General features: G+C 72.9%; 108 protein-coding genes and 2 pseudogenes (1 of these 110 running past the window's edge). 56 read left to right on the top strand and 54 right to left on the bottom strand.

Annotated features, from left to right (window positions below; all coding sequences use genetic code 11):
- The 5 genes in view from IRY44_RS24110 to IRY44_RS24090 are tightly spaced (at most 39 nt apart) and all read left to right on the top strand, a layout consistent with a single transcriptional unit that may run on beyond the window.
- Positions 1–429, top strand: the end of a protein-coding gene (locus IRY44_RS24110) for an ABC transporter ATP-binding protein (protein ID WP_194802497.1). The gene continues 660 nt to the left of window position 1, outside the view; only the last 429 of its 1,089 coding nucleotides appear in the window; the start codon falls outside the window, past its left edge; its stop codon occupies positions 427–429.
- On the top strand, positions 426–1,403 hold the full coding sequence (locus IRY44_RS24105; RefSeq protein ID WP_194802496.1) for an ABC transporter permease: 978 nt from the start codon (positions 426–428) through the stop codon (positions 1,401–1,403). Before IRY44_RS24110 ends, IRY44_RS24105 begins: the two co-directional genes overlap by 4 nt.
- 3 nt (positions 1,404–1,406) lie before the next feature.
- Complete coding sequence (locus IRY44_RS24100; RefSeq protein WP_194802495.1) at positions 1,407–2,453, top strand: ABC transporter permease; 1,047 nt, start codon at positions 1,407–1,409, stop codon at positions 2,451–2,453.
- Positions 2,450–3,457 carry an ABC transporter ATP-binding protein gene (locus IRY44_RS24095; protein ID WP_194802494.1) on the top strand — a complete coding sequence of 336 codons (1,008 nt, stop codon included), beginning with the start codon at positions 2,450–2,452 and terminating at the stop codon, positions 3,455–3,457. Before IRY44_RS24100 ends, IRY44_RS24095 begins: the two co-directional genes overlap by 4 nt.
- Positions 3,458–3,496: 39 nt before the next feature.
- A complete protein-coding gene (locus IRY44_RS24090) occupies positions 3,497–4,909 on the top strand; it encodes a GH1 family beta-glucosidase (RefSeq protein ID WP_194802493.1) in 1,413 nt (470 codons plus the stop codon).
- Positions 4,910–4,934: 25 nt separating this feature from the next.
- On the opposite strand, the gene IRY44_RS24085 is transcribed toward IRY44_RS24090, so the two are convergent.
- Entirely contained in the window at positions 4,935–6,179 is a 1,245-nt protein-coding gene (locus tag IRY44_RS24085) for an ROK family transcriptional regulator (RefSeq protein ID WP_194802492.1), read from the bottom strand.
- Between the two features lie 142 nt (positions 6,180–6,321).
- Between IRY44_RS24085 and IRY44_RS24080 the strand changes: the two genes are divergently transcribed.
- Positions 6,322–7,683, top strand: coding sequence for a glycosyl hydrolase family 18 protein (locus IRY44_RS24080; RefSeq protein WP_194802491.1), 1,362 nt, complete (start codon positions 6,322–6,324; stop codon positions 7,681–7,683).
- A 44-nt stretch (positions 7,684–7,727) separates the two neighbouring features.
- Here the strand turns inward: IRY44_RS24080 and IRY44_RS24075 are convergent, their stop codons facing one another.
- On the bottom strand, positions 7,728–9,206 hold the full coding sequence (locus IRY44_RS24075; protein ID WP_194802490.1) for a M1 family metallopeptidase: 1,479 nt from the start codon (positions 9,204–9,206) through the stop codon (positions 7,728–7,730).
- An 82-nt stretch (positions 9,207–9,288) separates the two neighbouring features.
- Between IRY44_RS24075 and sthA the strand changes: the two genes are divergently transcribed.
- Positions 9,289–10,692, top strand: coding sequence for a Si-specific NAD(P)(+) transhydrogenase (gene sthA / locus IRY44_RS24070; protein WP_194802489.1), 1,404 nt, complete (start codon positions 9,289–9,291; stop codon positions 10,690–10,692).
- 125 nt (positions 10,693–10,817) lie between these two features.
- Here the strand turns inward: sthA and IRY44_RS24065 are convergent, their stop codons facing one another.
- From IRY44_RS24065 to IRY44_RS24040, 6 genes are read right to left on the bottom strand one after another with little or no spacing between them, the layout of a single operon-like run.
- Positions 10,818–12,605, bottom strand: coding sequence for a gamma-glutamyltransferase family protein (locus IRY44_RS24065; protein WP_194802488.1), 1,788 nt, complete (start codon positions 12,603–12,605; stop codon positions 10,818–10,820).
- Between the two features lie 11 nt (positions 12,606–12,616).
- A complete protein-coding gene (locus IRY44_RS24060) occupies positions 12,617–13,654 on the bottom strand; it encodes an ABC transporter ATP-binding protein (protein ID WP_194802487.1) in 1,038 nt (345 codons plus the stop codon).
- Entirely contained in the window at positions 13,651–14,652 is a 1,002-nt protein-coding gene (locus IRY44_RS24055) for an ABC transporter ATP-binding protein (RefSeq protein ID WP_194802562.1), read from the bottom strand. The genes IRY44_RS24060 and IRY44_RS24055 overlap by 4 nt, the downstream gene beginning before the upstream one ends.
- A 26-nt stretch (positions 14,653–14,678) precedes the next feature.
- Positions 14,679–15,560, bottom strand: coding sequence for an ABC transporter permease (locus IRY44_RS24050; protein WP_013476858.1), 882 nt, complete (start codon positions 15,558–15,560; stop codon positions 14,679–14,681).
- A complete protein-coding gene (locus IRY44_RS24045) occupies positions 15,557–16,501 on the bottom strand; it encodes an ABC transporter permease (protein ID WP_194802486.1) in 945 nt (314 codons plus the stop codon). The genes IRY44_RS24050 and IRY44_RS24045 overlap by 4 nt, the downstream gene beginning before the upstream one ends.
- Complete coding sequence (locus IRY44_RS24040) at positions 16,501–18,039, bottom strand: ABC transporter substrate-binding protein (RefSeq protein ID WP_194802485.1); 1,539 nt, start codon at positions 18,037–18,039, stop codon at positions 16,501–16,503. Before IRY44_RS24040 ends, IRY44_RS24045 begins: the two co-directional genes overlap by 1 nt.
- A gap of 179 nt (positions 18,040–18,218) precedes the next feature.
- Here IRY44_RS24040 and IRY44_RS24035 point away from each other — a divergent pair, with 179 nt between their 5' ends.
- The 3 genes from IRY44_RS24035 to IRY44_RS24025 are packed head-to-tail and all read left to right on the top strand — an operon-like array spanning position 18,219 to position 21,500.
- Positions 18,219–19,847: an acyl-CoA dehydrogenase family protein gene (locus tag IRY44_RS24035; protein WP_194802484.1), complete on the top strand. Its 1,629-nt coding sequence runs from the start codon at positions 18,219–18,221 to the stop codon at positions 19,845–19,847.
- Positions 19,848–19,851: 4 nt separating this feature from the next.
- Positions 19,852–20,679, top strand: coding sequence for an MOSC domain-containing protein (locus IRY44_RS24030; protein ID WP_194802483.1), 828 nt, complete (start codon positions 19,852–19,854; stop codon positions 20,677–20,679).
- 44 nt (positions 20,680–20,723) lie between these two features.
- Positions 20,724–21,500 (top strand): PQQ-binding-like beta-propeller repeat protein, encoded by a 777-nt coding sequence (locus IRY44_RS24025; protein WP_194802482.1) that lies wholly within the window; start codon positions 20,724–20,726, stop codon positions 21,498–21,500.
- Here IRY44_RS24025 and IRY44_RS24020 read toward each other — a convergent pair.
- On the bottom strand, positions 21,487–22,056 hold the full coding sequence (locus IRY44_RS24020) for a GNAT family N-acetyltransferase (RefSeq protein WP_194802481.1): 570 nt from the start codon (positions 22,054–22,056) through the stop codon (positions 21,487–21,489). The two genes, IRY44_RS24025 and IRY44_RS24020, sit on opposite strands and share 14 nt — an antisense overlap.
- Before the next feature lie 34 nt (positions 22,057–22,090).
- Between IRY44_RS24020 and IRY44_RS24015 the strand changes: the two genes are divergently transcribed.
- Complete coding sequence (locus IRY44_RS24015) at positions 22,091–23,302, top strand: MalY/PatB family protein (protein ID WP_194802480.1); 1,212 nt, start codon at positions 22,091–22,093, stop codon at positions 23,300–23,302.
- Positions 23,303–23,310: 8 nt separating this feature from the next.
- On the opposite strand, the gene IRY44_RS24010 is transcribed toward IRY44_RS24015, so the two are convergent.
- Entirely contained in the window at positions 23,311–24,402 is a 1,092-nt protein-coding gene (locus tag IRY44_RS24010) for a winged helix DNA-binding domain-containing protein (protein WP_194802479.1), read from the bottom strand.
- Positions 24,403–24,422: 20 nt separating this feature from the next.
- On the bottom strand, positions 24,423–25,001 hold the full coding sequence (locus tag IRY44_RS24005; protein WP_194802478.1) for a DinB family protein: 579 nt from the start codon (positions 24,999–25,001) through the stop codon (positions 24,423–24,425).
- A gap of 86 nt (positions 25,002–25,087) precedes the next feature.
- On the opposite strand from IRY44_RS24005, the gene IRY44_RS24000 reads away from it, so the two are divergent.
- Entirely contained in the window at positions 25,088–26,092 is a 1,005-nt protein-coding gene (locus IRY44_RS24000) for a YafY family protein (protein WP_194802477.1), read from the top strand.
- 15 nt (positions 26,093–26,107) lie between these two features.
- On the opposite strand, the gene IRY44_RS23995 is transcribed toward IRY44_RS24000, so the two are convergent.
- From IRY44_RS23995 to IRY44_RS23975, 5 genes are all read right to left on the bottom strand, one after another.
- Positions 26,108–26,419: an NIPSNAP family protein gene (locus IRY44_RS23995; RefSeq protein WP_194802476.1), complete on the bottom strand. Its 312-nt coding sequence runs from the start codon at positions 26,417–26,419 to the stop codon at positions 26,108–26,110.
- A 23-nt stretch (positions 26,420–26,442) separates the two neighbouring features.
- Positions 26,443–26,976 (bottom strand): flavin reductase family protein, encoded by a 534-nt coding sequence (locus IRY44_RS23990; RefSeq protein WP_194802475.1) that lies wholly within the window; start codon positions 26,974–26,976, stop codon positions 26,443–26,445.
- 33 nt (positions 26,977–27,009) lie between these two features.
- Positions 27,010–28,227, bottom strand: coding sequence for a YeiH family protein (locus tag IRY44_RS23985; RefSeq protein ID WP_194802474.1), 1,218 nt, complete (start codon positions 28,225–28,227; stop codon positions 27,010–27,012).
- Positions 28,227–28,373 (bottom strand): hypothetical protein, encoded by a 147-nt coding sequence (locus IRY44_RS23980; protein WP_162959099.1) that lies wholly within the window; start codon positions 28,371–28,373, stop codon positions 28,227–28,229. The genes IRY44_RS23985 and IRY44_RS23980 overlap by 1 nt, the downstream gene beginning before the upstream one ends.
- Positions 28,374–28,476: 103 nt before the next feature.
- Positions 28,477–29,268 (bottom strand): TetR/AcrR family transcriptional regulator, encoded by a 792-nt coding sequence (locus IRY44_RS23975; protein WP_194802473.1) that lies wholly within the window; start codon positions 29,266–29,268, stop codon positions 28,477–28,479.
- 224 nt (positions 29,269–29,492) lie between these two features.
- Here IRY44_RS23975 and helR point away from each other — a divergent pair, with 224 nt between their 5' ends.
- On the top strand, positions 29,493–31,664 hold the full coding sequence (gene helR, locus IRY44_RS23970) for an RNA polymerase recycling motor ATPase HelR (RefSeq protein ID WP_194802472.1): 2,172 nt from the start codon (positions 29,493–29,495) through the stop codon (positions 31,662–31,664).
- Positions 31,665–31,707: 43 nt separating this feature from the next.
- Here helR and IRY44_RS23965 read toward each other — a convergent pair whose 3' ends face one another.
- The 4 genes from IRY44_RS23965 to IRY44_RS23950 form a co-directional block, all read right to left on the bottom strand.
- A complete protein-coding gene (locus IRY44_RS23965; RefSeq protein WP_194802471.1) occupies positions 31,708–32,517 on the bottom strand; it encodes an ABC transporter permease in 810 nt (269 codons plus the stop codon).
- Positions 32,514–33,482 carry an ATP-binding cassette domain-containing protein gene (locus tag IRY44_RS23960; protein WP_194802470.1) on the bottom strand — a complete coding sequence of 323 codons (969 nt, stop codon included), beginning with the start codon at positions 33,480–33,482 and terminating at the stop codon, positions 32,514–32,516. The genes IRY44_RS23965 and IRY44_RS23960 overlap by 4 nt, the downstream gene beginning before the upstream one ends.
- A 65-nt stretch (positions 33,483–33,547) precedes the next feature.
- Positions 33,548–34,195 carry a response regulator transcription factor gene (locus IRY44_RS23955; protein ID WP_194802469.1) on the bottom strand — a complete coding sequence of 216 codons (648 nt, stop codon included), beginning with the start codon at positions 34,193–34,195 and terminating at the stop codon, positions 33,548–33,550.
- On the bottom strand, positions 34,195–35,313 hold the full coding sequence (locus tag IRY44_RS23950; protein ID WP_194802468.1) for a sensor histidine kinase: 1,119 nt from the start codon (positions 35,311–35,313) through the stop codon (positions 34,195–34,197). The genes IRY44_RS23955 and IRY44_RS23950 overlap by 1 nt, the downstream gene beginning before the upstream one ends.
- Before the next feature lie 119 nt (positions 35,314–35,432).
- On the opposite strand from IRY44_RS23950, the gene IRY44_RS23945 reads away from it, so the two are divergent.
- On the top strand, positions 35,433–36,266 hold the full coding sequence (locus tag IRY44_RS23945) for an ABC transporter ATP-binding protein (RefSeq protein WP_194802467.1): 834 nt from the start codon (positions 35,433–35,435) through the stop codon (positions 36,264–36,266).
- Entirely contained in the window at positions 36,263–37,234 is a 972-nt protein-coding gene (locus tag IRY44_RS23940; RefSeq protein WP_194802466.1) for a transmembrane transport protein, read from the top strand. The genes IRY44_RS23945 and IRY44_RS23940 overlap by 4 nt, the downstream gene beginning before the upstream one ends.
- A gap of 50 nt (positions 37,235–37,284) precedes the next feature.
- Here the strand turns inward: IRY44_RS23940 and IRY44_RS23935 are convergent, their stop codons facing one another.
- Entirely contained in the window at positions 37,285–38,163 is an 879-nt protein-coding gene (locus IRY44_RS23935) for an alpha/beta hydrolase (RefSeq protein ID WP_194802561.1), read from the bottom strand.
- A 97-nt stretch (positions 38,164–38,260) separates the two neighbouring features.
- On the opposite strand from IRY44_RS23935, the gene IRY44_RS23930 reads away from it, so the two are divergent.
- Together IRY44_RS23930 and IRY44_RS23925 are read left to right on the top strand one after the other, a co-directional pair.
- Complete coding sequence (locus IRY44_RS23930; RefSeq protein ID WP_194802465.1) at positions 38,261–40,228, top strand: BTAD domain-containing putative transcriptional regulator; 1,968 nt, start codon at positions 38,261–38,263, stop codon at positions 40,226–40,228.
- Positions 40,229–40,269: 41 nt separating this feature from the next.
- A complete protein-coding gene (locus IRY44_RS23925; protein WP_194802464.1) occupies positions 40,270–41,637 on the top strand; it encodes a pyridoxal-dependent decarboxylase in 1,368 nt (455 codons plus the stop codon).
- A gap of 6 nt (positions 41,638–41,643) precedes the next feature.
- Here the strand turns inward: IRY44_RS23925 and IRY44_RS23920 are convergent, their stop codons facing one another.
- From IRY44_RS23920 to IRY44_RS23900, 5 genes are read right to left on the bottom strand one after another with little or no spacing between them, the layout of a single operon-like run.
- Positions 41,644–42,057: a hypothetical protein gene (locus tag IRY44_RS23920; protein WP_194802463.1), complete on the bottom strand. Its 414-nt coding sequence runs from the start codon at positions 42,055–42,057 to the stop codon at positions 41,644–41,646.
- Positions 42,058–42,059: 2 nt separating this feature from the next.
- Entirely contained in the window at positions 42,060–42,545 is a 486-nt protein-coding gene (locus IRY44_RS23915) for an EndoU domain-containing protein (protein WP_194802462.1), read from the bottom strand.
- Positions 42,538–43,032: a hypothetical protein gene (locus tag IRY44_RS23910; RefSeq protein ID WP_194802461.1), complete on the bottom strand. Its 495-nt coding sequence runs from the start codon at positions 43,030–43,032 to the stop codon at positions 42,538–42,540. Before IRY44_RS23910 ends, IRY44_RS23915 begins: the two co-directional genes overlap by 8 nt.
- A gap of 1 nt (position 43,033) precedes the next feature.
- Entirely contained in the window at positions 43,034–43,360 is a 327-nt protein-coding gene (locus tag IRY44_RS23905; protein WP_091427010.1) for a hypothetical protein, read from the bottom strand.
- Between the two features lie 19 nt (positions 43,361–43,379).
- Entirely contained in the window at positions 43,380–44,237 is an 858-nt protein-coding gene (locus IRY44_RS23900; protein WP_194802460.1) for a hypothetical protein, read from the bottom strand.
- A 164-nt stretch (positions 44,238–44,401) separates the two neighbouring features.
- Here IRY44_RS23900 and IRY44_RS23895 point away from each other — a divergent pair, with 164 nt between their 5' ends.
- From IRY44_RS23895 to IRY44_RS23880, 4 genes are read left to right on the top strand one after another with little or no spacing between them, the layout of a single operon-like run.
- Entirely contained in the window at positions 44,402–44,803 is a 402-nt protein-coding gene (locus tag IRY44_RS23895) for a YbaB/EbfC family nucleoid-associated protein (protein WP_194802459.1), read from the top strand.
- On the top strand, positions 44,790–45,110 hold the full coding sequence (locus tag IRY44_RS23890; RefSeq protein ID WP_194802458.1) for a type VII secretion target: 321 nt from the start codon (positions 44,790–44,792) through the stop codon (positions 45,108–45,110). Before IRY44_RS23895 ends, IRY44_RS23890 begins: the two co-directional genes overlap by 14 nt.
- Positions 45,107–46,246 carry a WXG100 family type VII secretion target gene (locus IRY44_RS23885; RefSeq protein ID WP_370584998.1) on the top strand — a complete coding sequence of 380 codons (1,140 nt, stop codon included), beginning with the start codon at positions 45,107–45,109 and terminating at the stop codon, positions 46,244–46,246. The genes IRY44_RS23890 and IRY44_RS23885 overlap by 4 nt, the downstream gene beginning before the upstream one ends.
- A gap of 3 nt (positions 46,247–46,249) precedes the next feature.
- Positions 46,250–46,534: a hypothetical protein gene (locus tag IRY44_RS23880; RefSeq protein ID WP_194802457.1), complete on the top strand. Its 285-nt coding sequence runs from the start codon at positions 46,250–46,252 to the stop codon at positions 46,532–46,534.
- Positions 46,535–46,556: 22 nt separating this feature from the next.
- Here IRY44_RS23880 and IRY44_RS23875 read toward each other — a convergent pair whose 3' ends face one another.
- On the bottom strand, positions 46,557–47,348 hold the full coding sequence (locus tag IRY44_RS23875) for a class I SAM-dependent methyltransferase (RefSeq protein ID WP_194802456.1): 792 nt from the start codon (positions 47,346–47,348) through the stop codon (positions 46,557–46,559).
- A 119-nt stretch (positions 47,349–47,467) separates the two neighbouring features.
- Between IRY44_RS23875 and IRY44_RS23870 the strand changes: the two are divergent.
- A pseudogene (locus IRY44_RS23870) lies at positions 47,468–47,731 on the top strand (hypothetical protein); the annotation flags it as partial.
- A gap of 23 nt (positions 47,732–47,754) precedes the next feature.
- On the opposite strand, the gene IRY44_RS23865 reads toward IRY44_RS23870, so the two are convergent.
- The 6 genes from IRY44_RS23865 to IRY44_RS23840 all read right to left on the bottom strand — a co-directional run bounded on the left by IRY44_RS23865 (position 47,755) and on the right by IRY44_RS23840 (position 53,748).
- A complete protein-coding gene (locus tag IRY44_RS23865) occupies positions 47,755–48,366 on the bottom strand; it encodes a hypothetical protein (protein ID WP_194802455.1) in 612 nt (203 codons plus the stop codon).
- Positions 48,367–48,370: 4 nt separating this feature from the next.
- Positions 48,371–51,826, bottom strand: coding sequence for a protein kinase (locus tag IRY44_RS23860; protein WP_194802454.1), 3,456 nt, complete (start codon positions 51,824–51,826; stop codon positions 48,371–48,373).
- A gap of 9 nt (positions 51,827–51,835) precedes the next feature.
- Positions 51,836–52,426 carry an SAVMC3_10250 family protein gene (locus tag IRY44_RS23855; protein ID WP_194802453.1) on the bottom strand — a complete coding sequence of 197 codons (591 nt, stop codon included), beginning with the start codon at positions 52,424–52,426 and terminating at the stop codon, positions 51,836–51,838.
- A 141-nt stretch (positions 52,427–52,567) separates the two neighbouring features.
- Entirely contained in the window at positions 52,568–53,101 is a 534-nt protein-coding gene (locus IRY44_RS23850) for a hypothetical protein (RefSeq protein ID WP_228532684.1), read from the bottom strand.
- Between the two features lie 117 nt (positions 53,102–53,218).
- Positions 53,219–53,470, bottom strand: coding sequence for a hypothetical protein (locus IRY44_RS23845; protein WP_187690240.1), 252 nt, complete (start codon positions 53,468–53,470; stop codon positions 53,219–53,221).
- Positions 53,467–53,748 carry a DivIVA domain-containing protein gene (locus tag IRY44_RS23840; RefSeq protein ID WP_194802452.1) on the bottom strand — a complete coding sequence of 94 codons (282 nt, stop codon included), beginning with the start codon at positions 53,746–53,748 and terminating at the stop codon, positions 53,467–53,469. Before IRY44_RS23840 ends, IRY44_RS23845 begins: the two co-directional genes overlap by 4 nt.
- A 321-nt stretch (positions 53,749–54,069) precedes the next feature.
- On the opposite strand from IRY44_RS23840, the gene IRY44_RS23835 reads away from it, so the two are divergent.
- Positions 54,070–54,960: a helix-turn-helix transcriptional regulator gene (locus IRY44_RS23835; RefSeq protein WP_194802451.1), complete on the top strand. Its 891-nt coding sequence runs from the start codon at positions 54,070–54,072 to the stop codon at positions 54,958–54,960.
- Positions 54,953–55,159 carry a DUF397 domain-containing protein gene (locus IRY44_RS23830; RefSeq protein WP_194802450.1) on the top strand — a complete coding sequence of 69 codons (207 nt, stop codon included), beginning with the start codon at positions 54,953–54,955 and terminating at the stop codon, positions 55,157–55,159. Before IRY44_RS23835 ends, IRY44_RS23830 begins: the two co-directional genes overlap by 8 nt.
- Before the next feature lie 106 nt (positions 55,160–55,265).
- Here the strand turns inward: IRY44_RS23830 and IRY44_RS23825 are convergent, their stop codons facing one another.
- Positions 55,266–57,155: a DUF262 domain-containing protein gene (locus IRY44_RS23825; protein ID WP_194802449.1), complete on the bottom strand. Its 1,890-nt coding sequence runs from the start codon at positions 57,153–57,155 to the stop codon at positions 55,266–55,268.
- Positions 57,156–57,359: 204 nt separating this feature from the next.
- A complete protein-coding gene (locus tag IRY44_RS23820) occupies positions 57,360–57,884 on the bottom strand; it encodes a hypothetical protein (protein WP_194802448.1) in 525 nt (174 codons plus the stop codon).
- A 221-nt stretch (positions 57,885–58,105) separates the two neighbouring features.
- Here IRY44_RS23820 and IRY44_RS23815 point away from each other — a divergent pair, with 221 nt between their 5' ends.
- From IRY44_RS23815 to IRY44_RS23790, 6 genes are all read left to right on the top strand, one after another.
- On the top strand, positions 58,106–60,142 hold the full coding sequence (locus tag IRY44_RS23815; protein ID WP_194802447.1) for an SAM-dependent DNA methyltransferase: 2,037 nt from the start codon (positions 58,106–58,108) through the stop codon (positions 60,140–60,142).
- A gap of 20 nt (positions 60,143–60,162) precedes the next feature.
- Positions 60,163–61,779, top strand: coding sequence for a class I SAM-dependent DNA methyltransferase (locus tag IRY44_RS23810; RefSeq protein ID WP_194802446.1), 1,617 nt, complete (start codon positions 60,163–60,165; stop codon positions 61,777–61,779).
- A 61-nt stretch (positions 61,780–61,840) separates the two neighbouring features.
- Positions 61,841–62,947, top strand: a complete 1,107-nt coding sequence (locus IRY44_RS23805; protein WP_194802445.1) for a hypothetical protein — start codon at positions 61,841–61,843, stop codon at positions 62,945–62,947.
- A 49-nt stretch (positions 62,948–62,996) separates the two neighbouring features.
- Positions 62,997–66,188 carry a type I restriction endonuclease subunit R gene (locus tag IRY44_RS23800; RefSeq protein ID WP_194802444.1) on the top strand — a complete coding sequence of 1,064 codons (3,192 nt, stop codon included), beginning with the start codon at positions 62,997–62,999 and terminating at the stop codon, positions 66,186–66,188.
- A gap of 296 nt (positions 66,189–66,484) precedes the next feature.
- Positions 66,485–67,057, top strand: coding sequence for a DUF4352 domain-containing protein (locus IRY44_RS23795; RefSeq protein WP_194802443.1), 573 nt, complete (start codon positions 66,485–66,487; stop codon positions 67,055–67,057).
- A 99-nt stretch (positions 67,058–67,156) separates the two neighbouring features.
- Positions 67,157–68,851: a DUF6119 family protein gene (locus tag IRY44_RS23790; RefSeq protein WP_194802442.1), complete on the top strand. Its 1,695-nt coding sequence runs from the start codon at positions 67,157–67,159 to the stop codon at positions 68,849–68,851.
- Positions 68,852–69,321: 470 nt separating this feature from the next.
- On the opposite strand, the gene IRY44_RS23785 is transcribed toward IRY44_RS23790, so the two are convergent.
- Entirely contained in the window at positions 69,322–69,789 is a 468-nt protein-coding gene (locus IRY44_RS23785; RefSeq protein WP_194802441.1) for a hypothetical protein, read from the bottom strand.
- An 80-nt stretch (positions 69,790–69,869) separates the two neighbouring features.
- Between IRY44_RS23785 and IRY44_RS23780 the strand changes: the two genes are divergently transcribed.
- Positions 69,870–70,601: a class I SAM-dependent methyltransferase gene (locus tag IRY44_RS23780; RefSeq protein WP_194802440.1), complete on the top strand. Its 732-nt coding sequence runs from the start codon at positions 69,870–69,872 to the stop codon at positions 70,599–70,601.
- A 38-nt stretch (positions 70,602–70,639) separates the two neighbouring features.
- Positions 70,640–71,530, top strand: a complete 891-nt coding sequence (locus IRY44_RS23775; RefSeq protein ID WP_194802439.1) for an arginase family protein — start codon at positions 70,640–70,642, stop codon at positions 71,528–71,530.
- Here IRY44_RS23775 and IRY44_RS23770 read toward each other — a convergent pair.
- Positions 71,527–71,940, bottom strand: a complete 414-nt coding sequence (locus tag IRY44_RS23770) for an NUDIX domain-containing protein (protein ID WP_194802438.1) — start codon at positions 71,938–71,940, stop codon at positions 71,527–71,529. The genes IRY44_RS23775 and IRY44_RS23770 overlap by 4 nt on opposite strands.
- A gap of 147 nt (positions 71,941–72,087) precedes the next feature.
- On the opposite strand from IRY44_RS23770, the gene IRY44_RS23765 reads away from it, so the two are divergent.
- Together IRY44_RS23765 and IRY44_RS23760 are read left to right on the top strand one after the other, a co-directional pair.
- On the top strand, positions 72,088–73,032 hold the full coding sequence (locus IRY44_RS23765) for a sugar phosphate isomerase/epimerase (RefSeq protein ID WP_194802437.1): 945 nt from the start codon (positions 72,088–72,090) through the stop codon (positions 73,030–73,032).
- Between the two features lie 73 nt (positions 73,033–73,105).
- Complete coding sequence (locus IRY44_RS23760; protein WP_194802436.1) at positions 73,106–73,726, top strand: bifunctional 2-polyprenyl-6-hydroxyphenol methylase/3-demethylubiquinol 3-O-methyltransferase UbiG; 621 nt, start codon at positions 73,106–73,108, stop codon at positions 73,724–73,726.
- 27 nt (positions 73,727–73,753) lie between these two features.
- Here the strand turns inward: IRY44_RS23760 and IRY44_RS23755 are convergent.
- Together IRY44_RS23755 and IRY44_RS23750 are read right to left on the bottom strand one after the other, a co-directional pair.
- A pseudogene (locus IRY44_RS23755) lies at positions 73,754–74,017 on the bottom strand (pyridoxamine 5'-phosphate oxidase family protein); the annotation flags it as partial.
- A gap of 30 nt (positions 74,018–74,047) precedes the next feature.
- Complete coding sequence (locus tag IRY44_RS23750; protein WP_194802435.1) at positions 74,048–75,067, bottom strand: LacI family DNA-binding transcriptional regulator; 1,020 nt, start codon at positions 75,065–75,067, stop codon at positions 74,048–74,050.
- 103 nt (positions 75,068–75,170) lie between these two features.
- Here IRY44_RS23750 and IRY44_RS23745 point away from each other — a divergent pair, with 103 nt between their 5' ends.
- From IRY44_RS23745 to IRY44_RS23705, 9 genes are all read left to right on the top strand, one after another.
- Positions 75,171–76,322, top strand: coding sequence for a Gfo/Idh/MocA family protein (locus IRY44_RS23745; protein WP_194802434.1), 1,152 nt, complete (start codon positions 75,171–75,173; stop codon positions 76,320–76,322).
- Entirely contained in the window at positions 76,319–77,482 is a 1,164-nt protein-coding gene (locus IRY44_RS23740) for a dihydrodipicolinate synthase family protein (protein ID WP_194802433.1), read from the top strand. The genes IRY44_RS23745 and IRY44_RS23740 overlap by 4 nt, the downstream gene beginning before the upstream one ends.
- Positions 77,479–78,318 carry a sugar phosphate isomerase/epimerase gene (locus IRY44_RS23735; RefSeq protein WP_194802432.1) on the top strand — a complete coding sequence of 280 codons (840 nt, stop codon included), beginning with the start codon at positions 77,479–77,481 and terminating at the stop codon, positions 78,316–78,318. Before IRY44_RS23740 ends, IRY44_RS23735 begins: the two co-directional genes overlap by 4 nt.
- Positions 78,319–78,392: 74 nt before the next feature.
- Complete coding sequence (locus tag IRY44_RS23730; protein WP_194802431.1) at positions 78,393–79,559, top strand: SGNH/GDSL hydrolase family protein; 1,167 nt, start codon at positions 78,393–78,395, stop codon at positions 79,557–79,559.
- 64 nt (positions 79,560–79,623) lie between these two features.
- Complete coding sequence (locus tag IRY44_RS23725; protein WP_370584997.1) at positions 79,624–80,208, top strand: RNA polymerase sigma factor; 585 nt, start codon at positions 79,624–79,626, stop codon at positions 80,206–80,208.
- Positions 80,205–81,020, top strand: coding sequence for a zf-HC2 domain-containing protein (locus IRY44_RS23720; RefSeq protein WP_194802429.1), 816 nt, complete (start codon positions 80,205–80,207; stop codon positions 81,018–81,020). The genes IRY44_RS23725 and IRY44_RS23720 overlap by 4 nt, the downstream gene beginning before the upstream one ends.
- Positions 81,021–81,093: 73 nt before the next feature.
- Positions 81,094–81,891, top strand: a complete 798-nt coding sequence (locus IRY44_RS23715) for an ABC transporter ATP-binding protein (protein ID WP_194802428.1) — start codon at positions 81,094–81,096, stop codon at positions 81,889–81,891.
- Positions 81,888–83,240 carry a hypothetical protein gene (locus IRY44_RS23710; RefSeq protein WP_194802427.1) on the top strand — a complete coding sequence of 451 codons (1,353 nt, stop codon included), beginning with the start codon at positions 81,888–81,890 and terminating at the stop codon, positions 83,238–83,240. Before IRY44_RS23715 ends, IRY44_RS23710 begins: the two co-directional genes overlap by 4 nt.
- Positions 83,237–83,851, top strand: a complete 615-nt coding sequence (locus IRY44_RS23705; RefSeq protein ID WP_194802426.1) for a hypothetical protein — start codon at positions 83,237–83,239, stop codon at positions 83,849–83,851. The genes IRY44_RS23710 and IRY44_RS23705 overlap by 4 nt, the downstream gene beginning before the upstream one ends.
- A gap of 50 nt (positions 83,852–83,901) precedes the next feature.
- Here IRY44_RS23705 and IRY44_RS23700 read toward each other — a convergent pair whose 3' ends face one another.
- From IRY44_RS23700 to IRY44_RS23690, 3 genes are all read right to left on the bottom strand, one after another.
- On the bottom strand, positions 83,902–85,821 hold the full coding sequence (locus IRY44_RS23700; RefSeq protein WP_194802425.1) for a beta-propeller domain-containing protein: 1,920 nt from the start codon (positions 85,819–85,821) through the stop codon (positions 83,902–83,904).
- A 143-nt stretch (positions 85,822–85,964) separates the two neighbouring features.
- Entirely contained in the window at positions 85,965–86,261 is a 297-nt protein-coding gene (locus tag IRY44_RS23695; RefSeq protein ID WP_135240025.1) for a MoaD/ThiS family protein, read from the bottom strand.
- The gene (locus IRY44_RS23690; RefSeq protein WP_194802424.1) at positions 86,258–87,373 is read right to left on the bottom strand and encodes an exo-alpha-sialidase; all 1,116 of its coding nucleotides are present in this window, start codon (positions 87,371–87,373) and stop codon (positions 86,258–86,260) included. Before IRY44_RS23690 ends, IRY44_RS23695 begins: the two co-directional genes overlap by 4 nt.
- A gap of 167 nt (positions 87,374–87,540) precedes the next feature.
- Between IRY44_RS23690 and IRY44_RS23685 the strand changes: the two genes are divergently transcribed.
- The 3 genes from IRY44_RS23685 to IRY44_RS23675 all read left to right on the top strand — a co-directional run bounded on the left by IRY44_RS23685 (position 87,541) and on the right by IRY44_RS23675 (position 90,542).
- Positions 87,541–87,957, top strand: a complete 417-nt coding sequence (locus IRY44_RS23685) for an MmcQ/YjbR family DNA-binding protein (protein ID WP_194802423.1) — start codon at positions 87,541–87,543, stop codon at positions 87,955–87,957.
- A gap of 108 nt (positions 87,958–88,065) precedes the next feature.
- Entirely contained in the window at positions 88,066–88,953 is an 888-nt protein-coding gene (locus IRY44_RS23680; protein WP_194802422.1) for an ABC transporter ATP-binding protein, read from the top strand.
- Positions 88,950–90,542 carry a polyketide antibiotic transporter gene (locus IRY44_RS23675; RefSeq protein ID WP_194802421.1) on the top strand — a complete coding sequence of 531 codons (1,593 nt, stop codon included), beginning with the start codon at positions 88,950–88,952 and terminating at the stop codon, positions 90,540–90,542. The genes IRY44_RS23680 and IRY44_RS23675 overlap by 4 nt, the downstream gene beginning before the upstream one ends.
- A 1-nt stretch (position 90,543) precedes the next feature.
- Here the strand turns inward: IRY44_RS23675 and IRY44_RS23670 are convergent, their stop codons facing one another.
- Entirely contained in the window at positions 90,544–91,080 is a 537-nt protein-coding gene (locus IRY44_RS23670; protein ID WP_194802420.1) for a GNAT family N-acetyltransferase, read from the bottom strand.
- Positions 91,081–91,188: 108 nt separating this feature from the next.
- Here IRY44_RS23670 and IRY44_RS23665 point away from each other — a divergent pair, with 108 nt between their 5' ends.
- Positions 91,189–92,067, top strand: coding sequence for a S9 family peptidase (locus IRY44_RS23665; protein ID WP_194802419.1), 879 nt, complete (start codon positions 91,189–91,191; stop codon positions 92,065–92,067).
- Positions 92,068–92,140: 73 nt separating this feature from the next.
- Positions 92,141–92,557, top strand: coding sequence for an ASCH domain-containing protein (locus IRY44_RS23660; protein ID WP_194802418.1), 417 nt, complete (start codon positions 92,141–92,143; stop codon positions 92,555–92,557).
- Between the two features lie 15 nt (positions 92,558–92,572).
- Here the strand turns inward: IRY44_RS23660 and IRY44_RS23655 are convergent, their stop codons facing one another.
- Entirely contained in the window at positions 92,573–93,700 is a 1,128-nt protein-coding gene (locus IRY44_RS23655) for a CaiB/BaiF CoA-transferase family protein (protein ID WP_194802417.1), read from the bottom strand.
- Positions 93,701–93,816: 116 nt separating this feature from the next.
- Here IRY44_RS23655 and IRY44_RS23650 point away from each other — a divergent pair, with 116 nt between their 5' ends.
- A complete protein-coding gene (locus IRY44_RS23650; RefSeq protein ID WP_194802416.1) occupies positions 93,817–95,211 on the top strand; it encodes an acyl-CoA synthetase in 1,395 nt (464 codons plus the stop codon).
- A 49-nt stretch (positions 95,212–95,260) separates the two neighbouring features.
- Positions 95,261–95,995, top strand: a complete 735-nt coding sequence (locus IRY44_RS23645; RefSeq protein ID WP_194802415.1) for a zf-HC2 domain-containing protein — start codon at positions 95,261–95,263, stop codon at positions 95,993–95,995.
- Between the two features lie 90 nt (positions 95,996–96,085).
- Here the strand turns inward: IRY44_RS23645 and IRY44_RS23640 are convergent, their stop codons facing one another.
- Positions 96,086–96,652 carry a sigma-70 family RNA polymerase sigma factor gene (locus IRY44_RS23640; protein ID WP_120570026.1) on the bottom strand — a complete coding sequence of 189 codons (567 nt, stop codon included), beginning with the start codon at positions 96,650–96,652 and terminating at the stop codon, positions 96,086–96,088.
- A 148-nt stretch (positions 96,653–96,800) separates the two neighbouring features.
- A complete protein-coding gene (locus IRY44_RS23635; RefSeq protein WP_194802414.1) occupies positions 96,801–97,274 on the bottom strand; it encodes a molybdenum cofactor biosysynthesis protein in 474 nt (157 codons plus the stop codon).
- 91 nt (positions 97,275–97,365) lie between these two features.
- On the opposite strand from IRY44_RS23635, the gene IRY44_RS23630 reads away from it, so the two are divergent.
- Positions 97,366–98,622, top strand: coding sequence for a hypothetical protein (locus IRY44_RS23630; protein ID WP_370584996.1), 1,257 nt, complete (start codon positions 97,366–97,368; stop codon positions 98,620–98,622).
- 323 nt (positions 98,623–98,945) lie between these two features.
- On the opposite strand, the gene IRY44_RS23625 is transcribed toward IRY44_RS23630, so the two are convergent.
- The 5 genes from IRY44_RS23625 to IRY44_RS23605 all read right to left on the bottom strand — a co-directional run bounded on the left by IRY44_RS23625 (position 98,946) and on the right by IRY44_RS23605 (position 103,679).
- Positions 98,946–100,019: a PIN domain-containing protein gene (locus IRY44_RS23625; protein ID WP_194802413.1), complete on the bottom strand. Its 1,074-nt coding sequence runs from the start codon at positions 100,017–100,019 to the stop codon at positions 98,946–98,948.
- Positions 100,020–100,054: 35 nt separating this feature from the next.
- The gene (locus tag IRY44_RS23620) at positions 100,055–100,279 is read right to left on the bottom strand and encodes a hypothetical protein (protein ID WP_013286169.1); all 225 of its coding nucleotides are present in this window, start codon (positions 100,277–100,279) and stop codon (positions 100,055–100,057) included.
- A 126-nt stretch (positions 100,280–100,405) separates the two neighbouring features.
- On the bottom strand, positions 100,406–101,995 hold the full coding sequence (locus IRY44_RS23615; protein ID WP_194802412.1) for a DHA2 family efflux MFS transporter permease subunit: 1,590 nt from the start codon (positions 101,993–101,995) through the stop codon (positions 100,406–100,408).
- Between the two features lie 317 nt (positions 101,996–102,312).
- Positions 102,313–102,945: a DUF305 domain-containing protein gene (locus IRY44_RS23610; protein WP_194802411.1), complete on the bottom strand. Its 633-nt coding sequence runs from the start codon at positions 102,943–102,945 to the stop codon at positions 102,313–102,315.
- Complete coding sequence (locus IRY44_RS23605) at positions 102,930–103,679, bottom strand: lytic polysaccharide monooxygenase (protein ID WP_135240008.1); 750 nt, start codon at positions 103,677–103,679, stop codon at positions 102,930–102,932. Before IRY44_RS23605 ends, IRY44_RS23610 begins: the two co-directional genes overlap by 16 nt.
- A gap of 246 nt (positions 103,680–103,925) precedes the next feature.
- Here IRY44_RS23605 and IRY44_RS23600 point away from each other — a divergent pair, with 246 nt between their 5' ends.
- Positions 103,926–105,980 carry a cellulose binding domain-containing protein gene (locus tag IRY44_RS23600; protein ID WP_194802410.1) on the top strand — a complete coding sequence of 685 codons (2,055 nt, stop codon included), beginning with the start codon at positions 103,926–103,928 and terminating at the stop codon, positions 105,978–105,980.
- 7 nt (positions 105,981–105,987) lie between these two features.
- On the opposite strand, the gene IRY44_RS23595 is transcribed toward IRY44_RS23600, so the two are convergent.
- Positions 105,988–106,830, bottom strand: coding sequence for a phosphatase PAP2 family protein (locus IRY44_RS23595; protein WP_194802409.1), 843 nt, complete (start codon positions 106,828–106,830; stop codon positions 105,988–105,990).
- Between the two features lie 73 nt (positions 106,831–106,903).
- Positions 106,904–108,544: an MDR family MFS transporter gene (locus IRY44_RS23590; protein ID WP_194802408.1), complete on the bottom strand. Its 1,641-nt coding sequence runs from the start codon at positions 108,542–108,544 to the stop codon at positions 106,904–106,906.
- A gap of 123 nt (positions 108,545–108,667) precedes the next feature.
- Between IRY44_RS23590 and IRY44_RS23585 the strand changes: the two genes are divergently transcribed.
- From IRY44_RS23585 to IRY44_RS23575, 3 genes are all read left to right on the top strand, one after another.
- Positions 108,668–109,258, top strand: coding sequence for a TetR/AcrR family transcriptional regulator (locus IRY44_RS23585; protein WP_194802407.1), 591 nt, complete (start codon positions 108,668–108,670; stop codon positions 109,256–109,258).
- A gap of 80 nt (positions 109,259–109,338) precedes the next feature.
- The gene (locus tag IRY44_RS23580) at positions 109,339–110,670 is read left to right on the top strand and encodes a low temperature requirement protein A (protein WP_194802406.1); all 1,332 of its coding nucleotides are present in this window, start codon (positions 109,339–109,341) and stop codon (positions 110,668–110,670) included.
- A 21-nt stretch (positions 110,671–110,691) separates the two neighbouring features.
- Positions 110,692–111,756: an SRPBCC domain-containing protein gene (locus IRY44_RS23575; RefSeq protein ID WP_194802405.1), complete on the top strand. Its 1,065-nt coding sequence runs from the start codon at positions 110,692–110,694 to the stop codon at positions 111,754–111,756.
- Between the two features lie 283 nt (positions 111,757–112,039).
- Here IRY44_RS23575 and IRY44_RS31090 read toward each other — a convergent pair whose 3' ends face one another.
- The gene (locus tag IRY44_RS31090) at positions 112,040–112,168 is read right to left on the bottom strand and encodes a hypothetical protein (RefSeq protein WP_255533180.1); all 129 of its coding nucleotides are present in this window, start codon (positions 112,166–112,168) and stop codon (positions 112,040–112,042) included.
- On the opposite strand from IRY44_RS31090, the gene IRY44_RS23570 reads away from it, so the two are divergent.
- On the top strand, positions 112,122–112,667 hold a 546-nt coding region (locus tag IRY44_RS23570), incomplete at its 3' end, for a non-reducing end alpha-L-arabinofuranosidase family hydrolase (RefSeq protein WP_370585002.1). The two genes, IRY44_RS31090 and IRY44_RS23570, sit on opposite strands and share 47 nt — an antisense overlap.

The raw sequence follows: 112,667 nt of genomic DNA, 5'->3' as shown, positions 1-112,667 counted from the left end.
CGGCTCGACCTGGCGATCCTCTACATCACCCACGACATCGCCTCGGCCCGCTACTTCGCCGACGAGACGATCGTCATGTACGCCGGGCGGGTGGTCGAGGGCGGCGACAGCGAGACGGTCACCCAGCGCCCGGCCCACCCGTACACCCGGTTGCTGATCGAGTCGGCGCCGGACCCGGAGCGGATCACCGGCGCGGGCGGCGACGGCGCGGCGGCGGGCGAGCGGGGGCACGGCGAGCCGCCCAGCCTGATCCGCCCGCCGGCCGGGTGCCGGTTCCACCCGCGCTGCCCGGCGGCCATGCCGCGCTGCGCCACCGACCTGCCGCCGCCGATCCCGGTTGACGACGCGCCCGGCCACTGGGCCGCGTGCTGGCTGTTCGACGCCGAGACCGTCGCGACGCAAAAGGCCGGAACGGAGGCGGCCCGATGAGGTTCCTGCTGCAACGGGTGGCCTTCTACCTGTTCACCGCCTGGGCGGCGATCACGCTCAACTTCTTCATCCCGCGGATGGTGCCGGGCGACCCGGTGCAGTCGCTGATCTCTCGCAACCAGGGGCGGATCAGCGCCGACGCGATCGCGTCGCTGCGGGTGCTGTTCGGGCTGGACTCCGACCGTTCGCTGTGGGAGCAGTACGTCGCCTACTGGGGACAGCTCCTGCGCGGCGACCTGGGCCTGTCGTTCACGTTCTTCCCCGCCCCGGTGTCGGAGGTGATCGGGAGCAGCCTGCCGTGGACCGTCGGCCTGGTCGGCGTCACCACGATCGTCAGCTTCCTGCTCGGCACCGCGCTCGGCGTCGGCGCCGGCTGGCGGCGCGGCTCGTGGATCGACGGGCTGCTGCCGGCCACCACGTTCCTGTCCTCGATCCCGTACTTCTGGCTGGGCCTGGTCGCGATCGCCCTGTTCGCCGGGCCGGGCAGCTTCTTCCCCTCCTCCGGCGGCTACGAGCCGGGCCTGGTGCCGGCGTTCGACGCGTACTTCGTGCCGAGCGCGATCCAGCACAGCATCCTGCCCGCGGCGACCATCCTGGTGTCGTCGATGAGCGGCTGGATCCTCAGCATGCGCAACATGATGGTGACCGTCGCCAGCGAGGACTACATCACCGTGGCGCACGCCAAGGGGCTGTCCGAACACCGGGTGGCGCTGAGCTACGCCGCCCGCAACGCGCTGCTGCCCAACGTGTCCGGGTTCGCGCTGTCGCTGGGTTTCATCGTCGGCGGCACGCTGCTCGTGGAGATCGTCTTCTCGTACCCGGGGCTGGGGTTCCAGCTCTTCCAGGCGGTGGGATCGAAGGACTACCCGCTGATGCAGGGCATCTTCCTGATCATCACGATCTCCGTGCTGGTGGCGAACCTGCTCGCCGACGTGGCGTACCTGCTTCTCGACCCGCGGACCCGAAAGAGCTGAGCGATGACACTCTCCCCGTCCAGCATCGAGCAGGTCATCCCCGGCCAGGGAGCGATGGCGCAGCCGTCGGCCCGGGCCCGCCGCCGCCGGTTCCGCTTCGTCGCAAACGCCAAGGCCGCGACCGGCCTCGCCGTCCTCGGGGTTTACGTGCTCCTGGCGGTGATCGGGCCGTGGATCGCGCCGTACGACCCGGACGCGCGCAGCGCCGACGTGCTCCAGGCGCCCTCGGCCCGGCACTGGTTCGGCACCACCCACCTCGGGCAGGACATCTTCAGCCAGATCCTGGTCGGCGCGCGCAGCGTGATGGTGGTGGGCCTGACCGCCGGCGTGCTCGCCACGATCCTGTCCGTCCTCATCGGCGTGACCGCCGGCTACCTGGGCGGCGCAGCCGACGAGGGCCTGTCGGCGGTGTCGAACGTGTTCCTGGTGATCCCGGCGCTGCCGCTGATCATCATCGTCACGTCCCTGGTCGACCAGGCCAGCGACACGCTCGTGGCGCTCATCATCGGCCTCACGTCGTGGGCGTGGGGCGCCCGGGTGCTGCGCGCCCAGACGCTGTCGCTGCGCCGCCGCGACTACGTCGAGGCGGCACGGGCCACCGGCGAGCGGACCTGGCGGATCATCGGCTTCGAGATCCTGCCCAACCTGACCGCGATCATCGCCTCCGGCTTCGTCGGCACCGTCATCTTCGCGGTGATGTCGGAGATCACCCTGGCGTTCATCGGTGTCTCGTCGGTGTCGTCGTGGAACTGGGGCACGATCCTGTTCTGGGCGCAGGGACAGCAGGCCCTGGCGCAGGGCGCCTGGTGGTGGTTCGTCCCGGCCGGGCTGGCCATCGCGCTGCTCGGCACCGCGCTCGCGCTGATCAACTTCGGCATCGACGAGTTCGTCAGCCCGCGGCTGCGCACCGGCGGCCGGACCCGGATCCGTACCGCCGACGGCCGCACCGTCGCGATGCGCGTCGGATTCACCCCGGTGCTCGCACCGAACCCGGCGCCGGTCCCGATGCAGCGGACGGCGGACCCCATCGGAGAGGACGCGAGCGCATGAGCGACCAGGTGCTGGAGATCCGCGGGCTGTGCGTCGACTACGGCGTCGGTGCGGACGCGGTCCGCGCGGTCCGCGACGTCGACCTGACGCTGCACCGCGGCGAGGTGCTCGGCCTGGCCGGGGAGAGCGGCAGCGGCAAGTCCACGCTCGCGTACGGGCTGACCCGGCTGCTGCCCCCGCCCGGCGTGGTCAGCGGCGGCCAGGTGATCTACCACCCCGCCGACGGCCCGCCGGTCGACGTGCTCACGCTCAGCCCGGCGAAGCTGCGCGAGTTCCGCTGGGCCGAGACGTCGATCGTGTTCCAGGGCGCGATGAACTCGCTCAACCCGGTCCACAAGGTCTCCACCCAGCTGCTCGACGTGATCCGGGCACACGAGCCGAAGAGCACGGCGGCGGGACGGCTGGCCCGCGCGAAGGATCTGCTGCGCCTGGTCGGCATCTCCGCCGACCGGCTGGACAGCTACCCGCACCAGCTCTCCGGCGGCATGCGGCAACGGGTCATGATCGCGATGGCGCTGGCGCTGGAACCGCAGGTGGTCATCATGGACGAGCCGACCACCGCGCTGGACGTGGTGATGCAGCGGCAGATCCTCGGCCAGCTCGCCGAGCTGCGCGAACGCCTCGGCTTCGCGGTCCTGTTCATCACCCACGACCTGTCGCTGCTTGTCGAGTTCTCCGACCGGATCGCGATCATGTACGGCGGACGGATCGTCGAGGAGGCGCCCGCCGCCCGGCTGTACGCCGAACCGCTGCACCCGTACACCGAGGGGTTGCTGCACTCGTTCCCGGCGCTGCACGGACCGCGCCGCGAACTGACCGGCATCCCCGGCTCCCCGCCGGACCTGCGCGCCATGCCGTCCGGCTGCGCGTTCCATCCCCGCTGCCCGAAGGCGTTCGACGGGTGCGACGAGCAGGTGCCGGTGCTCGGCGCCCCGCGCGTCGACGACCCGGCGCGGGCCGTCGCGTGCCGGCTGCACCCGGCCGTCGCGCCCCTGTCCCGCTGACCCGCCCGACACCACCACCCGCTACCCGCGAGGAGAACCATGGACACCGATCTCACCCGCCCGTCGCCGGTCGCCGGCGCGGACCCGATCGACACGCTGCCGCCGACCTTCCGGTGGGGGGTGGCGACGTCGTCGTACCAGATCGAGGGCGCGGTGGCCTCCGACGGCCGCACCCCGTCCATCTGGGACACGTTCTGCCGGGTGCCGGGCGCGGTGGCGAACGGCGACAACGGCGACGTGGCGTGCGACCACTACCACCGGATGCCGCAGGACGTCGCGCTCATCGCGGACCTGGGACTGGACACGTACCGGTTCTCGGTGGCCTGGCCGCGGGTGCAGCCGGGCGGGCGCGGTCCGGCGAACGTGGCCGGGCTGGCCTTCTACGACCGGCTGGTGGACGAGCTGCTCGGCCGGGGCGTCGAGCCGTGGGTGACGCTCTACCACTGGGACCTGCCGCAGGAGCTCGAGGACGCGGGCGGCTGGCCGAACCGGGACACCGCGTACCGGTTCGCCGACTACGCGGAGCTGGTCTTCGCCGCGCTCGGCGACCGGGTCCGCACCTGGACCACGCTCAACGAGCCGTGGTGCTCGGCGATGCTCGGGTACGCCTACGGCGACCACGCCCCCGGCCGGCGGAACCTTGGCGACGGCATCGCCGCGGCGCACCACCTGCTGCTCGGGCACGGGCTGGCCACGCGGCGGCTGCGGGAGGCGGCCCGGTCCCCGATCGAGCTGGGCCTGACGCTGAACCTGTCCACCGCCGACCCGGCCACCGACAGCGCGGCGGACCGGGACGCGGCGCGGGCCGCCGACGGGCTGGCCAACCGGCTCTACCTCGACCCGGTGCTGCGCGGGGAGTACCCGCAGGACGTGATCGCGGACCTGGCCGCCGAGGGGGTACGCATCCCCGTCGAGGAGGGCGACCTGGACGTCATCGCCACCCCGATCGACGTGCTCGGGGTCAACTACTACTTCGGGCAGCTGCACTCCGGCGTGGACGAGCAGGGCCGGGACCGCGACGACGACGGCAGGCCGGTGCGCCGGGTGGTCCGCCGCGACCTGCCGCGTACCGCGATGGACTGGGAGATCGTGCCGGAGTCCTTCACCGACCTGCTGGTGCGGCTGCACCGCGACTACCCGGGCACCCCGATGGTGATCACCGAGAACGGCGCCGCGTTCGACGACGAGCCGGACGCCGACGGATTCGTGAACGACGACGACCGGGTCGGCTTCCTCACCGAGCACCTGCGGGCGGTGGCCCGGGCCCGGGTGGCCGGCGCCGACGTGCGCGGCTACTTCGCCTGGTCGCTGCTTGACAACTTCGAGTGGGCGTACGGCTACGACAAGCGGTTCGGCATCGTCCGGGTCGACTACGACACGCAGCGCCGCACCCCCAAGCGCAGCGCGCTGTGGTACCGGGACACCGTGCGGCGGGTCCGCGGGCGGCGCTGACGCCGCCGCGTGGGGCCGGGCCCGGTCAGTGACGGCGGCCCGGCCCCCACGCCGGGCCCGGGCGGGCGGCCGGGTCGCGGGGCACGCCGCCGTCGCGCAGCAGCCGGGTCATCGGCAGGGTGGCCGCGCCCATCGCGACCGCGTCCGGTCCGAGCCGGCACAGTTCGATCGAGGTCTGCGCGTACGGCTGCCGCAGCGCGTGCCGCGCGGTGGCCGCGCGGATCGCGGGCAGGTGCCGTTCGCCCAGAGCCAGCCCGGCCCAGCCGCCGAGCACCACCCGCTCCGGGTTGAACAGGTTGACCAGGTTCGCCACCCCGGCGCCCAGGTAGCCGACCGTCTCGTCGATCACCTTCGCGGCGGTGCTGCCGGTGGAGCGCAGCAGCTCACCGAAGGCGGTCTCCTCGTCCGCGCCCGGTGCCGGGCGGCCCCGGTTGGCGTGGCGGAACCGGTCCAGCACCGCCTCCGCCCCCACGTACGCCTCCAGGCAGCCGAGGTTGCCGCAGCGGCAGCGGCGGCCCCCGTACACGATGGTGGTGTGGCCCCACTCCCCGGCGCTGCTGTGCGCGCCGCGGTAGCCGACGCCGTCGGCGACCACGCTCGCGCCGACGCCGGAGCCGACCAGGGCGACCACCGCGTGCCGGACGCCGCGGCCGGCGCCGAACCACATCTCGGCCTGGCCGAGCGTCTTCGCGCCGTTGTCCACGTGCACCGGTACGTCGGTGCCGGCGCGCAGCATCGCGCCGAGCGGCACGCCGTCCCAGCCGAGCGTCTGGGCGTGCACGACGGCGTCGGCGGTGCGCTCGACGGTGCCGGCGACGGCGACGCCGAAGCCGAGCACCGCGGCCGGGTCGACGCCCGCCTGCTCGGTGACCGCGGCGAGGCCGTGCCGCAGGTGCGCGGCGACCCGCTCGGGGTCGGGGTCGGCGGCGGCGATCGGGTACTCGGCCTTGGCCAACGCGGTCATGCTCAGGTCGAACAGCTCCACCTGGACGCGGGTCTCGCCGACGTCGGCGCCGACCAGGTAGCCGTAGCCGGGCGCGACGCGCAGCAGCACGCGGGGACGGCCGCCGTCGGACTCGACCGAGCCGGCCTCCTCGACCAGGCCCTCGTTGATCATCTCGCCGACCAGGTTGCTGACGCTGGCCAGGCTCAGTGCGGTGGACTGGCCCAGCTCGTGCCGGCTGAGCGGGCCGTCCAGCCAGATCCGGGTCAGCAGGACCGACCTGTTGGCCCGGCGCATGTCGCGCACCGTGGTGCGTCTGGCGTCCACGTCCGCCGCCGTCCTTCCCGGCCGCCCGCGGGCGGCTTTCGTTCCTGCGTCACGCCCTGAGCGGGGTGGTGACAGGGTACGCCGCATTTACACTTAACAAAGTTAACTGATAGCCTCCGGCGCATCGATGAGGAGGTATGTCATGCGACTCGGACGTGGGATGACCGCACTGCTCGGTGGCGTCGCGCTGCTCGCCGCCACCGCCGCCGCCCTGCCCGCCACCGCCGCCACACCGACCGGCGCCGTCGGCGCGCTCGTCGCGTGTGACGCGCCGGCCTGGGCCGAGGGCGTCACCTGGACCGCCGGCAGCCGGGTGACCTACGGTGGCCGGCTCTACCAGGCGCTCGTCACGCACACCCCGCCGGCCGGCGCGGGCTGGACCCCGGCTGCCGTACCGGCACTCTGGACCGACCTCGGCGCCTGCACCGGCGGCACGCCGTCGCCGAGCCCCACCACCCGGCCGCCGTCGCCCTCCCCGTCCGCCTCCGCCTCCCCGACGGTCTCCCCCACGCCGACTGCGTCCCCGACTCCGACGACGCCCGGTGGTGACACCTGCGCGCTGCGGTCCCGGCCGACCGGCAAGGTGCTCCAGGGCTACTGGGAGAACTGGGACGGCGCCGCGAACGGCGTGCACCCCGGCCTCGGCTGGATCCCGATCACCGACTCCCGGATCACCGGCCACGGCTACAACGTGGTGACCGCCGCGTTCCCGGTCATCCGCGCCGACGGCACAGTGCTCTGGGAGGACGGCATGGACGCCGGCGTCAAGGTGCCCACCCCCGCGCAGGTGTGCCAGGCCAAGGCCGCCGGGCTCACCGTGCTGCTGTCCATCGGCGGCGCCACCGCCGGCATCGACCTCAGCTCCAGCGCGGTCGCCGACCGGTTCGTCGCCACAGTGGTGCCGATCCTCAAGCGGCACAACTTCGACGGCATCGACATCGACATCGAGACCGGCCTGACCGGCAGCGGGAACATCAACCAGCTCTCCCCCTCGCAGGCCAACCTGATCCGGATCATCGACGGGGTGCTGGCCCAGATGCCGGCCGGCTTCGGGCTCACCATGGCGCCGGAGACCGCGTACGTCACCGGAGGCAGCGTCACCTACGGCTCGATCTGGGGCGCGTACCTGCCGATCGTCAAGAAGTACGCCGACAACGGGCGGCTGTGGTGGCTGAACATGCAGTACTACAACGGCTCGATGTACGGCTGCGCCGGTGACTCGTACCCGGCCGGCACCGTCGCCGGTTTCGTCGCGCAGACCAACTGCCTCGACACCGGCCTGGTCGTGCAGGGCACCACCATCCGCGTACCGCTCGACCGGCAGGTCCCCGGGCTGCCCGCGCAGGTCGGCGCCGGCGGCGGCTACCTGAGCCCAGCGCTGGTGGCCCAGGCGTGGAACACCTACCAGGGACGCCTCAAGGGCCTGATGACCTGGTCGGTCAACTGGGACGGGTCGAAGGGCTGGACGTTCGCCGACAACGTCCGCTCGCTCCAGGGCCGCTGAGACGCGCCGCGGGGCCCGCCGGACGGGCGGGGCCCCGCGCCGGGTCAGGCGATCTTCTTCGGGGTGATCTTCTTCGGTGTGGTCGGCGAGTCCAGCCAGGCGTTGATCAGCGCGGTGAAGTCCCGGCCGGTCTGCTTGTTGACGAAGGCGATGAACGAGGCCCGGTCCTGCGGCGTGTTGCGCTGCTCCTGGACCCAGGCGCGGGCCAGCGCGAAGAACGCCTTGTCGCCGACCGTCCGGTGGATCTCGCGCAGCATCGCCGCCGGGCACAGGTAGACGTTGCCCTCGGCGAACCGCTTCGGGTCGGGCCGGCCGGGCGGGCCCAGCTTCTTGCGCAGCGCGGCGTCGCCCTCGCGCAGGTACCGGTCCAGGCTGGCCTCGCTGAGCTTCAGCGTCTCCTTGGTGTACAGATCCTGGATGTACGTCGCCCAGCCCTCGTTGAGCCACAGGTCACGCCAGGTGGTGGGCGTGACCGAGTTGCCGAACCACTGGTGGGCGTACTCGTGCAGCAGGTCGCTGCCCCAGCGGTCCCGGCGGGCCGCGGTGTTCTCGATCTTCCGGCCCATCGTGATCATCTGCTGGGTCTCCATGCCCGACGCCGAGTCCACCACCACGACGCCGCCGGAGGGGAACGGGTACGGGCCGAACTTCTTCTCCAGCCAGGCCAGGTACTGCGGGGACTTCTTCAGGTACGGCAGCAGCTTGTCGTCCGCGCCCTTGCGGTACCAGTAGGCCAGCGGCACGCCGCGCGGCCCCGCCGCGGTCAGCTTCTGGTACTTCCCCACCGCGAGCGTGGTCAGGTAGGTCGCGACCGGGTCGGTGCTCCGGTAGCTGAACGTGGTGCCGGACTGACCGGCGGGCGTGCCGCCGGCGATTGCGGACCAGCCTGCCGGCACTGTCACCTTGATGTCGTAGAGGGCCTCGTCCGACGGCTGGTCGTTCGCCGGATACCAGGTGAACGCCCCGAACGGCTCCTGCATGGTCCAGAGGCCGCCCTCCTTGGTGACGGTGAGACCCAGGGCCTCGGTGTCCTTGCGGCGCGACGGCATCGGGGTCGTCTTCGGCCGGCCGTGGTAGGTGACCACCAGGGTCACCGGCTCGTCCGCCACCACCGGGGCGGACACGGTCAGCTTCTCCTTCGCCACCACGCCCGGAACCGTCGCGCCATTCATCGTGACGCTGTCGAGCTGGTAGGGCATGAAGTCGAGAACCAGGTTCGGCGCGTCCTTCACCGGCCGGATCCGCAGCGTGGCGGTGCCGGTGAGGGTGGTGGTCGACGGCGCCCACTCCAGCGCGAGGTCGTAGTGCAGGACGTCCAGCGCATCGGTGCCCCGGGCCGGATAGACCGGGTCGGCCACCGGCGTCGACCGCCCCGCCTGCCAGGCGGCGTAGTCGACGGCGGGCGCGGCCGGGCTCGGCGGAGTGGAGGCGGAGGGGGTCGCGGCCGGGGCGGCGGGAGCGGTGGTGCACCCGGCGACGAGCAGCGGTCCGAGGACCATGATCAGGGTTACGGGGCGGCGCATCAGCGCACCCTACGGCAGTTTTCGATCTTCGTGGGGGCGTCTCGGCTGGCACAGGTTGCGAGACCCTGCGAGGCTGGCGCTCGTGTATGACTACGACCTGCTGGTGCTGGGCTCCGGCCCGAGTGGACAGAAGGCGGCGATCGCCGCGGCGAAGCTGGGCCGCCGCGTCGCGATCGTGGACCGCCGCGACATGCTCGGCGGGGTGTGCATAAACACCGGCACCGTGCCGTCCAAGACGTTGCGCGAGGCGGTCCTCTACCTGACCGGGCTGAGCCAGCGCGACCTCTACGGCAGCAGCTACCGGGTCAAGGAGGACATCACCGTCGCCGACCTGGCCGCCCGCACCCAGCACGTGATCACCCGGCAGACCGACGTCATCCGCAACCAGCTGGCCCGCAACAAGGTCTCGCTGATCACCGGCACCGGCCGGTTCGCCGACGCCCACTCCGTCTGGGTCGACGCCGGTTCTGGCCGGGAGACCCGGGTCAGCTTCGACAAGGCGGTCATCGCCGCCGGCACCCGCCCGGCCCGCCCGGACAGCGTCGACTTCGACGACCGCACGATCGTCGACTCCGACGGCGTCATCAACCTCCAGGCCGTCCCGCGCAGCATGGTCGTCGTCGGCGCCGGGGTGATCGGCATGGAGTACGCGTCCCTGTTCGCCGCGCTCGGCACCAAGGTGACAGTGGTCGAGCGCCGCCCGCGGATGCTCGACTTCTGCGACGAGGAGATCGTCGAATCCCTGAAGTACCACCTGCGGGACCTGTCGGTGACCTTCCGCTTCGGCGAGGAGGTGGCCGCCGTGGAGAAGCACCGCAGCGCCGCACTCTGCGTCCTGCGCAGCGGCAAGAAGATCGCCGCCGACACGGTGATGTACTCCGCCGGCCGGCAGGGGCAGACCGACGACCTCGCGCTGGAGGCGGCCGGGCTCACCGCCGACCACCGGGGCCGGATCACCGTCGACGCCGACTACCGCACCACCGTCGAGAACATCTACGCCGTCGGCGACGTGATCGGCTTCCCCGCGCTGGCCTCCACTTCGATGGAACAGGGCCGGCTGGCCGCCCAGCACGCCTGCGGGGAACCGGCGCGCGGCATGTCGGACCTGCAGCCGATCGGCATCTACACCATCCCGGAGATCAGCTTCGTCGGGAAGACCGAGGAGGAGCTGACGGAGGCGTCCGTCCCGTTCGAGGTGGGCATCGCCCGCTACCGGGAGCTGGCCCGGGGCCAGATCGTCGGTGACTCGTACGGGATGCTGAAGCTGCTGGTCTCACCCGAGGACGGGCGGCTGCTCGGGGTGCACGTGTTCGGCACCGGCGCCACCGAGATCGTCCACATCGGGCAGGCCGTCATGGGCTGCGGCGGCACCGTCGACTACCTGCTGGACGCCGTCTTCAACTACCCGACGCTTGCCGAGGCGTACAAGGTGGCCGCCCTCGACGCCGCCAACAAGATCCGCAACATCACCCGCATCGACACCTGACCCCGCCGCCCCGCCCCGACCCTCGTTGATCTTGCACTTTCGGCCCGACTCGCGCCCGTTATGACCGCCATTCCTGGGCCGCAAGTGCAAGATCAACGAGGAAGGGCGGGCGCGGGAGGGTCGGGTCAGCGGCCTGTGGCGTAGCCCTGGGCGCCTCGGGGGTTGGCCGCGGCGGAGAGGACCCCGGTGCGCGGGTCGCGTGTCACCGCGCACATGCGGCCCAGGCTCCACGGGGCGGACAGGCGTACGGTGTGGCCCCTGGCGCGCAGGCCGGACAGCACGTCGGCGTCGATCCGGTCCTCCAGCACCAGCACGCCGGGCTCGACCTCGCGCGGATAGAACGACGCCGGGAAACTCGTGGTGTGCCACGTCGGGGCGTCGATCGCCTCCTGCAACTCCTGCCCGCCGGCCAGGTGCCGCAGCAGGAACAGCAGCTGCCACTGGTCCTGCTGGTCACCGCCGGGCGTGCCGCAGGCCATCACCGGCTCACCGTCGCGCAGCACGAGCGTCGGGCTGAGCGTGGTACGCGGACGACGCCCCGGCCGCAGCGTCGAGGCGAGCCGCTCCTCCAGCCAGCACATCTGCAACCGGCTGCCGAGCGGGAAGCCCAGCTCCGGGATGGTGGGTGAGCTCTGCAGCCAGCCGCCGCTGGGCGTGGCGGAGATGATGTTGCCCCACCGGTCCACCACGTCGACGTGGCAGGTGTCGCCGCGGGTCACGCCGTCCGCCCGTACCGTGGGTTCGCCGGTGCTCGGATCCTGCGGGACGGCCCCGCGACCCGCGTCGGCACGCAGGTGGGACGGGAGCCGAGGCGGCTCACCCGCCGGGCTGCCGGGGCGCAGCGTCGTGTCGGCGCGGTCGCCGACCAGTGCGGCCCGCGCACTGGCGTACTCGGCCGACAGCAGCGCGGAGCCCGGAACGTCAGTGTCGCCGTACCACGCCTCCCGGTCGGCGAACGCGAGCTTCAGCGCCTCGGCCTGCGCGTGGATGCCCTCCAGGCTCGACGGGTCGTGGACACGCGGGTCGTCGAGCGCGTCCAGGATGGAGAGCGTCTGGAGCAGCACCGGGCCCTGGCCCCAGAAGCCGGTCTTGGCGATCGTGTGCCCGTGCCAGTCCAGCGTGACCGGTTCCTCCCAGGTGGCCGACCATCCGGCCAGGTCGTCGCCGGTGACCAGCCCGGCGTGCGCACGCCCGCTGGAGTCACGGAACGGCAGCCGGCTGAACGCGTCGATCGCCTCGGCGACGAAACCCTCCCGCCAGGCGCGCCGGGCCGCCTCGATCTGCGCCTCCCGGTCCGGACCGGCGGCCCGTCCCGCGTCGACGAGGCGGCGCAGCGTGTCCGCGTACGCCGGGTTGGTGACCATCTCCCCCGGCGCTGGTGGGCGGCCGTCGCGGAGCCAGAGCCGCGCGGAGGTCGGCCAGTGTTCGGTGAACAGTGACCGGACCCGCGCGACGGTCTGCCCGGCGGCGCCGACCAGCGGGTGGCCGGCGGCGGCGTAGCCGATCGCCGGTTCCAGCACCTCGGCGAGCGTGCGGGTGCCGTGGTCGCGCAGCAGCAACAGCCAGGCGTCGACGGCGCCCGGCACGACCGCGGCGAGCGGGCCGGCGCCCGGCACGAGGTCCAGGCCGAGCGACCGGAAGTGCGCGACCGTCGCGGCCGCCGGCGCGGGGCCCTGGCCGCAGAGCACCCGCGGGGTGGGGTCGGTCGCGGTGGCGAGGATCGCGGGCACCTCACCGGCCGGGCCGTTGAGGTGCGGCTCCACGACGTGCAGCACGAACCCGGCGGCGACAGCGGCGTCGAAGGCGTTGCCGCCGCGTTCCAGCACACCCATCGCGGACTGGCTGGCCAGCCAGTGCGTGGACGAGACCATGCCGAACGTGCCGCGCAGCGTCGGCCGGGTGGTGAACGTCATCGGCGGTGAGCCTACGCCGTGCCGGCGGCGTCTGCGCGCGTCGTCGCGCCCTCCTCTTCCGGGCCGCCGTCGCGCTCGCCGTCGAGCGGGAACAGGCACGCCGCGTCGTGGCCCGGGCCCACCTCGGCGAGCGCCGGATCGGTCTCGGCGCACGCGGGGCGGGCCTGGGGGCATCGGGTACGGAAGCGGCAACCGCTCGGCGGGTCCACCGGGCTGGGGATGTCGCCGGTCAGCACGATCCGGCGGCGCTCCCGCTCGACCCGGGGGTCGGCGACCGGCACCGCGGACAGCAGCGCCGCCGTGTAGGGGTGCGCCGGGTGCCGGTAGATCCGCTCGGGTGGGCCGGTCTCGACGATGCGGCCCAGGTACATCACCGCGATCCGGTCGCTCATGTGCTCGACGGCGGCCAGGTCGTGCGCGATGAACAGGTAGGTCAGCCCAAGGTCGCGTTGCAGGTGCCGGAGCAGGTTCATGATCTGCGCCTGCACGCTCAGGTCCAGCGAGGCGATCGGCTCGTCCAGGACGATCAGGTCCGGCTCCCCGGCCAGTGCCCGGGCCACACCGACGCGCTGGCGCTGGCCGCCGGACAGCTCGTGCGGATACCGGCCGGCGGTGTCGGCGCGCAGGCCGACCAGGTCCAGCAGCTCCGCGATCCGGGCCCGGCGGGCGGCGGCGGAGCTGGCGAGCCGGTGCACGATCAGCGGCTCGGCGATGCTGTCACCGACCGTCCGGCGTGGATCCAGCGACGCCTGCGGATCCTGGAAGACCATCGCCACGTGGCGGCGGGTCGCGCGCAGGCGGCGGCGCGACCAGCGGGTCACGTCCTCGCCCGCCACCCGGACCCGCCCGCCGGTCGGATCGACGAGCCGCAGCAGCGCCAGGCCGGCGGTGGACTTGCCGCTGCCCGACTCGCCGACGAGCCCCAGCGTCTCGCCCCGGCGTACGGCGAGGCTGACGCCGTCGACCGCGCGGACCGTGCCGGCCGGCGTCGGGAAGTGCACCTTCAGGTCGTCCAGTTCGGCGACCAGGTCCGGGGTGTCGGCGCTCATCCGGCCTCTCCACGGTAGAAGGTACGGACCGTGTGCCCGTCGCCGACCGGCGTCAGCGGGGGCAGCTCGTGTTCACAGCGGGGATCGGCGCGGACCGGGCAGCGCGGCCAGAACGCGCAGCCGGGCGGCAGGTCCAGCGGGCTCGGCGGCGAGCCGGGAATGGCGACCAGGTCCTCGCCGCGCCGCGACGGGTCCGGCCGGGCCGCCAGCAACGCCCGGGTGTACGGATGGGTGGGCGTGTCGAACACCGCGTCGACGGGGCCCTGCTCGACGATCCGGCCCCCGTACATGACCGCCACGGTGTCCGCGATGCCCGCCACCACGCCCAGGTCGTGGGTGACCCAGACGACTGCGGTGCCCAGCCGCGCCTGCAGGTCGGCGACCAGCTCGATGATCTGCGCCTGCGTGGTGACGTCGAGCGCGGTGGTCGGCTCGTCGGCGATCAGCAGGTCCGGCTCGCAGGCGAGCGCCATCGCGATGGCGACGCGCTGGCGCATGCCACCGGAGAACTGGTGCGGGTACGCGTCGACCCGCTGGGCGGCCGACGGGATGCCGACCAGTTCCAGCAGTTCCACCGCCCGGTCGCGGGCGGCGCGGCGGGTCAGCCCGAGGTGTTCCTCGGCCGCCTCGGTGACCTGCCGGCCCACCGGCAGCACCGGGTTGAGCGAGGTCATCGGATCCTGGAAGACGAACCCGACGTGCCGGCCGCGGACCTTGCGGCGGCGGTCGTCGGGCAGCGCGGTCAGCTCCGTGTCGAGCAGCCGCACCCGCCCGGTGACGGTGGCGGCGCGCGGGGCGAGGCCGGTGGCGGCGAGCAGGGTCATGCTCTTGCCGCTTCCGGACTCGCCGACCAGTGCGAACGTCTCCCCCTGCCGCACCTGCCAGGACACCCCGGCGACGGCACGGACCGGGCCGCGTCGGGTGCCGACGGTGACGGTGAGGTCGTCCACCGACAGCACTGTCGAGTCGGTCGTGGGGTGCCGGCGCTGGCTCGGCATGCGGTCGGTGCGGTCGGTGCGCTCGGTCATGGGGTGCTCCTGCGGGCCTCGCCCAGGGTGAGCTGGCGCGGGTCGAGCACGTCGCGCAGCGCGTCGCCGACCAGGTTGAACGCCAGCACGGTGAGGAAGATCGCCGCGCCCGGGAACACGCCCAGCCACCACGCGTCGGTGACGAAGCCGCGCCCGTCGAACAGCATCCGGCCCCAGGCCGGCGCGGGCGGCTGGATGCCGAGGCCGAGGAAGGACAGCGCGGCCTCGGAGAGGATCGCGAACGCCAGCGACAGCGACGTCTGCACGATCAGCGGCGCGGCGATGTTCGGCAGCACGTGCCGGCGCATGATGCGCAGGTCGGACGCGCCGATGGAGACGGCGGCCCGGACGAACACCTGCTCGCGTACGGAGAGCACGCCGGCGCGGGTGATCCGGGCGAAGATGGGTGTGTAGACCACGCCGATGGCGACCATGGCGGTGAGCAGGCCGGGGCCGAGCACCGCCACGATGGCGACCGCCAGCAGCAGCACCGGGAACGCGAACAACACGTCCATGCAGCGCATGAGCACGCTGTCCAGCCAGCCCCGGTAGTAGCCGGCGAACAGCCCGAGCGTCACCCCGGCGACCAGCGCGATGCCGACGCTGACGGCGCCGACCTGCAGTGACACGCGGGCCGCGACGAGCACCCGGCTGAGCACGTCACGGCCCAGCTCGTCGGTGCCGAACGGGTGCGCGCCGCTGGGCGGTCGCAGCATCTGGTCCACGTCGACGTCGTTCACTCCGGCCGGGGCGAGCCACGGGCCGGCCACGCCGACCACGACGAGCAGCACGAGCACGATCGTGCCGCCCACGGCGAGCGGGTCGCGGCGCAGCGCGTCCAGGACGCGGCGTCCGGTGCTCTCGGTCGTGGCGCTCACCTGACCGTGATCCTCGGGTCGAGGCGGGCGTAGAGGATGTCCACCAGCAGGTTGACAAGCAGGAACAGCGCCGCGACGAGCAGCACCGCGCCCTGCAGGACGGGATAGTCGCGGGCCTGCACGGCGTCGAAGGTGAGCCGGCCGATACCGGGCCAGGCGAACAGCACCTCGATCACGATGACGCCGCCGAGCAGGCTGGCGAGCTGCACCGCGACCACGGTGACCACCGGGATGAGCGCGTTGCGCAGCACGTGCCGCATGATCACCACCCGGTTGCGCAGCCCCTTCGCCTCGGCGGTGCGCACGTAGTCGGCGGAGAGCACCTCCAGCACGGAGGAGCGGATGAACCGGGTGAGGATCGACGCGGTGACCAGGCCGACGGTGACCGCCGGCAGCGCCACGTGGGTGGCCCACCGGCCGGGGTCGTCGGTCAGCGCCACATAGCCGGACGGGGGCAGCCAGCCGAGCACCCCGGCGAACAGCAGGATGCCCATGATGCCCATCCAGAAGTCCGGCACGGAGACGCCGAACTGGCTGAACACGCGGGCGGCGTGGTCGACCGCCGAGCCGCTGCGGACCGCCGCGACGATGCCCAGCGGGAACGCCACCAGGAGCGCGAACACCACGGCGGTGACGGCGAGTGACAGCGTGGCGGGCAGCCGTTCCAGCACGATCTGGCTGACCGGCTGACCGGTGCGGAAGCTGACCCCCAGGTCACCGGTGAGCGCGTGCCCGAGGTAGCTGACGTACTGCACCGGCAGCGGCTGGTCGAGGCCGGCGCGTTCCCGCAGCGCCTCGTACGTCTGCGGGTCGAACCGGGTGCCGAGCGCCACCCGGACCGGGTCACCCGGCACCAGTTGCAGCAGCAGGAACACCACGAGCGTGACGCCGACCAGCACGACCGCCGACTGGAGGACCCGCCGCAGGACGAAGCGGGCCATCACTTCGCCAGGGCGACCGACCGGAACCGGATCGCCCGATCGGTGCGCACCTCGTAGCCGGAGACCTTCTTCGACCAGCCCTGCACCACGTCCGGGTTGTAGAGGTAGAGGTAGCTGGCGTCGTCGACGATCTGCTTCGCCGCCTGCTCGTACGCCTGCTTGCGGGCGCCCTGGTCGGTCTGGGTGCGCGCGTCGTCCAGCAGCTTGTCGACCGCCGGGTTCTTGTACTTGTGGAAGTTGAACGTGCCGCCGCTGTGGTGCTGGGCGTAGTAGAACTCGTCCGGGTCGATGTTGCCGAGCCAGCCGAGCATGAACCCGTCGAAGTTGCCCTTCGCCTGCTCGTCCAGCCACTGGGCGAAGTCCAGCGTACGGATCTTGACGGTGATGCCGACGTCCTTGAGCTGCGCGGCGATGACCTGCGCGGCGGTGACCGTCTCCGGATACTCGCTGGTGACCATCAGATCCATGGTCAGGTTGCTCACGCCGGCCTGGCCGAGCATCTGCTTCGCCTTGCCCGGGTCGTGGCTGTAGGGCGCGTAGTCGTAGTAGAACGCGCTGGCCTTCGGGATGGCGGTCTGGTTGACGGTGGCCAACCCGAACTTCGCGGCCTTGGTGATCGCCTCGCGGTCCAGCGCGTACCCGACGGCGCGCCGCACCTCGGGGTTGTCGAACGGCTTGCGGGCCTCGTTGAGCGCCACGTACCAGTAGTCGGTAGAGGCCGCCGACTTCACCACCGGGTCGTCGCCGTCCTGCAACGACTTCACCTGCTGGGGCGGCAGGTTGTCGGTCCACTGGACCTGGCCGCTGCGCAGGTTCTGCAGCGCCACCGTCGGGTCCTTGACGAAGGTGAACGTGACGCCGTCCAGCTTCGGCTTGTCCCCCCAGTACGAGTCGTTGCGCACCAGCTTGACGCTGTCACCGGAGGTGTAGCCGGCCACCTTGAACGGGCCACTGCCGACCGGCGCGGTCTTGACCTTGCCGGACTCGACGTTTGACTTCTCCACGATCGCCACGCCCTTGAAGCCGCCGAGGTTGGCGAGCAGGTTCGGCGTGGGCGCGCTGAGCGTCACCACCACTGTGGCCGGGTCGGGCCCGGTGACCGACTTGACGGTGGCGAACTTGTACGCGTTGTTCAGCTTCTCCTTGATGATCCGCTCGTACGAGTAGACGACGTCCTCGGAGGTCAGCGGCGACCCGTCGGAGAACGTGACGCCCTCGCGCAGCGTGAACGTCCAGGTGAGCTGGTCGTCGCTGGTGGTCCACTTCGTCGCCAGCGACGGCACCATCTTCAGGTCGGCGTCCGGCTCGACGAGCGTGTCGTAGACGTTCTCCAGCACCTGGAAGCTGTAGTAGGCCGAGGTCTTGTGCGGGTCGAGCTGGTCGGGTTCGCCGCCGATCGCGGCGTTGAGAACTCCACCGGAGCCGCCGGCGTTCCCCCCGCCGCCGACGTCGACCGCCTCGCCGCCGGTGCATCCGGACAGGACGCCGACGGTCAGTGTGAGTGCGGCGCCGAGCACGCCGAGCTTCTTCCTGGACACAGGCCCCCCTAGCCACTTCCCGGACAAAAGAAAGTTTCGGCGAGTCTTCTCTCCGAGCCGGATGATGTCAAACGAATCCAGCCAAATTGACTTGTCGTCGCGCGCTTGCCGGTGCGGAGTGAACGGTGGTTCAATCCGGGCCCGGACCTGATCCGCCACCTGCGCTGGGAGTTGCCGCCGTGACCACACACGAGGTCGTCAACCAGGTCCCGCCGATGGTCGGCCACGACACCGCCGACGACCCGGCGCTGCGCGACGGCGTGGCCCGCGAGGGCGCCGGCTGGGCGCTGCCCGACCTGCACGAGCTGGGCCGGCTCGCCGGTGGCGAGGAGGCCGCCGAGCACGGTCGGCTCGCCAACGAGCATCAGCCGGTGCTGCGCACCCACGACCGGTACGGCCACCGCGTCGACGAGGTGGAGTTCCACCCGTCCTGGCACGAGCTGATGCGTACCGCCGTCGGGCACGGCCTGCACGCCGCGCCGTGGGCCGACGACCGGCCGGGCGCGCACGTGGCCCGCGCGGCCGGGTTCTACCTGTGGCGGCCCGACGCGGGGCACGGCTGCCCGATCTCGATGACCTACGCGGCCGTGCCCGCGCTGCGGCACAGCCCGGAGCTGGCCGCCCGCTACGAGCCGCTGCTCACCGCCCGCGAGTACGACTTCGGGCTGCGCCCGCCGCAGACCAAGCGCGGCCTGCTCGCCGGCATGTCGATGACCGAGAAGCAGGGCGGCTCGGACGTGCGCGCCAACACCACCACGGCCCGGCCGGAGCCGGACGGCAGCTACCGGCTCGTCGGGCACAAGTGGTTCACCTCGGCGCCCATGTGCGACCTGTTCCTCACGCTCGCCCAGGCGCCCGGTGGCCTCACCTGCTTCCTGGTCCCCCGCGTGCTGCCCGACGGCACCCGCAACCCGATGCGGCTCATGCGGCTCAAGGACAAGCTCGGCAACCGCTCCAACGCCTCCGCCGAGGTCGAGTACGAGCACGCGGTGGCGTGGCGCGTCGGCGACGAGGGCCGGGGCGTGCGCACCATCATCGACATGGTCAACCTGACCCGGCTGGACTGCGTGATCGGCGCGGCGGCCGGGATGCGCCACGGCGTGACCACCGCCGTGCACCACGCCACCCACCGGCGGGCGTTCGGCGACTACCTGGCCGACCAGCCGCTGATGCGCAACGTGCTGGCCGACCTGGCCGTCGAGTCCGAGGCCGCCACCGTCCTGATGGTCCGGCTGGCCGGCGCGACCGACCGGTCCGCGCGCGGCGACGACGGCGAGACCGCGTTCAAGCGTCTCGCCCTCGCAGTCGGCAAGTACTGGGTGTGCAAGCGCTGGCCGGGGCACGCCGCCGAGGCGCTGGAGTGCCTGGGCGGCAACGGCTACGTGGAGGAGTCCGGCATGCCCCGGCTGTTCCGTGAGTCGCCGCTGAACTCGATCTGGGAGGGCTCCGGCAACGTCGCCGCCCTCGACGTGCTGCGGGCGCTCACCCGGGAACCGCAGGTGCTCGCCGCGTACGAGGCGGAGGTGGCCGCCGCGGCCGGCGCGGACGCCCGGCTGGACGCGGCGGTGCGACGGGTCCGCGACGAGCTGGCCGACCACACCGACCTGGAGTTGCGCGCCCGGCGGGTGGTGGAGCGGCTGGCGCTGGTGCTGCAGGGCGCGCTGCTGGTGCGCCACGGCCACCCGGCGGTCGCCGACGCGTTCTGCGCGTCCCGGCTCGACGGCGACCACGGGCAGGCGTACGGGACGCTGCCGGGCGGGCTGGACCTGACAGCGATCATCGACCGCGCCAGCCCGAAGATCGGCTGACGGCATGGTGACGCGGCTCGCCTCGGTACACCTGTATCCGGTCAAGTCCCTCGGCGGCGTGGACGTCGACCGGGCCGACGTTGAGCCGTGGGGGTTGCGTCACGACCGCCGCTGGCTGGTGCTGCGCCCCGACGGCGGCAAGCTGGGCTCAAGCGTCCTGCCGGCGCTGCTCGGTCTGACCGCCGTGCCCGGCTCCGGGTCGGTCACGCTCACCGCCCGCGACGGGTCGTCGCTGACGGTCGCCGAACCGGTCGACGGGCCACCGGTTCCGACCGACGTGTCCCGGCTGGACACGGTCCGGCTCGCCGCCGACGAGGCCCACGACTGGCTCTCCGCCCGGCTGGGCCGGCCCGTACGGCTGGCCTGGCTGGACGATCCGCGCCGCCGGCCGATGTCTGCCGAACACGGCGGTGGACCCGGTGATCCGCTGAACCTCTCCGACGCCGGACCGCTGCTGGTCGCCACGACGCCGTCGCTGCGGCGGCTGCGGGACTGGATCGTCGAGGGCGCGCTGGAACGCGGCGAGCCCGCGCCGGAGCCGCTGGCGATGGCCCGGTTCCGGCCGACAGTGGTGCTGGACGGACCGCTCGAACCGTTCGCCGAGGACGGCTGGACGCGGGTGCGCATCGGGGCCGTCGACTTCCGGGTGTCCGAACGCTGCGACCGCTGCTCGGTGACGCTCATCGACCCGGAGACCCTCGCCGGCGGGAAGGAGCCGATCCGCACGCTGGCCCGGCACCGGCGTCACGACGGCAAGACCTGGTTCGGTGTCCGCCTGGTCCCGCTGACCACCGGCGAGATCCGCGTCGGCGACGAATGCCACGCGATGTGACAGGCGTAGCGCCGGTGTCGGTGCGGTGGAGCAGACCGTCGCACATGCGTGGCCCGGACGAGGTGGACTGCCTCGACCTGCGCACCGGATCGCTGGTGTGGCGCGCGCCGGTGCCGCCGTACACCGGTCATCTCGTGGTGGACGAGGACACCGTGCTGGTGGGCGGGTGGCGCGGGTACACCGCACTGCGCGCGCTGGACCGGGAGACCGGGACGACGCGGTGGGCCACCACGGCGCGGGTGGCCACGGTCCGGCCCGCGGTTGCCGGTGGCGTCGTCGTGGTGGGCGCCCTCGGCGGGTCCGAGCTGCGGATACTCGACGCCGACAGCGGCGACGAGGTACGCCGGCTCGCCCTGCCCGAGCCGCTGACGGACAGCGACCACTCGCCGGCCCTCGTCACCGTCGACGACGACCACGTGCTGCTCCGGTGCGGCCCGCGCACGATCCGGCGGGTCCACCTCGAATCCGGCGACGGCGAGGAGTTCTTCCGCGCCGAGGCCGACCTCACCCCGGACGCGCCCTCCGTCACGGGCACCCTGGCCTGGGTACGCGACAACCGGGGCGGCCTTACCGCCGTCGACCTGACCACCGGCGGTGTCCGCCGGCGCGTGGGTGCGGGTGACCCGCCGGTCTCCGGCGTGGTGGCGGCGGGCCACTGTCACGTCGCGGCGCGACGGTCCGGCGTCCTCCTGCGCGTGGACGACGACGGCGTCCACGAGAGGGCCACCGCGCTACGCCGGATCGGCTCCCTGCACGCCCTCGACCCGGACACCGTGCTGCTCGCCGGCGCGGGTGGGCTGAGCGCGGTCAGGGCGACCTGACCTGCCGGGACCGCCACTCGTCGGCCAGGATCGCGTGGACGAGCTGGTCGGCCCAGCCGTCCCGGAACCGGTAGCTGCGCACGTGCCGCGCCTCCCGCCGCATCCCGAGCCGGGCCATCAGGCGCGCCGACGGCTCGTTGTCCGCGTGGCAGCGGGCCACCACCCGGTGCAGCCCGAACTCGGCGAACCCCCGGTCCAGCAGCGCGCCGGCCGCCTCCGTGGCCAGCCCCCGGCCGCCGTGGTCGGGGTGGAAGACGTACCCCAGTTCGGCGGTGCGGTCCGCGGCGCTGCGCCACACCAGCTCGACCGCGCCGATCACCCGCGCGTCGCGGACCACGGCGAGCGTCAGGCAGTCGCCCTCCGCGCGCAGCGCGTCCTCGCCGGCCATCGCGGTCACCGACGCCAGGGACTCCGCCCGGGTACGCGGCGCGGCGCCGGCCATCCAGCGGACCACGTCCGGGCGGCGTTGCCAGGCGTGCACGTCGTCGAGGTCGTCGAGGGTGACCGGGCGCAGCAGCAGCCGGGGCGTGCGCAGCGGGTACGCCGGGTGGGTCATCCGGCGATGGTAGGAGGAACCTAGGGTGGGCCGCATGGTCGTTTCCGCCGACGACGGCAACCCGCTCACCCGGCTCACGCTCGACCAGCTCCGGCAGCGCACCAGCGTGAAGTGGCGGCTCTACCCGCCGGACGTGCTGCCGCTGTGGGTGGCCGAGCAGGACGTACCGCTGGCGCCGCCGGTGGCCGAGGCGCTGCGCCGGGCGGTCGAGCTGGGCGACACCGGCTACGCGTTCGGCACCGGGTACGCCGAGGCGGTCGGCGGGTTCGCCGCGCAGCGGTGGGGCTGGGCCGACTTCCCGGTCGGCCGGGCCACGCTGGTGCCGGACGTGATGATGGGTACGGTCGAGGTGCTGCGCCTGGTCACCGGCCCGGGTGACGCGGTGGTGGTCACTCCTCCGGTCTACCCGCCGTTCTACGCGTTCGTCACGAACGCCGGCCGTCAGGTCCTCGAGGCGCCGCTCGGCGCGGACCTGCGGCTCGACCCGGCCGCGCTGGAGGAGGCGTTCCGCCGCGCCCGCGCGATCGGCGACCGCCCGGCGTTCCTGCTCTGCAACCCGCACAACCCGACCGGTGTGGTGCACCGGCCCGACGAGCTGGCCGCCGTCGCCGAGCTGGCCGCCCGGCACGGCGTACGGGTGGTGGCCGACGAGATCCACTCACCGCTGGCGCTGCCCGGCGCGCGGCTCACCCCGTACCTGACGGTGCCGGGTGCGGAGAACGCGTTCGCGCTGCTGTCGGCATCGAAGGCGTGGAACCTGGCCGGGCTCAAGGCGGCGCTGGCGGTCGCCGGGCCGGACGCGGCGGACGACCTGGCCCGGATGCCGGAGGAGGTCAGTCACGGCCCCAGCCACCTCGGGGTGCTCGCGCACACGGCCGCGTTCCGAGCCGGCGGGCCGTGGCTGGACCGGCTGCTCGACGGCCTGGACGCGAACCGGGCGCTGCTCGGGTCACTGCTGGCCGAGCACCTGCCGACCGTGTCGTGGCAGCCGCCCGAGGGCACGTACCTGGCCTGGCTGGACTGCCGGCGCCTCGGCGTACCCACCGAGGCGGGCGACGGACCGGGCGTGGCGAGCGACCTGGCCGGTCCGGCGCGGATGTTCCTCGACCGGGCCCGGGTGGCGCTCAGCTCCGGGCACGTCTTCGGCGCCGGTGGTGCCGGGTTCGTGCGGCTCAACTTCGCCACCTCCCCCGCCGTGCTCACCGAGGCGGTCACCCAAATGGGCCGGGCGGCGGCGACCGCCTGACGTGCGGCTCAACGGGCGACGACGCGTACCCCCTGGTTGTCGCCCTCGGACAGGAACGACGCCACGGCGCCGCCCTCGGCGGTGACGGCCGCGCGTTCGACGCGGGTGAACGCGCGCAGCGGCGTGACCACCACGACGCCCGCGTCGACCGTCCAGGTGGCGGCGACCCGGCCGTCGACGAGCACGAACCGGGCCCCGGCCACGGAGAGGTTGCGGTGGGCGTCGTCGATGATCCGGCTGCGGTCGTGGTAGCCGAGCACGGCGTTGTCGAAGGCGGGCAGGAACCGTACCGGCGCGGGGGTGTCCGGGTCGGGCCGGGGCGCGCCGGGCAGGTCCAGCAGCGTGCGGCCCCGCGCGTCCCGGAAGGCCACCAGCTCGTCGCGGACCGCGGCCACCGCCGCGGGCAGCCCGGCGAGGCCGCACCAGGCGCGCAGGTCCGCCGACGCGGCCGGGCCGAACGCGGCCAGGTAGCGCCGCACCAGCGCCCGCCCGGCCCTGTCGTCGCCGTCCGGGCCGGGCGGTTCGGCGTCGCGGCCCAGCCACCGGGCCAGAGCGACGGTACGGACGCCGGCGGTGGTCCGCCACAGTCCGCGCGGCGGGGCCTGCACGGCCGGGACCAGCGCGAGCACGATCTCGCCGAGCGCCCGCCGGTCGGTCGCCGGCCAGCGCGGGGCGAGCGCAGCCACGATCTCGGCGGTGGTACGGGGCTCGCCGTCGGCCAGGACCTTCCGGGCGGCCGCGGCGAGTTCGTCGAGGTCGACCCCGTCGAACTCGCCGCGGTAGACGCCGAGCACCCGCTGCCGCAGCATCGCGTCGTGCCGGGACCGCCAGGCCAGCACGTCGTCGGCGGCGAGCAGGTGTACGGTGCGGCGCATCAGGTGGGTACGCACCAGGCGGCGACGCACCAGCAGGTCCGACAGGGCCGCCGGGTCGAAGGCCCGCAGCCGCGACCAGAGCCCGACGTACGGCTCCTGCGGCTCCTGGGCCTGCAACCCGCACAGGTGCGCCACCGCGTCGGCCATCGGCAGGTCGGCGCGGTCGAGCAGCAGTTGCCGGGCGAGTGTCGCCCGGTTGAGCGCACGCCGGTCGAGCACTGTCACGGCTTCGTTCCCCGGCCGGCTCAGGTGGTGGTCTGGCCGTCGATGGTCTCGCGCAGGATGTCCGCGTGCCCGGCGTGCTGGGTGGTCTCGGCGATGACGTGGATCAGCACCCGCCGGACGCTGCGGACCGAACCGGGCTCGTTCCACGGCGCGTCCGGGACCGGCCAGGTCGCCGAAAGGTCCTCGACGCCGGCCACGATCTCCTCGGTACGGGCGGCGACGCGGGCGTACCGGTCGAGGATGGCCGGCAGCGTGTCCTCGGGCAGCATCTGGAAGTCCCGTCCCCGCTCGATCGCCCACTGCGGCAGCTCGCGGGCCTGCCCGGACATGAAGTCCTCCCAGGTGACGCCCTCGGGCATGGCGAATGACATCGCCGAGGGGCCCTCGACCACGAACCGCAGCCACGCCTCCTCGGTGGACGCGACGTGCTTGATCAGGCCGCCCAGGCAGAGCGCGCTGACGGTCGGCTTCTGCCCGGCCTGCTCGTCGGTCAGGCCACGGACCGTGTTGGTCAGCATGTTCCGGGCCTCGGCGAGCTCGGCCAGCAGATCGGTCCGCTCGGCGTCCAGGGTGGTGGGGGTCGTGGTGGTGCCGGTCATCGTCATCGGTTCCTTCCGGTCCTGATCGGGTACGGGTCCACCCTCGCAGGCGTAGCGGTCAGGAAGTGTCCTCTTCTCGCGGCAGAATGCGTGTCGTGCCGAAGACTTCCGCCCGACTGCTCGCCCTGCTGTCCCTGTTGCAGGCGCGACGGGACTGGCCGGGCTCGCTGCTCGCCGAACGGCTGCGGGTCAGCCCGCGTACCGTGCGCCGCGACGTCGACCGGCTGCGCGAGCTGGGCTATCCGATCGAGAGCGCCAAGGGGCCGGACGGCGGCTACCGGCTGGGTGCCGGCTCGGCGCTGCCGCCGCTGCTCTTCGACGACGAGCAGGCGGTCGCGCTCACCGTGGCGTTGCAGACCGCGGCCGGCGGGGTGACGGGCATCGAGGAGGCGGCGGCGCGGGCGCTGACCACGGTGCGGCAGGTGATGCCCGCGCGGCTGCGGCACCGGGTGGACGCGCTGCGGGTGGTCGACGTGCAACGCGCCGGTACGCCGGCCCGGCACCGGGTGGAACCGGCGTTGCTGATGACGTTGAGCGCCGCCGTGCACGCCCGCGAGGAGCTGCGCTTCGACTACGAGCCGGTGTCCACGACGCCGCCGGTCGCGGGCCGGCCGCCGCGCCGGGTGCAGCCGCACCACCTGGTCACCTGGGGCGGGCGCTGGTATCTCGTCGCCTGGGATCTCGACCGCGACGACTGGCGCACGTTCCGGGTCGACCGGATCAGCCCGCGTACGCCCACCGGCCCCCGGTTCACGCCCCGCGAACTGCCCGGCGGAGACGTGGCCGCGTACGTCGCCGGGCGGTTCAAGGGCGCCACCGGGCCGGGTGACTGGCCCTGCCGGGGCGAGGTGATCCTCGACCTGCCCGCCCGGGTGGTGTCCGGATGGACCCGCGACGGGATCGTCGAGGCGCTGGGCCCGGACCGCTGCCGCCTGGTGCTGGGCGCCTGGTCGTGGCCCGGGCTGGCCGCCGTGCTCGGCCGCTACGACGCCGACATCGAGGTGGTCGGGCCGCCGGAACTGCGCGAGGCGTTCGCCCGCCTGGCCCGCCGGTACGCCGCAGCGGCAGAGGGCCGGCACACGCCTCGGTAGCCCCGGGCCGGGGCGTCAGTCGGTGGGCAGGAGCGGGCGCATGAACGTGCGCTCGTACCGCAGGACGCAGCCCGACTCCTCGCGGATCCGGTCGGCGGCGACGAACTCGGGGTCCACTCCGAACCGGGCCCGGTACTGCTCGTACGCCGCCAGGCTGGAGAAGCTGAACAGCGCCTCGGCCCGGTCGCTGGCACCCTCGGCGGGCAGGAAGTAGCCGTGGTGCACGCCGCCGTGCCGTGCCACCAGCCGCATCCAGGTAAGGGCGAAGCGCTCGAAGGCGTCGATCTGGGCGGGGTCGATCGTGTAGTGCACGACGCAGGTGATCACGCGGCCACGATAGCGGCGGCCGGTCAGGCGGCGGAGCGGCGGTCGCCGGGGTCGGTCGTGTCGGCCAGGCCCGCGTACCGCCCCCGGTGGTAGAGCAGCGGCGAGCCGACGTCGGCGTGCCGCAGCAGTTCCGGTTCGGCGAGCACCACGGCGTGGTCGCCGACGACAACCCGGTCCACCACCCGGCACAGCAGCCAGGCCAGCGTGTCGTCGAGGACCGGCACCCCTTCCGGGCCGGGCCGCCAGCGGGTCGGCTCGGCGAACCGGTCGATCCCGCTGGTGGCGAACGTCCGGGCCACCTCGTGCTGGCCGTGCCCGAGCAGGTGCACCCCGACGTGCCGGGCCCGGGACACCACCGGCCAGCTCGACGACCCCCGGTCCAGGCAGAACGAGACGATCGGCGGTCGCAGCGACACCGCGGTGAACGAGGTGGCGGTGAACCCGGCCGCGGGCGGACCGGCGGCGGTGACCACTGTGACGGTGCTGGCCTGGTGCCGCAGCAGCGTCCGCAGCGCGTCGGCGTCGGCGTCGACCGGGGTGTCGGCGGGCTCGGGCACGGCGTTCCTCCAAGGTGTACGGGACGGGACCGGTCAGACCGTGAAACCGTGGAACAGCACCGACGCCAGCCCGAGGGCCAGCACCAGGTTGAACACGGTGGCGGCGGCGAACACGGTCACCGGCCGCCAGCCGGCCTCGCGCAGCGACGACACGCGGACCTCCAGGCCGATGCTGACGAAGGCCAGGATGAGGAACCAGACCCGCAGGTCGGTGACGATCGCCATCGTGGTCTTGCCGTCCGCGCCCGCGGCGTCGAGGTACCAGGTGGCGATCACCGAGGCGGCGACGAACCCGAGGACGAACTTCGGGAACCGGCGCCACAGCTCGCCGAGCCCGGGGCGCGGGGCGTCCGGGCGGCGCTCCACCCGCAGCGCGAAGTACGCGGTGAGCGCCACCGCGACCACGCCCATCAGCGCGTTCTGGGTGACCTTGACGATGCTGGCGATCTGGAGCGCATCCTCACCGGCGAGCGCGCCGGCAGCGGTCACGGCGGCGGTGGTGTCGATGTTGCCGCCGATCCAGGCGCCGGCGACCGCGTCGGAGAGGCCGAGCACGTCGGCCAGCCACGGCAGCAGGAAGATCGACGGCAGCGCGAACGCGATGACCAGGCTGGCCGTGTACGCGAGCTGTTCCCGGCGTGCCCGTACCGCGCCGGCGGCGGCGATCGCGGCGCTCACCCCGCAGATCGACACCGCCGAGGCGAGCAGCGCCCGCAGCTTCTCGTCCAGACCGAACCGCCCGGCCAGCCACCAGGTGAACAGGAACACGCCGCTGATCAGCAGCAGCGCCTGGGCGATGGCGGGACCGGCGGCGCTCGCGATGACTGCCAGGTTGATCGAGGCGCCCAGCAGCACCAGGCCGGTCTTGATGAAGAACTCGGTACGGAACGCGGCGGAGATCCGGTCCCGCAGCCCGGTCACCGTGACGATCAGGTTGCCGAGCAGGCCGAGCAGGATCGCGTAGACCGGGTACTCGACCGCGGCGGCCACGTCCTCGATCGCGCTGCCCTCGGCCCAGACCGGCACGTTCTGTTCGAGGTACCGGGTGAGCGCGGCGAGACCGAGCACCACCAGCAGGCCCAGGCCGGTCCAGGCCCAGAACGCGCCGGAGCGCAGGTCGGCCCGGGGTGAAGCGACCGCGGGCGTACCGGCGGGTCGGTCCGAGGTCGCGGCGGCCGGGGCGTCCACGGTGGAGGCCGCGGACGGCCCGGCGGCGGTGCTGCGGACGGCGGGTTCCGGGGCGGCGGCCATCACGGCACCAGCCCGGCCGGGATCGCGCCGGCCAGCACCAGGAGCAGCAGCGCGAGGCCGAGTACGGTGGCGGCCCAGTCCTCGCTGAAGGCGAGCCGGGACGTGCCGGCGGTGGGCGGTTCGGGTGGCGTGGGCGCGTTGCTCATGAAGGGGCTCCTACGGGTACGCGCGGGCGACGGAGGGCAGCCGGAGGCGAGGGGTGACAGGGATCATCGACCCCAGTGAGAGTTTCCTACTTAACTAGTAGGATTACAAGGTCTTCCCGCGCTCCGGCTCACCCGCGGCGCGGGCGGCCACCACCACCGAGATGCCGTCGAGCACCCGCTGCAGACCGAACTCGAAGGCGTGGTCCGGCCCGTACGCCGCGCCGTGCGCCATGCCCGCGGCGGTGCCGACCCGCGCGGCGAGCGGGAAGCTGCCGGCGGCCATGAACTTCTCCAGCCAGGGCCCGTGCGTCCGCCACCACTGGTCGTCGGTCATCCCGGTCTCACGTTCCAGCTCGACCACGTCCAGCGCGACCCGGGCCGCGTTCTTGGCGTGCCCCAGCACGAGCGTGAGCACCGCGTCCATCTCCACGTCGTCGAGCCCGATGTCCGCCACGGCGTGCAGCTCGTAGTCGTACTTGGCGAGCACGTTCGGGCCGAGCACCGGCCGGGTCGTCTCGGCGCGCAGCAGCCACGGGTGGGCCCGGTAGAGGGCGAGGTTGTCCCGCGCGATGCGTTCCAGCCGGCCCCGCCAGCCACCCGGCACGTCGGCCGGGCGCGGCAGGTCACCGAGGACGGCGTCCACCATGACGTCGAGCAGTTCCGCCTTACCCGGCACGTACGTGTAGACGGACATGGTGCCCACGCCGAGTGCCTCGCTGACCCGGCGCATGGTGAGCGCGTCGATACCTTCGGCGTCGGCGATCTCGATCGCGGTCCGCACGATCCGGTCGACGCTGAGACCGGGACCTGCGCCGCGGCTGGCCGGTTCCCGGGTGCGCCAGAGAAGGGCCAGGCTGCGGGCGGGATCGGCCTTGCGCCGGCGCTCCTTCGACATGGTGCCGTCATCCTACCGGCCGGGCCGGTCACCAGCCGTCGGCGGGACGCCGGAAAAGGGGAGCCCGAGAATTGTTCGGGCAAAAAGAATGGCGGGTTCTCCCGCCACTACCAACATATAGCGCAACCCCGGTCTTGCCGCAAGACCGGGGTGACGGCGCACAATTGCCGGCCGTAACCCATTGCCGTGCCATTCGAAAAGCCGCGAAGAGCGGAGGCTCGGCCGTGCCCGCGATCGGAGACGAGTTGAACCTGCCTGCCACGAGCGTTTTCGATCTACCCGAGCGACTGTCGGCGAAGGCCGACCCCGAGCTGATCGCCGCCGACGAGCGGCACTTCGCCGCCATCGCGGACAGCCTGCGCCGCTCGATCGCCGACCTGACCGACCGGCTCGACGCCACGCGCCGGGCCGCGGGCGGCCGGGGCCGGCAGGCGGTCGACCGGGACCAGGAGGTCCGGCGGTTGAGCGCGCGCCTGCGCACGCTGCGCCGCTACGGCCTGGACCTGTGCCTGGGCCGGATGGTCGGCGCGGACGGCGGCGAACCGGTGTACGTGGGCCGCCTCGGCCTGACCGACGGCGCGGGCGGCCGGCTGCTGCTGGACTGGCGCTCCCCCGCCGCCGAGCCGTTCTTCGGCGCGACCCACGCCGACCCGATGGGCCTGGCCAGCCGCCGCCGGTACCGGTGGACCGCGGGCCGGATCACCGACTACTGGGACGAGGTGTTCACCGCCGACGGGCTGGCCGGGCACGCCGCGCTGGACGACCAGTCGGCGTTCATCGCCAGCCTGGGCGCGACCCGGTCGGCGCGGATGCGCGACGTGCTCGGCACCATCCAGGCCGATCAGGACGCGATCATCCGGGCCGGGTCGCGGGGTGCGCTGGTGGTCGACGGCGGCCCCGGCACCGGCAAGACCGTGGTGGCGCTGCACCGCACCGCGTACCTGCTGCACGCCGACCCGCGGCTGGGCGAGCGCCGGGGCGGGGTGCTGGTGGTCGGGCCGCACCAGCCGTACCTGAACTACGTCTCCGACGTGCTGCCCAGCCTGGGCGAGGAGGACGTGCAGATCTGCACGCTCGCCGACCTGGTGCCGGAGGGCGCGGCGGCGGCGCCGGAGACCGACCCGGAGGTGGCGCGGCTGAAGGCGTCCGGGGACGTGGTGCGCGTTGTCGACGCCGCGGTCCGGTTCTACGAGGAGCCGCCCGCGACCGCAATGACTGTCGGGGTCGGGGACGCCGAGGTGCGGCTGACCGCCGGCGACTGGGCGACGGCGTTCGAGGTGGCCGGGCCGGGCGTCCCGCACAACGAGGCCCGCGACGAGGTGTGGGAGGAACTGCTCACGATCCTGGTGGAGAAGTACCGCGGCGACGAGCCGGAGGAGGCGGTCCGCCGCGCGCTGGGGCGCGACCGGGAACTGGTCACCGCGTTCGGCCGGGCGTGGCCGCTGCTCGACCCGCTCGACGTGGTGGCCGACCTGTGGTCGGTGCCGGCCTACCTGCGCCGGTGCGCGCCCTGGCTGAGCGTCGAGGAGATCCGTACGCTGAGGCGGGCCGACCCTCGAGCCTGGACGGCGGCGGACCTGCCGTGGCTGGACGCGGCCCGGCGGCGGGTCGGTGACCCGGAGGCGTCGCTGCGGCGGCGCCGCGACGAGGGGGTTCTGGCGGCGCAGCGCGCCGAGATGGACACGGTGGTCGACGCGCTGATCGCGTCGCACGCCTACGACGACGGCGAGGGTCTGATGACCATGCTGTACGGCGAGGACATGCGCACCAGCCTGGTCGACTCCAGCGTGTTGAGCGTGGCCGATCCGGACCTGCTGGCCGGGCCGTTCGCGCACGTCGTGGTGGACGAGGCGCAGGAGCTGACCGACGCGCAGTGGCAGATGCTGCTGGCGCGCTGCCCGTCGCGCAGCTTCACGGTGGTCGGTGACCGGGCGCAGGCACGGCACGGGTTCACCGAGTCGTGGCCGCAGCGGCTGGCGCGGGCCGGGTTCGACCGCGTCGAGGTGGCGACGCTGTCCGTCAACTACCGCACTCCGGCGCAGGTGATGGCGGCGGCCGAGCCGGTGATCCGGGCCGTGCTGCCCGACGCCAACGTGCCCACGTCGATCCGCGACGGCGCTCCGGTGCGGTACGGCTCCCGCGCGGAGCTGCGCGCGGTGGTGGACGGCTGGCTCACCGCCCACCGCGAGGGCGTCGTGTGCGTCATCGGTGATCCGGCGTTCCCGGCCTCGGAGCGGGTCCGGTCGCTGAGCCCGGTGCTGGCCAAGGGGCTGGAGTTCGATCTGGTGGTGCTTGTCGACCCGGAGGCGTTCGGCGACGGGGTCGCCGGGGCGGTGGACCGGTACGTCGCGATGACCCGGGCCACCGGCGAACTGGTCGTGCTGACCGGGCCGTGACCGGGCCCCGGGGGCGGCGCACAGACCGCCCCCGGGGTCCGGCTCAGCGGCTGAGCGCCCGGTAGCGGCGCAGCGACAGCGGCAGGAACACCGCCACCAGCACCAGCGGCCAGAGCACCGCCAGCAGCGGGTGATGCGCGGCCACCCACGAGTCGCCGCCCCAGCCGGGGTTGCCGAACAGCTCGCGAGTGGCCCCGACGGTCGCGGACAGCGGATTCCACTCGGCGACCGCGCCCAGCCACGCGGGCATGGTGGACGGCGCCACGAACGCGCTGGACAGGAAGCCCAGCGGGAACTCCAGCGTCTGCACGGCCGTCACCGCGCTCTGCCCCTTCACGGTCAGGCCGAGGAAGACGCCCACCCAGACCAGCGCGAACCGCAGCAGCAGGATCAGCCCGAGCGCGGCGAGCGTGTCGCCGAGGTCGCCGCGTGCCCGCCACCCGATCGCCAGGCCGACGAGCAGCATGACGGCGAGCGTCACCACCGCGAACATCAGGTCGGCCACAGCGCGGCCGAGCAGCGAGGCCAGCCGGGACACCGGCATCGACCGCAGCCGGTCGGTGACGCCACGCTCCAGGTCCGCCGAGACCGCCAGGGTGGTCATGCTGATGCCGAAGACCATCGTCATGGCGAACATGCCGGGCATCAGGAACTCGCGGTAGCTGCCGCCGCCCGGTACCTGGAGCGCGCCGCCGAACAGGTACGCGAACATCAGCACCATCAGGATGTCGAAGCCCAGCGAGCCGATCAGCGGTCCGGGCTCACGCCGCCAGTGCGCCAGCGCACGACCGGTCAGCGTCAGGCCGTCACCGGCCAGCGACGCGCGCCGGGCCGGGGTCACCGTCGCGGTCACGCGGTCACCTCCACGCCGGTCCGGTCGGCGGACGGCCCGCCGGTGAGCTGGAGGAACACCTCGTCCAGTGTGGGTCGCCGCAGCGCCACGTCGGCCACGTCCACGCCGTCGGCGTCCAGCGCACGCAGCACCTCGGTCAGCGCGCCGGCCCGGTCGCCGACCTGGGCGCTGACCGCCCGCCGGTCCGGATCGAGCGCCGGTTCGGTACGGGCCACGGCGCGCAGCCGCGCGGCGGCGGTGGCCAGGTCGGCGGCGTCACGAACGACCAGGTCGATCCGGTCGCCGCCGAGGCGGGACTTGAGCGCATCGGGGGTGCCCTCGGCGATCACCCGCCCGGCGTCGAGCACGCAGACGCGGTCGGCGAGCTGGTCGGCCTCGTCCAGGTACTGCGTGGTCAGCAACACCGTGGTGCCGGCGCGCACCAGATCGCGTACCGCCTCCCACACCTCGTTGCGCCCGCGCGGGTCCAGCGCCGTGGTCGGCTCGTCGAGGAACAGCACCGACGGCGCGAGGATCATCCCGGCGGCCAGGTCGAGGCGGCGGCGCATGCCACCGGAGTACGTGCGTACCGGCCGCCCGCCCGCGTCGGCGAGCCCGAACCGGTCGAGCAGCTCGGTGGCCCGCCGTCGTGCAGCGGCCCGGTCCAGGTGGAACAGGCGACCGAAGATGACCAGGTTCTCCCGGCCGCTCAGTGCCTCGTCCACCGCCGGGTGCTGGCCGACCAGGCCGATGCGGTGGCGCACCCGGTCGGCCTGCCCGGCCACGTCGAAGCCGGCCACCTCGGCCCGCCCGGCGTCGAAGCGCAGCAGCGTGGCCAGGATGCGGACGGCTGTGGTCTTGCCGGCGCCGTTCGGGCCGAGCAGCCCGCACACGGTGCCCGGTCGCACCCGCAGGTCGAAGCCGTCCAGCGCGGCCGTGTCCCCGTACCGCTTGCGCAGGCCCTCCGCGAGGATCGCATGTTCCACGTCTGTTCCCCCTCCGTCGACGAGGGCACTAACGTACAACGTACGGTATGGCGTCCGCCAATGATTCAGCCGATCATCCGGTGCTCCCACGCCCAGACCGCGATCTCGGTACGGTTCCGCAGGCCGAGCTTCGTCTGCACCGTCGAGACGTGGCTCTTCACGGTGCTCAGCGAGATGAACAACTCCGCGCCGATCTCCAGGTTGGTCCGGCCCCGGGCGATCTCGCGTACCACCTCGATCTCCCGCTCGGACAACGCCGGGCGGCGCTCGTCGCGGGGCGGCGCGGGCGGGGTCAGGTGCCGCAGCAGCCGGACCGTCACCGACGGGGACACGAGCGCGTCACCCTGGTACGCCGCCCGCACCGCCTCCACCAGAAGCGCCGGTCCGGCGTCCTTGAGCAGGAACCCGGCCGCTCCCCCGCGCAGCGCGCCGTAGACGTACTCGTCCAGGTCGAACGTGGTGACCACGACGACGCGCAGCGGGTCGGCCACCTCGGGCCCGGCGAGCGCCCGGGTCACCTGGAGCCCGTCGAGCCGCGGCATCCGGATGTCCACCAGGCAGACATCGGGTCGCAGGCGGCGGGCCTGGGCGACCGCGTCGACACCGTCGGACGCCTCGGCGACCACTGTGATGTCCGGCTGGTCCTCCAGGATCAGCCGCAGCCCGCCGCGAACCATCGCCTGGTCGTCGGCGAGCAGCACCCGGATCGTCATCACCGCCTCCCGTACGGCACGGAGGCCCGGACCGACCATCCGGCGCCGGGGCAGGGACCAGCGGTCAGCGTGCCGCCGAGGGCCTCGACGCGCTCCCGCAGGCCGATCAGGCCGTATCCGCCCCGGGACTCGGCGGGCGTGGCGGACGCGTCGTCGGTCACCTCGACCACCACGGCGTCCGGCTCCTGCACCACGTCCACTGTGACCTGGCCGGTGTGCGGGGCGTGGCGGGCCACGTTCGTCAGCGCCTCCCGGACGATCCGGTGCACGGTGCTGGTGACCTCCGGCGGCCAGGCCGTCTCCGCCGGCAGCCGCAGCCGCACCGGCGGGCCCTGCCGGCGGAACCGCTCGACCAGTTCCTCGATCTGCTCCGTACCGGCCGAGGCCGGCGGCGCGTCCGCGGTGTCGCGCAGCAGCCCGACCAGGCGGCGCATGGCCCGCATCGCCTCGCCGCCTGCTGCCTCGATGCCGGCCAGCGACTCAGTGGCGCGCGCCGGATCCCGCCGCCCGACCAGGTGGGCGGCCTGTGCCTGCACCACGATGCCGGTGACGTGGTGGGCCACCACGTCGTGCAGTTCCCGGGCCAGTTCCAGCCGCTCGTCGCGGCGTACCCGCTCGGCGGTGACCTTCGCCCGCTCGTCGAGCAGCCGCAGCGTGAGCCCGGCGGCGACCCCGCCGAGCCAGCACAGCCCGTTGAGCGCGACCACCCCCGACCCGCCCGCCCCCGGCCGGGCGGCCGGCCACGCCCCGGCCGCCACCACGAGACCACCGGCGCCGATCAGGCCGGCGGGCAGCGGCGGCAGCGCGCGTACCGCCGATCCGACCAGGACGGCCGACGCGAGCGCCAGCGCCGGCCCCGGCTCGGTGGGCAGGTCGAACAGCCGGGCGACGGCGACGGCCGACCCGGCGACGACGAGTCCGGCGGTGGCGGTGACGACGCGCTGCCTGTCGCGTACCAGAGCCAGCACGCCGACCACGACGGCGGCCGTGCCGCCGGGAAGCCAGTACGGCAGCCCCCAGCTCGCGGCGATCGCCACCGCCTGGACGCCGATCGCGGCGAGCAGCACCACGGCGAGCCCCGCCGTCGCCGCCACGCGGGTGATCCGTTCACCAGCCATGCCCAGCACGTTAGGAGATCGCGGGCCGTCGCGAACCGGCCGAAAGTAGGGGCCGCCCGAGTGCCGGACCCTGCTCCGGACCGATGCCCGCCGGTCCGGGCGTGCCCAGGATGAGCCGCATGCATCCACCACTCGCCCTGCACGCCGAGCGGCTGACCAAACGGTACGGCCACCGCACCGCGCTTGCCGACTGCGACCTGAGCGTTCCGCGCGGGCACGTGGTCGGCCTGGTCGGTCCCAACGGCGCCGGCAAGTCCACGCTGCTGCAACTGGCCTGCGGCCTGATCGCGCCGACGTCGGGCACGTTGACGGTGCTCGGCTCACCGCCGGCCGCCGACGCCGCGCACCTGGCCCGGGTCGGTTTCGTCGCCCAGGACACGCCGGTCTACGCCTCCCTGACCGTCGCCGAGCACCTGCGGATGGGCGCCTGGCTCAACCCGTCCTGGGACGCGGCGCTGGCCCGGCGGCGCGTCGACGAGGTCGGCCTGGATCCGGCGCAGAAGGCGGGCCGGCTCTCCGGCGGTCAGCGCGCGCAACTGGCCCTCGCGCTGGCCGCCGCGAAGCGCCCCGAGCTGCTGATCCTCGACGAGCCGGCCGCCGCACTGGACCCGCTGGCGCGTCGCGAGTTCATGCACGGGCTGGCCGGTTTCGTGCGGGAACTCGGCGCGGGCGCGGTGCTCTCCTCGCACCTGCTCGGCGACGTGGCGCAGGTCTGCGATCACCTGGTCGTACTCTGCGCCGCCCGGGTGCAGGTGGCCGGTCCGGTCCCGGACCTGCTCGCCACACACCACCGGAGCACCGCCGCGCCCGCCGGGGCCGAGGTGGTCTGGGCCGAGCCCGGCCGCGTCGTGGTCCGGGGCCCGGCGGTACGCGACGACGCGCCGGTCACGCTGGAGGAACTGGTCCTGGCGTACCTGTCCCGGGCCGCCGCCCGCCCGGCGGTGACCCGATGATCCGGATGACGCTGCGGCAGTTCCGCCTCCCGGCGCTCGTCGGCGCCGTCCTGCTGGTGCTGGCCGGCGCCTACCTGCTGCGCCTCGGCGCGGACATTCGGGCCGTGCCCGATCCGGCCCGGCTGCCCGGCCGGTACGCGCAGACGATGCTGTTCCTCGCCGGCGGGTTCGCGCTGGTGCCCGCGCTGATCGGCGCGTTCTGGGGCGCGCCGCTGGTGGCCCGGGAGCTGGAGCAGGGCACGCACCGGCTGGTGTGGAACCAGAGCGTGCCGCACCGCCGCTGGCTGGCGGTCAAGCTGGCGGTGCTGTCGGCCGCCGCCGCGCTCGTCGCCGGTGTGCTCGGCGCGCTGCTGACCTGGGCGGCCGCGCCCGTCGACCGGGTCGCCGGCGACCGATTCAGCACCGTGCTGTTCGGCGCGCGCGGGATCGCGCCGGTCGGGTACGCCGTGTTCGGCCTCGTCCTCGGCGTGGTCGCCGGGCTGCTGCTGCGCCGCACCCTGCCGGCGATGGCAGTGGTGTTCCTGGCCGTGGTCGTGGTGCAGCTCGCCGTGCCGAACCTGCTGCGCCCGCACTACCTGCCGCCGGAGCGGGTCACCGTGCCGATGACCGCCGACACCGTCAACCGGGCCCGCAACCTGGGCAGCATCACCGGCGCGCCGGTCGTCGGCGGGCTGGACGTGCCGGGTGCGTGGGTCACCGGCATCAGCCCGCTGCGGACCGCCGACGGGCGGCAGCTCTCCGACGAGGCGTTCGGCACCTGTTTCCGTGACCCGCCGCGTACCGGAGCCACCGGCACGTTCGGCGACACCGCGGTCTGCCTCGGCAAGCTCGGCCTGCACGTGGACCTGGCGTACCAGCCGAACCGCCGGTTCTGGGCGTTCCAGTGGATCGAGCTGGCACTCCACCTCGGCGCGGCGGGTCTGCTGGCGGCGCTCGGCCTGTGGCACGTCCGGAGACGGGCCGGCTGAGCGGACGGGGGCGGACGGTCCGGGCGCCACGCGCGCCCGGACCGCCGTACCTAGCGCTTGAACAACGCGCGCAGCGCCTCGGCGATCTCGCCCGGCGCCTCCTCGGCCATGAAGTGCCCGGCCGTGGTGGTGCGATGCTCCAGGTCCGGGGCCCAGGCCCGCCACACCGCCGCCGCGTCGTAGCCGAGCGCGGCGCCCCAGTCCTGCTGGATGACTGTGGTAGGCATGGTCAGCTGCCGCCCGGCGTCCCGGTCCGCCCGGTCGTGCGTCACGTCGATCCCGGCCGACGCCCGGTAGTCGGCGACGATGGAGTCGACCGCCTCCCGGGAGGCGCGCAGGTACTCGGCGCGCACCTGCGCCGGCATGGCCGCCGGGTCACCGGCCCAGGCGTCGAGGAAGTGCCCGAAGAACGCGTCGGCGCTGCCCGCGATCATCTGCTCCGGCAGGCCGGGCGGCTGGGCCATCAGGTAGAGGTGGAACGCCACCGAGGCGTTCACGCCGTGCAGCACGTCCCACATGTCGAGGGTGGGCAGCACATCGAGCGACGCCAGGTGGGTGACCGCGTCCGGGTGGTCCAGACCGGCCCGGACCCCGACCAGGGCACCCCGGTCGTGCCCGGCCAGCGCGAACCGCTCGTGCCCGAGCGCGCGGACCAGCGCCACCACGTCGGCGGCCATCGTCCGCTTGCTGTACGTGTCCTCGGTGTGCGCGGCCGGCTTGTCGCTGGCGCCGTAACCGCGCAGGTCGGGGCAGATCACCGTGTGCCCGCCGGCCAGGTCGGCGGCCACGTGCCGCCACATCAGGTGGGTCTGCGGGAAGCCGTGCAGCAGCACGACCGGGCTGCCGGAGCCGCCCACCGCCACGTTCAGCGTCACGCCCTCGGCGACCGGAACGCGCTGGTAGTCGAATCCCGCGATGGTGGTGCTCATCATGATCCCTCTTTCGTCTCGTCGTACCTGACCAGCGTGGCGGCGCCGGATGAGCAACCGATGAGCGCGATACGGTGACCCTGGTCGAGGAGGGTCGGTGCCTGTCGGTTTCGGTGTGCTGGGTCCGGTGACGGCCTGGGACGACGCGGGTGTGCCGGTCGACCTGAAGGGGCCCCGGCACCGGGCCGTGCTGGCGCGGCTGGTCGCCGCCCGGGGCCGGACCGTGCCGGTCGGGCAGATCGTCGACGACCTGTGGGACGACCCACCGGCCGGCGCGGTGGGCGCGGTCCGCACGTTCGTCGCGGCGCTGCGCCGCCGCCTGGAACCGCACCGTCCGCCGCGCGAGCCGGCCCGGCTGCTGGTCACCGACGGACCGGGGTACGCGCTGCGCGCCGACCCGGGCACCGTCGACGCCTGGCGGTTCGAGGACACCGTCACCGCGACTGCCGAGGCGCTGCCCCGGGCCGCGCTCGACCGGCTCGACGAGGCGCTGGGCTGGTGGCGCGGACCCGCGTACGCCGACTTCGACCAGCCGTGGGTGCACGCCGAACGGTCCCGGCTCGACCAGATCCGGCTGACCGCCGTGGAGCGGCGGGCCGAGGCGCTGCTGGCGCTGGACCGGGCCGCCGACGCCGTACCCGACCTCGACGCGCACGTCGCCGCGTACCCGTGGCGGGAGGACGGGTGGGCGCTGCTGGCGTCGGCGCTCTACCGGGCCGGACGGCAGGCCGACGCGCTCGCCGTGCTGCGCCGGGCCCGGGAGCTGCTGCGCGACCAGCTCGGCCTGGACCCGGGACCGCGGCTGCGGCGGCTGGAGACCGACCTGCTGCGCCAGGCCGAACCCGAGCCGACCGGTCCGGCGCGGGTCTGGGCGGAGACCGCAGCGGCGTACGAGCGCAGTGTGGTCCCCGGCGCCCGGGCTCGGCTGGAGTCGACTGTCGGGCTGCTGCGCAGCCTCGCGGTGACCGGGCCGGGTGGACTGGAGGCCGCCCGGGACCAGCGTGAGGCGGCCATCACCGCGGCCGAGCAACTGGGCGACCCGGAGTTCACCGCGCGGGTGATCGGCGGGTACGACGTACCGGCGATCTGGACCCGCTCGGACGACCCGGCGCAGGCGGCCCGGGTCGTCGCGGCGGCGCAGCGGGCCCTGGCCGGGCTGGGCCCCGATGCGCCGGAGGCGACGCACGCCCGGCTGCTGGCCACCGTCGCGATCGAGTCCCGCGGTACGGCGTCGCCGCGACCCGCCGAGGCGGCGCGGGACGCGGAGGCGATCGCCCGGCGGGTGGCCGATCCGGCGCTGCTGGCCCAAGCGCTCAACGGCGTGTACATGCAGACGTTCCACCGGACCGGGCTGGCCGCCGAGCGGGACGCGATCGGGGTGGAACTGGTAGCGCTCGCCGCCCGGCACGGCCTGGCCACAGCCGAGATCCTCGGGCACCTGATCCGGGTGCAGGCGCGGAGCGCTCTCGCCGACTTCACCACCGCCGACGCGCACGCCGACGCGGCGGACCGGCTCGCCGCCCGGCACGAGAGCCCGCTCGTCGGCGTGTTCACCGACGGCTACCGGGCCGTGCGGACCGCCGCCACCGGCGCCGCGTACCCGGAGGCGAAGGCCGCGTACCGGTCGTGGGCGACCCGGCTGGCCGGCTGCGGGATGCCCGGCGTGGAACGCGGGCTGGCGTCGCTGGCGCTGCTCTGCCTGCGGGCGTGGCACGACCGGCCGGCCGTCTTCCCCGCCGACACCGACTGGGGGCCGTACGCGCCCTGGGCCCGCCCGCTGCTCCTGCTCGCCGACGGGCGGCGCGACGAGGCCGCAAGGGCGTTGCGTCGCGCCCCGGCGCCGCCGCGTGACCTGCTCATGGAGGCGCTGTGGTGCCTGACCGGCCGGGCCGCCGTGGCGCTCGAGGACCGGGACGCGATGCTGCGGGCCCGGGCCGCGCTCGCCCCGGCGGCGGGCGAGCTGGCCGGGGCGGGCAGTGGCCTGCTCACCGTCGGGCCGGTGGCCCTGCATCTGGACCGGCTCGACGCCGCACTCGCGGTGACCGGCGGCCGCTACCGTTCATGAGGGCGGCTCGGATGGCCCGCGCCCTCGGCTAGGGTGCGGCGATGGACGAGCTGAGGCACCTGTTCCGGCGCGCCGCCGACCACGCGGCCGACTACCGGCTGTCCCTGCCGGACCGGCCGGTCGGCGTACCCGTGGACCAGGCCGCGCTGAAAGAGGCGTTCGCCGGCCCGCTGCCTGATGCGCCCACCCCGCCCGAGCAGGTCCTCGCGGAGCTGGTGGCCGCCGCCGAACCGGGACTCGTCGCCACCGCCGGGCCGCGCTACTTCGGCTTCGTCATCGGCGGCGCCTCGCCCGCCGCCACCGCTGCGGACATGCTGGCCGCCGGGTGGGACCAGAACGCGTTCAACGCGGTCACCTCGCCCGCCGCGGTGGCCGCCGAGTCGGCCGCCGGTACCTGGCTCAAGGAACTGCTCGGCATCCCGGCGACCGCGTCGGCCGGGTTCGTCACCGGCGGGCAGGCCGCGAACACCGCCGGGCTCGCCGCCGCCCGCCACCAGGTCCTCGCCGACGCCGGCTGGGACGTGGAACGACGCGGCCTGTCCGGCGCACCGGCGGTGCGCGTGTTCGCCGGCGTCGAACGGCACGCCACCGTCGACAGGTCGCTGCGGCTGCTCGGCCTCGGCACCGACGCGCTGCGCCCGGTGCCCACCGGCCCGCAGGGCGCCATCGACCCGCACGCGCTGGCGGCGGCGCTGCGCGACGCCGGTCCCGGACCGACGATCGTCTGCCTGCAGGCGGGCAACGTGAACACCGGCGCGTGCGACGACCTGCGCCGCGCCTGCGACCTGGTCCACCGGTACGGCGGCTGGACGCACGTGGACGGCGCGTTCGGGCTGTGGGCGGCGGCCAGCCCGTCGACCCGGCACCTGGTGGACGGGCTGGAGGCGGCCGACTCGTGGGCCTGCGACGGCCACAAGTGGCTGAACCTGCCGTACGACACGGGGTTCGCGTTCTGCGCCCGGCCCGACGCGCATGCGGCGGCCATGTCGCTCGCGGCCGCGTACCTCGTGGGTTCCGGTGGTGTGCCCGTAGGCGCGGAGCTGACCGCGGAGTCCTCGCGCCGCGCCCGTGGTTTCGCGGTCTGGGCGGGCCTGCGGGAGCTGGGCCGCGACGGCGTCGCCGCGCTGGTCGAGCGGTGTTGCGCGCTGGCCCGGCGGTTCGCCGACGGGCTGACCGCGGCCGGGTTCGAGGTGGTGAACGACGTGGTGCTCAACCAGGTGCTGGTCGGGTTCGGCGACGACGCGCGCACCGACCGGGTGGTGGCGGCGGTGCAGGCCGACGGGACGTGCTGGGCCGGTGGGACGACGTGGCGGGGGCGGCGGCTGATGCGGATCTCGGTGTCGAACGCGACCACCACTGAGGCCGACGTGGACCGTTCCGTGGCGGCGATCGCCCGGCTGGCCCGCTGAGGGCCGTCAGCCGGGCAGACGCAGCAGGTGCCGCCCGGGGAACGGGCCGCCGTGCTCCCGCTCCCAGGTGGCGAGGTGGCGCTTCTTCTCCTCCGGCGAGGGGGCGAGGAAGTCGAAGTAGGCGAGGATCACGGTGCGGGCCTCGTCGACCGTGTACGACGCTCCCGACGGCACCGGCCCGAGGCTGTCCACGTTGACGCCGGTCGGCGTGCAGCGCACCACTGCGGAGTTGCCCTCGTACTCCTCGTAGTCCGAGCGCCCGGACATCACGTCGTCGATGCACTGCAGCAGCTCGAGACAGTCCGGGGCGTAGGTCTGGATGTCGCTGACGAGCTGGGAGGCGAACGGGCGGAATCGCGCGTCACCGCTGGTCATTGTGGGCGCGCCGTTCTGATTGCGCCCGAACTGGATGTCACCCACAGCTAGCGTCCCCCCACCGGCCAAGCCGAGTACCACGTCGTGCCACCGGGATTGTAGAAGCCCTCGACGAGCAGCCCGTTGGCCCTCCCCTGCCATTTGTTGGGGTCGTCCGGGTGCGGGCCGCCGGACCGGAACGCGCCCTCGATCGTCTCGTCGACCCGCTGCGGCGTCCAGTTGTCCGGGAAGAAGGTGCTCGAACCGCGTTTCTGGCGCCAGACACCGCCGTCGTCCTGCACGTCGACGCGGGCGCGGTACGTGCCGTCGGCGTGCCGTTCGAGGATCATCTCGCGGCCGTCCGCGTCGACGCGGACCCGGGCGCCCGGCGGGTTCTCCCCCATGAACCGGTGGTGGAAGCCGGTGCCCCGCGGCGGAGTGGCGTTTGTGTTCACGTGGCCGCGGAAGATGTGCGCGTAGCGGCGGTGCCGCATCCGGGCCCGGAGCCATTTCTCGACCGGCGTGAAGAGACCGGCCTTTCCCCGCTTACCCACCGAGCACCGCTTCGGTGGCCATGTTGAGCAACTGGTCGATGAGGACACCGGTGATGAGCTTGAAGATCGGGATCTCCAGCAGGGAGGCGCCGAAGGTGACCACCGCCGTGGCGACCGCCTGCGCGATCTGAATCGCCAGGAGCGTCAGCTGCACGATCACGTTGATCTTCAACGCCAGGACGATCCCGGCGCACACCATGAGCCCGGTGCCGATGAGCGCCGCCGCGGACGCGCCGTCGTCCAGGTTGGTCTTCGCCGAGTCGGCGGCCTGCCAGCTCGTCTGGAAGCGTTCGATGGCGTCGTCGCGGTTCTGGGTCCACATCTGCTGCGCCGACCGGTCGGCGTCGGCCACCGGCGTCCGGAGCCGGTCCGGGAAGGCGAGCCACGCCTGGCCCATCTCCAGCAGCTTCGTCTCGTCGGCCTCGGGCCAGGTGTAGCCGAGCATGCCGAGCAGGGACACCAGTTCTCCGGGCAGGGTCATTCCCATGTCAGCCGAGCACCTCACGGAAGCGGCCGAGACTCTCGGTGATCATGCGTTCGGTCTCCTGGTAGTTGAGGCCCATCACCCGGCTCAGCTTGCCGATGTCCTCGATCTCGACGAGGTTCGCGTCGTAGCTCTCCAGCGCCAGGTCGCGGATCGTCTCGTATACCATCCCGATGAGCGAGCCGAGGTCGTCGTTGCCCCACGGGGTGCCGAAGGCCGCCAGCTCGGCGTCGAACGCGGACAGTGCGGCACGCATACGCTGCGCCGAGGCGACGATGTCGTCACCCGCCCCGATGATCGACTCGGGATCGATCTCGATCTCGCGGGCCATCAGCGCTCCCCTCCGTCGGTCATCGTCCCGGGTCCCGGATGGTCTGCATCACGCCGGTCAGCGCGCCGGTGAGCGCGGACATCTGGCGGACACTGGCCTCCTGCAGCTCGCGCAGCCGCGCGTCGAGCGCGGCCGAGCCGAGCCCCTGCGGTGCCGCCGCCGGGGGGATCTGCTCCAGCGCGCGGTTGACCGCGACCACCATCGACTCGCCGAGCTCCGCCGAGGACAGCCGGCGGGGCGGGCGGGTGACCTCCAGCCGGGTCAGCCGGGCCGAGCCGTCGACCTCCGCGCGCACGGTCCCGGCGTCATCGGATCCGCTCCACCGCTCGTCCCCGCCGTCCTCGGACGGCGTGCCGCCAGTTGCGGCACCCAGCACGTCCATGACCTGGTGCAGGAGATCCGCCGGGCCGTTCGCCGGGACGTCCCCGCCGAGCCCGGTCGCCGGACCGGCCGTGGCGACGGCGTCGGCGATCGCGCCGTGGAGCCGGCGCATCGCCGCCTCGCTCTCGGCGAGGACGGCACCGAGGCTTCCGGTCAGCGCGGACAGGTCGGCCACCGGTTCACTGCTCGCCAGGCTGCCCCGGGACGCGGTCAGCGCGTCGTTCACCGCCTGCTCGACCAGGCGGCCCAGCTCGTCCTCGGACAACCGCATCAACGGCGCGGCCAACTCGACGGAGCGCAGCCGCCCGTCCTCCGCCGTCACCTCGACCTGGCCGTCGGCGGCCCGGCCGTGCGCCTCGGCGGTCACCCCGCCGGCGGTGTGGCCGTCGGTGGTCACGCCGCCAGCGGGGTGCGCGCCGGCGCGCAGGGCCGCCAGCTCCTCGCGGTAGCCGGAGACGCGCAGCGCGTAGTCGTCGGCCGCGGCGTCCTGTGTCATCCCGTTGCCTCCCCGTCACGGTCAACCAGACCCTAGCAACGCCCGGCACGCGGAGATGTCCCTCCACAGGGGAGCGCACTCATCACCGTGTCGTCACGGGGCCCACACGAAGCGCTACCGGTTGCTACCGTGTCGGGCACCGTTGTCCTCTGGGGAGGGTGGCCATGTGGGCGGACGAGGCCGCGCTGGACGCGGCGGCACGACGGCTCGACGAGTGGGAGTCGTCGCTGACCGACCGGGCGGCGCGCGCCCGCGACCTGTCCGCCCGCGCGCAGGCACTGACCGGCACCGCCCGCAGCGCAGACGGGCTGGTCGAGGTCATCGTCGACGCGTCCGGGCTGCTCACCGGCCTGCGGCTCGACGAACGCGTCCGGCAGCACTCCGCCGCACACACCGCCCGGCAGATCCTGGCGGTCACCCGGGACGCCCGCGCCGACCTGCTGCGACAGCTCACCGAGGCCACCACCGAGACGCTCGGCGCGGACGACCCGGCCGCACGCGCGATCGTCGAGTCCCACCAGCGGCGGCTCGGCCCCGACCCGGACGCGCCGGATGCCGCCCGGTGACGGCCTCCAGGTCGACCCGGACGACCTGACCGCACACGCCGCCCACCTCGGCCGCTGCGCCGACAGCATCGACACCGCGCGGCAGGCCGGCCAGCACGTCCGGCTGAGCGCCGACGCGTACGGGCAGCTCTGCGCGATCATGCCGGCCCTGCTCGACGGTCTCCAGCGGACGCTCACCGACGGCATCGGCACCGCCGCCACCTCGGTCCGGGACACCGCCGGGAAGCTGCGGTCGAGCGCCGAGCGCTACCGCGCCTCCGACGCGCACGCCGCGGACCTGCTCGACCGGGTACGGCAGCGACGGTGACCACGAACCCGCTGGTCGCCGCCGCCCCGGACACCGCGTCGAGCGCCTGGGCGGGCGTGTGGATCTGCGAGGACATCGAACTCATCGCCCAGGGCGTCCGCACCGGCAGCTGGATCGACGGCAGCCTCGGCGTCGTCAGCGCCGGCCTCGACGCGCTCGCCCTCGTGTCCGACCCGGCCGGGGCCCTCCTCCAGTACGGTATCGCCTGGCTCATCGAGCACGTCAAGCCGCTCAGCGAGGCCCTCGACTGGCTGGCCGGCGACCCCGCCGAGATCACCGCGCACGCGCAGACCTGGCGCAACGTCGCCGCGTCGCTGCGCGAGGACGCCGCCGAGCTGGCCCACGCCGTCCACACCGAGGTCCCCGGGTGGACGGGCGCCGCCGCCACCGGCTACCGCCGCTGGGCGGCCGAGCAGCAGCAGGCCGTCACCGGGCTGGCGCAGGGCGCCGAGGCGATGGCAGCGATCACCGAGGGCGCCGCCGGCCTTGTCGCGGCCGTGCGGCTGCTGGTCCGCGACGCCATCGCCGCCTGCGTGTCCCGCCTGATCGTGTACGCGGCCGAACTGGTCGCCACGGCCGGGCTGGCGACGCCGCTGGTGGTGGAGCAGGTGACGACGACCGTGGCGTCGTGGGCGGCGCGGATCGGGCGGTTGTTGCGGGGATTGCTGGCGAGTCTGCGGCGACTGATACCGGAGATGCGGCGCCTCGGCGACCTGATCGGCAAGCTCCGCGAGGCGCTGAGCCGCTTGCGAGCGGCTGAGCCCGAAGCGGGAAACCTGAACCGGGTGCGCGGCAGAGGACGCGGACCCCGCATGCCGATGACCCTGGAGTCGGTGCAGCAGATCGCCGCGAAGTACGGCATCGAGACCTCCGACATCCGGTTCGTGATCGACAAGGGACGGTCGGGAATTCACGGCGTGACCAGGGCTGACCAGTCGGTCATGCTCTGCCGGAACGCTTTCCACAGCGAGGAGGACCTCGCCCGTACGCTCGCGCATGAGCGGTTCCACGTGGAGGAACTCCGCGCAGGGCGCCCGTACCCCCGAAACCGTGACGAGGCGATCGCATTCGAGGATCGTGCCTATGCTCACGAGGACCAGTGGTGGGAGAACCACCCGGTCAGACCGGAGGAGTAGCTGGTGGCTTCATTCGACGAGTGGCTCGACGCGTACGAAGTCGTCTACCGCACCCTGCCGGCCGAGTCCGACCACCAGTGCCCGAACTGCGGTCACCGGACCCTACGCATGGTGTTCACCACGCCGCCCGGCGCCGGGTACGGCTACGTCTCGTTCTGGTGCGACACCTGCCTGGAGGGCATCCACGTCTCTCGGGCTCCGGTTCCCGCCGGAGTGACCGCCCTGTCCACTGCCGCACCGATCGAGGAACGCACCAAGGGCATTCCCAACTACCGCCTGGTGACGTAGCTGAACCCCGTCCGGTGATCGGCTATGAGCCGAGGATCCCGCACTGCAACCGGACGGTGACCCGCTCGGTCACCACCTCCACCCCGCCGAGGGCATCGCGTACGTCGGCGGTGAACGCCGCGCGCTGCCACGAGGACGGCAGGCGTTCCGCGGACATGGCGGAGAAGACGCCGCCCACCATGTCGTCGACCGTCAGCGGGGCGTCGTACCGCACCGACGTCTCCTCGTACCGGTAACCGGCACGCACGAGCGCCTCCCGGTTGCGCCGGCGCCCGGCCTCGTCGGTCTGGCATCTCCCCATTACGGGGTGGCCGAGCATCCGTTCCAGGCATCCCCGCAGCGCGCGTGACCATTCGGTGTCCTGCGTCCACAGGGGTTCGCCGTTTGTGACGACGGCGATGCCGCCTCCGGGGCGCAGCAACGGCCGGGCCGCCTCGGACAGGGTGTCGCGGTCCATGAAGTGAATGGCGACGGCGACGGTCAGCGCACCGACACTCCCCCCGCTGAGCAGCCGGGACAACGCGGGCACATCACTGTCGCCGCCGAGCACCCACATGGCGTTGGCGGTCCCCCGGTCCACTGCGGTACGCCGGGCGATCGCCAGCATGTCCGGTTCGGGGTCCATGCCGATGACCGCGCCCACCCGATCGGCGAGCGGGATGGTCAGCTGGCCCGTGCCGCAACCGAGGTCGACCACCGTGTCATCGGCGCCGAGACGGAAGGCTGCCGCCAGGGCGTCGAGCACCTCGGGCGGATAGCCGCGCCGATGCCGTGCGTAGTAGGTCGCCACCTCACCGCCGAAGCCCGTCGCCATGCCGGCAGCCTGCCCGCCGCGACCGTCCCGAGGCCAGCAGTTCTGCTCAAGGCACGCCCCAACCGCCGGCCGGCAACGGCTTCGTCGTCCGGGCGCGCATCCTCACCCGGGAGCGCGCCGTGACCGCGCCGATCCGGGTGCTGGTCTGCGACGACCAGGCCCTGATCCGTACCGGATTCGCCACCGTCATCGGCGCGCAGCCGGACATGGCCGCGGTGGGCGACTGCGGCGGCCCGCCTGCTGGCCGGCATCCGCACCGTCGCCTCCGGCGCCGCGCCGCTCGCACCGGAGGCGACGCGGCAGGTCGTCGGCCGGTATGCCGCCCGGCCGAGGGCACGCTGACGGACGTGGGGCTGACGCCGCGTGAGCTGGAGGTGCCGCGGCCGTGTCGCACAGTGCCGCTGGTCTAGCCGCCAGGAAGCGACACACCGTCGTCGTCGAGAGGTGAGCCGTCCAGGGCGCGATCGGTCTCCGCGGCGGTCAGACGCACGATCACGTCGCCGTCGGAGGTCGGAAGGCGGGTGAACCGCAACAGGACGAACCCCGAACGGTTGCTGCCCCGCACACCGTTGCCGAGGGGCATCGTGTGCACACCCTCGACGAGCCATTGATAGAGCGGCTGCGCGTCCGCGTCACGCCAGCCCGTCAAGCCGGCGTGGTGAACCGCCAGGGTCAGCTTCTCCGCCAGGTACTCGGGGTCGCAGACGCTGGTGATCGTCAGATCGAGTTCCGCGAACCGGTGTGCCGGCCCGAAGCGCCACAGTGCCCGCACCTCGCGGACCCCCGGGGTCAGCGGCCGTCCGACGAACAACCAGTCGTACGCGTCCAGGAAGGGTGCGTGGCGCTTGAGCCAGCTCTCCCTTTCCCGCTCCCGCACGATCCAGGGCAGAGGGATCTCGTTGAACTCGTCGGTCCACACCACTTCGGGAATCTCCCAGGCATCGAGCCAGCTTCTGACGCGCTCCCGGTTGGCCAGGAACGCGGCTCGCAGTTCATCGCGCTGGCGGCGTCCGGTCATCGGATCACTCTCCGTAGTCCCAATCGAGGCCCCAGATGCGGACATTGCCCTGGTGGTCGCCGGTGACGACGGTGCCGAACGCGTCGTCGGCGCGTATCGCGTTGACCCGGACGTGGTGACCGTGCAGGGAGCGGATCCGGCGTCCGGCGCGCAGGTCCCAGACGTCGACGGTCTGCTCTCCCGGGTCTCCGGCCACCGCGAACCTCCCGTCGGGCGAGACCACCACCTCCTCGACCCCGGTGAGGCTTCCGGCCGGGCCGTCGAGAGCCCTCCCGTCGAACACCAGCTCTCCGCTCGCGGCGTCCCACACGACGAAGCCGGTCAGCCCGGCGATGACGGCGAGCCGACGGGAGTCCGTGAAGGCCAACGTTGCCGACGAGCTGTGCTTGACCCGGTCGAGCCGGTACGACGGACGCCTGTCACCCGGTCGCCACGCGGTCAGGCGGGTCATCTCGGCCAGCAGCAGCATCCCGGAGGCGAAGCGAATCTCCGTGTGCGGGTCGACGTCCGCAAAGGTCTTCACCGGCTTTCCGGTGTCCATCGACCGGACCTCCACGGCGGCCGCGTCGTGGGTTCGCAGCTGCACGGCGATCGAGCGGGACGCCTCGTCGGCCGTGACGCCGACGATCGTGCCGGGTCCGGTGCGGACCGTCGCGACACAGGCAGCCGCCTCCAGCGACCACACCGTCGCCAACCCGTGGCCGAAGCCGACCGCCAACAGGTCGCCCGAGATGTCGAGCGTGGTGTTCCCGTCGTCGCGAGGCAGGGCGCCGGCCACCTTGAACCGGGGCTGGAACGTCCTGGTGTCGTGGCAGGCGACCGATCCGTCCGAGTAGCCGATGATCACGTCCCGGCCGCCCCTGGCGAAGGACAGGCTGACGGCCGGGTTCCGCCGCTCGGTGACCCCGCCTGCCTTCTCCAGCGTCTCCAGGTCGAAGATCTCGACCTCGTCGACGTTGGCGGCGAAGGCGAACAACCGGCCGGAGGCGCCGATGTCGAAGGTGCCACGGGTGAGCATGACATCGGACAGCTCCTGCTCCAGCCAGATGCCGGTCAGTCCGGTGCGCCGCAGGCTCCGGCCCAGGGCCCTGGAGGCCCGGCGTAGCCGCGGGTGACGTTCGTGGCCGGGAACGGCACGCGCCTCGCGGATCGCGTCTGCTGCGCGCCGTTCCTCTCCGGCCGCGATCATCGCCTCGACGCGTTCCATGACCTGGTCGAACGCCCGCTCGTCGCGCGCGAGGGCACCGACCGGGCGGGGCGGCGCGTACGACCAGGGAGCAAGGTGTCCGCTGAGTGGCATGGGAAGTCGGGAGAGCGAGGTCTGGCCACTGTAGCCGTGCGATTCGGCGATGACGGCGTAGCCGCAGTCCCCGCTGAACGCCGTCGCGTCGCGGCGTGAACCCCGCGCCCAGTCCTTCGGGAAGGTGCGGACGCATCGGCGGATGGCGAGTTCGAGGACCTGAAGGTCTCCGGTCCCGGGGTCGAGCAGAGCCCAGCCGGCCCGGCCGGAGATGCCGAGCATGCGGTATCCGGTCAGCCAGGGGATCTCCCACCGTCGCGGTTCGTCCCAGACCCGCATGTCCACCACTGTCAGGGACTGGTAGCCGATCCTCAGGACGGTCGACCCGTCCGGCGCCAGGGCGACCTTCTGGCCGTCGCCGTCCATCTCGTCGGTGGGTATGTGCAGGCCCCGCATCCTCGTGTCCCGCATGGGCCACCACTGCTCCACCCGGTGGTCGACGGCGGAGCCGGGACGGCCCAGTGAGGCGGAGACGCACACCTCGGCGGCCGGGCCGAGGATCACCCGGGTGACAGTGCCGTCGTGGGGCCGGATCTCGGCGACCGGCTTCCACGCGCCGGTGCGGAAGACGAGGACGCGGCCGTCGGCCGTACCCACAGCCGCGAAGCCACCCTCGGGGCTGAGCGCCACGGCTGTTCCTCCGTCCAGCCGGCCTTCGAGGTGGGCCGTGCCGTCGGCGAGCCGCCACCGCTCGACGCGGGAGTCCTGGTAGCAGACGAGGATCCGCGCTCCGGCGTGGTCGATCGCGACGTCGACGGGAGCCGGGCCGGAGGCGGCGAGTTCCGCGACGACCCGGCCCGCGAAGGCGTCCCAGACCCGCACCCGCCCTGACCTCTCGGCCACCACCACGTGTGTCGCGTCGTGATCGCAGGCCATCGCGACGACCCGGCCGGACAGCTGCCCGAACACCTCGAGCGTGCCCCTCGGCTCCAGTCGGGCACAGCGCTCCCGCGCGGCCGCGATCTCCGGCGATCCCGGATGCTTGCGGTCCGCCTCAGCCAGGTGCCGGGCCGCGAGGACGCCGTCACCGCGTTCCATGTGCACCATCGCGGCCAGGTAGTCCGCCTCCCAGGAGTCGCCCGTGGCGCGCAGCTCCGACAGGAGGGTCTCGTCGGTGAGCAGGCCGTCGGCCCATTTGAGGAGCCCGTGGTTGTAGACCGCGCGGACGTTGTGCGGGTCGATCGCCTTGGCCCGCTCGAACATCTCGATCGCGCGGCGTTGGTCGCCGAGGTCCCACAGGGACAGCGCCTTGTTGGACAGGCCGTCGGCCTGGAGAGACGGCGACACCTCGTCGGGGCGCGGGTAGGGACCAGATGCGCAGTCCGCGTAGACGTTCAGCAGGACGGCCTCCGCCTCGGCGGTGTCGCCGATCCTCGACCGGGGGTCGCGCACCAGGCAGCCGGACAGGAGGTCGCGCAGCGGCCCCGGGAGATCATCGCGCAGCGTCGTCAGCGCATCCGTACCGTCGTGTCCCCACTTCCAGAGCCGGCGCCCGTGCAGCAGCTCGATCACCGTCAGCGCCCAGGACCACATGTCGCTGGCCCGGCCGATCCGGCCCTCCGGATCGACCTGTTCCGGCGAGCAGTACTGCGGTGTGAAGCCGCCGAGCGTCGCGTACGAAATCTCGTCGCCACCCTGCGGGGGCGCGGAGACGGACGCCTTCGCCTTGGCCGTGCCGAAGTCGGTCACCCTCGCCGTCTCGCCGTCATACATGACGTTTGAGGGCTTGATGTCCTGATGCACCAGACCTGCCGCGTGCGCGTGGCCGATGCCGCGCAGCATCTGGATCGCGACGTCGAGGGCCCGCGGGAGGTCGCGGCACCGCCCGTCCCGGACCGCCGCGGTCAGGTCACCGCCCGCGACCCATTCGGCGAAGATCACCGGGTACGCGCCGACGCGCTGCACGTAGTTGCAGCCGACCACGTTCGGATGGGGATCGAGATCGGTCCAGGCCTGCGCCTCCTGCGCGAGCAGATCGAGGATCCCGGGCGCCGAGGCCAGGTCGGGGCGCGGCGTCTTCACCGCCAGGTCGACGCCCCAGGCGAGGTGATGGGCGCGGTACACGAACCCCGTGCCGCCCGTCTCGACCACCTCGTCGATGCGGAACGTGTCGAGGACGGTCTCCCCCGGCCGCCACCGGATGACCTGCCCCGCGTCCACGCCGAGGCCCTAGTCGACGAGCGCCACGTAGATCGGGCTGCCCAGCAGCGTGCCGTTCGCCCCTGCCTTCTCGGCCAGCCGCTTGGCGACGAACTCGACCCGTTGCGCCGGCCCCGGGAGCGCGGCCCCGATCTGCGCCAGCGACTCGTGGAAGCGCTCGTCGTCGAACTCGCCCGGGTCGGCTCGCAGTTCCTGGAGCTTGCGGAACAGGTACGGCGGGACCGATCCGACCGGTTCGGCGTCACCTCCACCGACCACGTGCGACGCCGACCCGCCGAGGACGATGACCTGGTCGTCGAGCGTCCCCGCGAAGACCACGATGCCGACGGTCGGGAAGACCTGCCAGCGCATCTCCAGGCAGGCCTGGACGTAGGGGCGCTCCTGGTGAGCGGCGCCGATCTGGTCGGCGTCCTGCAGGTGCCGGATGACCTTGTCCAGCTTGTCGAGGTCGTGGCGCTCGGGCAGCACCGCCTTGCGGCTGTAGCGAACGACCTTCAGGTCCACGGCGAGCTCGGTCTCGTGCTGCGCGGAGGAGGCGACCTGTGCCGCAAGGAGCCCGATCTTAAGATGCGACAGGTAGAGGTAGTACTTGAGGCTCAAGATGCACTCCGGTTACGGGGAGACGTCCGAAGCCCACCCTACGTGGCGCACGCTCGCGATGCTGACCATCGATCGACGACGATCGGTGTCAGCGTGGGCCGCGAAATTGGGGGCGGTAGTGGAGATGAGCTGCCCCACGTGTCACCGGCGGCGTTTGTTGATGCTCGGAAGGCCGCCCGACACCGTACCTATACTGCCGTCCGGGTCGCTCCGGTCGGGTTTCCGCATCGCCTCCACGACCCGCCGGCCCGACAGGTCCGAGGCGTCGAGGTTGGCCGCGATCCGGGCGGACTGACGCCAGCTCCGGAGGCACGCCAACGCCTTCTCGTGGTCGGCAACCCCGGTCAGCGCACAGATGGCCGGCATCGCCCGAGACGGGTCGGCGAGCAGGAGCCGGGCGACGTCCGCGGGGCTCAGCCGACTGGGCGGCGTGTCGTCCACCGGGACGAGGGAGGCGTGGACCTCCTCATCCTGCAGCCACAGCCATACGGGCCTCCTGCCGTCGCCGGCCCGCATCGCCGGGATCTCCCAGGGGCCGCGTCGGACCGTGTATTCACGCTTCACCGTGGCATTGGGCGGCGGAGCGCCCTTGCCGCCGACATGTCGCGGCGCCCGTTTCGGCACCTTGTGGCGTTCCTTCTTGAACCGGGCGTCCCCTTGCACCAACGCGGCCACCTCCCCCGCTGAGCACGTTAGCCGAGCCAGTGATCTCTGCGGCATCTGACGCAACTGCCTGCGGGATGCCGGGCCTGCTACGCCGAGGCCGAGCAGCGACATCCGGGAAGAGGGGTGTCAGCGATGGACGCGGCGGGAGCAGGGGCCGTCGTGGTCGGCGCGGAGCAGGCACCGCCGGCCGCCGGGCATGAGCAGGTCGCAGAAGACCCGATGGCGTACGTTCTGGTCGTCCTCGGCCGACACGGTCGTCTCCCCCGGATCGGCCTGTGGCAGCATCCCGGTCCACCGGCCGACGACGCGGGCCAGGCGCTGCGCGGCGGGCAGGTCGGCGGCGGTCACCGGCAGGTGGATGACCCAGCGCCCGGTCACCGGCGCTCGCCGTTCGCCAGCCGCGCCTGCTCGGACTGCCAGCGCCGCAACGCCACCTTGATCCGCAGGGTCTCCTGGCGGTGCCTGGTGATCTCGGCGTGGAGCGAGGCCATGTCGCCGGCGACCCGGCCGAGGTAGGCGTACACCGCGTCGGGGTCGAGGCCGCGGTGCCCGAACCGGGCGGGCGGGAAGCGACGCTCGCGCACCTGCCACGGCAGCAGTGAGGGGTACGCGGCCGTCCCGCTGCCTCGCCCCGGCCCATCGTTACGGACGCTCATCAACCTGTCCTCCTTGTCGTGGATGGGGTGGGCCCGCCTGCCCGTCCCGCGCCGGCGGGCCCACCCCGCCCTGACACCGCAGCTCCGTTCAGCGGTACGGCACCAGGGCTGCTCAACGGATCACCGATCGACAGGCACAGCGGTCGGCCGTAGAGATCGCCCGGCCGTCGTGCCGGTAGTCATCCTGTGACAGTGCGCAGTGGATGCGCAACGTTCCACCCGCGACTTTCCGCGTTGTGCATTGACTTATTTCGTGGGAACGAGTAGACGTTGCAGAGCAATGTCACTCGTTGTTGCCGGATGGAACCAGGGAGTGCCCGGATGGCGGAAGACATCGGTTCGACCGTGCCGCGCCGACAGCTCGGCCGGCTGCTGCGCCAGTTCCGCAACGAGGCCGGCGTGACCCTCGACGCTGCGGCGGAGGCGCTGGAGTACAGCCGACAGAAGATCTGGCGCATCGAGTGCGGCCTCGGGTCGGTGCGTGTGCTCGACGTCAAGGCGATGTGCGAGCTGTACGGCGTGTCCGCGGAGATGACCGAGGCGATGCGTGGGCTGGCCGCGGAGACGAAGTCGAAGGGGTGGTGGCACGCGTACGGAGACGCGGTGCCGAGCTGGTTCGAGCTGTACGTGGGCCTGGAATCCGCCGCCGCGTCACTTCGCCAGTATCAGGAGACCGTCATTCCTGGCCTGCTCCAGACTCGTGAGTACATCCAAGCACTGGCGCGCATCGACCAACCCGCCGTGACTGACGAGGAGCGCGAGCACGCCGTCCAGGTGCGGCTACAGCGGCAGAACCTGCTCAGCCGCCGCTTACCCAAGCCCCCTCGGTTGGAGGCTGTCATCTCGGAGGCGGTGCTGCGACGCAGAGTCGGCGGGCAGTCCATCATGGTCGGGCAGCTCACCGCCCTCCTCGAAGCCTCGGAACGGCCCAACGTGTCGGTGCGGGCAGTACCGCTCGCCGCGGGCCCGCACCTCGGCGCCGTCGCCGGATCGTTCGTCATCCTGAACTTCCCGGCGACGAAGGGCGGTCGGGCGGCACCCGAACCCTCGGTGGTCTACAGCGAATCTCTGACGGGCGCGCTGTACCTTGACAAGCCTGCGGAGCTGCGGGCCTACGAAGATGCATTTGCGAGCGCCACTCGGCTGGCGCAGAGTGAGGCAGAATCGAGGGACACGATCAAGGGGATCATCGGGGAGCTGCGCCATGACTGACCTGACCGGCGCCGTCTGGCGCAAGAGCACCCGCAGCGGTGGCAATGGCGGAGAGTGCGTCGAGGTCGCCATCAACCTCCCCGGCATCGTCGCCGTACGCGACTCCAAGGATCCCGACGGCCCGGTGCTGACGATTGACAAGGACACATGGCGCGGGTTTACGTTCGCTGTGAAGGCCGTGCAGTTCCGCACCAAGTGACAGCTGCGCAAGGAACAGCACCCCTGCCTCGTGAAGACGAGGCAGGGGTGCAACGCGGTGCACAGGCAGAGGTGTCAGGTGCATCGCCGAGCACAGGCACCGAGGCTCAGGAGCTGATCACGGGTACAAACTCGTCACTGCTCTCCGGGTCGTCAGCCTCGTCGGCGAACGCCTCCGGTGCCTCCTCACCGCCTGTCAACGCTCCCGCATCGACATCCTGCTGTGCCCTCTTCCCCGTGGCTTGCTCCACAAGACCGAGCAAGGCACGCCTGCGCGCCAAGAAAAATGCCTCGAAATCGGCATGCCGCAACGCCTTCGTGTCGATCAGGTGAGCACCGATGATTGCATCAAGCTCGTCCGAATTGATACCGGCGGCAGTCTCGAGCTTCGGAACGTACGTCGCGGGCGATGCACCGCCGACTAGCAGATTCGTCTTCGCCGCCAAAGGCGTCTTGTTGACGATGCTCTCGCGGAGATTCCTCGGAATTCCGTTGTCGTTGCACCACTTCTTCGGAAAGATGTGGTGGATGTCGACGTCTAGGGCAATGTACTGGGTGTGATCGAAGGTCTTGTGGAACCGCCAGTCCTTGGCTCCTTGGGCCATCAACAGCGCGTGGAGGCCCTTGTACGCGGCCGACTGCCTTGTACGCAAGGAGAGCAAACGAGACTCGGCGAACGTCGCCGCCGATACGGTGCTCGGAACCGGAACCTCCGTTTCGCCGGACGTCGCGGCCAGCGCCCAGTCGGGAACCTGGTCGACGTCGCGGGCGAACCGGGTTTCGGTGGCGCCGCCGTACAGCTCACCAAGGATCCCGCACCAGAACCACTGGCGAAGACGATTCCGAACGCCATGAATATCCGCGTTCTCGCCGAGGATCACACGGATCACGACCAGCGGCACGAGCTGCGTCGGGTACGGGATGTCGCGTGCACGATGGATGTGTTCGTCCCGAAGGAACTGCGCGACCCAGACCAGGGCGGTGCGGACCTTGTCCGCCCACGTTAGATACTGGCTGAGTTCGAGCCGCAGCACGTCTTCCTTTCGAGCGGAGGTGAACGACGTGCCGTGTGCAGTCACCAGCAGCGTCACCGCCTGCAGGAAGTCGGTGTTGCGAATACCCTGCAGAACCGGGTGGGCCGCGATCACCTGGTCCGTCAGCTGCCAGTCGTCATTAAGGCGGAAGTCGTCGCCGTGCTCGGCAAAGTATGCGGCGTCGCCGGCGAAGGTCGCCGTCAACAGCTCGAAGACGTTGAGGGGGAGCCCGCCCGTATTCACCTTCTCGAATACGGTGGCAACCGCTCCCTTGGTGGTCGTCTTGTCCAGCTCGATAGCAGGGATTTCGTAGCTCTGCATGGGAGTCAGGATCTCGGCCTGGAAGCGGTGAATGAGCGCCCTTCGAGCGATTTCATCCCCCGTCGCCCCTGGGAAGTTCCACAGCCAGTCGAGCTGCCCCGGAGAGTCGTAGACAAGCCGGAACGGGAAGTACCCGTGCACTCGCTCCTTCTCCGGCGTCGAGACGTCAAGCCGGATGTCCTTGCCGAAGTTCGTCCGCTCAATCCCGTCACCGGGCACCACAACGATCGCCTCATCCCGGCGTCCGGGATCTTCCAGGGCTCGCGCAATGTCTATGTAGAAGCGGCGCTTGACCTGCTTCTTTCTCGTGTCCTCCGTGTCGACCACGCCGGAGCCGGTCAAGGATTGGTAGAGCGACGTAAGGCGCTGCTGCCCGTCGAGGAGAAGCAGGTCGGGACTGGCCTGTCGTGCCTCTGGCGGGGTGCCCTCAATCGCCTTCGGCTTGAAGCGCACCTGGTCATTGCCTGTTTGCAGCAGCATCAAGACGCCAAGTGGATGTCCCAGCGTCACAGTGACAAGCAAGGACCTGACTCGTTCCTCGTCCCACTTGTATCCACGTTGAAAGTCTGGTAGTTGAATCCTGCCGTTGCCCGCCTGTTCCAAGAGTTTGGACAGCTTGTACTGCGGCGTCTGGAACCCCACGATGCTCCCTCATAGTTGGCGCATGTCTTACAACTCATGTTCCGTCTTAGCATCGAATGCCACTATGTCGACCCCTCGGAGCTCTCGATCACGTGTCGGGCGCCCATTCCTCTGCCCCCCACACTCGGCCATCCGGATGGTCTTGAAGCGCAGCCTGGCCAGGGGCTGGGCCCGAATGGAGGCCCGACCGCGGGCCTGGCCGGCTCAGGCCAGATAGCGGTTAAGGATGGTGTCGTCGTAGGCGATCTCATGACCCATCTCATGCAGCGCCGCCTCGATCGCGTCTTGGTCGTCCAGCGGCAACCAGGTCGCCCGCTCGTAGTCCATGCCGCATGCGCGGTCCTGCCGGCCGAATTCGGCGAGCAGGCCGGCCGGTGCCAGATGCGCCGTACGCAGCCGGGGATCCGGCCGCCAGAAGAGGCCGAGATCGTCATACCAGTCGAACGGGACATCGTCGCCCAGGTCGTCGAACGCGGGCTCGCCGTCCACGGCCGCCCGGTCGTTGTACACGGCCTTGACCAGCGGAACCGCAAGCGGAGACCGACGCACCTCGCCCAGGGTCTTCGGCTCGACCACCGCCTTGATCAGCTCGACGTCGCGCAACGCCACCTCATAGGGAAAGACCGCGAGCCAGTCCTGTGGATCTTCCTCAAAGTGTCGCTTCAGCTCGGGGTGCTCTTCGAGCCACGAGGGGTCTGTTCGCCCGTAGGTGCCCACCAAGTACTGCACAGTCTCAGCCCTGCCGATCGATCTAGGTGATCTTGGTACGCGGTCTTGGTCCTACTGCTCCTGCCGACCAGCGAGACCTCGTTCCATAGCTGGACCAGGAAAGCGCAAACGGCACGCCCGGGCGAACAGGCTGTTGATAAGGAGGGTTATCATTGCCGTCCCTGTCAGTTCGTGGGCGTGTGACTAAAGTGGAGCCCTTCGACCATGAGGAGGTGAAGAGCATGATGTCGGAGCTCATGTCGTCGGGCGAAATAGCCCGGTTGGCGCAGGTCGAACGCCCGGTGGTGACGACTTGGCGGCGCCGGTACCCCGACTTTCCGGTCCCGGTGCCCGGCGTCGGCGGTCAGTTGCTCTTCCCCGCCGACGCGGTCCTCACCTGGCTGCTGGACCGAAAGCTGGGCAACGCCGCCCCGGATACCTTGCGCGCCGAGCGCGCTCTGCACACCCTCACCGCGTACGCCCGTGAGCACGGCGGTCGCCGCCTGGTGCTCTCCCTGGGCGCCGCGCTTTGTCTGCGCGAGATGTCCGGCCACGCCCTGACGGCTGATCCGATGAAGGCGGCCCGCCGGTTCGACCCGGAGGACGATTTCCTCCTCTCCGACCTGCAGGAAGCGCCCGACCTAGCCGATCTCCCGGGAATGGTCGAGCAGCTGATCGAGGGTGCCTACGAGGCGACCCGGGCGTACCAGTTCCTGCTCGGCAACTGCGCTCGCTTCGGCTGGCCGGAGCTGGGTGCCGATGCACTCACTCCCCACCTGGTCACCCTGATCCGCCTGGCCGCCGACGTGCCGAGCCGGCTACGCGGCCGCCGCCGGATCACGGTCGGTGACCCGTACGCGGGCTCGGGCGACCTTCTCGCCACCCTGTTGACCGACCAGGAGCCGGAGGCGCTCAGTTTCAACGCCGCTCAGTCGGATCCTGCCCTGGCCCGCCTGATCCGCCGCCGGCTGCTGCTGGCCGGTGTCCCTGAGTTCAACATCGAGGTGGTTCCGGACGAGCTGAACGACGAGTTCGCCGACGTCGACGTGGTCGTGACCCGGCTGCCCTACCAGCCGACCGAGCAGCGCGACCCGGCCGAGGACCTCGACAAGATCAGCGACATCGCCGACCGGCTCGGCTCCGGCTGCACCGCCGTCGTGGTCGGTCCCGCCACAAGCCTGGTCGACACCCTGCGCGACCCTGATGCGATCACCAAGCGGGCCGACCTGCTCACCAGCGGACTCGTCGAGGCGGTGGTACGACTGCCCGGCGGCGCGTTCCCGGCTCGCCCCGGCCACTCCACTGCCCTGTGGCTGCTCACCCGCGACCCGGTTCCCGCCACCCAGGGCCGCCTGCTACTCGCCGACGTCAGCGGAGCCGCGCTCGATCAGGGCGTCGCGGAGACCACGGCCGAGGACATCCTGCTGTGGCGGGCCGAAGGCTACCGACGCGACGGCCACGACCCGCGGACCGGCTGGATGGTCCCGCTCGACGCCCTCGACCTGCGCCGGGGCGCGGCGCTGCGACCGCCGGGCCCGGCCTCGGTCACCATGCGCGCCCGGCTGGCTACCGACCGCCCCGCACTGATCGGGGAAATCGAGGGCCGCCTCACCGACGCGGAACACGAGGCCATCCGGTACGCGAAGGAACACGGACCCCTCAGAACCGGGGCGGCGCAACGCGACGGAAGTCGCGCGAAGGAAATCTCCCTCGGCGCGCTACGTACCGCGCGCCGGGTCCGCACCCTTCCGGGGCACCGCCTATCACCAGAGCACGTCGGGCCGCCGGGTCACCACCGAGTCATCGGCGCCGGGGAGGTCGCCGCGCAGTCGTCCAAGCGCTGGATGGACCGGCTCACGCTAGCCGCTGAATACCCGCACGTCGGACTCACCGAACCACGTGATCTTGTCATCACCACGGTCCCCCATTTCGGTGTCCTTCTCGACGAGGACGGCTTTTCGGTGATCGAGTTCCCGGCTCGCGGCCTGCGCGTCTCCCCGGGCGACGCCCTCACCCCGCGAGTGCTGAAGGCACTGCTCGACACCGCCCGAAACACCACACGTAGCCCCGGCGCGGTGCACGCGCCGAGGCTGCGCGACGTGACCATCCCCGACCTGAGCCCGGACGAGACGGCCCGCCTGGACGAGGTGCTACGCCGCCTCGACGAACGCGAGCGCTTGTTGCAGCGGCAGGCCGGCTTACTGGCCGAACTGCGCGAACTCGCCGTGACCGGCTTCGCCGACGGCACCCTCACGACTCTGTACGGTACGAACTCCTGAACGAGAGAACGGAACACACAGTGCCCCCACGCAAACGTGCCAACGGACAGGCTGAGCTGCCCGGCATGTCCAGCACCAAGCAGATCCAGGACATCCTGTGGAAGGCTGCCGACAAGCTGCGCGGTTCCATGGACGCCGCGCAGTACAAGGAGTTCGTCCTCGGCCTGGTCTTCCTCAAGTACGTCTCCGACGCGTTCGCCGAGCGCCGCGACCAGATCGCCGACAGCCTCTCCGACATCCCGGAGAACCGCCGCGCCGAGTTCCTCGACGAACGCGACGAATACACCAGCGCCAACGTCTTCTGGGTGCCGGAGAACGCCCGCTGGGACTACCTGGTGGAGAACGCCCCCAGCGGCGTCGGCGAGCTGCTCGACGACGCCATGGACGCGATCATGCGGGAGAACCCGGCGCTGACCGGCGTCCTCCCAAAGATCTTCAACCGCGACAACGTCGACCAGAAGCGCCTCAAGGAGCTCGTCGACCTGATCAGCGACGCCCGCTTCACCGGCCACGGCGACCGGAAGGCCCAGGACGTCCTCGGCGAGACGTACGAGTACTTCCTGGAGCGCTTCGCCCGCGCCGAGGGCAAGCGAGCCGGCGAGTTCTACACCCCGTCCAGCGTGGTGCGGGTGCTTGTCGAAGTGCTGGAGCCCTACGAGGGACGCGTCTACGACCCGTGCTGCGGATCCGGCGGCATGTTCGTGCAGTCCAAAAAGTTCGTCGAGGCCCGCGCCGGCCGCGACCACACCCACGACATCGCCGTCTACGGCCAGGAAGCCAACGAGCGCACCTGGCGGCTGGCGAAGATGAACCTCGCCATCCACGGCATGGACCCGGTCGGCATCGGCGACCGCTGGGCCGACACGTTCGCCGACGACAAGCACGCGGACCGCCGGGCCGACTTCGTCATGGCGAACCCGCCGTTCAACATGAGCGACTGGGCGCGCAGGGTGGGTGACCCGCGCTGGCGCTACGGTACGCCACCGCAGAGCAATGCGAACTACGCCTGGCTCCAGCACATCCTCTTCAAGTTGGGCGACCGGGGCAGCGCGGGCGTCGTCCTCGCCAACGGCTCGATGTCCTCCAAGCAATCCGGCGAGGGCGAGATCCGCCGTGCGATGGTCGAGGCGGACGTCGTGGCCTGCATGGTCGCCCTCCCGCCGAACCTGTTCCGCACCACCGCGATCCCCGCCTGCCTGTGGTTCCTGACCAAGGACAAGACCCCGCAAGGCGCGAAGGCGCTCACCGACCGGCGCGGCGAGATCCTCTTCATCGACGCCCGCGCCCTCGGCACCATGGTCGACCGCACCGAGCGCGTCCTCACCGACGACGACATCGCCAAGATTGCCGACACCTACCACGCCTGGCGCGGCACAAAGTCCGCCAAGACCAAGGGCCAGACGTACGAGGACATGCCCGGCTTCTGCTACTCCGCCAAGATCGACGAGGTGGCCGCCCACGACCACGTCCTCACCCCCGGCCGCTACGTCGGCGCTGCCGAAGCCGAAGAGGACCCGGACGCCGAGCCGCTCGCCGACCGGATCGAGCGCCTCACCAAGGAGCTGTACGGCCACTTCGACGAGTCGTCTCGCCTCGAAGCGGTCATCCGAGGGCAGCTTGGAGGACTCAATGTCTGACTGGCCGACCCGAACCCTCGAAGAGTTATGCGTCCGGGTAACTGTCGGGCATGTTGGCTCGATGGCGCGCGAGTACGTCGAGAGCGGCGTCCCGTTTCTGCGGTCACAAAATATTAAACGCGGCCGCCTGGACCTGTCGTCAGTTAAGTACATCAACGAGGATTTCCATCAACGGCTAGTAAAGTCGCAGCTGCAGCCCGGCGACCTGGCGATTGTGCGTACCGGCGAGCCTGGCGCCACCGCCCTCATTCCGGACGATCTCGGACCGGCGAACTGTAGCGACATCGTCATCGCACGCCCTGGTCCAGACACCGTCGGACGGTATCTGTGCTACGCAATCAACGCCACCGCACAGCAGTTCATCGACGCACACACGGTCGGAGCTGTCCAGCAGCACTTCAACGTAGCCTCGGCAAAGCGTCTGACCGTGGCCGTACCCCCGATCGCTGTACAGGAGGCGATCGCTAGCCTTCTCGGGGCGCTCGACGACAAGATTGCGGTCAACGACCGCATCGCCGCCACTGCCGAAAAGTTGTGTCTCGCACAATTCTCAGATCAGACCGGAGCTGCGATGACCCCGGTCGGCGAACTGTGCCAAATAGAGAGGAAGCAAATTGATCCACGCGAGCTGAGCAACAATTCGGTACTGCACTTCAGCATTCCGTCGTTCGACGCTGGCTGCATGCCGGAGGTTGCCGACCCACGCGAGATCAAAAGCTTGAAGTTTGAGGTTCCGCCGTCCGCTATTCTCGTTTCTAAGCTCAACCCAGGCACGCCGCGCGTCTGGCACGTGCGCCATGACGGAGAGGTGCCAGCAATGGCATCTACTGAGTTCCTCATCTTGCTGCCAATTGAAGGCGTATCTACTGCTGAACTGTGGGCGGTCTTGTCACAGCCTGCATTCATGACAAGCATTGCGGCCAAGGTGACGGGTACATCGAACAGTCACCAGAGAGTGAAGCCCGCTGAGATCATGGGCGCCGAGATCGCCGACCCTCGGCAGTTTGGCCAACTTCGGCTGATGGCCGACGCGCTGCTGCAAAGAGTGCTCGCAGCACGGCAGGAGGCCAGGACACTACGCGCGCTCCGAGACACGTTGCTACCCGAGCTGATGTCGGGGCGGTTGCGGGTCAGGGATGCCGAGAAGGTCGTCGAAGAAGCGGTTTAAGTAAGTGGACGGTTGACGGGGAGGGGTTGTGGTGGGTGCGGGCGGTTGGATGAGCGAGGCGGATTGGGAGGCGCTCGCGCTGGATCAGCTCGGTGAGCTCGGGTGGGAGCCGGGTGGCGGGAAGGATTTCGCGCCAGGATCAGGGCAGCGGCAGTCTTGGGCCGATCTGGTGCTCGTCGAGGACCTGCGGGCTGCGGTCGAGCGGCTCAACCCCGACCTGCCGCCCACGGCGGTCGCCGACGCAGTGCGGGCCGCCACCGACGTGGCCTCTCGGGAGGCGTTCGCCGAGAACCGGGCGGCGCACGAGCGGCTTGTCCACGGCATCCGTTCGATCACGTACACCGACGCATTCGGTGCCGAGCACACCCCCACCGTGCGTCTGGCCGACCTGGACGACTCCGGCCGCAACGTCTACCGGGCGATCAACCAGGTCACGATCGTCGACGGCGACTTCCGGCGCCGGTTCGACATCGTGCTGTACCTCAACGGACTGCCGGTCGCGATCGTCGAGCTGAAAAACGCCGCCGACGAGAACGCCACCCTGACAGGCGCGCACGCCCAGCTTCAGGCGTACCTCGCGGAGTTCCCGCTCGCCTTCCGGCACGTCGTCCTGTGCCTGATCTCGGACGGGGTCACCGCGAAGTACGGCACCCCGTTCACCCCCTACGAGCACTTCGCGCCGTGGAACATCGGCGACGAGGGGGAACGCGTCGACACCACCTCGCCCGACTACGACGGCCCGGAGGCGCTCACCGTTGCCCTCTACGGGCTGTTCCACCAGCGGCGTTTCCTGGAACTGACCGCTGGCTTCGTCAACTTCACCTCGAACAGCAAGCGGATCGCGAAAGCACACCAGTACTTCGCGGTCGTCCGGGCCGTCGACTGCATCGTGCGGGCATCGCAGAGCGACGGGAAGGCCGGCGTCGTCTGGCACACGCAGGGCTCCGGCAAGTCCGAGGAGATGGTGTGCACGGCGGCGTTGGCCGCCCGTCACCCCGCCCTGAAGAACCCGACCATCGTGGTGCTCACCGACCGCACCGATCTCGACGACCAGCTCTTCGACACGTTCCTCGACAGCCATACGCTGCTGGGCCAGGAGCCGGAGCAGGCCGACACCCGCGCCGAACTGCGGGACAAGCTGTCGAACCGGAACGCCGGCGGCATCATCTTCACCACCTTGCAGAAGTTCGGGCGTACGAAGGAAGAGCGCGACGCCGGGAGGCCGCATCCGCTGCTCTCCGACCGGCGCAACATCCTGGTGATTGTCGACGAGGCTCACCGTAGCCACTACGACAGCCTGGACGGCTACGCCCGGCATCTCCGCGACGCGCTGCCGCACGCCACGTTCATCGCCTTCACCGGCACCCCTATCGCCACCGCCGAGGTGAACACCCGCGCCGTCTTCGGCGACTACATCGACGTGTACGACCTCAAGCGTGCCGTTGACGACGAGGCGACCGTGCGGGTCTACCACGAGCCTCGGATCATTCCGGTGTCGCTGCCGCCCGACATCGACCCGGAGAGCATCGACGAGCAGGTGGAGCAGCTCACCGCCAGCCTGGACGACGCGGAACGGCGCAGAGCCGAGGCGTACGCGGCCACCATGAACACTGTCTACGGCGCCCCCGACCGGGTCGAGACCCTCGCGAAGGACCTCGTCGAGCACTGGGAGAATCGGCGCGAGCTGATGCGACCCCAGCTGGGCGGGCCGGGCAAGGCGATGCTGGTCTGCGCGACCCGGGAGATCTGCGTCCGCGTCTTCGACGCCCTCAAGGAGCTGCGGCCCGACTGGGCGGACCCGGCCGTCGACAAGGGCAAGATGAAGATCGTCTTCCATGGGGTGCCCAGCGACAAGGAGGTGCTACGCCCACACCACCTGCGCCCGTCGCAGCAGAAGACCATCCAGGCTCGCGCCAAGGACCCGGACGACGAGCTGGAGTTGCTCATCGTGCATTCGATGCTGCTCACCGGCTACGACGCACCGCCGATCCACACGATCTACATGGACCGGCCGATGAAGGGCGCCAACCTGATGCAGGCGCTCGCCCGGGTCAACCGTCGGTTCCGGGAGAAGCAGGACGGCCTGCTGGTCGGCTACGCCCCGCTGACCGAGAACCTGCGCAAGGCGCTCACCGAGTACACGCCCAGCGACCAGGAAGACCAGACCCTCGGCCGCGAGATCGAGCGTGCGATCAGTGAGGTGCACAACGAAATCGCCGTCCTCGAGGCCATGCTGACCCCGGTCAAGTGGCGGGAGATCCTGGACGACGAGACCGACCCGACCCGCTGGCGCCGCGCGGTGAAGAAGGCCGCCAACTTCCTGCGCAACCCACGCACCCCGGGCAACGACGTCGAGCCCGGTACGAAGCCGCTGCACCGGCGGTTCCGTGACTCGGCCGGGCGGTTGGAACGGTTCTACACGCTCTGCGCGACCAGCCGCGACTTCATCGAGCGCGCCGGCGACATCCACCGGATGCGCCGCGACATCCACTACTTCCGCGACGTGCGGGTCTGGATCGTCAAGGAGGAGGCCGCCGACCGGGAGGCCAAGGGCCTGCCCAACACGGCCGAGGTGGAACGCTACCTGTCCCAGCTCGCCGCCGAGGTGGTCGACGCCGCCGACATCACCGACATCTACGAGGAGGCGGGCCTCGGCAAGCTAGACATCACCGAGCTCAACGGGGTGGCGTTGCAGCGCCTGCAGGACTCGGAGACCCCGCACCTGGCCGCTGCGGCGCTGCGTCGGCTGATCGAGCGGAAGATGCGTGAGGTCACCAAGCACAACGTGGTTCGTCAAGAAAGCTTCTCCGCCCAGCTCGAAGACCTGATGAACCGCTACATGCGCCAGCAGCTGACCAGCGCACAGCTCATCGTCGAGCTGGTGGAGCTGGCCAAGCAGGTGGCGGCGGACGCCCGGCGCGGCCACCAGTTCGACCCTCCGCTCAACCACGCCGAACTCGCCTTCTACGACGCCGTCGCCCAGAACGGTGCCGCCACGGAGCTCATGGGCGTCGGCACCCTCGCGGAGATCGCCCGGGAACTGGTGAAGTCGATCCAGTCGTCGATCACGGTGGACTGGTTCTCCCGCGAGCCGGTACGCGCCAAGCTGCGCAGTCACATCCGCCGACTGCTGGCCCGCTACGACTACCCGCCGGACCACGAGCGCGCCGCGGTCGACCTGGTCATCCGTCAGATGGAGACCTTCGCCAACGAGTGGTCACCCGGAGCGGCGACGAAGTAGCGACACCGGTTCGGACCAAAGGAGGCCGTGGGCCGGCGAGGGGATCCTCTCGCCGCCCCATGGCCCCCTGCTTTGCGGCAGGTCTCAATCTCCCCTGACTCAGGATCACCGCTGGTCGGTGCCGACCCTGCACCGCCGTCCGAGGCGTCATTGATTTTCGATAACCCTGGTTATCAGCACTTCATACCTTCATTGCTGGACTCCAGCCATTGCTCCTGTTGTGATTTATGGGCGTCGACAAAGCGCCGATCCGGCGAGTCGACCAGCAATCCACCTTCTCTCACGGGAGCTTCAGCATGCGCAAAATCGCTACCCTCGCCCTGCTCGGCACCGGCCTCATCGCACTCGGTTGCGGTGCCGGCACCACCGACGACACCACCGGCAGCAAGGCCGAGACCGGCACGGAGGCGGCCGCCGGCGACACCGACGGCGGCAAGGCGGACGCCGGCAAGAGCGGCGACAAGCCGAAGACCGCGAAGATCGGCCAGCCGGCCCGCGACGGCAAGTTCGAGTTCACCGTCAAGTCCGCCAAGTGCGGCGTCAGCAAGGTCGGCTCGTCGGCGTTCGGCGCCAAGGCGCAGGGCCAGTTCTGCCTGGTCACCGTCGACGTGAAGAACATCGGCAAGGAGTCGCAGATGTTCGACGGCAGCAGCCAGAAGGCGTACGCCGCCAACGGCACCGAGTATTCCGCCGACGGCTCGGCCGCCATCTACGCCAACAAGAACGCCGAGACGTTCCTCAACGACATCAACCCCGGCAACCAGGTCACCGGCGTGGTCGTCTTCGACATCCCGAAGGACGTCAAGCTCGCCCGCCTGGAGCTGCACGACTCGCCGTTCTCCGGCGGCGTGACCGTCTCGCTGAGCTGACCTGACCTGCGCCGGCCGGGGCGGGATCCGCGAACCCCGCCCCCCGGCGCCACTCCGCCGCACCACCGCCAACCCGATTCTCTACGCGAGGAGATCGACATGCGCAGTGCGAACAACCCGGACAACTCATCGCTGGCCGACGACGGGCAGCCGCTGTCCGGCACCTACCCGACGACGGTCTACCGACTCACTGTTCCGGCCACCGAAGACGGCATACGTTCCGCGCTCAATGTGGACTACCTGCGGCGGCACGGCTTCGAGCCCACCCCGCACCGGGTCCTCGAGGCACCGGCGCTGCTGGTGCACGGCAGCGCGCCGCGTGACCGGGCCGAGTGGTGTGGCGTCCTGTCCGGCCTGGTCGGCAGTGACGTGACAATCGGCTACAGCAGCGGTGGCGGCGCCCTGCTGCTTGGGGTGGACGACCGGGCGTACGCCCTGACCTTCGGCACCCTGGGCCGGTTCATGATCGAGCTGGAGAAGACAGACCCGACGTTCGGTGTCTCCTTCGCCGTGCGAACGCTGCACCCCAGCGGGATCCGCCACGTTCGCCGCCGGGTGGTGGGTGCCAGCGGCCGGGTGGACCGGAGCCTGGTTCCGGGTGGCCAGCCCATCTGGAGGTACGGCATCGACAAGTGGGGGGAGATCGTCGGCCAGGTGTCCGGCCGCGTCGACAACCCGAACCTGACGGCGTGCCAGCGGGCACGCGGTGCGGTGAAGGTCGAGGGCAGCGATGCGCTGCGCATCCCTCTCGGCGTCTCCCCCGAGCGGCTGCTCGCCGATCTGCGGGAGATCGACCGGGTGTGCCGGCAGGAGTCGCCGCTCGCCGACCTGGAGTTCATCGAGCAGATCCGGCCGCTGCGCCCCAACGATCCGCGGCACCCGGCGCTGATCGAGGTTCTCGACCGGCGGCTCGGCCTGCCCGACCCTCCGGATCTCGGCGTCGCGGTGCCGGGCAGCCTGGTGGCCGACGTCGAGCACGTCGCTTCGTACCGGGTTCGCGTGCCCCGATCCGGGCGACGCCCGACCTTGACCACGGACCTGGACCTGTCGACCATCCTGTCGCACACCGCCCGGGCCCTGGACGGTGACCGGTGGCCCGGGCTGCGCAACGGGACGCTGACGCTCTACGCCGACGCCGCCGGTACCGAGGAGATGACATCGACGCCGGTGTCCCGGTGGATAACCGCCGAGGTCGCCGTCGGCGGCAGCCACATGCTGCTGCACGAGGGTCAGTGGTACGAGATCGGCGACCGCCACCGCGAGTTCTTGCGCCAGGAGGTGGCTCGCGTCCTGAACCGGCCGTCCAACGTCGTGTTGCCGCCGTGGACGGAGGAGCTGGCGAACGAGGACTGCTACAACCGAGAGGCAGCAAAGAAGCACCCGGGCCTGGTGCTGCTGGACAAGAAGCTCCTCCGCACCCGGCAGCATCCCCGGGGGATCGAGGCGTGCGACCTTCTCGGACCGAACGGTGAGCTGATCCACGTCAAGCGAGCATCGGGCAGCTCGCCGCTCAGTCACCTCTTCGCGCAGGGCGTCACGTCGTTCGACGCGTTGCGCTACGACAACCAGGCGCGCAACAAGTTCCGCGACCTGGTGCGCGCGCAGCCGGGCGGGCCGGACCTGCCCGAGGACTTCCGCCCGCGCACCGTGGTCTACGCCATCGCCCTGAGTGCCGGCCGCACCGTCACCGCGGAATCGCTGTTCACGTTCGCGCAGGTCGCGCTCTACCAGGCGGTGAAGACGCTGCGCACGGAGGGCGTCGACGTCGAGGTCGTCGCCATCCCGACCGCCTGACCGGCACCGCTTCCGATCCGACCGCCCGGCGCACCGCGCGCCCGCCGGGCCGGTCACCCCTGCCTGCCGCCGCGCCTTCGACCACCCAGGAGGAACGATGCGACCCGACGAGTTCCGCCACGCCCTGAGCCTGCTCCCCGCTGCCCTGCACGAGCGCGCCCTTCCGCTTCGCCGGTGCGTCCTCCACACCGGCTGCCCGCCGTGCCGGCGCGTCGGCGACGCGGTCACGCTCGCGCTCGCCGCGGCCCACTACGGTCGGCTCACCTCGGCCGGGCAACTCCTCGACAACGCCGTCCGGCTCGCCGAGGAACACGGCACCATCCGTCCCCCGCAACCCGATCCGTCACGCGGCCATGGCTTGCCTGTCCGGTGGACGGCGGCGCCCGCGCCAGTCGTCGCCGCGACCGGTGCCAGGCGGGGGCGCCGCACGGGTGGCAGCGGGTACGCGACCGGGCGGTGGACCCGCCGGGTCACCAGTCGCGGGCCCACTCCGGCGGCGGCACGACGGCGAGCTGCGGCTCCCCGCTGACCGGTTCCAGCGCGTGCACGATCCGCAGGTCCCCGTCGGCGGCGGCGTCGCAGTCGGTCAGCACCCGGCCGCTGCTTCCGTCGGCGCTCACCAGCACCCACCGGTCAGGATGGATGCCGCCGTCGTCGACGAGCGCCCGTACGCCGAACGCGCGGGCGAGGGTGACCGCGAAATCATGTTCGCGCAGACCGGTGGCGTCGGCCAGTTCGGTGTCGCCGGTGAGGATCCACCCGAAGCCCTCGTCTTGGTCGGGCGGGTTGAGCATCGCCACCGGTCGCGGATCGTCGACGGTCCGGTCCTCGATCCGCCCGACGTACACGGCCTCCGGCGCGACGCCGTACTCCAACAACAGGAACGCGCGCAGGGCGTCCGCAGGTAGCTCGGCGTCGAAGTGGATCCGATACCGCACTCTCTACCCCTCTCCGAGGTCCGCAGGTAACGCGTCACAGTGCTTGCCCCGGCAGCCCGCCGGGGAGTTGGCTGTCGAGTATGGCCCGCATCGCGTACCACGACGCCGACGCCGAGGCGTTCGCCGCGACCCGGCACCTCACCGACGACGGTCTCACGGCCTGGCGTGCCGCCGTCGCCCGCCACCTCACCCCGCGCCCGGGCACGCGACTGCTCGACCTGGGTGCCGGGACCGGCAGCTGGGCACGCGCGTTCACCGACTGGTTTCCCGGCGTCGAGGTGGTCGCCGTCGAGCCGTCGGCGGCGATGCGCGCCCGGTGCGCGTTCGCCCCGCTGATCGCGGGTGACGCCGAACGCATCCCACTCGCGAGCGGCAGCGTCGACGGCGCGTGGCTGTCCACAGTCATCCACCACGTGCCCGACCTGGCCGCGACGGCACGCGAGCTGCGCCGGGTGCTGCAGCCCGGCGCACCGGTGCTCATCCGGTCCGCGTTCGCCGGACGGCACGAGGCGATCACGCTGTTCGACTACTTCCCCGAGGCGATCCGCGTGCTGGACACGTACCCCGGCATCGCCGACGTCGAGGCCGCCTTCGCGGCCGCCGGCTTCGCCACCGCGGCGGTCGAGCAGGTTCCGCAGGTCACCGCGCCGTCGCTGCGGGAGGCGGCGGCCGGCCTACGCCGGGAGGCGCACACGCCGCTTCAGCTGATCACCGACGCGGAGTACGCCGCCGGCGTCCAGCGGCTACGCGAGGCAGCAAGGACCGACGACGGTCCGGTCGTCGACGCCCTGGACCTGCTCGTGCTGCGCTGATCCCGGTGGTGCGCCCCGGCCGCGGTTAGGGTGGGACGATGGATCATCGTCAGTGGACGGTCGTCGGGGCGCCGTCGAGCGCCGGTGCCCACACCCCCGGCATCGAGCGCGCACCCGCCGCCCTGCGCGCCGCCGGCCTGCTCGACCTGCTGGGCGCCGACGTCGAGGACGCCGGTGACGTGCCGGGCTTCCGGTGGCGGCCGGATCCGGCGTACCCCAGGGGTCAGAACGCGGGTGCGGTGGCCGCCGTCGCCTCGGCGGTGGCCGACCGGGTCGCGGCGGCGCTGGGCCGGGGGCGCGCGCCGCTGGTGCTCGGCGGCGATTGCACGGTGACCGTCGGCCTGGTCGCCGGTTGCGCGCGGGCCGGGCTGTCGCCCGCGCTGGTGTACGTGGACGGCGGCCCGGATCTCTACACGCCGGAGACCCGCGCCAACGGCAACCTTGATGCGATGGGGCTGGCGCACATGCTGGGCCTGCCGGGGACGCTGCCCGAGGTGGCCGGTGTCGGGCCGGCGGTGCCGCTGCTGTCGCCGGAGCGGGTGGTGGTGTACGGGGACTCGCTGCCCCGGGGTGACCACGAGCGGGAACTGGTGGCGGAGCTGGGGCTGGCGTACGTGCCTGCCGACGAGGTGCACGCCGACGCGCGGGCGGCGGCGCGCCGGGCCCGGTCGGTTGCCGAGGGCGCGGCCGACCGGTTCGTGGTGCACTTCGACGTGGACGTGCTGAGTTTCGTGGACGCGCCGCTGGCGGACGTGCCGGAGCCGTTCGGGCTCAGCCTGGACGAGGCGGCGGCGACGCTGGCGGAGCTGGTGGCGAGCCCGCGGTTCGCCGGGTTGTCGGTCACCGAGATCAACCCGGATCATCTGCCCGACAACGAGCTGCTCCCTCGGTTCGCCGGCGTGCTCGCCGGGGCGCTGACCGGGCGCTAGGCGGTTTCCGCGAGGTGCATCGGCAGCACCTTGGCGGCGCTCACCGCCAGCTCGCGGTCGAGCACCTGGTCGCGGGGCACGAACACCATCGCCTGTCCCTCGCCGAGCACCACGTCCTCCTGCCGGGCGTCGGTGGCGCCGCGGAACACGTACACGGTGACGGCGTGCGGAAAGCCGTCCTCGTGCGGGCGGGGGCCGCTCCACAGCAGGTGCAGCTCACCGGCGGTCAGGCCGGTCTCCTCGCGTAGCTCGCGGCGGGCGGCCTGCTCCGGTGTCTCGCCGGGCTCGATGCTGCCGCCGGGCAGGCCCCACTGGTACGGCGACACCGAGGTGTTGCCGTCGCGGTGCTGCATGAGGATCGCGCCGGTCGGGTCGACGAGCAGGACGAGAGCGACGTCGTATGCGGCCACGTCCTGAGCCTGCCACGCGGCACTGGCGATGCGCAGTCCCGACTTTCTGCCATGCAGATCGAAAGTTCGATTCGGAGCATCGAAAGCCATAGACATATGAACATGGCTTTTGTAGCGTCGGCGCACAGGCGACGAAGGAGTACGACCATGTGCTACGGATTCGACGGACAGGCCGCGCTGCGGCAGTCGCTGGACCGGCGCGACCTGCTGCGCGGCTCTCTGGCGGCATTGGCCGGAATCGGGCTCGCCACCGGGCTCGGCGCGACTGCCGCCCAGGCCGGCGGCGGGCACCATCACGGCCGGCGCCCGGTGCCCAAGGAACTGATCAGTCTCCAGCTCTGGACGGTCCGCGACGCGCTCAACGGCTCGCCCGGCTACGACGCGACGCTGGCGCACCTGGCCCGCATCGGCTACCCGCGGGTCGAGCTGGCGCTGGGCTACTTCGGCCGTACCGCGCGGGAGCTGCGCCGGTTCCTGGACGGCATCGGCATCAAGGCCAGTTCCAGCCACGACGGCATCGCCGCCGACGCCGCCGCGCTGGACCAGAAGATCGCGAACGCCCGGACGCTGGGCCAGCGGTTCATGGTGGTGCCGTACCTGAACTCCGACCGCGAGGACGACTGGAAGCGCTGGGCGGAGCAGATGAACGTCGAGGCCGCCGCCGCGCGCAGGGCGGGCCTGCGGTACGGCTACCACAACCACGCGCACGAGTTCACCATCGACTTCGGCAACGGGCGGCGGCCGTGGGACGTGCTGACCGAGGAACTCGACCCGCGCCTGGTCCACCTGGAGATCGACATCTACTGGGCGGTCACCGGCGGCATCACCTCCGGCGAGGGTGTCGACGACCCGGAGGGCTTCACGCTCGACGTGATCCGCTCGGCGCCGCAGCGGGTGTTGCAGTACCACGTCAAGGACCGCGACCCGGCCACCGGCGACATGGCGGACCTGGGCACCGGCATGATCGATTTCGCGCGGATCTTCCGGGGGCACCAGGTGATGGAGTACATCGTGGAGAACGACACCCCTGATGTGACGCCGCAGCAGACCGCCGCCGTCGGCTACCGCTACCTGCGCCGCCTGCGGTTCTGACCCCCGGCGGGGCACTGATCGCCGCCGGACGTGACACGCTCGGGGGTGGCCGCGCCGACCGAGGGGGTACGCGATGACCGACGAGCCGGACGACGTCCACTACGACCGCCTCTATCGCGACGCCGAGCGCCCGCCCTGGGAGATCGGCGGCCCGCAGCCGGCGCTCGCCGCGGTCCTCGACACCGGGGTACGCGGCCCGCGCGTGCTCGACGTCGGCTGCGGCACCGGTGAGCTGGCGCTCGCGCTGGCTCGCCGCGGCCACGACGTGACAGGCGTCGACATCTCACCGGTGGCGATCGGCCAGGCCCGGGCCAAGGCTGCTGCGGCGGGTCTGCCGGTGCGCTTCGAGGTGTGCGATGCGACCCGGATCCCGGTGCCGCCGGTGCCGTACGACTCGGTGTTCGACTCCGGGCTGCTGCACTCGCTGGACCGGCGGGGCGCTGCCGTACGCGACTACCTGGCTCTGCTGCCGCGCCTGACCGCGCCCGGCGGCGCGGTGTTCGTGCTGGCGGTGTCGCCAGACGCGGGCGAGGGCTGGGGCCTGGACGCGGACACGCTGCGCGCGGCCTTCCCCGCACCGCTCTGGACGCACGTCACGATCGAGCCGATCGACGTGCTCGCCCGGGTCGGCGGCGCGGACCTGCGCCTGGCCGGGAATCTGCTCCGCGCCACCCGCTCCCCCGCCGGCCCGTAATGTTCCGGCCGCCTGGCGCCAGCGGTGTCAGCGACGCCAGTGCTGGCGTGGGGCGTAGCCCTCGCGGCGCAGCCAGTGTTCGGTGTAGACGATCCGGTCGGCCTCGATCACGACGAGCGGGTCCTCGGGCGGCTCGGACAGCGACCGGCCCCGCTCGGCGTGTTCGTTCTCCCACCGGAACGCGGCCCAGTGGCGGGCGCGGTCGGGGTGCTCCGGGCCGAGTACCCGGGCGGTGCCGAACACCTGCGCGCCGCGGCTGCTGGCCGGGCCGACCAGCGGCGCGGCGCGTCCTCGATCATGACGGCACCCCACCGGCCGGGCTCAGGCCACAGGCGCGGTGCTGGCGCGCAGCACCACCTCGCCGGGCAGGCGCACGATCCGGCGGCGGCGACCGGTGTTCTCGGTCAGGGCCAGCTTCATCGCCTCCTCGCCGAGCCGGTGCAGCGGCAGCGCCACAGTGGTCAGCGGCGGGGTGAGGTCGCGCACGACCGGGATGTCGTCGAAGCCGGCGACCGAGACGTCGCCGGGGACCGACAGCCCGCGGTCGCGCAGCGCCGCGTACGCGCCGACGGCCATCACGTCGGTGCACGCGAAGACGCAGGTGGCGTCGAGCCCGCGGTCGAGCAGCTCGGTCATCGCCCGGTAGCCGCCGTCGCGGGTGAACGCCGCCTCGGCCACCGCGCCCGGGTCGAGCGCCACACCGGCGGCGGCCAGCTCGTCGCGGAACCCGCCGAGCCGGTCGGCGACAGTGGTCAGCTCGGGCGGACCGGACAGCACCGCGAAGCGACGGTGCCCCAGGCCCAGCAGCGTGCGGGCCAGTTCGGCGGCGCCGGCCCGGTTCTCCGGCAGCACGCTGTCGACCTTCAGGGTGCGGTGCCGGCTGACCACCGCGACCCGGCCACCACCGTCGAGGTAGGGCGCCAGCTCGGCGGCCATCGCCCGCTCCCAGCGGGGATCCTCGAAGCCGGAGCCGATGAGCAGGATCGCCGGGGCGCGTTCGGCGCGCAGCATCGACACGTATGCGATCTCGCGTTCCGGGTCGCGGAACGTGCTGGCGAGCATGACCAGCAGGTCGTTGTCGGCGGCGACCCGCATGACGCCGCCGGCGACGGCGGCGAAGTAGGGGTCGGTGACGTCGTGGCAGACGACGCCGACGCTGCGCCGGGACGCGCCGGCCAGCGCGCGGGCGTGGGCGTTCGGGGTGTACGCGAGGCGCGCGGCGGCGGCCAGCACGCGGTCGTGCAGGTGCGGGGTGACGCGCCGCCCGTTGAGCGCCCGGGAGGCGGTGGCCAGGGAGACGTCGGCCGCCCTGGCCACGTCTTCCAGCGTCACGTGCGACATCGATGCGTCTCCCTGCGGAACGTCTTGACCCGGTGTTCCGGCGTGGCTACGGTAGCACCCTGAAAGCGCTTACTGAAAGCGCATTCACCTGCGGGGAGGCCCAGTGGAACGCACGTCCGTCGGCATCATCCTCAACGGCGTCACCGGCCGGATGGGCTACCGGCAGCACCTCGTCCGGTCCCTGCTCGCCATCCGCGACCAGGGCGGCGTGCCGGCCCGCGACGGCAGCCGCATCTGGCCCGAGCTGACCCTCGTCGGCCGCGACGAGAACCGGCTCGCCGCCATCGCCGCCCGGCACGGACTGACGGCGTACACGACGGACCTGGACGCGGCGCTCGCCGACGACGCCCACCAGATCTACTTCGACGCGCAGGTGACCACCGCGCGGGAGAAGGCGATCCGGGCGGCGATCGAGGCCGGCAAGCACGTCTACACCGAGAAGCCGCTCGCCGAGGGGTTCCTCGCCTCGCTGGAGCTGGCCCGGCTCGCCGCCGCCAAGGGCGTCCGCAACGGTGTCGTGCAGGACAAGCTGTTCCTGCCCGGCCTGCGCAAACTCAAGCGGCTCGTGGACGGCGGCTTCTTCGGCCGGATCCTGTCCGTGCGCGGCGAGTTCGGCTACTGGGTGTTCGAGGGCGACTGGCAGGCCGCGCAGCGTCCGAGCTGGAACTACCGCGCCGAGGACGGCGGCGGCATCACGCTGGACATGTTCCCGCACTGGCACTACGTGCTGGAGCAGATCATCGCCCCGGTCACCGCCGTCACCGCTGTCACCGCCACGCACATCCCCGAACGCGTCGACGAGTCCGGCACCCGCTACCGGGCCACCGCCGACGACGCCGCGTACGGCATCTTCGAACTGGCCGGCGGGATCGTCGCGCAGGTCAACTCCTCCTGGGCGGTCCGGGTGCACCGGGACGAACTGGTCGAGTTCCAGGTCGACGGCACGCACGGCAGTGCCGTGGCCGGGCTGCGCGACTGCCGCATCCAGCACCGCGGCGCCACCCCGATGCCGGTGTGGAACCCCGACCTGCCGGTCACCGAGCCGTTCCGCGCGCAGTGGCAGACCGTGCCGGACAACGGCGAGCACGACAACGCGTTCAAGGTGCAGTGGGAGGCGTTCCTGCGGCACGTCGTCGACGACGAGCCGTTCCCGTGGGACTTCCTGGCCGGCGCCCGGGGCGTGCAACTGGCCGAGGCCGGGCTGCGCTCGGCGCGGGAGGGGCGGCGGGTGACGATCGAGGAGATCCCTCGGTGAGCAAGCACATCACGCTGCCCACACCGGACGGCGGCACCGAGAAGCTGACGCTGCGCGAACCCCCCGCCTGGCGACGGCCGTCCGCGCCGCCGGCCAGCCGAATCGCGTACGCGGCGGCGCACGTCGTCGCCGACCCGTACGCCGACAACTCCCCCGGCCGCCCGGCGGGGCTGGACTGGGACGCGACGCTCGCGGTGCGGCGTGACCTGTGGTCGTGGGGCCTCGGTGTGGCCGAGGCGATGGACACGGCGCAGCGCGGGATGGGGCTGGACTGGGCGGCCACGCGGGAGCTGATCCGGCGCAGCGCCGCCGAGGCCGCCGCCTGCGGCGGGCGCATCGTCGCCGGGGCCGGCACCGACCATCTCACCGGTGTCCCCGGCACGCTCGACGAGGTGGTCGCCGCGTACGCCGAGCAGGTCGCCGTGGTCCAGGAGTGCGGTGCCACGCCGGTGCTGATGGCCAGCCGGCACCTCGCCGCGCTCGCCACCGGCCCGGACGACTACCTGCGCGTCTACGAGCGGGTGCTGCGGGAGGCCGGCGCGCCGGTGGTGCTGCACTGGCTCGGCGACATGTTCGACCCGGCGCTGTCCGGCTACTGGGGTTCGACCGACCTGGACGAGGCCACCGCGACGTTCGCGGCGCTGGTGCACGCCCACGCCGGCCTGGTCGACGGGGTGAAGGTGTCGCTGCTGGACGCCGCCCGGGAGGTGCGGCTGCGGGAGCTGCTGCCACCGGCCGTGCGGGTCTACACCGGCGACGACTACCACTACCCGGAGCTGATCGAGGGCGACGGGAAGCGGTTCAGCCACGCGCTGCTCGGCGCGTTCGCGGCCATCGCCCCGGCCGCGTCGGCCGCGCTGGAACGGCTCGACGCGGACGACCGGGCCGGGTTCCGGGCGATCCTCGACCCGACGGTGCCGCTGTCCCGGCACCTGTTCGCCCCGCCCACGCCGTACTACAAGACCGGCATCGCGTTCCTGTCCTGGCTCAACGGACGGCAGCCGGGCTTCACCATGCTCGGCGGTCTGCACGGCGGGCGCGGCGTCCCGCACCTGGTGGAGGCGTTCCGGCTGGCCGACGCCGCCGGGCTGCTCGGTGACCCGGAGTTGGCGGCGCGGCGGATGCGCGCGTACCTGGACGTCGCGGGCGTGCCCGGATGACCGCCGATCCCCGGCTGGCGCGGCTGTCGCTCAACCAGCGCACCACGCAGCGCTGGTCGGTGGCGCAGGCGGTCGACGGGTGCGTGCGCGCCGGCATCCCGGCGATCGGGCTGTGGCGCGAGCCGGTGGCGGAGATCGGCGTACCGGCCGCCGCGCGGCTCGTCGCGGACGCCGGGCTGCGGGTGTCGTCGCTGTGCCGGGGCGGGTTCCTCACCGCTGCCGACGCCGCCGGACGGGCCGCGGCTCTCGCGGACAACCGGCGCGCGATCGACGAGGCCGCCGAGCTGCGCGCCGCCTGCGTGGTGCTCGTCGTCGGCGGCCTGCCGCCCGGCTCCCGCGACCTGGCGGGCGCGCGGCAGCGGGTCGCCGACGCGCTGGCCGCGCTGGCGCCGTACGCGGCCGAGCGCGGGGTACGCCTCGCGCTGGAACCGCTGCACCCGATGTACTGCGCCGACCGGGCGGTGCTGTCCACGCTCGGGCAGGCGCTGGACCTGGCCGAGGCGTTCCCGGCCGAGCAGGTCGGCGTCGTGGTGGACACCTTCCATGTCTGGTGGGATCCGGACGTGTGGCGGCAGATCGCCCGCGCCGGGGCACGGATCGCGAGCTTCCAGGTGTGCGACTTCCTCACCCCGCTGCCGGCCGACGTGCTGCTCGGGCGCGGCATGATGGGCGACGGGCACATCGACTTCCCGCCGCTGCGCCGCGCGGTGGAGGCCGCCGGCTACGCCGGTGACGTCGAGGTGGAGATCTTCAACGCCGAGGTGTGGGCCACCGACCCGGACCGGGTGCTCGCCACCATGACCGCCCGGTACGTGGACCTGGTGCTCACGGACTGACCCAGCGTCACGAGTCCGGCCTGTCGGATGAATCAGGTGGCCGCTCCCCCGAATCCGGGGGCAGGATCAGGATCATGGCATCCCCGCACCTCACCACCCCGATCACCACCGACCTGCTGCGCGGCGCGCTCGACCTGGAACAGACAGCGGACGGGGTGCTGCCGCACCGGCTGCCCGCGTGGGCCCGGGCGCAGAACACCGACCCGCAGCTGACGATGGCGGAGGCGATGCCCTCGGGCGTACGGCTGGTGTTCCGGACCCGCGCCACCACGGTCGAGCTGGACGTACTGCCGATGAAGATGGTCTACCGGGGCACCGGGCCGCGTCCCGACGGCCGCTACGACCTGGTCGTCGACGGCCACCTCGCCGGTCAGGCCACCGCCGACGGCGGCAAGGTGCTCACCGTCGACCTGGCCACCGGCACGTCCGGCGTCGAGCCGGGTCCGGTCGCCACGGTGCGCTTCACCGGCCTGCCCGCCACCGACAAGGAGGTGGTGATCTGGCTGCCGCAGCGAGAGATCACCGAGCTGGTGGCGTTGCGCACCGACGCGCCGGTCGAGCCGGCCGGCACGGACGGCCGCCGGGTGTGGCTGCACCACGGCAGCTCGATCAGCCACGGCTCGGACGCGGAGAGCCCCACCGGCACCTGGCCGGCGATCGCCGCCACGCTCGCCGGCGTGGAGCTGGTCAACCTCGGGTTCAGCGGCAGCGCGCTGCTCGACCCGTTCACCGCGCGGGCGATGCGCGACACCCCGGCCGACCTGATCAGCGTCAAGATCGGCATCAACGTGGTGAACGCCGACCTGATGCGGCTGCGCGCGTTCGGTCCCGCCGTGCACGGCTTCCTGGACACCATCCGCGAGGGGCATCCGGAGACCCCGCTGCTTGTCGTGTCGTCGATCCTGTGCCCGGTCCAGGAGGACACGCCCGGCCCGGGCGCGGTCGACCTCGTCGACGGGAAGGTGCGGTTCCGGGCCACCGGCGACCCGGCCGACGTGGCATCCGGCCGGCTCTCGCTGCGCGTCATCCGCGCCGAACTGGCCCGGATCGTGGCGTCCCGGGCCGGCGCCGACCCGAACCTGCACTACCTCGACGGGCTGGAGCTGTACGGCGAGGCCGACTACGCCGAACTGCCGCTGCCCGACGAGCTGCACCCCGACCCGGCCGCCGACCGCCGCATCGGCGAGCGGTTCGCCGCGCTGGCGTTCGGACCGAAGGGACCGTTCGCCGCGGCGGAGTGACGGACACCCACCCAGGGCACGGCGTGACCCAGGTCACACCGTGCCGTGATCCGTCGGAGGGTCCGTGAACGACCATCTAGGCGTGGGAGGAAGCCAACAGGACGAGGAGCGGCTGCTGCGGCGGGTCGCGCGCGCCGACCTGGACGCGTTCGACGAGCTGTACCGGCGTACGTCGCCGTGGCTCGCGATCCGGCTGCGGCGGCGGTGCGCCGACGACGGCATCGTGGCCGAGGTCCTCCAGGACACGTACCTCACGGTGTGGCGGGCCGCCGGCTCGTTCAGCGGGCTGCGGCGCTCCGGTGGCGCGGACGCGCCGGGCGGCTCGGCCGCCGGCTGGATCTGGACCATCGCGGCCCGGCGCCTGGTCGACGCGCTGCGCCGCCGCGCCCGGGTGCAGGAGGTGCCGACCGACATCCTGCCGGTGCGCAGCTCGCCGGCCGCCGAGGACGAGGCGCTCGCCGGGTCGTTCGGCTCGGAGGTGGGAGCCGCGCTGGACGCGCTGGCCCCGGAACTGCGGGCGGTGCTCGCCGCGATGGTCCTGGACGGACTGACCGTCCGGGAGACCTCCGTCCTGCTGGGGGTGCCGGAGGGCACCGTGAAGAGCCGGGCGCGGCGTGCCCGCAACGCGCTACGGGAGGCACTGGCATGACGGCTCACGTTCCCCCGCCGGCACTGGCCGCGTACGCGGCGGGCGGCCCCGACGACGACGCCGCCGCCTGGACGATCGAGGTGCACCTGGAGGGCTGCGCCGAGTGCCGCGACCGGCTCGGCGACCTGGCCGCACCGCCACTGCGGGCGCTGCTCGGCGACGCCCGGGAGGCGATCCTGGAACAGGCGCGCACCGGGCCGCAGCCGGTGCGCCGGCGCCCGTTGCGACGGTGGTGGCTGCGCTGGACCGACTGGTCGATGCTGGCCTGGGCAGCCATGACGTGCACGGCGATCCTCGCGGCGGTGCTGCTGGACCGCAACTTTCCGGAGCAGCCCTCGGCGGTGCTGCTGCTCGCGCCGGTGGCGCCGCTCGCGGGGCTCGCGGTGGCCTGGTCACATCGCGCCAACCCGAACTGGGAGGTGGTCGCCGGCACCGCCCGCGCCGGGCTGGAGCTGCTGCTTCGCCGTACCCTCGCGGTTCTGCTCCTGGTGGCGCCGGTGCTCGCCATAGCCGGGTTCGCGGTCGGCCGCAACCCCGCGCTGTGGCTGCTGCCCTGCCTGACGTTCACCGCGGCGACGCTGCTGCTCGGCAGCCGCGTCGGGGTGCCGCTGGCCGCCGCGCTCCTCGGCGGCGGCTGGCTCGCAGCGGTCGCGGCCATGTCGTTCACCGGCGCCGCCGACGCGGCCCGCGCCGCCGCCACGACCGAGGCCCTGCTCCGGCCCGCGACCATGCCCGCCTGGGCGGCGGCCGCCGTCGTGCTCACAGTGCTGACCACGCTGCGCGCCGAACACCTGCGGCGGCCCGCCGGCTGACGCCGGCCCCCGGAACCACGCCACGGCGCCCCGACGGTGCCGCGGATCACCCTGCCCCGAGAAGGAGACGACATTGGTACGCGCAGTGAGCGCCGACGAGGTGGCGCCGACCCGGCACGCCTGGCGGATCGAGGCGGTGGGACTGTCGGTGAAGGCCGGGCGGCACCTGGCCGTCGACAACCTGGGCCTGACACTCGGTGCCGGCGTGCACGGGCTGCTCGGCCCCAACGGCGCCGGCAAGAGCACGCTGATGCGCGCGCTCGCCACTGTGGTCAAGCCGCACGCCGGAGTGCTGCGGCTGCTCGGCGCGGACGCCACCACGACCCGCGAGCTGCGGCCGGTGCGCCGCCGGCTCGGCTACCTGCCGCAGCAGTTCGGCTACTACCCCCGGTTCACCGTGCGGGAGTACGTCGAGTACGTGGCCTGGCTGCGGGAGATGCCGGCCTCGGCGGTGCCGGGCGCGGCCCAGCGGGCCATCGAACGGGTACGCCTCACCGACCGGGCCGACGCCAAACTCAAGTCGCTGTCCGGCGGCATGCTGCGCCGCGCCGGCATCGCCCAGGCGATCGTGAACGAACCGGACCTGCTGCTGCTCGACGAACCGACAGTCGGCCTCGACCCGGAACAGCGGGTCGAGTTCCGTGAACTGATCCGCGAACTCGGCGCGGACGCCTGCGTGCTGGTCTCCACCCACCTGGTGGAGGACGTGGTGGCGGCCTGCTCGGACGTCATCCTGATGGATCACGGCGCCCGCGTGTTCCAGGGCCTGCCCGCCGACCTGGTCCGCCACGGCGAGACCGGCGGCGTCGGCGACAGCGCCGCCGAGCGCGGCTACTCGTACCTCCTCCAGCAGCACCGGAGCGCCCGATGATCCGACAGGTACGCGTCGAACTGCGCCGCTCCAACGCGCCGGTCGTGGCGGTGCTGCTGATCGCCGTCGGCGTCCTCGGCACCGCCAGCATGTACGACTTCTGGCAGGGACAGTGGCTGCGGCTGGGCTACGTGCACGCCTCCAACGTCTTCCTGCTGATGCCGCTCGCGCTCGCCGGTGGCGCGGTGCTCGGCCGCCGGGACCGCCGTACCCGCGCCGACGAGCTGATGAACAGCACCGGCCGGCCCCGCTGGCAGCGCGCGCTGCCGGCGATGACAGCGCTCGGCGTCGCCGCCGCCGCCGCGCACCTGCTCGTGGTCGCCGCCAGCGCGGCGGTGATCGCCACCGGCGGCACCTACCTCGGCGTACGCGGACTCGCCGGGCCGCTGATCGACGTGCTGGTGCTGGTGGGCGCGGCCTGGGTCGGTGTGGCAGCGGGCCGGCTGTGGTCCTCACCGCTGCTGCCGCCGCTGCTGGCCGCCGCCGGCCTGGTGGCGCAGGAGGGCACCGCCATGCTCGGCGGTCCGGCCGGTAGCCGGCTGACGAACGCGTCCCTCATGATCTCCTGGCCGCCGGACACGCCGTGGGAGACGCTGTCCGACCGGCTGCTGCTCAGCCGCCTGGCGCTGGGTGTCGGGCTGGTCCTCGCCGGACTGCTGCTGACGGCGGGCCGGTCGTGGCCGCTCCGGGCCGGCGCGGCGGCGAGCCTCGCCGCCGGTGTCGCGGGACTCCTGCTGATCAGCGCACCGGGTCCGGCCGGCATCTGGCAGCTCGACCAGTCTGCGCGCCGCTACGTCTGCGCCGACGGCACGCCGCAGGTGTGCGTCACCGCGATCAACGCGCACCTGCTGCCCCAGATCACTCCCGAGGCCCGCCGCGGGCTCGACGCGCTGGCGAAGCTGCCGAACGCACCGACCCGCGCGGTGGAACTGCGGCTGGACACCATCGGCAGCAACGACAGCGAGCAGTGGCACCGGCCCAAGCCGGCACCGGACACCGTGCAGTTCCTCCTGGAGATCGACCCGGACACCGGCCGGGTCGCCGACGTGGCCGAGCGCATCGCCCTGGGCGGCGGCACCGGTTGGTCCGGCTGCGGGCGCAGCGGCGACGACATCGCCCCGGCGATCGCCGCGGCCTGGCTGCTCGACGCCGAGACCGTACGGCTGTGGGACTCCTGGACCGGATACCGGTACGCCGACGAGCAGCAGGACGAGATCCGGGCCGGGGTGCGGCAGCTGCGCGCCCTGCCCGCCCCGGAGCAGTTGCGGCGGGTCACCGCGCTGCGGGACGCGGCCGCGCGGTGCGAGCCGGACCTGATGCCGGCGCTCACCGGACGGGCCGCGCCGTGACCCGCTGGCTGCCGCTGTACGTGCGGTCCCGCCGGATACCCGCCGCCCTGGCCGGATCGGCAGTCGCCGTCGCCGTGATGGCTCTTTCCTGGTCCGCCTTCACCGACCGTCCCGAGGTACCCGCCCGGCTCGCCGTGCTCACCACCGCGCTGGCGGTGGCGCCGCTCGGGCCGACGCTCGCCGGCACCGACCCGGCGCTGGAGCGGACCGCCGCGTGGCAGTGGGCGCCGCGCCGGGCCGGGCACCTGATCGGGTACGGCGCACTGGTGGTCGGACTGCTGGCCGCCGCCCGCGTGCTCGGCGCCGACTTCGGGCCGCTGTCAGTGCTGGCCCGCGACACGGCCGGCCTGATCGGGCTGGTCGGGCTCGGCGCAGCGCTGGCCGGCGCCCGGGCCGCCTGGCAGGTGCCGACCGCCTGGGCCGCGCTGGGCGCGTTGCTGGCCGCGCCGGGCGGGCCGAAATGGCGGCAGGTCGCGCTGTGGATGGCACAGGAGCCGGGCAACCGGATCGCCGCCGTCACCGCGGCGACCTTCCTCCTCGGCGGCGTCGTCGCGTACGCGCTGCGCGTGGGGCCACAGGTCGCGGCGGCCGAGGCGGCGCTGGAACAGTGACGTGCCGGACCTCGTCGCGCGCCCACGCGCGCGGCGAGGTCCGGCCGGTGTCAGGTCAGCGGCACCCAGGCCAGGGTGGTCATGCCGGCCAGGGCGGTCGCCTTGAGACCGGCGTCGGAGACCGTCCAGAGCACGCCGTCGATCATCAGCGAGCGGCGGATCGGCGCCCACTCGCGGCCGTCGTCCAGGGCGCCCGGGTGGTCGACGGCCCCGGCCACCGTGAAGCCCTTGTCGCCGACGCGCAGCGCCAGCACCCCGCCGGACGGCGCACGCCTGGTGCCGTCGGCGCGGTCGGTGACCACGCCCGGCTGCCGCACCGGGAGCACCACCAGACGCTCCGGCTCCCAGTACAGGAACGCGTGCGGGTCGTGTTCCACCTCGGACCAGCCGCCGGGGATGTGGTGCTGCGCGATCCGGGCCGGCCGGGCCGGGTCGGCCACGTCGAACAGCGACACCTGGGTGCCGGTCACCCGACCCTGGCCGGTCGCGTCCTGGCCGACGCCGATCAGGCGGCCGTCGCCGGCCGGGTGCAGGTACGCCGAGTACCCGTTGATCTTCAGCTCGCCGGTGACCCGGGGCGCGGCCGGGTCGCGCAGGTCCACGCCGTACAGCGGGTCGGTCTGCCGGAACGTGACCACGTATCCGGTGCCGCCGACGAACCGCACCGCGAAGATCTGCTCGCCCTTGCCGAGGCCGGTGACCGCGCCGACCCGCTTCAGCGTGGCCCCGTCGGCGCGCAGCACGTAGACGCCGGACTGGGAGGACCTCTCCCGCCTCCACGTGTCGCCGGTGGTGGTGGCGACCCGCAGGTGACCGTCCCACTCGGACAACGCGTACTGGTCGATCAGCCAGCCGGGCACCGACCCGGCGGCGACGAAGCGTGGCGTGGCCCCCGCGGTGTCGAACTGGTAGATCTCGGTGCCGGCGTCACGCGCCCCGGACGGCGCGCCACGCCACGTCCGCCAGCGCTGGTCGTTGGCGACGTAGAGGCGCGGGCCGTTGCTGTAGACGGTCTCACCGTCGGCGACCACGGTGACCGGGTCACCGGCGTCGAGCGCGGACGCGCCCAGGTCGAAGCTGAGCACCGTGACCATCGAGGCGCCGGAGAAGCCGGTCGGCCGGCTGACCCGGTCGCAGCCCACCCGTCCGGTGCCGACGGTCCGCACGCCGTCGCGGATCTCGTAGCGGGGCAGCCAGTCGTCGAGCGTGGCCTTGTCGATGATCGCCCGGTTGGCGGCGATCCGCTGGGCGTCGGTCTTACGGTCGGAGCGGAAGGGGAAGTCGAGCCGGGGCGTGGACCGGATCACCACCCGGGCGGTCGTACCGGACTGGCGGGCGTCGACCAGGAGGCCGTCGATCCGGTACTCCCCGACCACGCGGGGCGGTCCGGCGAGGTCCAGCAGGACCAGCCGGGCCTGCGGGGTCCTGCCCGGGCGGGTCTGCCCGTCCGGTACGGGGCCCTTGACGATCCGGCCCGCGTGCAGCAGCACGAGCGCCCGGTCGCCGTGCAGCAGCAGGCTCCCCTCGTCACCGGCGAACCGCTCGGCGTCGGGATCGAGCGCCAGCCGGCCGGTCACGCGGCGGCTCGCCGGATCGACCACCGACAGCACGCCCCCGGTGACAGTGACGATCCGCCGCCCGTCGGTCTTGACCATGTCCGGTTCGTCCACACCGGCCTCGTGCACGTTGGTGCCGGAGTAGGCCGCCGCGCCCGCATCCTTGGCGGCGCCGCCGAGCGCCGTCGCCCGTTCCGCGCTGAACTGCCGGAGGACGTCCGGTCCGAAGCCCCACGGGCCGACCGCCGCCTTCGCGGCCGTGCGGAGCTGCCGCAGCGCCTCGTCGCAGCCGTCGAACGCCACCAGCCGCAGCCCGCCGGCCGGCACGACCTGCCCGGCGGGCGGGCCGGCGGCCGGCGGCTCGGCGGCCGGGGGTGACGCGGTGCAGCCGGCGAGAGCCAGCGCGGCGGCCATCGTCCATCCAAGCGTCCGGGGTCCGTGACCTGTCATGCCGGTCAGACGTGGCGGTGACGGGCGCGGTTCCCGATCGCGCCGTCCCAACCGCCGGCCGTGCCGCTCGACACCCGATCGCGCGGCGCGACCGCCGGTCGCGCCGCTCAGCCGCCGGCCATCGCGCCGAGCACGATGAACGGCTCCTTGCCGGCGACCACCTCCTCCGGCAGCGGAGCGTCCGGGGACTCGTTGGAGAGGTCCAGTTCGCAGGCGTAGAAGCGGACGAACGGCCGGCGCTGCCCGCTGTGCCGGTCGCGGATCGTGCCGAGCAGCATCGGGTACGCGGTCTCCAGCGCGTCGAGCACCTCCCGCTGGGTGGGCGGCCCGGCCACCTCGACGCGTACCTCGCCGGCGACGTGCGCCAGGTTCTTCAGGTGCGCCGGCAGCACCACCCGGATCACGGCAGCACCTGGACCTCGACCGAGAGCACCGCCGGCAGGTCCCGCACGATCGGCGCCCAGGTGTCGCCGCCGTCGGCCGAGTGGTAGACCTGCCCGCCGGTGGTGCCGAAGTAGATGCCGCACGGGTCGAGCGTGTCGACGGCCATCGCGTCGCGCAGCACGTTGACGTAGCAGTGCGACTGCGGCAGGCCCTCGGTCAGCGGCTCCCAGTGCTCGCCGCCGGTGCGGCTGCGGTAGACGCGCAGCTTGCCCTCCGGCGGGTAGTGCAGCGAGTCGCTGGTGATCGGCACCACGTAGACCGTCTCCGGCTCGTGCGCGTGCACCGCGATCGGGAAACCGAAGTCCGTCGGCAGGTCACCGCTGACCTCCCGCCAGTTCGCGCCCGCGTCGTCGGTGCGCATGACGTCCCAGTGCTTCTGCATGAACAGCGTGTCCGGCCGGGACGGGTGCTGGGCGAGGCGGTGCACGCAGTGCCCGACCTCGGAGTCGGTGTCCGGGATCTCGCCCGAGCGCAGCCCTTTGTTGATCGGCAGCCAGCTCGCGCCGCCGTCGTCGCTGCGGAACGCGCCCGCCGCCGAGATCGCCACGTAGATCCGGTCCCGGTCGGCCGGGTCGAGGAGGATCGTGTGCAGGCACATCCCGCCCGCGCCGGGCTGCCAGGACGGGCCGGTCGGATGCTGCCGCAGGGCGGTCAGCTCGGACCACTTCTGGCCGCCGTCGGTGGTCAGGTAGAGGGCGGCGTCCTCGCCGCCCGCGTACACGGTGTCGGGGTCGTGGCGGGACGGCTCCAGGTGCCAGATCCGCTTGAACTCCCACGGCCGTGGGGTGCCGTCGTACCAGAGGTGCTGCCCCACCTCGCCGCTGTAGGCGAAGTCGTTGCCGGCCGTCGTCCACGTCCGGCCGCCGTCGTCCGAGCGCTGAATCAGCTGCCCGAACCAGCCGCCGGACTGGGACGCGTACAGCCGGTCCGGTTCGACTGGTGAACCTGTCAGGTGGTAGATCTCCCAGCCGCCGAAGTGCGGTCCGCCGACGGTCCAGTCGTCACGCTTGCCGTCCGAGGTCAGGATGAACGCGCCCTTGCGCGTGCCGACAAGTACTCGTATGCCGCTCATGTCTCGTCCTCTCGTCCGAGGGGGTTCTCCCGGCAATGACCGTGCGGCTCACCGAAACTCATCGCTGTCGTACTCCCCGGCTACGACATTTCCTGGTCGGACGGCCTGTGGCAGCGTCGCCACGCCGGTGCGGCCGGAATGTCGGGGGCTGCGGCTAGCCTGCGCGCATGACCGGCCCCGGAGACGTCCCACCCGAGCACCTCGACCGCCTGCGGCCGGTCTGCCTCGGCCTGCCGGAGACCTACGAGGAAGCAGCCTGGGTGGGCGTGCGGTGGCGGATCCGCGGCCGTACGTTCGCCCACGTGCTCACCGTCGACCCGGGCCACCAGGCAGCGTACGCGCGGGCCGCGGCGACCGACGAGCCGGTCTGCGTGATGACGTTCCGCTCCCCCGGCGACGAGATCGCCGGGCTGCTCGCGGCCGGGCCGCACTTCTTCAAGCCGGACTGGGCCGCCGACGTGGTGGGCCTGCGACTGGACGCGGGCACGGACTGGACCGAGGTCGCCGAACTGCTCACCGAGAGCTACTGCGTGCTGGCCCCGAAGAAGCTGGTCGCGCTGGTCGACCGGCCGCCGGGGCCGTGACGGCGCCCGGCGGGGCTTCCCAGAGGCGAGGCGTCGGCAGTACGGTGGTCGTGGTGTGCCGGGAAGCCTGGTCGGCGGTCGTTGCCCCGCCGACTCAGGAGCCGCGCGATGCGAGCCCGCCCCGCCGTACGCACCCGTGATCTGACCAAACACTACGGCCGCTTGGTGGCCCTCGACGGCCTGAATCTGACCGTCGAGGCGGGTGAGGTGCTCGGCCTCCTCGGTCCGAACGGCGCCGGCAAGTCCACCACCATCCGGTTGCTGCTCGGCCTCGCCCGTCCCACCCGGGGCGAGGCCCGGATCTTCGAGGCGGATGCGGCAGACGTGCGTGAGGCGCACCTGCTGCTGGCGTACGTCCCGGCCGACGTGGCGCTCTGGCCGCAGCTCACCGGTGCGGAGATCCTCGACCTGCTCGCCGCGACCGGACCCGGTGCGGACACCCGTTACCGGGGCGAACTCGTCGAGCGGTTCGCCCTCGACCTGTCCCGCCCGGCCGGCACCTACTCGACCGGAAACCGGCAGAAGGTCGCCCTGGTCGCTGCGTTCGCCACCCGGGCGCCGCTGCTCGTGCTCGACGAGCCGACGAGCGGCCTGGATCCGTTGATGGAACTGCAGTTCCGCCGTGCGGTCGGCGAAGCGCGGGACAACGGGCAGAGCGTGCTGCTCTGCTCACACCAGCTCGCCGAGGTGGAGGCGGTCTGTGACCGGGTGGCGATCCTGCGGGCCGGCCGGCTCGTGGACGTCGCCCCGGTGCCGGAGCTGCGGCGACTGCACCGGAGCGAGGTGACGGTACGGTTCACCGGCCCCGCGCCGGATCTGGCCGGCGTACCCGGCGTCGAAGCGGTCGAGGAGCGGGAGGGGCTGCTGCGCTTCACCCTCGCCGGCCCGCCCGCCGCCGCGCTGCGAGCCCTGTCCGGCGCGGAGATCAGCACGCTGACGGTGCGCGAGCCGAGCCTGGAGGAGATCTTCCTCGACTACTACGGGGAGCAGGCGTGACGCGCCCGGCCGGCACAGGGGTCAGCCTGCTCGCCGCCCGCGGGATCTGGCGGCCGGCCCTCGTCGTGACCGGCGTGACCGTCGGTATGTCCGTCCTCGTGGTGGGCACCTACGCGCGCACCGTCGGCGAGGGAATGGGCGCCTCCGGCCTGGAGGCGCTGGCGCGCAACCCCGCGATCCGCACCCTGTTCGGCGAACCCGTCGCACTGGACACCGCGGGCGGGTTCACCGTGTGGCGAACCGGCATGGTGCTGGCCGTGCTGGTCAGTGTGTGGAGCCTGCTGGCGACCGTCCGGTTGACCAGGGGCGAGGAGGAGGCCGGCCGGTGGGGGCTGCTGCTCGCCGGCCGGCTGACGCCGGCGGCGGTGCTGCGGCGTCACCTGGCACCGTTGACGGCGGCATCGGCGCTGGCCGGAACACTGCTCGCGGCCGCGCTGACGATCGCCGGCACGCCGTGGCAGGGGGCGCTGCTGCACGGTGCCGGTGTCGCCTCGGCCGGCGCGTTCGCGGTCGCGGTGGGCGCCGTCGTCGTGCAGGTCCAGCCGACCCGGGCGGGGGCGGCCGGCAGCGGCCTGGCCGTGCTCGGGGCCGGCCTCCTGGCGCGGATGACCGGCGACTCCGGGGCGGCGCCGGCGTGGCTCCGACTGCTTCCGCCATACGGTCCGCTCGCGCTCACCCGTCCCTATCACGAGAACCGGTGGACGCCGCTGCTCGTGTCGCTGGCCGCCGTCGTCCTGCTGACCGGGGCGGCGCTGGCCCTGTGCTCGCGGCGCGACGTGGGCGCCGGACTGCTGCGCCCACCGGCCGGCCGCGCACCGCGACGCGGCCTGCTCGGCTCGGTGCCGACCTTCGCGATGCGACGCGCCCTGCGCCCGCTCGCCGGCTGGACCGTCGGCGTCACCGCCTACTTCCTGCTGATCGGCGTGCTCGCCACGTCGCTGACCGGCTTCCTCGAGCAGAATCCCGCCTTCGCCGATCTCGCCGCGCGGGCGGGCTTCGGCGGGCTCGACCGGGTGCGGGGGTACGTGGCCACACTGTTCGCGCTGCTGACGGTGCCGATCGGCGCGTTCGCCACCGCGCGGCTGAACGCCTTCGTCGCCGCCGAGGCCGCCGGCCGGCTCACGCTGCTGCGGGCCGGTCCGGTCAGCCGGACCCGGCTGCTCGCCGCCGAGGTGGGCAGCGCGTCCGCCGGGGCGGTGGCTCTGGCGGTCGCCGCCGCTCTCGCGACGTGGCTGGGTACCACAGTGGTCGGCGCCGGCCTGCCGCTCACCGCCGCCCTGGCGGGCACGCTCAACGTGCTGCCGCTGGCGTTGGTCGGCGCCGGGGCGGCCACCCTCGCCGTCGGGGCGGCGCCCCGCCTGGTTCCCGTGCTGGGAATGCTGCCCACAGCGGGTGGTTTCCTGCTGGCAGTGGTGACGGAGAGCGTGCGCGCCCCCGCCTGGGTCGGTGCGCTGTCGCCGTACGCGCATCTCGCCGCGGTGCCCGACGCGGCGCCGAACTGGACGGCTCAGGGCGTGCTGGTCGCGGCGGCATTAGTCCTGGCGGCCCTGGGCGGCTGGGCCTACGGTCGCCGGGATCTGGCGGGCTGAGTCAGCCGAGCTTCTTGCGCAGCGTCTCGAACGCCAGGTCCGGCCGCAGCGGCACACCGAACCGCTCGTCGCCGTACGGGAACGGGCTCAGCTCGCCGGTGCGGACGTAGCCGCGCCGCTCGTACCAGCCGATCAGGTCGTCGCGCTGGACGATCACTGTCATCCGCATCTCACCGGCGTGCCACTGCTCGGCCGCGTAGCGCTCGGCCTCGGCCAGCAGCTCCCGGCCCAGGCCGCCGCCCTGCCGGCCGGGGGCGACGGCGAACATGCCGAAGTAGACGTGGTCGTCGCGACGTTCCAGCTGGCAGCAGGCCACCAGGCCGCCGTCCTGCTCGGCGACCAGCACCACGCCGCCCGGGCCGGTGACGGCGGCAGCCACCATCTCCGGGTCGGTGCGCTGCCCGGCCAGCAGGTCCGCCTCGTGGGTCCAGCCCTGCCGGCTGCGCTCACCCCGGTACGCCGACTCGATCAGGTCGACGAGGGCGGTCACGTCCTCGGCGCGGGCGACCCGGACGGTACGGGATGCGGGGCTGGTCATGGCGGTTCTCCACGGTCGCGGCGACGTACCTGGTCAGCGTACGCAGGCGGGTGTCCCGGACGGCGGCCGGGACCACCGGGCGGGACGGTTCGTGGTTCACTGCCCGGCATGGAGACGATGATCGGCGCGGCGGGCCTGCCGGCGGTCCTCGATCTGCCGGCCGGGCCGGTACGCGGCGGCCTGGTGGTGCTGCACGGCTCGCACGCCGAGCAGCGGTCCTACTTCCTCTACGAACACCTGGCCCGGCTGCTGCCGCCGGCCGGGGTCGCGGTGCTGCGCTACGACCGCCGCGCCCGGATCGACGGGCACGACGTGCCGCTGGCCGAGCAGGCCGACGACGCGTCCGCCGCGCTCACCGAGCTGCGCCGGCACGTCGGGACGGCCCCGGTCGGGCTCTGGGGTTTCAGCCAGGGCGCGTGGGCGGCGGCGCTGACCGCCGTCCGGCACCCGGTCGACTTCCTCGTCCTCGTCGGGTGCAGCGCGGTGAGCCCCGCGGTCCAGATGCGCCACGGCACCGCCGAGCAGCTCCGCCGCAACGGCTACGGCCCGGCCGAGCTCGCCGAGCTGGCCGGGCTGCGCCGCGTCGCCGAGGGCTACCAGCGCGGTGAGGTGCCGCGCCCAGTGGCGCAGGCGGCGATCGACGCGGCGGCCCGGCAGCCGTGGTTCCCGCTGGCGTTCCTGCCCGAGCAGCTGCCCGCCACGGCCGGCACCTGGACCGACATGGACTACGACCCGGCGCCGGTGCTGGCGCGGCTGACCTGCCCGGTGCTGCTCTGCTACGGCGAGACGGACGCGTGGATCCCGATCGAGGACAGCCTCGCGGTGTGGCGACGGGCGGCGCGCCACGCCGAGCTGACGGTGGCTCGGCTGGCCGGCTGCGATCACGCGCCCACGCTCGGCGAGGGCGAGAGTCTGGACAGCGTCAGCCCGCAGTACGAGCGGGTGCTCCTGGACTGGCTCGGCCGGACGCTGCCGCTGCCGGGCTGAGTGGCCGGACTGAACAGCCGGGCGCCGCAGAACGCGGTCGCCCGCCCCGCATGGCCCGGCTACGCTGCCGCGCATGGACGCCGACCTACCCACCTTCGAGTTCGCCTTCCCCGGCCCGCTGCGCGACCAGCTCGTCGCCGCGGTGCTCGACGGGAGCAAGACCACCACCACCGGGCTGGTCCAGGACTACGAGATCGACGGCGAGCCGCTGCCGGCGGTCGGCACCCGCTCGGCGGTGATCGACTCCGACGGCCGGCGGGTGGCGGTGATCGAGCTGGTCGAGGTCCGCGTCGCCCGCCTCGGTGACGTCGACCTCGACCACGCCCGGGACGAGGGCGAGGGGTTCGAGACGATCGCCGCCTGGCGAGCCGGCCACGAGCGGTTCTGGCACGGCGAGGACTACCGCGGCTGGCTCGGCGACCCGGCGTTCACCGTCGACGACGACACAGCGGCCGTGCTGGAACGCTTCCGGCTGGTCGAGACGCTCTGACGGCGGCCGGGCCGGTCACTCCGCGGCGAGCCAGGCGCGCAGTTCGGCGCCGTGCTCGTCCAGCTCCGGCGGCGGCAGGTCGTAGCGGGGCGGCGCCCCGGACAGGCCGATCGGGTTCCGGATGCCCGGCACCCCGCCGGTCGTCACCACCGGTTCCAGGCCCAGCCCGTGGGCCAGCGCCACCCCCTCGGCCACCGAGTTGATCGGGCTGCACGGCACGCCGGCGGCGCGCAGCTCGGCGAACCACTCCGCGCTTCCGCGCCGGGACAGCGCCGCCACCAGCAGCGCCCGCAGCTCGTCGCGGTGCGCGACCCGGTCGGCGTTGCGGCCGAACCGCGCGTCGCCGGCCAACTCCGGCACGCCGAGCACCCGGCAGAGGGTACGGAACTGGGCGTCGTTCCCGGCGATCACCACCAGTTCGCCGTCGGCGGTGGGCAGCGGCTCGTACGGCACGATGCTCGGGTGCGCGTTGCCCATCCGGTGCGGGGCCGCCGCACCCGCGACGTACGCGCTGGTGTGGTTGACCAGCCCGGACAGCGCCGAGGAGAGCAGATCCACTGTGACGTGCTGCCCGCGCCCGGTCTCCTCCCGGTGCCGCAGCGCGGCCAGGATCCCGACCGCCGCGTGCAGCCCGGCGATCACGTCGAACACCGCCACCCCGGCCTTGTAGGGCGGGCCGTCCGCGTCCCCGGTGAGGCTCATCAGCCCGGCCGCGGCCTGCACCATGAGGTCGTACCCGGGCAGGTCGGCGCCCCCGGCGTCGCCGAAGCCGCTGATCGAGGCGTACACCAGGCGGGCGTTGCGGGCGGTGACCGTGTCGTGGTCGAGGCCGAAGCGGCGCAGCGCGCCCGGGCGGAAGTTCTGGATCAGCACGTCGGCCCGGCCGGCCAGCCGGTGCGCCAGCGTCAGGTCGCCGGGATCGGTCAGGTCGAGCACCAGCGAGCGCTTGTTGCGGTTGACCGCCAGGTAGTAGGTGGAGACGTCGTCGCGCACCGGGGGCCGCCAGCCGCGGGTGTCGTCGCCGCCGGGCGCCTCCACCTTGACCACGTCCGCGCCGAGGTCGGCCAGGAGCATCGTCGCGTACGGGCCGGCGAGGATCCGGGAGAAGTCGGCGACCAGCACCCCGTGCAACGGACCCGACATGCCACCCTCCCTCGCCGCCGACCACGATGACACATACCCGACGGCACGTCCGGCAGGGGTGGCCGGCCCGGCTACGGTCGCGGTACATCGGGCGGGCATACCGGAAAGGGGTGCGCATGTCGCTGCTGAGCGGGCTCGCCGGGTCCACCGACGAACGCCCCGGCGCGGTCCGGGTGGGCGACCGGTCGCTGTCCCGGGTGGAACTGCGCCGGGCGGCCGCCGCCGTCGCCGACGACCTGCGCGGCGCGACCCGGGTGGCGGTGCCCGCCACGGCCAGTCTGGAGACGGTGGTCGGCGTGGTCGGCGGGCTGCTCGCCGGCGCGGCGGTGGTGCCGGTGCCGCCCGACGCCGGCCCGATGGAACGCGACCACATCCTGCGCGACTCCGGCGTGGAGCTGCTGCTCGCGCCGCCCGGCACACCGCACGCCGGCTCGCCGCCTGTCGTACCGCTGGACCTGGCCCGGCGCTCGGACACCGCGCATCCCGAACCGGACCCGGCGGCCACCGCGCTGATCCTCTACACCTCCGGCACCACCGGCGCGCCGAAGGGCGCGGTGCTGTCCCGCCGCGCGGTCGCCGCCTGCCTGGACGGGCTCGCCGACGCCTGGGCCTGGACCCCGGACGACCTGCTGGTGCACGGCCTGCCGCTGTTCCACGTGCACGGGCTGGTGCTCGGCGTGCTCGGCCCGCTGCGCGTCGGCAGCCGGCTGCACCACGTCGGCCGGCCCCACCCCGAGCGGTACGCGGCAGCCGGTGGCTCGCTGTACTTCGGCGTACCCACGATCTGGTCGCGGATCGCGGCGCGACCGGCGGCGGCGCGGGCGCTGCGCGGCGCCCGGCTGCTCGTGTCCGGCAGCGCGGCGCTGCCCGAGCCGGTCTTCGCGGCGCTGGCCGGGCTGACCGGGCACCGGCCGCTGGAGCGGTACGGCATGACCGAGACCCTCGTGACGGTGAGCGCCCGCGCCGACGGTCCCCGGCGGCCCGGCACGGTGGGCGTGCCGCTGCCCGGCGTGCGCACGCGGGTGGTGGACGAGCACGGCGGCCCGCTGCCCGCCGACGCGATGGGTGAGCTGCAGGTACGCGGCGGCACGCTGTTCGACGGCTACCTGAACCGGCCGGACGCCGACGCGGCCACCCGCACCGCCGACGGCTGGTTCCGCACCGGCGACATCGCGACTGTCGACCCGGACGGCGCGCACCGGATCGTCGGCCGGGCCGCCACCGACCTGATCAAGAGTGGCGGCTACCGGATCGGGGCCGGCGAGGTGGAGGACGCCCTCCTGGCCCACCCGGGCGTCCGGGAGGCGGCGGTGGTCGGCACGCCCCACCCCGACCTGGGCCAGCAGGTGACCGCGTACGTGGTGGGCGACGGCGTGGCCGAGACCGAGCTGATCGACTTCGTGGCGCGGCACCTGTCCGCGCACAAGCGCCCCCGCCAGGTGCGGCTGGTCGGCGCGCTGCCCCGCAACGCGATGGGCAAGGTGCAGAAATCCCGCCTGACCGAGGCGTGACCCGCACCCCGCCGGGAACCAGCGCGGCTCTGGCGACGACTATCCCTACATGGCGTGTGAGCAGTGGCGGGAGATCCTGTCGGCACAGCTGGACGGTGAGGCGTCCGGCTCGGAGATCGAGGCGGCCGAGGCGCACCTGACCGGCTGCGCCGGCTGCCGCGGCTGGTTCGACTCCGCGGCGTCGGTGACCCGGCGGGCCCGTACCCAGCTCGCCCCGCGGGTGCCCGACCTGGTCGACGCGGTCCTGGCCGCCGCTCCCCCGCCCCGGCCCAGCCGCCGCCACCGGATCACGCTCGGCCTGCGCGGGGCGCTCGGCCTGCTCGGCGCGGTGCAGCTCGTCCTCGGCCTGGCCCAGATCGGCCGGGAGGCCGTCGTCGAGCACGCGCACGCCTCCGGCCAGCACCTGTGGCACGAGTCGGCGGCGTGGAACGTCGCCGTCGGCGCCGGGTTCCTCTACGTGGCCGCGCGCCGGTCCGCCCCGTCCGGCCTGCTGCCGATGCTCAGCGCGTTCGTCGCCACGCTCGTACTGCTGTCCGTCAACGACCTGATCACCGGGCAGGTGGCGATGACCCGGCTGGTCAGCCACGGTTTCCTGCTTGTCGGCTGGGCCGTGATGCTGGTGCTGTCCCGCCTCGGCCGGCGCCCCGGCGACACCCCACCCGGGCAGCGCCGGTCGGAGGGCTCGCGGTGGGCGCTGCCGGCCGAGGAACCGGCCGCGCCGGCGCTGCGGCTGGTGCCGCCCGGCCCGTACCCCGCACAGGCCCGCGACCGGCGCGCCGCCTGACGGCCCTCGGCGCGGGTCACCGGGTCGCGGCTCACCCGGCCGGTCGCGATCCCGGCGGGCCCCGGCGGTCGTGGTGTCAGCGGGCGGGTCTCAGCGGGCCCGGCGGTCACGGGCGTCGCCGGACCAGGCGGCGACCAGGTCCTCCCGGGCGCGGGCCACGCGGGAGCGGATGGTGCCCACCGGGCAGCCGCACACCTCGGCCGCCTCGGCGTAGGACAGGCCGAGCACCTGGGTCGCCACGAACGCCTCCCGCCGGTCCGGCGCCAGCGTGGCGATGAGTCCGCGCAGCACCACGCCGTCGTCCCCGCCGCCGGTCACCGCGCCGGCCGCCTCGGCGGCGGCCTGCCAGTCCGGCAGCGCGGCCACCCGGGGCCGGGCGGTCGCCGCCCGCACGTGGTCCACCGCGACCCGGCGGGCGATGGTGAAGATCCAGGTACGCGCCGACGACCGGCCCGCGAAGCCGGGCAGGCTGCGCAGCGCGCGCAGGAACGTCTCCTGGGCCAGGTCGTCGGCCTCGGCCGGCCCGGCCAGATGAGCGAGGAAGCGCCACACCGGCGCCTGGAGGGCCCGCACGAACGCGGCAGCGGCCAGCTGGTCGCCCCGGGCGGCGCGGCGCGCCCACCCGGTCACCTGCTCGTCGTCGGCGTCCGGGCTCATCCGCGGCCGGCCCGCCGGTCCGGCATGCTCATGCCGGACGGTACGGATGCGCGCCCCGCTCGGTTCATTCCGCGTCCCTCCTGCCGGCGCCGCAGTGCCGCTCGCCCTCCGGTTGGTCGGCCGGCGGGCCGGGAAAGTTCCCTCGCCGTCAGTCGTCGACGGACACGGTGACCGGCCCGACCCGCAGCACGCCGTCGGTGAGCGGGGCGCACCGGACGCCGCCGCGGCGGCGCATCGCCTTCCACGTACCGGGAGCGACCACCACGTCGAGCCAGGCGCAGGGCGGCGCGGCTCGGTGCACCCGCAGCCGGACCGGGCCGTCGCCGGAGTCGAGCGTGAGCACGCGGCCCACCAGATCGTCCACCGGGATGCCCTCGGTGAGCACGTTGCGCCGCAGCTGGGTGAGGTCCGCGCCGGGCGGCAGCGACTCCCGCGCGATCAGCGTGACGCTCGCCTGCCGGTGCGCGGGGCGGCCGAAGTAGCGGTCACCGACGATGCCGAGCCCGGCGCGTAGCTCCACCCGGTCGACCAGTTCACCAGGTGGCGCGGGGGCGGGTCCGTCCGCCGGGCGGCCCACGTACCGGTGCACGGGCGAGGCCAGCAACTGGACGATCCGCGGCATGCCCCGAAGTCTAGTAGCGGGCATAACACCGCCAAACCGGACGATAGCCGCGCTCACGTATCCGGGCTCTTCGCAGGGCGTTGTACCAGGTGTGACGGCGAGGCGACCCGACGCGATCGGGGCTCATCCGCAGCGGCGACTGGCCTGGGCGCGGCGCGAGAACGAGCGCCGGCGTCAGGCGTACGAGACGGCGGCCCGGATCTGGCGCCGCCGCGCCGACCACCTCGACCGCCTGTCGATGGAGGCGGCGGGCTTCCGCGGCTGCACACTGCCCGGCACCGCACTGCCGGTGGCGCTGGACGACGGCGAGGTCGTCTACCGCATCCTGCCCACAGTCGACCTGGTCGAGGCCACGGCCCGGCACCTGCCCGGGCTGCCCGTGCCGGGTCGCACGCTCGCCGGCTGTCTCGACCCGGCCGGCGGCCCGCTGCCGGCGGGACTGCGCGTGGTCGACAGCGGCACCGCCGTGGTGACCGACCGGCGCGTGGCCTTCGCCGGGCACGACGCCCGGCGGTACTGGTCGCTGCGGGACGTACGCGGCCTCGGGCACCACCCGGACCGTCCGGTCACCCTGCTGCACGACGCCGACGGCGGCGCTCCGGCGGGCCTGCGCGTACCGGCCCCCGGCGCGGCGAACGCCAGGTTCTACCTCACCCTGGCCCACGCCGACGCCACCGGTACGCGGGAGGCGTTCGTCGAGGACGTCGAGGCGCTGCGGTCCGCCCACCGGGCCGCCCGGCCCCGGCCACCCCGGCCGCTCGGCCCGTGGGACGCCCCGGCCGACCGGGCACTCCCCCAGCGACTGGCCGCGGCGGGCGTCGCGGCGGTGGCCGTGCTGCTGGGCGTCACGTCCGCCGGCACCTGGACGGCGACAGCCGGGCAGACCGACCCGGCGCACGGACCGGCGACCGCGCCCGCCACCACGGCCGCACCTCCCGTCCCTGGGGTGCCGCCCGTGGCGACTCCGGTCGACCCGTCGTCGCCGGTGGTCCGGCCGACCCGATCCGCGCCGCCACCGAAGCGTCCCCCGCACGCGACCGCGGGGTCCGGGGCGCGGATCCTCACCACCGCACCGCCCGTCGCCGGGTCGCCGCCGGCACGGGTCGGCGACGTGCCGTCGACGCCTGTCGGGCCACCCAGCCCTCCCGCCGGCCAGGTGACTCCGGCGCCGACCGCGAGCCCGACGAGCGACCCGGACCCGACCGGGGAGCCCGGCCCCACCGGCGACCCGAGCCCGACGGTCTCCTCCGAGCCGCCACTGCTGGACCTGGTGGGCCAGGTCGGCCGACGGCTCGGCCTGGCGGTGGGGCTCGGCGGGACAGTCCAGATAGCCGCGGCCCTCTCCTGACCTCGCAGAGCCGAGTGCCAGCCGGGGACGAAGGTGCCGCCGTCCTCACGTCCCGCCGAGGACGGCGAACGAGGTGTCCGTGCCCGGGCGGTTGCCGTGGCGGCCGCTTGATCGACACCATTACGCCGAGGTGGCGGCATCCGGCGGGCTCGGACCCCGCCACCTCGGCGAGCTGGCGTGGATCAAGCCGAGGTGTCTCCGAGCCCCGACGATCTTGCACTTACTGCCCTCGGGATGGGCGATTCATCCCGCTTTCACGGGTCAGCAAGTGCAAGATCGCGGGGGCGGCGGCCGGGCGGCGGCGAAGGGCGGGGAGGGCTCGGTCAGGGAGTCCGGGGAGTGAGGAGGTAGTCGCCGTCGTCGGGGCTCCAGCGCAACTCCACCACGCCGCTCGTCGCGGCGGCCTTGCAGAACTGGAGGAAGCTGCGGTAGCCGAGCTTCTTCTCGCTGAAGTCGGGCCGGGCCCGCCGCAGCTGGTCCTTCAGGCCGGACAGCGCCACCGCCCCGCCGTCCGCGGCGAGGTCCACCACCACGGAGCGCAGCAGCCCGAACGCGACCTCCCGGTCGCCCTGCTCGGGAAGGGACACCTCCGGGTCGCCCTTCGCCGGTCCGGCGGCCAGTTCCACCACGTTGTGCGCCGCGAGGTGGCGTAGCAGTTCCCCGAAGGTCCGGAAGCCGTAGTCGGACTCGCTGAACGTGGGGTCCTTGCGCAGCAGCGCGCGCTTGAGCGCGGAGGCGGTCACGTCGCCGCTGGAGCTGCCCTGCATGCCGGCCACCGTCTGCACCAGCTGGACGGCGAGCGTGTCGACGTCCCGGGCCGACTCCTCCTCGGCCGGGGCGGTCTCGACGGCTGGCTCGGGCGCCGGCTCCGCCGGTGAGGGCCGGGCCGGGCGCGACCGGCGGGCGGCCGGTGGCGGCACGTCCACGCCTTCCAGGCGGTCGTAGTAGAGGAACTCGTCGCACGCCGGCGGCAGCAGCGCGGAGGTGGACTTCTCCACCCCGACGCCGATCACCCGCTTGTTGAGTTCGCGCAGCTTGTGCACCAGCGGGGTGAAGTCGCTGTCCCCGGTGCAGATCACGAACGTGGAGATGTAGCCGCGCTCGAACGCCAGCTCGACCGCGTCCACGGCCATCTTGATGTCTGCGGCGTTCTTGCGCGAGGCGCCCATCCGCTGGGGGATCTCGATCAGTTCGACGTGTGAGCGGGTGAGCATCCGCCGGTCCTCGTCGAAGTACGACCAGTCGGCGTACGCCCGGCGTACCACCACGCGTCCCCGCTCGGCGAGCGCGTCGGCGATCGGCCGGAAGTCGAACGGCCGACCACCGTGATGGTCCCGTACGCCAAGGGCCAGGTTCTCGTAGTCGAGGAACAGCGCAATCCGGTCTTCGTGATCCACACCGGCAGCCTAGCCCGGCCGGACCGCCGGACCGGTCAGCGCCGCTCGTCGCGGTAGACGGTCTCGCGGCGGGCCACCCGCTGGATCGCGTAGCTGGTGACCAGCAGCAACAACGCGAGCACCACCTCGACGCCGGCGACGGTGCCGGTGGCGACGGTGAGGCCGAGCAGCAGCAGGATCAGCCCGACGACGGCGAGCAGGCCCGCGAGCAGCAGCCGGTTACGCCGTCGCGCCGACCGCTGCGCGTCGTCTGCGCTCACGCTGGCCGCCTTCCTCCGGTTCCGTCTTCGATCCTAGGCGCCGGCCGTGGCCGGGGTGGCGGATCGCGGCGCCGGAACGGCCCAGGGCCGGACGCATGTGCGTCCGGCCCTGGGTGACGGCGGCGGTCAGTGGATCGGGACCGGCACCGGACGCTTGTCCTCGCCCGGGTCGCCGTCGAGCAGGTGCGAGGGCTCACGGCGGCGGGGCAGGAACGCGGCCGGAATGAAGGTCAGCAGCACCAGGCCGAAGGCGACCCAGAACGTGGTGGAGAAGGAGTTCGCCGCGTAGTCGAGCCCGCGCTCGATCAGCGACGGCGGCACCGGGAACTGCTGGATCAGTTCGGGCTGCTGCTGGGAGGCGATGGCGAGCTGGGCCTCGGTCAGCGGGGCGCCGGTGGCCGGGTCGGTGACGCCGGGGATCGGCCGCGAGCCGTTCAGCTCGCTGGTGAGGATGACCGACATGACCGCGGCGCCGACCGAGCCGCCGATCTGCTGGAGGATGTTGACGAGCGTCGAGCCGCGCGCCACCTCCGCCGCGCTGAGCGTCTTCAGCGCGGAGGTCATGATCGGCATCATCGTGCCGCCCATGCCGAGGCCCATCACGAACAGCGAGCCGCAGAGCAGCCAGTACGACGTGTCGGTGCCGAGCTGGGTGAAGGTGAAGAACCCGGCCGCGATGAGCACCAGCGCGAACGGCACCGTCCGGCCGACCGGCACCCGGTCGGCGAGCATGCCGGCGATCGGCATGGTCAGCATCGCGCCGATGCCCTGCGGCGCGATCAGCAGGCCCGCGGTCAGCGTCGTCTCGCCGCGCACCTGGAGGAAGTAGCTGGGGAACAGCAGGCCGGCGCCCATGAACGCGATGATGAACACGAACATGGTGACGGCGGCGATGGTCAGGTTGCGGTTACGGAACAGCCGCAGGTCGAGCAGCGGGTGCCGGGGCCGGAACGAGTAGAGCACGAAGGCGACCACGAGCGCGCCGCCGGCGAGCATCGGCAGCCAGACCTTGGTGTCGGCGACGGTGCCGGTCTCGGGCAGCGTGGAGATGCCGTAGAGGAACAGCGCGAGACCCGGCGAGAGCATGAGCATGCCGAGGAAGTCGAACGACTCGGACGGCTCGGCGTTGTCCTTCGGCAGGGCGAGCTGGGCGTAGACCAGGGCGACCACGCCGATCGGCAGGTTGATCAGGAAGATCCAGTGCCAGCTCGCGACGTCGATCAGCCAGCCGCCGAGGATCGGGCCGGTGATCGGGCCGAGCAGCATCGGGATGCCGAGCACCGCCATCAGGCGGCCGATGCGGTGCGGGCCGGCTGCCCTGGTCATGATCGTCATGCCGAGCGGCATGAGCATGCCGCCGCCGAGGCCCTGGACGACCCGCCAGGCGATCAGTTCGCCGATCGAGTCGGCCGTGGCGCAGAGCCCGGAGCCGATGGTGAACAGCGCCAGCGCCACCATGTAGAGGCGTTTCGTGCCGAACCGGTCGGCGGCCCAGCCGCTGAGCGGGATCACCGTGGCGAGCGCGAGCGTGTACCCGGTCATGGTCCACGCGACGCGGGCGTACGTGGCGTCGAACTCGCTCTGGAACGTCGGCAGCGCCACGCTGACGACTGTCACGTCGAGGATCGACATGATCGCACCGAGCACGACGACGCCGGCCACCTTGAGTACGGCGGCGTCGAGTTTCGTCGACGTCGCTACGGGTTGCTGGGTCACTAACGGTCTCCTGGATCCGGTCCGGCACTGGGAGGCGGTGGCGGCGCCGCGCGCCGTCTGCGGAGCGCGGGCGGAACGCGCGGCGAGGCGACGTCCGGGCGACAGCGTAGCCATGACCTGGGACGAGACGCGGCCGGTTTTGCCGACGGGAGAACCGCGGCGGCACCCGAACCGGCCGCGCCTCCGGCCCCGATCTGCTCCGGCGGCTCGCGGAAAGGGCTGGTGCGCGCCGATTCGCCAGCCTTGTCGGGGCGTGGCCGGCGGGCGCGACCGTGACGAAGGTCATGCCCCACACCGCCACCTCGTGGGCAGGCCGCTCAGCCCAGGCCGGCCATCAGGTCGACCTCGGCCGTACGCGAGCGGTCGATGCGGCGGGCGAGGTCGCGTACCCGCTCGTCGGTCCCGGCGGCGACCTGGGCGCGGGCCAGGTCGGCCGCGGTGCGCTGGTGCCGGCTGAGCACGTCGAGCAGCACCCGGTCGGCGTCGGCGGGCGTGGCGGCGCGCAGCCGGGCCAGTCCGGCGGCGGCGTCGCTGTGCCCGGAGTGGTCGTGCCGGGCGGCCGCGGCGGCGGCCGACGGGCCCGCCTCGCGCAGCCAGCCGCGCATGGTGGACAGTTCGTCGGTCTCGGTGGCGCGGACGGCGGCGATGAGCGTGCGGATGCGCGGGTCGGTGGCGCGGTCGAGGCCGAGCCGGACGATCTCCAGCGTCTGCTCGGTGTGCGCCACCATCATGGCCAGGAACAGCGCGTCGATCCCGCTGACCGTGGCGTCCGCGCCGCCCGGGACCGGGGCCGTGGCGGGCGGGACCGGTGGGGACGGATCGGCGGTCGGCGGCCCGCCGCACCCGGTCAGGGCCAGCACCACGCCGAGCAGGGTGGCGGCGGACGCGCGGCGGAGCCGGGGACCGGCCGGCTCCGCCGCGCGGGTACGCGGGCTCAGATCTGCTGCCACAGCGCCGGTACGTTCGGCGGCTCCCAGCCGGCGATGGCGGTGTGCGCCTGGCGGCAGCGGTAGGTGCGGCCGTCGTAGGTCACCGTGTCACCGACCTGGTACGCCCGCCCGGCGGTCCACGTACCGCCCGGCGCCGGGGTGCTGGTCCGGGTGGGCGTGGGCGAGGGCGCGGGGGTGGTGGGCGCAGCCGTCGGGGTGGGTGACGGGGTCGGGTTGCCGCCTCCGCCGCCGATCTGGAGGTCGACGCAGGAGTAGAACGCGTTGGCGGTGTCGGAGATGTTCCAGATCGCGAGCAGCTTCTGCCGGCCGGAGAAGCCGCCGAGGTTGACCGTGTGCGACACGGTCGCGCCGGGCTGGCGTCCCCCGCCGTCGACCACGGCGACCCGGGTGCCGCCGATCCAGTACTCCCAGTTGGCGGTGGCGTGCCGGGCGGTGTTGACCCAGGTGAACGTGACGCTGCTGCCGACCGCTGTGGCCGGCCAGTTGCGGCTGTCGTCGTTGAGGACCGCGAACTGGGCGATGCCGGCGTGGCAGCTGCGCAGGCCCTTGGGGCCCTCGACGCTCTGCGGCTCGTACTTGATCTGACCGCAGTCCGGCACCCGGTTCTGCGCGCAGAGCGCCTGGCGGCTGGGCGGCGAGGAGACGTACCCGTGGGCCTGCGCGGGCGCGGCGAGCGCCAGCGTCCCGGTGACGGCACCGGCGGTGAGCAGCGGGAGGGTGATTCTTCGGCGCATGGTGGCAACTCCTTCGGGGGGATCGGAAGGTGCCCCGAACATAAATTAAACATTGTTAACAGTAAAGACTCCTGTCTATAAATTAAGCCCTGCACACCCGGGCGCCGGGCGTATGATCCTGATCGATGGCTCGCCGCGCGGAGCCGATCGTCGTTCGTGGGCATCCCGCCGCCGTCGCGGCTCCGGGAGGACGACGCAGAACCGGGCATCTCCCCGTCGTCCCACTCCCCCGAAGGACATCCCCGGATGAGAAGACCCACTGCGTTCGCGGCCGGCCTGCTGCTGCTCGCCACCGCGCTCGGCACCGCCGGCGGACCGGCCGCCGCCGACCCCACCGACCCGGTCACCGTCACCGTGAACACCCGCGCCGGGCTGGCCACCGTCCCGGCCACCGCGCTCGGCGTCAACCACGCCATCTGGGACTCGCAGCTCGGCAGCGCCGAGACGTCCGACCTGCTCAAGGCCGCCGGCGTGAAGATGCTGCGCTACCCCGGCGGCTCGTACGCCGACATCTACCACTGGGAGACGCACACCGCGCCCGGCGGCTACGTCGCGCCGAACACCGACTTCGACACGTTCATGGCCGGCGCCCGCCGCGTCGGCGCCGAGCCGATGATCATCGCGAACTACGGAACCGGCACGCCCGCCGAGGCGGCGGCCTGGGTCCGCTACGCCAACGTCACAAAGGGCTACGGCGCCAAGTGGTGGACCGTCGGCAACGAGAACTACGGCAACGGCCACTACGGCTCGGCCTGGGAGGCCGACGACCACCCCGACAAGAGCGCCGCCCAGTACGCGCGGCTGGTGATCGAGTACGCCGACGCGATGAAGGCGGTCGACCCGAGCATCAAGGTCGGCGCGGTGCTCACCATGCCCGGCAACTGGCCGGACGGCATCACCGCCGGATCGGATCCGGGGCCGTGGAACCAGACCGTGCTGTCCATCGCCGGCCCGAAGATCGACTTCGTGGACGTGCACTGGTACCCGGGCGGCAGCGCCGCCGACTCGCTGGCCCGCACCAGCCACCTGCCCGACGCGGCCTGGCTGCTGCGCCAGCAGATCGCCAGGTACGCCGGCCCCGGCGCGGACCGGATCGGGATCAGCTTCACCGAGCTGAACGTGGACGCCGGGCGCACCACCGCACCGGGCGCGCTGTTCCTGGCCGACGCCTACAGCGGCCTGCTGGAGCAGGGCGTGTTCACGGTGCAGTGGTGGAACGTGCACAACGGAATCGGCACCGTCTCCGAGGTGGCCGGGCAGACCGACTACGGCGACTTCGGGCTGCTGTCCAGCGGCAACTGCACCAGTGACGGCGAGGTGTGCCAGCCGGCGTTCAACACGCCGTTCGCGCCGTACCACGCGCTGTCGATGATGAACCTGTTCGTCCGGCCCGGGGATCAACTGGTCCGGGCCGGGACGGACGAGCCGCTGGTCGCCGCGCACGCGGTCCGCCGGCCGGACGGCAGCGTCGCGGTCCTGCTGCTCAACAAGGACCCGGACAACGCCCACCCGGTGGCGCTCGACTACGCCGGGTTCACCCCGGCCGACGAGGCGCCGACGGTGCACACGCTCACCAACGGCGCGACCGGGATCAGCACCGGCCGCTCGGGCGACGCGAGCACCCGCACGCTGCCGCCGTACTCGCTGACCACGCTCGTGCTGCGACCGGCCGGCAGCTCGGCCGGGAGGCCCGGCGCCCCGGGCCGGCCGACGGCGGGCGCGGTGACCGACCGCGCGGCGACCATCTCCTGGCCGGCGGCCACGCCGGGCGCGTCCCCGATCGCCAAGTACGAGGTGCACCGGCAGTACGGCGCGGTGAGCGAGCAGCTCGGCGAGACCGCCGGCACGTCGCTCACGGTGGGCAACCTCGAACCGGGCGCCCGCTACACGGTCAACGTGCTCGCCCGGGACACCGCCGGACGGGTCTCGTGGTCGTCCCCGCCGCTGACGTTCGCCACCGGCAGCCCGGCCGAGAGCTCCTGCGCGGTGCGGTTCAACGACGACAACGACTGGGGCAACGGGTACGTGGCGAACGTCGAGGTCATCAACACGGGCGCGAAGGCCGTCGACGGCTGGACGCTCACCTGGACCTGGCCGACCGCCTGGCAGCGGGTGAGCAGCGGGTGGAGCGCCACCTGGGACCAGCAGGGCCGCACCGTCCGGGTGACGCCCACCGCCGACAACCGGCGGCTCGCCGCCGACGGCGGCAGCACGACCGTCGGCTTCGTCGGCGCGTACAGCGGGCCGAACGTGCCGCCGGGGGCGTTCCGCCTCAACGGCACGGTCTGCACGGTGCGCTGAGGCGCCCTCAACCGCGGCCGGGTGGCCGCAGCCGTACGTCGGCCGCCGCCGGGACCTTCGGGTTCCGGCGGCGGCCGGCCCGGCGCGGCGCGGGCACCACGTGCGGGCGCACCGGCCCGGACGGGAGCACGGGCGGTTCCGGCACGGCCGTCGGCAGGACGGCCAGGATCGCCACGAGCAGCACCACCGCGACGACACCGTCGAGCCAGTAGTGGTTGCCGGTGATCACCACCACGAGCGCTGTCGCCAGCGGGTGGAGCAGCCAGAGCCAGCGGCGGCGTCCGGTGGTGACCGCCATCAGCGCCAGCGCGATCGCCAGCGCCCAGCCCACGTGCAGCGACGGCATGGCCGCGTACTGGTTGCTGAGCTGGTCGGTGTCGGGAGGTCCGTAGACGCTCGGGCCGAACCGGGTGCCGGTGTCGACCATTCCGGTGAGCGCGGTCAGCCGGGGCGGCGCGAGCGGAACGCAGACGTGCAGCACCAGCGCCACCGCCGTGAGCGACGCCAGGGCGCGGCGCAGCCGCAGGTAGTGGGCCGGGCGGCGCAGCCAGAGCCAGACCAGGCAGAGCACGGTGGCCGGGAAGTGCACGTAGGCGTAGTACGAGTTGGCGACACGTACCAGCAGCTCGTGCGACAGCAGCGGCCCCTGCACGAGCATCTCGTCGGGCAGGCGCAGCAGCCGTTCCAGCCGCCAGACCCACTCGCCGTTGGCCAGGGCCACCTCGGCGTGCCCGGCCACCACCTGCCGGCCCGCCTTGTAGGCCAGGAAGAGCACGGCGACGAGCGCCAGCTCACGCGCGGCCCGCTGCCATGCTGCGAGACGGGTGGGCGCGGTCCGCGTGACGTCCACGGCTCCTCCTTCGGTCGTCCCCGCATGGGCCAGGGCCGCCGCCGGGGTCGGCGACGGCCCTGGGGGTACGGGCTCAGCGGCGGGTGCGTTCCTCCCGGCCGGCCGAGTCCACGCTCACCTCGTCGAAGGCGGGCGCGCCGTCGACGGCGTCCGCTCCCACCGCCACCGATCGGCCGGTGTCCGGCAGATCGAGGCTGGAACGCAGGGTGACCGGACGCAGCAGCAGCGCCGCCACGATACCCACCACCGCGATGGCGGCCGAGATCAGGAAGATGTGCCCCGTTGCGTCCCCGTACGCGGCCCGCACGATCTGCCGTACCGGCTCGGGCAGCGCGTCGAGGTTGAGCGTGCTGCCGCCGCCTCCGCCGGTGGTGGGGATGCCCGCCGCGGCGAGGTCGTGAGTGATCCGGTCGCTGACCCGGCGGGCGAGCACCGCGCCGAGCACCGACACGCCGATGGTGCCGCCGAGCGAGCGGAAGAACGCGACGCTGGCGCTGGCCGCGCCGATGTCCTTGAGCGCGACGGTGTTCTGCACCGCGAGCACCAGGTTCTGCATGGTCATGCCGACACCGACGCCGACGATGAACATCGCGATGCCGACGAAGACCAGCGAGGTCTCGTGGTCGATGGTGCCGAGCATGGCGAACCCGATGACCAGCACGACCGCCCCGAACACGATGTACGGCTTGATCCTCCCGGTGGCGGTGATCATCCGGCCGGCCACGATCGAGGAGATCAGCACACCGGCCATCATCGGGATGGTGAGCAGGCCGGCCTCGGTCGGGCTGTAGCCGCGGCCGATCTGGAAGTACTGGCCCAGGAAGACCGCGCCGCCGAACATCGCCATGCCGACCGCGAGGCTGCCCAGGATCGCCAGCGCGGTGGTGCGCTCCCGGACGATGTGCAGCGGCACCACCGGCTCGGCGGCCCGCGCCTCCACCCAGACGGCGAGCGCGAGCAGCAGCACCGAGCCGCCGACCATGGCGCCGGTCTGCCAGGACAGCCAGGCGAACGAGTCGTCGACGAACGAGATCCAGATCAGCAGCCCGCTGACGCCGGCGGCGATGAGCGTGGCGCCCAGATAGTCGATCTTGACGTTGTCCCGGCGCACGGTGGGCAGGTTCAGGGTGATCTGCAGCAGGAACAGCGCGACGGCCGCGACCGGTACGCCGACGAAGAAGCACCAGCGCCAGCCGAGCCAGGAGGTGTCCACGATGAGGCCGCCCAGCAGCGGGCCGCCGACGGTGGCCAGCGCCATGACGCCGCCCAGGTAGCCGTTGTAGCGGCCCCGCTCACGCGGCGGGATCATGGCCGCGATGGCGACCTGCACGAGCGCCTGGAGGCCGCCGACGCCGATGCCCTGGAAGGCGCGGGCGGCGATGAGCTGCCCGGCGCTCTGCGCGAAGCCGGCCGCGATCGACCCGACCAGGAACACCACGATGGCGATCTGGATCAGCAGCTTCTTGTTGAACAGGTCGGCCAGCTTGCCCCAGATCGGGGTGGTAGCGGTGGCGGTGAGCAGGGTGGCGGTGACCACCCAGGTGTACTGCGTCTGCGAGCCGTTGAGCGCTCCGATGATCTTCGGCAGGGCCGTCGAGACCACGGTGCTGCTCAGCATGGCCACGAAGAGCACCAGCAGCAGACCGCTGAGTGCCTCCAGCGTCTTGCGCTTGCTCATCGGGGCGGCCTCAGCCGTCATGGTGGGTGCGCTCATGCGCGCGTCCTCCAGGTGTGTCGATACGGGGGTGGCCGCTTCGTTGCCTCAAGCAATCAACACTAAACCTTGCCCGGTAGGCAAGTTTGCCCATTGAGAAATCGGTCACCTACGCTGGCTGTCATGGAGGAGTGCACCGGGTTGCGGGAGCGGAAGAAGGCGGCCACCCGCCTGGCGCTGCACGAGGCGGCGCTGTCCCTCGCCGTCGAGCACGGGCCCGACCGGATCACCGTCGAGGCGATCGCCGACGCCGCGAACGTCTCCCGGCGGACGTTCTCCAACTACTTCGGCGGCAAGGAGGAGGCCCTCTTCCACGGCGACACGCTGCGGTTGCGCCGGCTCCTCAGGCTCGTCGCGGAACAACCGGCCGAGCTGTCGCCGTGGGCGGCGCTGACCCGGGCCGCCCTGGCCCAGGCCGAGGACGGCTACGACGACCCGGCGGAGCCCTGGCTCAGCCGGCGCCGCCGGCTGCACGGCCACCCGAGCCTCGCCGCCCACCAGGTCGGCGCGTACGCGGCCCTGGAGCGGGAGATGGCTGCGGAGCTGGCCCGCCGGCTGACCGGACCGGACGCGGTGCTGCGGGCCCGGATCGTCGCGGCGACCTTCCTCGCGTCCCTGCGGATCGCCGCCCACGAGTGGCTGGAGCACCCGGGGCGGTCGTTGCGCGACGTGCTGCGCGACGTGCTCGCCCTGGCCGCCCCCACGGGGGGCTGAGCGCGCCGCTCGCCCGTCGGACCGGTGGAATGGCCGGCGAAAGCAGCACCCCGCCTGACCTGGGCTGACACACTCGCCCGGTGGGTGGCGACCGGTGGCGCAAAGGGCTCGGGCCGGCGACCGGCGTCGCCCCCGCCACCCGGGTCGACCGGTTCGAGATCTTCTTCGACCTCGTCTTCGTGGTGTCCTTCTTCATCATCACGCGCGCCACCGCCGCCAACGTGACCCCAGGCGAGCTGCTGCACGCGCTACTGGTGCTCGCGGTGCTCTGGTGGTGCTGGGTGGTGCACAGCGCGGTCGCCGCCCGGCTGCGCCTGGGCGAGGGCTTCGTGCCGATCCTCATGGTGGTCGGCATGATCGCGTTGTTCACGTTCGCGCTCGCGCTGCCGCAGACGTTCGGCGACCTGGACAAGGGCAGCGCCGGCCCGATCCTGGTCACCATCAGCTACGTGGTGATCCGGTTCGTGCACACCTCCCTGTACTGGTACGCCACGCGCGACGACCCGCCGGCCCGGCGCAAGCTGCGGCTGTTCCTGCCGGAGGCGCTGCTCTCGGCCGGCCTGCTGCTGGTGGCGGCGCTGCTGCCGCCGCGCGTGTCCCCGGAGGTCGGCCCGTGGCTGCGCGACGGACTGTGGATCGCGGTGGTCGCCATCCAGTACAGCAGTGGCCTGCTGGCCGGCACCGACGGCTGGAAGATCACCTCGGCCGAGCACTGGACCGAACGGTACGACCTCATCCTGATCATCGCGCTCGGCGAGTCGGTCATCTCGGTCGGCGTCGGCGGCAACCTGCTCGGCCAGCCCGTGACCTGGCCGGCCATCCCGGCGGCGATCTTCGGCATCCTGTTCACCGCGGCGCTCTGGTGGGCGCACTTCGACATGATCGGCCCGGCCGCCCGGATCGCGCTGCACGCCGCCCAGGGGCACACGCGGGTGACGCTCGCCCGCGACGCGTACGCCTACCTCTACCTGCCCATGATCGCCGGGGTGATCCTGTTCGCGATCGGCGCCGAGGAACTGGTCCGCATCGTCACCGACCCGGCCGGCGGCCCGATGGAGCGCGGCCACGGACCGGCGGTGCCGCTGCTCTTCGGTGGTGTGCTCGTCTACTTCGCCGCGAACATGGCGTTCCAGTGGCGCGCGCTGCGGACGCTGTCCTGGACCCGGGTCGGCACCGTGGTGCTGCTCGCCGCGGCGCTGCCGGTCGGCCGGCACCTGCCGGCGCTCGGCGCGCTGGGTCTGCTCACCGCGATCTGCGTGGCGCTCGTGGCGGCCGAACTGGTGATCTTCGCCGATTCGCGGGTCGCGTTGCGCCGGCTGATGCACGAGGAGAAGGCCAGCGCCGAGGAGAGCGAGGCCGCCTGGCGGGCCCGCTGGCGCGACGGGGGCGACAGCGCCCCACAGCGACCTTGACACAGGCCCTAGAGTCTCCGCGTGATCGAGATCGTCACCGAGGTCGACCTGTTCCACCCGCCCGCCCGGACCTGGCGGGCGCTCACGGAACGCGCGCTGCTGGCCAAGTGGTTCGCCGACAGCGCGCCCAGGTCCGACCGGTGGATCCTCGCCACCGCCGCGCTGCCCGGCTACGACGGCGACACCGAGGTGGAGACCGTCGAGTTGCGCGCGCCGCACCGGCTGGTGGTCCGCTGCCGGGAGGCCGGCCGGGCCACCCGGCTCGCCTGCGACCTCACCCCCACCGCGCACGGCACCCGGCTGTCGGTCCGCGAGGTGCTCGAGGAGGGCGACTGGGACGCCGACGCCCGCGCCGAGCAGCACGAGCAGGCGGTCACCGGACGACTGCCCGCGATCCTCGACTGGCTGGCGTTCCAGAACGTCGACCTGCGCCGCGCCGAGGGCGGCCTGACCGCCGAACTGCCTGTGGTCCGGCTGCTCGGCGACGACCAGCGCCGGTCCGGGCGGCGCCGGGTGCTGCTGGCGGTCGGCGCGGTGACGCTGATCGCCGCCGCGGCCGGGGCGACGGTGTGGGCCACCGCCGGCGAGCCACCCGCACCGGCCGCGCCGGCCCCGACGGGGTCGCTGGTCATGCCGTCCAGCGCCACGCCGTCGGCCCGGCCCACTACCGCGCGACCCACGCCCAGCGCCAGCCGCCGCAGCGCGTCGCCCTCGCCGACACCGTCGCCCACCCCCAGCCGTACGCCGAGCGCGACGCCCTCGACGGTGGCGGCGGCACCGCTGAGCGCCACCTACGAGACGGTCACCGACCGGGTCTTCGGCTACCGGGGTCAGGTGGTGCTGCGCAATCCCGGCCCGTCACAACGTCCCACCTGGACGGTCACCGTGACGCTGCACGACGGCGCCACAGTGGGCAGTGTGAGCGGTGCCGAGGCCACCCAGGACGGCACCGTGGTCACGTTCACCGGGAGCGCGTTGCCGGGCGGCGAGTCCGCCACCATCCGCTTCGACGTCCGCGACCCGGACCCCTCGCACGACGCCCCCGCCGCCTGCACCGCCGACAACACCCCCTGCACCCCCGCCTGACTCCTCCCTCTCCCCCTCCCGCCCGCACCCCTGAAGCGCGTCGATCATGAGGTTAGTCCGCGGATTTGTCCGCATTGAGTGCGGTCAACTTCATGATCGACCCAGACTGGGGCGGGTGGGTGGTGCGCGAGTGGGCGTGCGGTGGGCGTGCGGGCTGGTTCGGTGGGTGGGGAAATGGGTTGTTGAGTGCGTGGGAGCGCTCCCGTAACATCCCTGACGCGGCTGTTAACGCTCACAACACAATCGCCACCGCCAATGCCCGAGCCGCCGCCCCCGCAGGAGGTCAATTCATGTCCAGATCCAGGTCAGTCAATGCCATATTGGCGTCGGCCGGCGCCGCGCTGCTCGCGTCGGCGTCGGTCGCCGTGGCGCAGTTGCCCGCCGGGGCCGCCGCCGCGGGCTGCTCGGTCAACTACGCGATCTCGTCCCAGTGGCAGGGTGGCTTCGGCGCCAACGTCACCATCACGAACCTCGGCGACCCGGTGTCGAGCTGGACGCTGACGTGGTCGTTCGGCGCCGGGCAGACGGTGACCCAGTCGTGGAACACGAGCCTGACCCAGAGCGGGTCCGCTGTCACCGCGCGCAACGTCGACTACAACGGGTCGATCCCGACGAACGGCAACACGTCGTTCGGGTTCAACGGCTCCTGGACCAGCAGCAACCCGGTGCCGACCAGCTTCGCGCTCAACGGGGTGACCTGCACCGGCGGCACCACCACGCCGACCGGCGGCCCGACCGGCACACCCACCACCGCGCCACCCACCACGGCGCCGCCGACCACCGCGCCACCCACGACCCCGCCGCCGGGCAACACGTGCAGCCTCCCGTCGTCGTATCGGTGGTCGTCGACCGGTGCGTTGGCGCAGCCGCGTTCGGGGTGGGTGTCGTTGAAGGACTTCACGGTGGTGCCG

Source organism: Micromonospora sp. ANENR4, assembly GCF_015354395.1.
Taxonomy (GTDB): Bacteria; Actinomycetota; Actinomycetes; order Mycobacteriales; family Micromonosporaceae; genus Micromonospora; species Micromonospora aurantiaca.
The sequence above is the reverse complement of the archived record's forward strand: the minus strand, read 5'-3'. Positions and strand labels throughout refer to the sequence as shown.

Excerpts from the sequence above, each read along its gene's own strand:
- IRY44_RS24105 (WP_194802496.1), top strand. The coding sequence starts at position 426 with ATGAGGTTCCTGCTGCAACGGGTGGCCTTCTACCTGTTCACCGCCTGG.
- IRY44_RS24100 (WP_194802495.1), top strand. The coding sequence starts at position 1,407 with ATGACACTCTCCCCGTCCAGCATCGAGCAGGTCATCCCCGGCCAGGGA.
- IRY44_RS24095 (WP_194802494.1), top strand. The coding sequence starts at position 2,450 with ATGAGCGACCAGGTGCTGGAGATCCGCGGGCTGTGCGTCGACTACGGC.
- IRY44_RS24090 (WP_194802493.1), top strand. The coding sequence starts at position 3,497 with ATGGACACCGATCTCACCCGCCCGTCGCCGGTCGCCGGCGCGGACCCG.
- IRY44_RS24080 (WP_194802491.1), top strand. The coding sequence starts at position 6,322 with ATGCGACTCGGACGTGGGATGACCGCACTGCTCGGTGGCGTCGCGCTG.
- IRY44_RS24075 (WP_194802490.1), bottom strand. The coding sequence starts at position 9,206 with ATGCGCCGCCCCGTAACCCTGATCATGGTCCTCGGACCGCTGCTCGTC.
- IRY44_RS24065 (WP_194802488.1), bottom strand. The coding sequence starts at position 12,605 with ATGACGTTCACCACCCGGCCGACGCTGCGCGGCACGTTCGGCATGGTC.
- IRY44_RS24060 (WP_194802487.1), bottom strand. The coding sequence starts at position 13,654 with ATGAGCGCCGACACCCCGGACCTGGTCGCCGAACTGGACGACCTGAAG.
- IRY44_RS24055 (WP_194802562.1), bottom strand. The coding sequence starts at position 14,652 with ATGCCGAGCCAGCGCCGGCACCCCACGACCGACTCGACAGTGCTGTCG.
- IRY44_RS24045 (WP_194802486.1), bottom strand. The coding sequence starts at position 16,501 with ATGGCCCGCTTCGTCCTGCGGCGGGTCCTCCAGTCGGCGGTCGTGCTG.
- IRY44_RS24030 (WP_194802483.1), top strand. The coding sequence starts at position 19,852 with ATGGTGACGCGGCTCGCCTCGGTACACCTGTATCCGGTCAAGTCCCTC.
- IRY44_RS24025 (WP_194802482.1), top strand. The coding sequence starts at position 20,724 with ATGCGTGGCCCGGACGAGGTGGACTGCCTCGACCTGCGCACCGGATCG.
- IRY44_RS24020 (WP_194802481.1), bottom strand. The coding sequence starts at position 22,056 with ATGACCCACCCGGCGTACCCGCTGCGCACGCCCCGGCTGCTGCTGCGC.
- IRY44_RS24015 (WP_194802480.1), top strand. The coding sequence starts at position 22,091 with ATGGTCGTTTCCGCCGACGACGGCAACCCGCTCACCCGGCTCACGCTC.
- IRY44_RS24005 (WP_194802478.1), bottom strand. The coding sequence starts at position 25,001 with ATGACCGGCACCACCACGACCCCCACCACCCTGGACGCCGAGCGGACC.
- IRY44_RS24000 (WP_194802477.1), top strand. The coding sequence starts at position 25,088 with ATGCGTGTCGTGCCGAAGACTTCCGCCCGACTGCTCGCCCTGCTGTCC.
- IRY44_RS23985 (WP_194802474.1), bottom strand. The coding sequence starts at position 28,227 with ATGGCCGCCGCCCCGGAACCCGCCGTCCGCAGCACCGCCGCCGGGCCG.
- IRY44_RS23980 (WP_162959099.1), bottom strand. The coding sequence starts at position 28,373 with ATGAGCAACGCGCCCACGCCACCCGAACCGCCCACCGCCGGCACGTCC.
- IRY44_RS23975 (WP_194802473.1), bottom strand. The coding sequence starts at position 29,268 with ATGTCGAAGGAGCGCCGGCGCAAGGCCGATCCCGCCCGCAGCCTGGCC.
- IRY44_RS23955 (WP_194802469.1), bottom strand. The coding sequence starts at position 34,195 with ATGACGATCCGGGTGCTGCTCGCCGACGACCAGGCGATGGTTCGCGGC.
- IRY44_RS23950 (WP_194802468.1), bottom strand. The coding sequence starts at position 35,313 with ATGGCTGGTGAACGGATCACCCGCGTGGCGGCGACGGCGGGGCTCGCC.
- IRY44_RS23945 (WP_194802467.1), top strand. The coding sequence starts at position 35,433 with ATGCATCCACCACTCGCCCTGCACGCCGAGCGGCTGACCAAACGGTAC.
- IRY44_RS23940 (WP_194802466.1), top strand. The coding sequence starts at position 36,263 with ATGATCCGGATGACGCTGCGGCAGTTCCGCCTCCCGGCGCTCGTCGGC.
- IRY44_RS23935 (WP_194802561.1), bottom strand. The coding sequence starts at position 38,163 with ATGAGCACCACCATCGCGGGATTCGACTACCAGCGCGTTCCGGTCGCC.
- IRY44_RS23925 (WP_194802464.1), top strand. The coding sequence starts at position 40,270 with ATGGACGAGCTGAGGCACCTGTTCCGGCGCGCCGCCGACCACGCGGCC.
- IRY44_RS23910 (WP_194802461.1), bottom strand. The coding sequence starts at position 43,032 with ATGGGAATGACCCTGCCCGGAGAACTGGTGTCCCTGCTCGGCATGCTC.
- IRY44_RS23905 (WP_091427010.1), bottom strand. The coding sequence starts at position 43,360 with ATGGCCCGCGAGATCGAGATCGATCCCGAGTCGATCATCGGGGCGGGT.
- IRY44_RS23900 (WP_194802460.1), bottom strand. The coding sequence starts at position 44,237 with ATGACACAGGACGCCGCGGCCGACGACTACGCGCTGCGCGTCTCCGGC.
- IRY44_RS23895 (WP_194802459.1), top strand. The coding sequence starts at position 44,402 with ATGTGGGCGGACGAGGCCGCGCTGGACGCGGCGGCACGACGGCTCGAC.
- IRY44_RS23890 (WP_194802458.1), top strand. The coding sequence starts at position 44,790 with ATGCCGCCCGGTGACGGCCTCCAGGTCGACCCGGACGACCTGACCGCA.
- IRY44_RS23875 (WP_194802456.1), bottom strand. The coding sequence starts at position 47,348 with ATGGCGACGGGCTTCGGCGGTGAGGTGGCGACCTACTACGCACGGCAT.
- IRY44_RS23865 (WP_194802455.1), bottom strand. The coding sequence starts at position 48,366 with ATGACCGGACGCCGCCAGCGCGATGAACTGCGAGCCGCGTTCCTGGCC.
- IRY44_RS23840 (WP_194802452.1), bottom strand. The coding sequence starts at position 53,748 with ATGAGCGTCCGTAACGATGGGCCGGGGCGAGGCAGCGGGACGGCCGCG.
- IRY44_RS23835 (WP_194802451.1), top strand. The coding sequence starts at position 54,070 with ATGGCGGAAGACATCGGTTCGACCGTGCCGCGCCGACAGCTCGGCCGG.
- IRY44_RS23830 (WP_194802450.1), top strand. The coding sequence starts at position 54,953 with ATGACTGACCTGACCGGCGCCGTCTGGCGCAAGAGCACCCGCAGCGGT.
- IRY44_RS23815 (WP_194802447.1), top strand. The coding sequence starts at position 58,106 with ATGATGTCGGAGCTCATGTCGTCGGGCGAAATAGCCCGGTTGGCGCAG.
- IRY44_RS23805 (WP_194802445.1), top strand. The coding sequence starts at position 61,841 with ATGGCGCGCGAGTACGTCGAGAGCGGCGTCCCGTTTCTGCGGTCACAA.
- IRY44_RS23800 (WP_194802444.1), top strand. The coding sequence starts at position 62,997 with ATGAGCGAGGCGGATTGGGAGGCGCTCGCGCTGGATCAGCTCGGTGAG.
- IRY44_RS23795 (WP_194802443.1), top strand. The coding sequence starts at position 66,485 with ATGCGCAAAATCGCTACCCTCGCCCTGCTCGGCACCGGCCTCATCGCA.
- IRY44_RS23790 (WP_194802442.1), top strand. The coding sequence starts at position 67,157 with ATGCGCAGTGCGAACAACCCGGACAACTCATCGCTGGCCGACGACGGG.
- IRY44_RS23780 (WP_194802440.1), top strand. The coding sequence starts at position 69,870 with ATGGCCCGCATCGCGTACCACGACGCCGACGCCGAGGCGTTCGCCGCG.
- IRY44_RS23775 (WP_194802439.1), top strand. The coding sequence starts at position 70,640 with ATGGATCATCGTCAGTGGACGGTCGTCGGGGCGCCGTCGAGCGCCGGT.
- IRY44_RS23765 (WP_194802437.1), top strand. The coding sequence starts at position 72,088 with ATGTGCTACGGATTCGACGGACAGGCCGCGCTGCGGCAGTCGCTGGAC.
- IRY44_RS23760 (WP_194802436.1), top strand. The coding sequence starts at position 73,106 with ATGACCGACGAGCCGGACGACGTCCACTACGACCGCCTCTATCGCGAC.
- IRY44_RS23750 (WP_194802435.1), bottom strand. The coding sequence starts at position 75,067 with ATGTCGCACGTGACGCTGGAAGACGTGGCCAGGGCGGCCGACGTCTCC.
- IRY44_RS23735 (WP_194802432.1), top strand. The coding sequence starts at position 77,479 with ATGACCGCCGATCCCCGGCTGGCGCGGCTGTCGCTCAACCAGCGCACC.
- IRY44_RS23730 (WP_194802431.1), top strand. The coding sequence starts at position 78,393 with ATGGCATCCCCGCACCTCACCACCCCGATCACCACCGACCTGCTGCGC.
- IRY44_RS23720 (WP_194802429.1), top strand. The coding sequence starts at position 80,205 with ATGACGGCTCACGTTCCCCCGCCGGCACTGGCCGCGTACGCGGCGGGC.
- IRY44_RS23710 (WP_194802427.1), top strand. The coding sequence starts at position 81,888 with ATGATCCGACAGGTACGCGTCGAACTGCGCCGCTCCAACGCGCCGGTC.
- IRY44_RS23700 (WP_194802425.1), bottom strand. The coding sequence starts at position 85,821 with ATGGCCGCCGCGCTGGCTCTCGCCGGCTGCACCGCGTCACCCCCGGCC.
- IRY44_RS23690 (WP_194802424.1), bottom strand. The coding sequence starts at position 87,373 with ATGAGCGGCATACGAGTACTTGTCGGCACGCGCAAGGGCGCGTTCATC.
- IRY44_RS23685 (WP_194802423.1), top strand. The coding sequence starts at position 87,541 with ATGACCGGCCCCGGAGACGTCCCACCCGAGCACCTCGACCGCCTGCGG.
- IRY44_RS23680 (WP_194802422.1), top strand. The coding sequence starts at position 88,066 with ATGCGAGCCCGCCCCGCCGTACGCACCCGTGATCTGACCAAACACTAC.
- IRY44_RS23670 (WP_194802420.1), bottom strand. The coding sequence starts at position 91,080 with ATGACCAGCCCCGCATCCCGTACCGTCCGGGTCGCCCGCGCCGAGGAC.
- IRY44_RS23665 (WP_194802419.1), top strand. The coding sequence starts at position 91,189 with ATGGAGACGATGATCGGCGCGGCGGGCCTGCCGGCGGTCCTCGATCTG.
- IRY44_RS23660 (WP_194802418.1), top strand. The coding sequence starts at position 92,141 with ATGGACGCCGACCTACCCACCTTCGAGTTCGCCTTCCCCGGCCCGCTG.
- IRY44_RS23655 (WP_194802417.1), bottom strand. The coding sequence starts at position 93,700 with ATGTCGGGTCCGTTGCACGGGGTGCTGGTCGCCGACTTCTCCCGGATC.
- IRY44_RS23650 (WP_194802416.1), top strand. The coding sequence starts at position 93,817 with ATGTCGCTGCTGAGCGGGCTCGCCGGGTCCACCGACGAACGCCCCGGC.
- IRY44_RS23645 (WP_194802415.1), top strand. The coding sequence starts at position 95,261 with ATGGCGTGTGAGCAGTGGCGGGAGATCCTGTCGGCACAGCTGGACGGT.
- IRY44_RS23640 (WP_120570026.1), bottom strand. The coding sequence starts at position 96,652 with ATGAGCCCGGACGCCGACGACGAGCAGGTGACCGGGTGGGCGCGCCGC.
- IRY44_RS23635 (WP_194802414.1), bottom strand. The coding sequence starts at position 97,274 with ATGCCGCGGATCGTCCAGTTGCTGGCCTCGCCCGTGCACCGGTACGTG.
- IRY44_RS23605 (WP_135240008.1), bottom strand. The coding sequence starts at position 103,679 with ATGCGCCGAAGAATCACCCTCCCGCTGCTCACCGCCGGTGCCGTCACC.
- IRY44_RS23600 (WP_194802410.1), top strand. The coding sequence starts at position 103,926 with ATGAGAAGACCCACTGCGTTCGCGGCCGGCCTGCTGCTGCTCGCCACC.
- IRY44_RS23590 (WP_194802408.1), bottom strand. The coding sequence starts at position 108,544 with ATGAGCGCACCCACCATGACGGCTGAGGCCGCCCCGATGAGCAAGCGC.
- IRY44_RS23585 (WP_194802407.1), top strand. The coding sequence starts at position 108,668 with ATGGAGGAGTGCACCGGGTTGCGGGAGCGGAAGAAGGCGGCCACCCGC.